Raw genomic sequence first — 91,010 nt, forward strand, 5'->3', positions numbered from 1 at the left:
TGTCAGCAGCGGGGTCGAAGCCGCTAAAGGCATCAAGGATGCTGAACTCATGCGGGCATTCCTGCGAGGTGTCTACGACTGTGAAAGCCATGACCAATAAAAAAGTGGATTACAGCCAATTCCCCGACGCCACCGGCCATTTCGGCCGTTACGGCGGTCGCTTCGTCGCTGAAACGCTGATGGAAGCGTTGCATGAGTTGAATGAAGCCTGGCAAGGCTATCGCAATGATCCCGAATTTCTGGGGGAGTTGGATAAAGACCTTGCGCGTTACGTCGGCCGGCCTACCCCGATCTACCATGCCGAGCGCTGGAGCCGGCAACTCGGTGGCGCCCAAATCTATCTCAAGCGTGAAGATCTCAACCACACCGGTGCGCACAAGATCAACAACACGGTCGGCCAAGCCTTGCTGGCCGCTCGGATGGGCAAAACTCGGCTGATTGCCGAAACCGGCGCCGGTCAACATGGGGTCGCCTCCGCTACCGTCGCTGCCCGCCTTGGCATGGAATGCGTGGTCTACATGGGTACGGATGACATCAAGCGGCAAGCGTTGAACGTGTATCGAATGCGTCTGCTGGGAGCGACGGTGCAACCGGTCAGCTCCGGCTCACGCACCCTCAAGGACGCGCTGAACGAAGCCTTGCGTGACTGGGTAACCAACGTCGATGACACGTTTTATATGATCGGCACGGTGGCCGGCCCCCACCCTTACCCGCTGATGGTGCGGGAATTTCAGGCAGTGATCGGTCGTGAGACGCGCGAACAGATGCTGGCGGATCACGGCTGTCTGCCGGATGCGCTGGTCGCTTGCGTCGGCGGCGGCTCCAACGCCATCGGCCTGTTCCATCCGTTCCTGAACGACAGCGAGGTCGCTATTTACGGAGTCGAAGCCGCCGGCTCCGGTATCGACACCGGTCGGCACGCCGCCACGCTGTGCGCCGGTCAACCGGGCGTTCTGCACGGTAATCGTACCTATCTGCTCAATGATCCCAACGGCCAGATTGTGGAAACCCATTCGGTATCCGCCGGCCTGGATTATCCCGGCGTTGGGCCGGAACACGCCTGGCTCAAGGATCTCGGCCGCGCCCAGTACGTCGCCGTCACCGATGACGAAGCCCTTCAGGGCTTCCACGCGCTGACCCGCAGCGAAGGCATTATTCCCGCTCTGGAAAGCAGCCACGCCTTGGCCTACGTGGCCAAGCTGGCCCCAACGCTGCGGCCCGATCAGCGCATCGTCGTCAATCTATCGGGACGTGGCGACAAGGATATTTACACCGTCGCCACGCTGGAAGGCATCCAACTTTAAGGCATCTGACCCCATGAATCGCATCACCCGCCGTTTCGAAGCCTTGCAGCGTAACGGTCGCAAGGCCCTGATTCCCTATATCACCGCCGGTGATCCGCGCCCGGAACTAACCGTTCCGATCATGCACGCCCTGGTTGAAGCTGGAGCGGATATCATCGAGCTGGGTGTACCGTTCTCCGATCCGATGGCCGACGGGCCGGTGATTCAAAAAGCTTGCGAGCGGGCGTTGGCGCACGGTATGTCGTTGCGCGGCGTGCTCGATCTGGCGCGGGAATTTCGCCGCACCGATGCAGACACCCCGCTCGTGTTGATGGGCTATCTCAATCCTATCGAATGCATGGGCCATGATTCCTTCGTCACCAGTGCCCGCGATGCCGGTGTCGATGGGGTACTGACGGTCGATTTGCCGCCGGAAGAGGCCGCAGAATTTGCCCAGGCGCTTGAGGCCAATGGCATCGCCCCAATCTTCTTGCTGGCACCGACCACCTCCGACCAGCGCATCCAGCAGATTGCCAAGATGGCGCGTGGTTACCTCTACTATGTGTCTCTCAAGGGCGTAACCGGCTCGGCGACGCTCAATACCGGTGAAGTCGCTGCCAAACTGGCCGCTATCCGAACTCATACCCAGCTACCGCTGGGGGTCGGTTTCGGGATCAAAGACCCACCGACAGCGGCGGCCATCGCGGCGGTGGCCGATGCCGTCGTGGTTGGCAGCGCGCTGGTCACGAAAATGGGCGAGCTGGCCGATGATCCCGAACGGATGCGCCGGGAAGTCGTCGAATTGGCCACCGCCATGCGCCAAGCGATGGATCGACATCAAGCGTCTGCTGCGGTTGTTACCGCTTGAACGCCAATCTCCACGGTGTCCACTCACCCATACACCCATTGGACTGGTATCAAACGCGCTCGCAGCGCTGGACATCATCATGAGCTGGTACGAAAAGCTGGTTCCCTCGCGGATTCGCACTGACGGCCGCAACAAACACCAGGTTCCCGAAGGTCTGTGGAACAAGTGTGCGGAATGCGGGGCGGTGCTCTACGGCGCCGAGCTTGAGCGCAATCTCCAGGTATGTCCCAAATGTGGCCATCATATGTATCTGGCAGCGCGCAAGCGCCTGCTGAGCTTTCTTGACGAAGACAGCCCCACTGAAATCGGCGATGACATTGAGCCTATTGATTTCCTGAAATTCAAAGACGGCAAAAAATATAAAGATCGGCTGATCCAAGGGCAAAAGACCAGCAATGAGAAGGACGCACTGGTCGCGATGCGCGGCCGGCTCAAAGGAATTCCGGTCGTCGCGGCTGCGTTCGAGTTCGAATTCATGGCCGGTTCGATGGGTTCAGTCGTCGGAGAGCGTTTCGTCCGGGCCGCTCAAACCGCCCTCAACAGTCACATCCCCTTCATTTGTTTTACCGCCAGCGGTGGGGCGCGGATGCAAGAAGCGTTGGTCTCGCTGATGCAAATGGCCAAGACCAGTGCGGTGCTGACCCGCTTGGCCGAACGCGGCGTCCCGTATTTGGCGGTCCTGACCAATCCCACCACGGGCGGGGTCTCCGCCAGCCTAGCGATGCTGGGTGACATCAACATTGCCGAACCCAAAGCACTGATCGGCTTCGCCGGCCCGCGAGTGATCGAGCAGACCGTGCGGGAAAAACTGCCGGAAGGCTTCCAACGCAGCGAGTTTCTGCTCGAACATGGCGCTATCGACATGATCGTGGACCGACGGGAACTGCGCGACCGCATCGCTGCTCTGCTGGCTATGTTGACCGGCCGCGACGCACTGACGGTGGCTTGACGGCAAGCGACTTCGCATGGACACGATCTCTCATCCTCGTTTCGCTACCCTCAACGACTGGCTGTCCTGGCAGGAAACCCTGCACCCTCGCGCCATCGAATTAGGGTTGGAGCGCGTGCGGGAGGTGTTGCAGCGATTGCATCCAGAACCAGCGCTGCAGGTATTCATCACCGTCGGAGGCACGAACGGCAAAGGCTCCTGTGTCGCCTTTCTGGACGCGATACTGCGCGCCGCCGACTATACGGTCGGTGCTTACACTTCCCCTCACCTGTTGCGTTATAACGAACGCATCCGAATCAACGGCGCGGCCGTTGATGATGCAACCCTTTGCCAGACCTTCGCCCGCATAGATGCAGCCCGCGCCGACATCTCCCTGACCTATTTCGAGTTTGGCACTCTGGCCGCACTGGAACTATTCCGGCAGGCTAATGTGGCCGTCGCTCTGTTGGAAGTTGGACTCGGTGGCCGGTTGGATGCCGTCAACTGCGTGGATGCGGATGCAGCCCTGGTAACCAGCATTGATCTTGATCATACCGAATGGCTGGGACCAGATCGTGACCCTATCGGCTACGAAAAAGCAGGTATCTACCGCCCCGGCCGACCGGCCATCTGCGCCGATCCGCAGCCACCGGCGGGATTACTCGATCAGGCTCGTAAGATGGGCACGCACCTTCAACTCGTTGGGCGAGATTACGCTTTTGCCCGAACCGGCCAGGGTTGGCGCTGGTGGAACAGCACCCTACAGTTCGACGATCTGCCATTGCCCACACTGGTGGGCGATCATCAGCTCGGCAACGCCGCTGCCGCTCTTGCAACCCTTATCAGCCTAGCCGACCGTTTGCCGGTCAACGCCGCCGCTATCCGAACCGGTCTGGCGATGGCGCGGATACCGGGACGGTTCGAGATCTTCCCCGGAACGGTTGAGTGGATTCTGGATGTTGCGCATAATCCTCACGCAGCCAGAGCACTCGCCGCCAACCTGCGGGAGCGGCCCTGTACCGGACAAACCCTCGCTATCGTCGGCTTACTGGCCGATAAAGATGCCGAAGGCGTTATCGCGGCGTTGACCGAGGTGGTGGACGGCTGGTATACGGTCACGCTGGACGGGCCACGCGGTCGCACAGCGACGGAATTGGCTATCGTGTTGCAAGCAGTGGGCATCCAAGCTGCCACCTGCCCTGACGCGCTTGCCGCCTGTCGATCTGCCAAGAGGGCTGCTAAGCCTGGTGATCGAATCGTGGTATTCGGTTCCTTCCACACGGTTGCTCCCGTCTTGGCCGCGCAACCCTGGTATTCCGATGACTCCCTCTCGCCTCCAAGGGAGGTTTAACCGATGGACAACCGATTGACCCAACGTTTGGTCGGCGCCGGCGTCATCGCCGCGCTGGCGGTTATTTTCGTGCCGGAAATTCTAAATAAGCGGGACAAATCGTCCATTGAAAAAGCGACCGTCATCCGGCCACCCTCGCTCCAGGCGCCGCCCAAATCTGAGCAACCGGCGCTGACGTTTTCACAAACACCGGCGCCGGCGCCCGTAGCGGCTAGCCCATCGCCGCCCGTGTCGGCTAATCCGCCCATGCCGGTTACCGACCACCCGAAGCCGGTGTCAGTGACTGCGGGCCAACCCGGCCCCACCCCAGCGTCGGAGATCCCGACCGAATCACCGCCTGTGGCTGCTCCGGTCAAACCGCGTGCGCCGATCCAAAGTCCATCGGAGACCCCAACGGAATCACCGCCTGTGGCTGCTCCGGCCAAACCGCGACCGCCGACCCAGATTCCGCCGGCTGCGGCGCCTGCTTCATCGCCGATCAGTCGTCCCTCCACCCCGGCGGTGGCCGATAACCCTGCCGCACCCCAATCGCGACAGCTACCGCCTCGGTCGGCGCGTATCGCCCCACCAACACCGCTCGCTGCCCCGGTAAAAACTGATGCCGACCAAATCGCGCGCGAAGAGGGGGCACGGCGTAAAGCGGCCCAAGAAGCCGCCGCCAAAGCGCGGGCGAAAGCCGAAGCCGACCGAAACGCCGCCGTCAAAGCACGGGCGGAAGCCGCGCGACAAACTGCCCAGGCCGAAATGGCTCGGCGCAAAGCCCAAGTAGAAGCGGAACGCAGCAACGCCGCCAAGGCGGAAGCCATGCGCATTGAAGAAACTCAACGTGCGATGGTGAACCCCTCCAACTCCTCGCCCGCCGAAGCGTTGGCCGCGCAAGCGGAAGCAGCCCGCGCGGCGGAGGCGGCGCGGCGTGCAGCGGCGCGCGTGGAAGCGGCGAAAAAAGCCCAGGCGGAAGCAGCCCAGAAGGCGGTACAAGCTGAGAATGCGCGGGCCGAGGCCGCTCGCCGTAAAGCGCAAGCAGAGGCCGCAACCCGCGACCTGGGCAAGAAGCAGCGCGCTGAGACCCTAGCGAATCCTGCCAGCAGGCAAAATACTACTGAAGATTCCATGCCACCCTCTGCGCAAAGTCCCAAAGCTACCCCACCCAAAGCAACGCCGCCTCCTGAGAGCACCCTGCCAAAGATCCACCTATTGGCGAAATCGGAAATTCCAACGACGACACCGCGCCCACCCGCACCGCAATCGAGCCAATCCTTGCCATCAACCGCCAAGCCTCAGACAGCACCACCTATCGGGGGGGGGACCGTAGCTGGTAGTTACGTTCTCCCAGAAAACGCTAACGCCTTGCGTGACCACTTTCGCAACCAAAACGTTCGCGTCGCAGTCGAGCGCGTCACGGTCAACGGGCGGCTGATGTATCAAGTCCGTATTTGGCGCTGAGGAGTACGGCACCCCATGAATTGGGTGGATTACTTGATCATCATCATTATTGGCCTATCAGTACTGGTCGGCCTATGGCGCGGGCTATTGCGGGAAGTCGTCTCGGTGGCCACCTGGATTGCAGCCTTTGCCATCGCTTTCCTGTTTGCACAGGATGTCGCCACCTATCTGCCTCCTGAGCTTGATATCCCTGCCTTACGGGTTGGGGTAGCTTTTGGCGGTCTTTTTCTGACCACCTTGATCCTCGGCTGGTTGGTCGGCATCCTGGCCTCTCGTCTGGTTGACTATACAAATCTTCACGGTATCGACCGCGTGCTGGGAATGGCTTTCGGCATGGTGCGGGGCGCGGCAGTCATCACCCTCCTGGTCATGATGGCCGGTGTGACGCCTCTCCCCAAAGACCCCTGGTGGCAGCAAGCACAATTGCTCGGCCATTTTCAGAGCAGTGCGCTTTGGCTACGTGGCTTCTTGCCACCGGAGTTGGCGCAGTACATTCGCTTCAATTAAATCTTAGTGACCCCGACGGCGACCTACCGTCCTGGCAGAGGGCAAGCACATGTGCGGAATCATCGGCATCGCCGGACGGTCTCCGGTCAACCAAAGCTTGTTCGATGGACTCACGGTGCTCCAGCACCGCGGCCAGGATGCCGCCGGCATTGTCACCTGCGAGGATGGGCGCTTGTTTCTGCGCAAGGATAACGGTCTGGTCCGCGATGTTATCCGTACCCGCCACATGCTCAATCTACACGGTAACATCGGTATCGCCCATGTCCGCTACCCGACCGCCGGCAGTGCCGCGTCGGCGGAGGCACAGCCGTTTTACGTCAATTCTCCATTCGGCATCACCCTGGCCCACAACGGTAATTTGACGAATTCGGCGCAATTGAAAGACGAGTTGTTCCGCTCCGATCTGCGCCACATCAACACCACCTCCGATTCCGAAATCCTGCTGAACGTCTTCGCTCACGAGTTGCAACAACGCAGCAAATTATCGGTGGACCCGGACGATATCTTTGCTGCCGTGGCGGCGGTACACCGCCGGGTGCGTGGGGCTTATGCCGCCGTGCTGCTGATCGTCGGCTTTGGACTCGTGGCCTTTCGTGACCCGAACGGTATTCGGCCACTGGTGTTCGGACGTCGCGAAACCGAAAAAGGCACCGAGTATATGGTCGCCTCCGAAAGCGTCGCCTTGGATGTACTGGATTTCCGGCGGGTACGCGATGTAGCCCCAGGCGAAGTGGTGCTGTTCGATCTGGAGGGCCGGATTCATGCCCGTCAATGCGCCGAGCACCCGACCTACTCGCCCTGTATTTTCGAATTTGTCTATCTGGCACGGCCGGATTCGATCATCGATCAGGTGTCGGTGCATAAGGCCCGGCTGCGAATGGGCGAATATCTAGCCGAGAAAATCCTTCGGGTCTGGCCGGAACACGATATCGACGTGGTGATTCCGATTCCCGACACCAGCCGAACAGCGGCCTTGCAAATGGCCTCTATCCTGGGCATCAAGTATCGGGAAGGCTTCATCAAGAATCGCTACATTGCCCGCACCTTCATCATGCCGGGGCAAAAGACCCGCAAGAAATCGGTACGTCAGAAACTCAATCCCATCGACTTGGAATTTCGCGGCAAAAACGTGCTGTTGGTCGATGATTCCATTGTTCGCGGAACAACGTCTGAGCAGATTATTCAAATGGCCCGTGAAGCCGGCGCCCGCCGAGTTTATTTCGCTTCGGCCGCACCGCCGGTTCGCTATCCCAACGTCTATGGGATCGACATGCCAGCCGCGCGTGAGTTGATCGCCCACGGCCGCACCGAGGAAGAAGTGGCGCACGCCATCGGCGCCGATTATCTGATCTTTCAGGATCTGGCCGATTTGGAAGAGGCCGTCCGACGCGGCAATCCCCGCTTGCAACGGTTCGACTCATCTTGCTTTACCGGCGAATATGTGACGGGCGATATTGACCGCGATTATCTGGAATGCCTGGCCCGTGACCGCGCCGACGCTGCCAAAACCCCAAAAGCTCCCCACGCCGAAAGTGCGATCATTGATTTACACAATAATGCCTAAACCGCAGGTTTTGACAGCGGCCTAATAACCTTTTAGTCTACCGCCAGCGCCGATTTGAGTTCTCAGCTTGCAGGCGCTTAACAAATATTGCTAAAGCGGGTCGAGCCTGCCCTGGATGATCCGCGAGCGGGTTTTTTCATGCCCGCGTTCTGGCAGTGCCTTAAAGCTCTGTCGTCCCTTGCCACCTAGCGCGGAGATTCCTCCCATGAATCCTATTGATGACACTGCCGATCTCGGCTTTGCCAGCCGGGCGGTGCGCGCCGGCCAAGTTCGCACCCAAGAGGGCGAACACGCTGAGCCGATTTTTCTCACCTCCAGCTTTGTGTTTGCCAATGCCGCCGAAGCGGCCGCCCGCTTCAGTAGCGGCACCGGCAATATTTATTCTCGGTTCACCAACCCCACGGTGCGAGTCTTTCAGGAACGGCTGGCGGCGCTGGAGGGTGGGGAAACGTGTATCGCCACCAGTTCAGGTATGGCGGCGATTCTGGCCACCTGTATGGCCTTGCTGAAAAGCGGCGACCATATCGTATCGGCCAATGCCGTCTTTGGCACCACGGTTTCCTTATTTAATCAGTATTTAAGCAAGTTCGGCGTCGCCACCACCTATGTGCGCTTGAGCGATTTAAGGGCCTGGGAGGCTGCAATCCAGCCCAATACCCGCCTGCTTTACCTGGAAACACCCTCCAATCCGTTGATGGAATTGGCCGATATTCGTGCCCTGGCGGATCTGGCCCACACCCACGATTGCCTGCTAGTGGTCGATAATTGTTTCTGTACTCCGGCCCTGCAACTACCGTTTAGATTGGGCGCTGATCTGGTCATCCATTCGGGCACCAAATATCTGGACGGCCAGGGTCGTTGCGTCGGCGGCGCCGTTGTTGGCGACCGGCAACGGGTCGGCACCGATATCTACGGCTTTCTCCGTACCGCTGGTCCTACCCTCAGCCCGTTCAACGCCTGGGTGTTCCTCAAGGGGCTGGAAACGCTGACCTTAAGGATGCGCGCCCACAGTGAGGCGGCCCTGCAACTGGCACGCTGGCTGGAAACGCAACCCGCAGTAGCACGGGTTTATTACCCTGGCCTGGCATCCCACCCGCAACACGAGTTGGCTAAACGGCAACAGAGCGGTTTCGGCGGGATTGTTTCCTTCGATCTGCGTGGCGGGCGAGAGGCGGCTTGGACATTGATCGACGCCACACGCTTGCTTTCCATCACCGCCAATCTGGGCGACGCCAAGAGCACTATCACCCATCCAGCCACCACCACGCACGGCCGCTTGACGCCTCAGGAACGCGCGGTTGCCGGCATCGGCGAAGGGTTGGTGCGGATTTCGGCGGGGTTGGAAGATGTGGCCGATCTGCAAGCGGATCTAGAGCGCGGCTTCCGGCTGTTGGGATAAGCCGATGATCAAGGCTATCACCTTCGATTTGGACGATACGCTGTGGGACATCTGGCCGGTCGTTGAACGCGCTGAGCAGCTATTGCAGGAGTGGCTGGCGGCCCGCTATCCCCTGATCACGGAACAGTTCACCCCGCTGGAACTGCGCGGACTGTGCAGCGAAATCGCCGTAGCTTATCCCGCAATCGCCCACGACCGCACCCACTTGCGCAAGGCTGCGTTGCAACTGGCGGCAAGACGCAGCGGTTACCCGGAGTTCGACGTGGAGGCCGCTTTCGCGGTGTTTTACACCGCGCGCAACGCAGTTGAATTGTTCGCCGATGTGCGACCGGTCTTAGCACGATTGGCTCAGCGCTATACGCTGGCCTCACTATCCAACGGCAATGCAGACGTGCGTTTGATCGGCCTGGATGACGTATTTACGTTTTCACTGAACGCGGTGGATGCCGGTGCGGCAAAACCCGAACGGCAGATGTTCGAATTAGCTTGCCATCGGCTCGGCGTACCTCCGGCGCAGATTGTCCATGTTGGCGATGACCCGGAGCACGATGTACAGGGAGCCGCCAACGCCGGATTTCGCACCGTATGGCTCAATCGTACCGGCCGGGATTGGCCGGGTGGGCTGACGGCGGATGCTGAAGTGCGCGATCTGCCAGCACTGGAGACCGTGCTGGCTACCTGGGAACAATTGACCCGCTAAACCGTTGCACAGTTACCAGGGAATCGGTTGACCGTCGCGGAAAAAGCCGCCACTTGGGCCATCATCGGGTAAGGTGGCAGCCCAGACGATTCCGACAGCACCCTGTTCCACCGTCCGTTCGGCATTCGGGCCGCCTATGTCGGTGCGCACCCAACCGGGACAGACTGAATTGACCAGGATATTAGCACCTCGCGTCTCCGCCGCCAGAATGCGGGTTAGCGCGTTCAGGGCTGTCTTGGAAATCCGGTAAGCCGGCGATTTCCCTTCCATGTCGCTTAGCTGACCCATCCCGCTAGAGACGTTGACGATGCGGCCGTAGTGCTGTTGTTTCATCAGCGGCACCAACTCTTGCGCCAACAACAGCGGGCCATACAGATTGGTTTTCAGGGTGGTGGACAGTGTTTTCAGGCTGGTATTGAAGACGCTGGCTCCTCCGACGTCCTCGCTGCCATGAATATCCAGATAGACACCGGCATTGTTGACCAGGATATCGACCCGCCCGCAGCGACTGTGGATAAACGCGCCCAGGTCGGCGATGCTGGTTTCCGAAGCCACATCCAGCGGCTGAAATACGACATCCAGCCCCTCCGCCAGCAACTTCTCCATCGCTGCCTCACCCCGGCTAGGATTGCGGCAGGTCGCAATGACGCGGATATCCCGCTTAGCCAATTGCCGGACGGTTTCCAACCCTAACCCGCGATTCGATCCGGTAATAACGGCGACAGGTTTGATGCTCTTACCGTTTAACATTGTTTTACCCCCGGCTCTTACCCTGTTATTGGGTTGGCTTCAGCGGTTACTCTTGCGTATCGTAGCTGCTAATTTGATACAAACTATTGCAAATAATAATAGAGTATCCGATTGACCACAAAACATAAAGAGGCTTACTGTAAGATTCGGTGGAGTTTTAGTGAAGGACTCGATTGCAGCGAGGCGCACATGAAAGCGCTGCTACCCACTGAGCGCTTAATACAACAGACACTCCCGGCGAATTTCCGCGAATGCCGCCCGCTCTTGCCGCCATTTAGCGGCCAAATCGGCCAAATCGGCACGCCCCCCGTCTAAGGCTAAGCGCAACCCGTCATCTCCGGCTAATAAATCGATAGCCGGGATATCGGCAACGAATTCATAGGGTTTCACCCGCCAAATCAATGCCTCCGGCGCAACCCGCTTGACGCTTTGCAGAAAAGCGACGCCGACCGCATAGGAATCGAAGGAGTCGCGGTCGGTGAGATGAATCTGCACCCCGCCGCAGGTAGTATCGGCATGTTTTTGAAACTTCGGGCGAAAATACAGCGGGCGGAACCGACAACCGGGCAATTCGTGCCGAGCCAATTCAACCGCTAACTCTTCAGGATCAATGCCCGGCGCACCAGCGACCTCAAAGGGCCGACAGGTTCCACGTCCCTCGGAGAGCTGGGTAGCTTCTACCAGACACATGCCAGGGTAGACCAGTGCGGTATCAACGGTTGGCATGTTGGGCGAGGGATAAATCCAGGGTAAGCCGGTCTCTGCAAAATACATGTCCCGCCGCCAACCGCGCATCGGCAAGATCTCCAATTCACACCGTACCCCTTGCTGCTGGTAGACGTAGCGAGCGATCTCACCCGGTGTCAAGCCGTGCCGATTCGGCACCGGATACAAGCCGACGAAAGATTCAAAACCGGGTTTAATGAGATTGCCTTCCATGGTCACGCCATTGATGGGGTTAGGACGGTCGCAGACCATGACCCGTACACCAGCCTGACCCGCTGCCTCCATGCACAAAGCCATCGTCCAGACAAAGGTGTAATAGCGCGCACCGACATCCTGTAAATCGATTACCAGCGCATCAAGGCCCGCAAGCTGTTCCGGGCGCGGTTTTAAGCTCTCAGCAGTCGCGCCGTATAAGCTGTGAACTGGGACTTTTAGCCGGGGATCAAGGGTTAAATCGGCAACATCTTCCATGTCCTGCGCTTCGCCTCGCGCACCGTGTTCCGGGCCGAAAATCGCGGCGATAGACGCGCCAGCCGCTTGCAGCAGATCAAGGGCGTGACGTAGCTCGGCATCGACGCTAGCGGGATGACACACCACCCCGATCCGCGCGCCGCGTATTTTTTCAGGAAAATCATGGATCAGGGTTTGAAGGCCAGTTTGCACGCGGGACATAAAGAGACCGAGTTTTGTTGTGGTTGCTGGAAACGATAGGCGAACCATAACAACAGACCCGCCTTGCGTCCATGTCTAACGACCGCCCCCACCGTGACCAATGCCTGGTAAAAACCGTTCGAAGCGTATTGGTTCCGGTCAAAGTTCCCAACAAAGAAAGAGCGCCAGTTGCCCGCCACCCTCAACTACCCCCACAATCCCGCCCAAGCAACCCATGGATGCTCGCCATACTATGCTCATTTCCGATTCCGACCCGCGCGCATTTTTTGCCGCCGAACGCACCCTCCTGGCTTGGCTGCGAACCGGCCTCACCATCATCGCTATCGGCTTATGAGCATTGCAGATTTTTCCCTTACGACTTGCCCGGCGCTTATCCCTTTTGACATGCTCCGTTTCCGTACCGACTGGAGCAGTTTGCGATGCTGACTCGACCGTTTCCGCGCCTACGTAAAGCCTCGGTCGCACTGAGCCTGTTCGCCGTGCTACTGGTGCTGTTTGTGCTGACGCTGGCCGATTCGGCATGGCGTGTCGGCCAAATTGATCATGCCACCGACCGGGTGCTGGTACGAGAACTGGGCTTGACAGATTTAAGCTTGTTCACCGAGGCGCGTTACACCCGCCACCCCAGCCAAACCGACCGCCACACCGCTTTCCAAGATCATCCAGCGGCACTGGAGCATTTTCCGAGCGGTTCGTTCATGACACCGCCACACCTGCAACCCACACCGTGACCGGTCAGAAAAATCTATCGTGGATCGACTGCTCAAAGCACCTATAGAAAAGGGAGGTTCCCTTACCTTGACCTACCCTCAGCCTTACGTCAGCCAGCCGATAAATTCGCTAGCAGGTACTGGCCGACCAAACAAATAGCCTTGGGCCAAGTCACAACCCTGCTCGAACAAAATCGAGCGCTGCTCCTCAGTCTCCACGCCTTCCGCCACCACCACCAAATCCATGTAGTGCCCAAGCGTGACAATGGTGGCAGCCAGAGTACGATCATCGGAATCGGCCACTAAATCGCGCACGAAGCTTTGATCGATTTTAAGCGCGGTCAACGGCAAGCGCTTTAGGTAGCTCAGGCTGGAATAGCCGGTTCCGAAATCATCCAAGGCCAAGCCGACCCCCAGTTGCTCCAACGCCCGCAACGTTTCCGTGGTTTGTGAGCTAACTTCCAGTAAGGTGGATTCGGTAATTTCCAGTTCCAACAATCGCGGTGCTAACCCATACGCTTGAAGTAAGCTACCGACGCGCTCCACCAGCTTGGGCAAGCGGAAATGGCGGGCGGCTAGGTTGACCGAAACGGTTGGCACCACCCAGCCCCGCGCTTGCCAATCAGCGATCTGGCGGCATACCTCTTCCAACATCCAATCACCCAATTCGACGATGAGATCGCTGGTTTCGGCGACCGGAATAAACTGACCCGGAGGAACCAGGCCACGTTCGGGATGCTGCCAGCGCACCAGGGCTTCGGCCCCGATCACAGTCCGGTCGCTCAACCGCACTTTGGGTTGGTAGTAGGCGCGCAACTGGCCGGCGCCAATCGCCTGGCGCAAATCACGCTCCACCATCAACCGCTCCAACGTAGCCGCATTCATCTCACGGTCGTAACTCAAGCAGGCGTTGCGTCCCTGCTGTTTGACCCGATAGAGGGCGGTATCGGCATTCTTCAACAGATCGTTGAAATCGGCACCATCACGCGGATACAGCGCAATACCGATTGAGACGCTCACGTTCAAAACATGGCCGGTAACCTTATAGGGTTCACGGAACGCTGCCAACACTTTATCGGCCACCTGCAATGCGCCCTGCTGGGCGGTATCCGGCAACAACAGTACAAACTCGTCCCCACCTATCCGGCAGACCATATCGGCCGCTCGGACCAAGGCCCGCAAACGCACCGCCACCTCGGCCAACAAGGCATCGCCTTCGCTATGGCCAAGCGCATCATTGACTTCCTTAAAATGGTCAACATCAAGAAACAGTACCGCCAACTCCTGGCCGTGGCGCATGGCCAGTGCGAGCGCCCATTCTGCGCGCTGCGCCAGCAAAGCCCGGTTCGGCAATCCGGTCAACACGTCGTAATACGCCAAGTGCTCAATACGCTGCCTGGCAACTTTGATCTCAGTGATATCTTGTGCGATCCCGAACATGATCGCGTCATTCACCGGGACCAGGCTTAAGAGCGCTGTACGGCTACCGCCCGCCGGCCGACGGTATCTGACTTCACCCAACGGGAGACGCTCGGGCATTTCCTCGTTACCGAGTAAACGCTGCGATGGCTCCGTCGTCACCACATCGGCAACCGTCAACTGCACGAGATCAGCAGCCGTTCGGCCAGTTAACTCCTCCGCTGCGCGATTGGCAGCCAAATAGCGACCGCTCTGCCTATCAATTACGAAAATAGCGTCGTGGGAACGCTCGAATAGCAAGCGATACCGCTCCTCACTGGCTCTTAGCTCTCTCTCGCTCTGTTGGCTCTCCGTCACATCCTGCATGACGAAGAGAACACAAGACTCATCATTGAGCGTGATCGGGCGCACCGACATCTGGCCAATACGCACGGTGCCATCCTTGCGGCGAAAGTTGAAGAGCTGGTAGAGAACTTGTCCGTACAAGTGCAGATCGGCCACCATCCGCTCCCGATCAGCAGGCTCAGCCCACAACCCCAGTTCCAGCGTGGAATGGCCGATGGCCTCCATCCGCGAATAACCGGTCACGGCTTCAAAACCGGGGTTGACTTCCAGCAGCACTGCATCGGTCATGCGGGAAATCACCACCACGTTTGGCGTCGTTTGGAAAATCTTGGTGAATTTCTCCTCGGATTGCCGCAGCTGCCGCTCAGCCTGCTTACGCTCGGTAATGTCAATGACGACCCAACACAAAAAACTAAGGCCACCACCCTTTACAGGGCCGTTATAAACCTGGACATTACGAACCTCCCCGGAAGCCAAACGATGCTTGAATTCGCGCTCAGGCAGATCAGCAGACAGCGCCAATTGCATCCAATGGCGAATTTCCTGCTCACCGAGGGTATCAATGTCCCAAACTCGCAAGCCGGTCAGTTTTTCACGGCTATATTGGTTAGGAGTTACGCAGTTGGATCTCTAACACTCTGATTTTAAAAGAAATCGACTTGTGCGGTAGACAACCGAAATTTTCCATTAATCAATCACTTAGAATTTCAACTGCGTAACTCCTAATTGGTAAAACTCGCAGGCAGCGGGATTGGCTTGGACGATACAGCCGGATTCCGGATCGATCAGCAATTTGATCGCCCTGTGGCTTTCGAACATAGCCCAATCAAGCGCGGAAAAAGGTAAGCTTAGGCTTTTCAGATCGTGCCGCATCAATGGACAATCCGTTAATATTTGAGAAAATTTTTCTAAAAATTTAAAAACCAGGAAAGCAAAATACCGCTTATGGTGCAAGCATTCTCACTAGACCCACAACCGAATGAGCGCCCTCTTGGAAAGCGCCAAAAGCCTGATGGTTCACTCGTGTTCTTTAAAGATTATTTTTTAATTTACCGTGATAAGAACCAAACTGAGCGAGGCTTTCATTTCACTGGCTCAATCTAACATCAATTATAGTCTTGGTTTAAATACTCAGCTAACCAAGGAAACACTTTGCCAACGCACCGGCGAACTCTGTGTCATGCGTGCTTACTTCGAACGTCAGCAATACTTGATTGACTACGCGCTCGCAGCGCTACTGCGGCGTAAGGCTCGTAATCTGGGCCTGCTGCTGGTTTATACCCTGTTGGTGTTCCTGTTCGCGTCGGTGCTGCTGCTGAGCCAAGGCTTACGGCGGGAAGCAGCAATTCTCTTGCAAGATGCGCCAGAAATGATCGTGCAACGGTTGGTGGCCGGCCGACACGATGTGCTGCCGGCGGTGGAACTCGAAACGCTGCGGCGGATTCGCGGGGTGGGTGAGGTGCGAGGCCGCTTGTGGGGTTACTACTACGATCCGGTGACTAAGGCCAACTATACGGTGATGGCAGCACCGGAGCGGAACCTGTCCAACGACCGTATGCTGATTGGCATAGCCCTGTCCCGCGTCCGTCAGGTTGGCGTCGGCGATGTGCTGAGTTTGCGCGCGGCCGATGGCACACCAGCGCTGTTCAGAATAGCTGGCGTGCTGGAATCCACATCGGAACTCTTGAGCGCGGACCTGGTGCTGGTATCGGCAGCAGCTTTCCGCACTTTGTTTCAAATGCCGCCGGACCAGTACACCGATGCAACGCTCACTGTACGCAATCCCCGTGAAGCCAGTCTGATCGCACAAAAAATCAGCCTTGCTCTGCCTGCCAGTCGCCCGCTCTTGCGCACCGAAATCCTAAGAACTTACCACGCCGTCTTCGACTGGCGGGAAGGCATCACGTTTCTTTGCCTGGCGCCCTTGCTGCTGGCGTTTCTCGTTTTGGCTTGGGACAAAGCGGCGGGCCTTAGTCCTGAAGAAAAACGCGAAATAGGCATTCTCAAAGCCATCGGCTGGGAAACCGGCGACATTTTGCGCATGAAGCTATGGGAAAGCGCTCTGCTGTCACTGACCGCCTTTTTAATTGGTTATCTGCTGGCCTGGTGGCAAGTCTTCTATGCGGGCGGTCGCCTATTCACGCCTGTACTGAAAGGCTGGTCGGTCCTTTATCCTGATTTCCGTTTAACCCCAGCGGTCGGCTTAGCGCAAATTTTGGTGCTGTTGGCAGTGACCACGCTGCCTTATATGGTCGCTACGCTGATTCCTGGTTGGCGAGCCGCCATCACCGATCCCGATGCGGCCATGCGCGGATGATCGAACTACACACGGTCAGCAAGATCTTCAATCAAGGACTGCCGAACGAATGCCGCGCACTGCGCGAAGTCAGTGTGCGGCTGGAACGGGGCGGCATCACCGTTTTCAAAGGCCCTAGCGGTTCGGGTAAAACCACCTTGCTGGCCCTGGTAGGCTGTTTGGCACGTCCGACCAGTGGGCGGATTACCCTCAATGGCCGATTGTTATCCAACTTGCCGGAACGATTCCTGACCGATATCCGGCGCCACACGTTCGGTTTCGTCTTCCAGCAATTCAACCTGATTCGCGGTTTGACGGTCCTGGACAACGTGATGCTGCCTGCCTATCCGCTGGGGCGGTCTCATCCCGAACTAAAGAGCGCCGCCTGTGAGCTGCTGGAGCGCTTCGGCTTAGGCGGCAAAGCGCTTAACAGAGTGGAATGGCTATCCGGCGGCGAGGCGCAACGGGTCGCACTCGCGCGCGCGCTGATCAATGATCCGGCGGTAGTGATTGCCGATGAACCCACCGCCAATCTTGACAGCGCCCTCTCGCGTGAGGTTTTGGCATTGCTTGGCGATTTGGCTACGCAAGGACGGACGGTACTGATCAGCAGCCATGATCCGCTGATCATTGAAGCAACGCTCGTCAATCGGGTCATCGAATTGCATGATGGCCAAATTCTGGGCGCTGCGCTTGCAGTTGCATGACTGTAGAAACCTATCAAACCCTTTCAACTACATGAATAATAAAATAATTTATGGCACCCATTAGGCACTTTTTCAGGCCATGCCGACTGTTAGGTTTTTTCCTCCTAGCCCATGCTGCCAATCCAGTCATCGCTGAATCCACGTCCACGACCTCCCCAGCACCTACCCGTAGTACTCCACCGCTCACCCCAATAACGACCACCCCCAGCGTTCCACCCGAATCGACAGCAAAAACCGGTTCTCCGAAACCGGCTAGCGTTCCGGCAAATCCATTGCAGGGTCGTCAACCATCCAAGCCAGTGCCCGGCCCCACCAACGATAAGCCGATCAAGCCACCCGCCATTGACCGCATACCTCAAACATCCGCCAGTCTGCCAAAAACTGAACTACCCGCACGGCTAATAGGCTCAATCCGGCAGGTTAAGCCCTATCAGTCACAAAAATTGGTGGCGCTGACCTTCGATCTTTGCGAAGGTGCCAACGAAAAAGCCGGCTATGATGCTCAGTTGGTCAACTATTTACGAACGCAGCAAGTTCGAGCGACGTTCTTCGCTGGTGGCAAATGGATGCGCTCCCATCCCGACAAGACGCTGGCCCTTATGGCCGATCCGCTCTTTGAGATCGGCAACCACACCTGGACACACGGTAATTTGCGGGTGTTACGCGGTGCAGTGGTTTACGACCAAATCAATCGGGCGCAGACGGAATACCAGAGCTTCCGCACGCAATTGTTCAACTCGGCTTATGCGCGCACGCCCGATGCAAAGGTGCTGGCTCATATTCCGGCTGCATTGAGCCTATTCCGTTTTCCCTATGGAGCGTGCAGCACGGAATCACTGGCGGCGGTTAACAAGATGGGGCTGGCTGCCATTCAGTGGAGTATCGTGACTGGCGATCCGGCCAAAGGCCAGACCGCCGATAGGATTTCCCGTGCCATTCTCCAGCAAATCCAGCCAGGTTCAATTATCGTGGCTCATGCGAATGGACGCGGTTGGCACACAGCGGCAGCCTTGCCCGCAGTGGTCACAGAACTGCGCAAGCGCGGCTATGAGTTTGTTACAGTCAGCGAATTGCTCGGTCGTGGCGAGGTGGTCGCCGCCGATTCCTGCTATGAAACCAAGCCTGGCGACAATGCAAAATATGACCGCTTATCCAAGACAAATCCCAAACGATGAAAACTGATTTCTTCCAAGAATCTTATGGCCTGGCCGGCTGCTCCTTGGTACGCCTGTGCGAGGCAGACGCCAGCGTGATCGCTGGCCAGTTAGCCGCCATGAACCCTTGGCAGGCTTTGAATTACTCGGCCGCTCAGTTGGAAAACTATCTTTTAGCGCCCGACTCGGCACTAAACCGTTATACCGTTAGGGTCGATGGGACCATCGTCGGTATTGTGGCGGTGCGCTATCCGTGGCTCAAAGGCCCTTATCTAGAACTGATCGGCCTGTTTCCAGCCGTGCAACGACAGGGCTTAGGTACGGCCATTATGACGTGGTTCGAGAACGTCGCTCAGCCTGCGGCAACCAACTTATGGGTTTTAGTCTCTTCCTTCAACGAACCGGCGCAGCGTTTTTATCGCCGCTATGGCTTTACGGAAATCGGGCGGATCGATGCGCTGGTTTACCCGCACAGCACGGAGCTGCTATTGCGCAAAGTCGTTCGGGCTACTGGTTAACGCGGCCAGTCTCCATAGACTCAATAGCGACATCGACCATGCTTATCACTCCGGCCATCATCGCCCTGCATCTAATCACCGCCGGCGTCACCGGCACCGTGGTGCTGGCCGGTGGCTTTGCAGTGCAGATTCTGCGGTCTTGGGACATCCATAGCGGCAGCGAATTGCAAATCCGGCTGGAACGGCAAACCTATTTAATTTCGACGCTGCTTGGCTTCGCGCTGTGCGCGGAACTGCTGTCACTGGTCCTTTTTGTCCACACAGCGGAAAACCTATCCAGTCAGTTCGTCGGTGCGATGTGCGCCACCGGAGTGTTGAATGTCAATGCGTTCGGCTTCCCAAGCTTGCTCTTAAAAATTGCGGTTTTCTTTCTGGCCGCATTGTGGTTACTGCTAAACGGAGTTGACCAGCGCGGATATGATTATCCGCTGGTGCGTCTGAAATATTGGCTGCTATTGGCCATCGCACCGCTAACCGTCGCGGAGGCAATGGCACAAACGGTTTATTTCCTCCGTCTGGAACCGGAGGTCATCACCTCCTGCTGTGGCTCGCTGTTCGGGGGTCAGCAAGGCGTAGCGGCGGAACTGGCCAGCTTGCCGGCAAAGCCGACTATCATCCTGTTTTATACAATGGGCGGGGCTATGCTGGTTTTGGGGTGGGCGTTTCGACGCGGATTAGCCTTAGGGCTGCTGTTTGCAGCCGGAAACGTGTTGCTCTTCGGTGTCGCTCTGGCGGCCATCATCGGGTTTCTGTCGTTGTACGTGTACGAAAATCCGCACCATCATTGCCCATTCTGCTTGCTGAAAGCTGGCTACGATTATCTGGGATACGCCCTTTATCTGGCGTTATTTGCCGCCGTCGCCAGCGGATTGGGAGCGGGACTGCTGGCGCCATTCCGCCATATCCCTAGCCTGCAAGCGGTGATTCCCGTGACGATCCAACGCTTGACATGGACGACGCTTAGCGGCCTTGGGCTATTCTACGCGCTGGCCACTTGGCTGATTTTGCGGTCGAATCTGGTCTTGCTCGGCTGATCGCTCCGCCATCACACTTCTGCCGGCTAACCGGCTTGCTACTGCCTCATCTGGAGTTTTTAACCTGACTAACCCGCCTGTATCCTGGCTGCTGATTCTGGGTGCGCTGATCGCTTTCGCGCCGATGTCGATTGATATGTATCTGCCTAGCCTGCCAACCATCGCTGCTGATTTTGGCGTCGAGCCGGCTGCTGCGCAATGGACATTGGCCAGCTTCTTCATTGGTATGGCGTTTGGGCAAGCGGTTTATGGTCCGCTGGCCGACCGCTATGGCCGGAAGCCGCCGTTGTATGGGGGCTTGCTGGTGTATATCGTCGCCTCGCTGGGTTGCGCTCTGGCTCCCAACGCTACAGCGCTAATAGCGGCCCGCTTCGTACAAGCTGTGGGCGGCTGCGCGGGCATCGTCATCGCGCGGGCGGTAGTGCGAGATCGGTTTGATGCGCAAACGTCGGCGCGCGTCTATTCGCTACTGATGCTAGTGATGGGGTTGGCACCGATTCTCGCGCCACTTTTAGGAGGCTGGGTTCTGGCCTTTGCCGGCTGGCGAACGATTTTCATAATCCTGGCGCTGTTTGGGCTTAGCTGCCTGTTCACCGTTTGGCGCTATCTCCCTGAAACTCGTCCGCCGGCTGCTCTATCGACTGGCGGTATTGGCCCAACCTTGCGAGTCTATGCGGGTTTATTAGGCGACCGCGCTTTTTTGGGCTATGTGTTGAGCGGCGGTTTCGCGCAAGCCGGTATGTTCGCTTATATCACCGGCTCACCACACGTCTTTATCGAGCTGTATAAGGTGCCGGCGCACGCCTATGGTTGGCTCTTTGGGTTGAATGCGCTGGGATTGATTGCCAGCTCGCAAATCAATCGCCGGCTCTTATTACGCTACACAGCCGAAACGATCCTGCGGCGAGCCAATCGGGCGACGGTGTTGCTGGGGCTTGCCTTAATCCTGGTTGCCACCGGTGACTGGGGGGGATTACCGGCTTTAGCGATTTGCTTATTCGGCTATCTCGCCAGTCTCGGCTTTACTGCACCGAACGCACTGGCGCTGGCGCTGGCGCAGCAAGGGCCACGCGCCGGGAGTGCTTCGGCGTTGATCGGCACCTTGCAATTTGGCTTAGCCACAGTGTCGAGCATGATGGTTGGGCTGCTCGGCGCGGACTCCGCCCTGCCGATGGCGGGTGTCATCGCCAGTTGCGGTCTGCTCGCTTATCTCATCCATCGGGCGTGGGTTGGCGATGAAAAAGAATAAGCTTCACAAGCTTGGCCCCGCCTAATGCCATGAAAAATCATCGAAATAACTTGGATCGACGCGATAACCCATGAACCGTCAACCCCCCTACTCCCTCCTGTTGCTCGCCTTATGGGTCGGGCCAGCTTGCGCCGCTAATAAGTGTATCGAGATCAATGGTCGGATCTTCTATCAGGCCGCGCCTTGCCCACCAGGTGCTCATGGCGGCGACATGAGCCTGAATATCAATCGGCCGGTCACTGGGGGCGTTAAACAACCGATCCTGCCGCCACCCATGCCTTTGCTACCAGAAGACAAACCCATGGCGGCGGCAGAACCTGTAGAACCGGAAACAGCGGATGGGACCGCAGATAAGCCCAAATCCATCACCTTGGACGATACCGCTTCGCCGCCTAAAAAAAATTCACCGCCCAAAAAAGACCAGAGTGATCTTAATCAAAGCGGCCGGGAAGACGAGGAACAATCCGCAGTCCATAGCCCGGAAAATCGCCAATGAGACTGACCGAGCGCTTGCCACCTGGACGATTTGGCGCTACTCGCGTCATCTCCTGACCCTCAAGTTTTCCAGGGAATCGCGCGGATCATTGAACCGCACGACCCCATGACAGGCAATTCTACCCGCTCGATCCGCAGTCCGAGATTAACTAGACGCCGGGCATTGGATCACTTTGAACACCACCCGCCGATCCAGCGCATCCTTGACATCATCGGTTCCGGTTCCAATCAAATTTTCTTTCGAACCCACGCCGTTAGCGATGGTGCGTCCGCGCAAGGCCGCTGCGTTACGCTCTAATTTTGTCTTGACCGATTCAGCGCGCAGCAGAGACAACCGCTCGTTGACCGGCTCAGGACCTGTGCGACTGCTATGACCCACGACTTCCAGACAGCCCTGGTTCCGGGCGGTACGGCCGGCGATCTGATTCAGCCAAATCGGATATTGTCCAGAAATGTCCCGATCTGCCAAAAAATCTGTTGAACCCGGCTTAAACAAAAGCTTGACCGCAAGGCGCTTGTTAGCCAAACCATAATCAACGATCTTGCCAAACGCCTGGGTCGCACCGGTACGCTGCCCCAGCTTCCAACTGGTGAGATATAAACCGTTATAGACGCGCAACTGCTCCCCTTCGGGGGAGCGTAACGCGCCCTGATACAGTTCTAACGCTTTCCGGTATTGCCGGTTGTTATAGGCATCGATAGCCTCACTCACCACTGCGGCCGTCAGGATGCGATCCGCGTAAGCCGGATTGATCGGATCACCGGATTTGGTGCCCTGGCAGCTTTTGATATAGCCCTCGGTCGCTTGATCTAAAGCCCAGGCGGGACTGTCCTTAAAATACGCGGTCGGCGTGATATTGACGCCTTCGGGCTTGGCTCGTGCAACGCCCTTCGAGACGATTTTGCCGGACTTGAGATCGGCCAACGCCAAACAAATCCGGTACGCTTCCCGCACACCTTCAGTTTTGCCTTCCTGGTTTACTCCGGTGAAAGTACCGACCAGCACGATGGGTGATTTGGCAACCGTCTGCGCTGAGAAAGGCTGTACCGTAAATTGTGGGTACTTGCTTTTTACCAGTTCGACTAACCGCGCCTCGATGGAACGGGTTGCAACCGATTGCTCGCCCGACATCCCATCAATCAGTGGGTCAATCACTAAAATGTGCTTTGCCGACCCGCCAGCACCGGCATCAGGCGCTGGCGCACGGCTAAACAAATCGTTGGCGGCCTTGAGCACCGCTTCATCAAAAGGAATCGGTTGCACCGGTGGTGCGGCCGCCTGATTTTGATCGGTGCCAAGCAAGGCGCATCCCCATAACGAGGCTGCGAGCGTTACCGCACCCAGGCAAGTAATCAATGGTAAATGGCTGTTTTGACGCATGTCATCTGCACTCCTTCTGTTCAATAGCGGATAAGGGTTCACCAAGCTGCGCTTTGAGCAAGGCTTCTCGACAATTGGCACTCGGTCCACGCGCGCGTGGCTGCTCGGCACGATATGGCTTAGGTTTAGCTGTTTTCGGTGTGGGGGTTAGCTCGGATTTCAACACAGCGGCTGGAGGCGGTTTGCCTCGGCCATCGGCACCATCCGGGGCACGTTTGCCGGGCGTATTTCGCACCGCCTGGCGCTTGGTATCTTCAGCGTTTGGGCGCTTTCTGTTCTCGCCGACCGAACGGCGCTGCTGCTGAGCATTGTCGTCGATCAACTGCGGCACGGTATTTGCCACATGTTCCCGCTTCGCCTGCAAGGCTTGTTGCAGAGTAGCCTGCCGGGGATGGTTTGGGGTGATTGGCAATAATTGCGCCAAATAATCCTCAGCCTGCTTGAAATCGGCCCGCTCAATGGCCGAACTCGCTAAATCTGCATAACCGTCAGCAATTTTCGCCAACTGGCTACGCATTGCAGGATTGTCGGGCGCTAATGCCATAATGGGCCGATAACAGGCCAGGATGGTTTCAGCCCGCTTGTTCTCCAGACGATCCGGCGGAAAAGATGCCGCACACTCCCGTAGCAACCCACTGACCCGGTTAGCAGTTTCGCTAGCTGCCTTAGCCTGATCGCGCAAGGCCAACAAATCGGGCTGCTTTGCATCCAAGCTTAGCCCCTCTTCAACCCGCTGCAAGGCTTCAGTGAATGCCTCCTGGCGGATAGACTCGCGCGCTTGGCCCACCAATTGGGCAATTCGTCGTTGCCCCTCGGACTGATTTTCGATCAGTGCCCGCAAGGCAAGCAACTCGGTATGCGTAGGCTGCTCTCGCAAACCTTGCTCCACCAAATTCAAGCTACTGGCCAGATCACCGGCTTGCCGGCGCGTCCTGGCTTGGCTCAGCAAATCATCTGCCCGCTGCTGCCGCGCAGCTATTTCTGCTTGCTCGGTTGGCACCACAACCGGTTCCACGACCTCGACTTTGGCTGCTTGCCCTGGGAGCGGGCGGAAAGCGGTCCAATAAACGGCACCGCTCACGCCAAGCGCCAACAACGCCAATCCGCCGATCCAAACCCCTGTGCTTGGGTGGAAAGACTTTAGCGATTGACTGATCTGCGCTGTGTCCATTAGGGCAACGAAAGCCGACCGGGTTCCGATCCGATCAAGTGCCTCAATGACCTGTTCAGCAGTGGCAAAACGGTCTTTAGGGTTTTTGGCCAGCAATTTCTGTAATACGGCTTGCAACTGGCTAAAGCCGGCGGGCAGGCGTGGGACGGGCTGCGTGCAGTGCATCATGGCGATGCTGTTGATGCTCTCGGCCCGAAATGGGGGGTGCTTGGCGAGCATTTCGTAGAGGACGATACCCAAACTGTACAGATCGGCGCGGCTATCCAGCTTCTTGCCCATGATCTGTTCTGGACTCATATAAACCGGACTGCCCACGGTAAAACCGGGCACGGTCAATTGGGTATCGTCGGTATCCACCAGCTTGGCGATACCGAAGTCACTGAGAACCGGGGTACCGTCGTGACGGAAAAGGACATTCTGTGGCTTGATGTCCCGGTGAATAACTCCCCGTTTATGCGCATAGGCCAACGCTGTTGCAATCGATTTGGTCAGCTCCACGGCACGCTCTAGACTCAATCCTTGTTGGATCTGCTCCGCCAGCGTTCCTCCGGGCAGAAACTCCATGGAAAAATAGTTATAGGTCTCCTGGGCGCCAAAGTCGTAGATTGTGATGATCTGGGGATGTTGGAGTTGGGCGATAATGCGCCCTTCTTTCAAGAAACGCTCGGCAAAATTTTCAGACGACCGCGCCGACCGCATCACTTTCAGGGCCACTTCCCGACCGAGCGACTCTTGAACCGCCAAATAGACCGAGGCCATGCCGCCTTCGCCGATCTTCTTGACAATCGTATAACCTGGAATTTTCATAGCCCGATCAATCGCTCATCCTACCCCTGTTCGTTTCGACCACCATCGCCAGGACGCTACCTCACCATGCTCGCTCGCTTTGGACAAGGGCCTATAGCCCTTAATCCGGTTGACGAGGACGACCGGCCAGCAACCAAAGCCACGAGATAAGCTGCAAAACTAGGGCCAATCCAAAGGCCAGTTGATAACCGCTTGCGGCGTATCCCCCACCTGCCATCGGCCAGCGGTTGATCATGACCCCCATACTCCATTGGGCAGCAAACGCTAGCACGAAGACTAGCAAATTCAGCGCCGTGTTGACCCGACCGGCCAGATCGGGCGGAAAGGCCTGCGACAGAATGGCATAATTCAAAACCCCGCTCGTACCGAAAAACCCGAAGAGCACCCACACCATTGGCGAACCAAAACCGCACAACACAGCCAATTGAATGAGCATGAACAGCGCCATTCCTGCCGCTGCCACCGCTATCGGTGGTATACCCCACCGTGTCAATCGATAGGCTAATTGGCCGAGGCCCAGAAACCCGCCCACCATCGCCGCTGCGGTCCAAAATAGATAATCAGCGGCAACGGTCTTAGGCAACCCCGCCACGTCGCGCAACCACGGGCCTGCCCAAAGGCTCTGAATCGCCAAAAACGACGCTTGCGACACAACACTGCTGGGGGCCAGCCACCAAAACACCCGGCTGCGAAAAATATCCGCTACACCCTGCCATTGCCCTCGCCAATTGCCTCCCACACCGCTGCCGCCCCGCTCCGGCACGACAAGCAGCAAAGCCAGTGCGATCAACACGCTCAAGCCGGCCAAGCCGGCGAACAATCCACGCCAATCTAACAACCGCAAGGCAAATTCAACCGGCGCCGTCGCAACTAACGCCCCCAAGCCACCGGCGGCCAACACCCAACCGTTGGCGACTGGCAGTCGCTCGGCCGGGAACCAGAGGACGAACGCTTTAAAACTGGCCATCAAGCAAGCCGATACTCCCAGCCCGATCAAGCCTCGACCGATGATCAGCCCCGTCGCATCGCCGCTGCTGGCAAATACGCCGGCGCCAGCCGCTGCGAACAATAACAATACCGCTTCCACCCGCCGTGGCCCAAACCGATCCAGCAATACCCCCAGCGGTAGCTGAAAAGCGGCGAAGGTCAGGAAATAAACGCTGGTCAGCAGGCCAAGATCCGTGGCATCCAGCCGCAGTTCAGCGGTCAGGTAAGGGGACAGGACCGCGTTGATGGTTCTATAGAGATAGGACAGAAAATAACCGGCGGCAAAGGGTAAAAAGATCCGCCATACCACCATCGCCCGCGACAAGGCTACCCCATGAGTCATCGCTAGGCGGCCCTCCGCGCGGTTAGCCGGTAGGCTTTTTCCAGCAACCAGGTGAGGCCCCGCTCACGCCAGCGCGATTCCTCCGCGAGCGCGTCGCGCGTACCGAGTAGTTCAACCTCATGCATCGGTTCATACAAGGCCCGTACTTCCAACTCGCTGACCGCAAACGGCGGTCCAGCCAGCATGGCTTGGTCATACTCTAACGTCACCAACAAGCTACGGGTATGGGCTGGCAAAATGGCGTCCAGGTGTCGCGTGTAGCGCTCGCGCATTGGCGGCGGCAGCGCGATCAACGCCGCGCGGTCGTAAACACCGGCCACCTCGGCCAAATGACCAGGTTCCAGTGCGAAAAAATCACCCAGCAGGATTTTCAGCTCATCCTGTTGCCAAATTTCAAAGGCTCCTTCCCACCGGCGGTGCGGTTGCAAGCCGTTTTCCCGAAAGAACGCCTCGGTAGCGATGGGACTGATCTCTACCCCAGTGACTGGATACCCTTCCCCTGCCAACCAGAGTAAATCCCGACTTTTACCGCACAGTGGGACGAATATCCGCTGACCCGGCGGCAATTCCAGCCGGTTCCAAAGCTGCTGGAGATGGGCATTGATTTCTTGCTGGTGAAAGCCGATTTCCGCCCGCTCCCAGCGCTGATGCCAAAAATCCAGTTTCACATCATCACCCTCTGTTAGGACCCAGAAAGGTATCCGGTAAGCACCAACCCCGCCACCACCACTCCCAACCCCGTGCCGCCAAGGCCCCGCTCCAACCGGATACCAGCGGCAATGTTAATACACTCCAAGGTTGGCCCTCGGCATCACGCAGAGCAATCCGGTTCTCCGGTGGAGAACTCTCTGTCAAACAGACCTCCCAGGCGCGCGCTCCACCGGCTAATCCACGCCCTGAAGCCTTTGTACTGGCCTCCTTGCGAGTCCAGCACGCGAAAAATCGCTGCTTTTGCCAAGCGACTGGGTAGCTCTTGAATTGGGCGATTTCGCGCGGAGTACAGACCCGCTCAATGAGCGCCGCAAACTCCAGATCCCGTTCATGCGTTTCGAGGTCAACGCCAACATCCCTGCGAGATATGGCGTATAACACGCCCGCACCACTGTGCGAAACATTGAACTGCAAACCGACCGCCGCCTCAGGACCCGCCAAACACGGCTTACCGTGCGAACCCGTTTCCAGTCGCAACAACCCTGGTAAGCGTTCCAGATAGACCCCCAACAAGGCCCGCAGCAGACCTCGGCCGGCGATAAACCGGTCTCGGTGTACCGGAAAGCGAAAAGCGGCCGCACGCTGCCGCTCGTCCTCAGCCAGCATTGCCGCCAATTCGGCAAGATGTTCGGGCGACCGCGTTAAATTCGCGCCCCAAACCTGGATCTCGTTTTCAGCTGGCAAAACTGTGGGAGCGCCGCTCGGCCAGAGCCAGGCGTTGACGTTCTTAACGACATCGCTCATTGCATCTACCGCTTCCATAATCAGCTCAAGCCGCACGCGCGGCGGGACATTTGATTTTTTTGGCGGCGGGCAAAACGGTCTGCCGATGCTAACAAGAGTACCTTACACTGGGGGCTTTCTATGCTTTCCACCCCAAGCGCCCCCAGGGCTGGAACCGGTTTCCTACCCCTTCGTACCAGCGAGCCATCAAACGCCATCATGAGCCATCTTACTGAAATTAAGGTACGAGGCTATCACCTCGACTTATACCGTCACGTCAACAATGCGCGCTACCTGGAATTTTTGGAAGAAGCGCGCTGGAGCCTGTTGGAAAGTAGGGCAACTCTGGATTATCTACAGAGCAACGGCTATGCCTTCGTGGTTGTCAACATCAATATCAACTACCGCCGCGCCGCGTCCATGGAGGACATACTGGCAATCTTCACCTCGGTAGAATCCATCGGCAACCGAAGTTGCAGGATGCGACAACAGGTTACGCTCAAGGCTAGCGACACGGTGATCGCCGATGCGGATGTGACTTTTGTGATCGTCGATACTCGTACCGAAAAAGCGGCTCCGCTGGAAGGCGAATTGCGGGCCATGCTGGAGCGCATGATGAATTAGTCAATCGCGCGCTTCGGCCTTGCCGATAAGGCGGCGCAGGATATCTACCGGGTCTCCCAACGCCACGCATGATCGACAAGGGTCGCCAAATCTGCGTACTGAGGCGTCCAGCCTAGTTCGGTTCGCGCACGCCGCGAATCGGCCACCAGCCGAGCCGGATCGCCTGGCCGGCGTTCACCACGCATCACGACAATCTCGCGGCCCGTCACGGTACGAGCCACATCGATCACCTCTTGCACCGAAAACCCGTTCCCGTTCCCCAAATTGAAAGCACCTCCACCGCCACCCTGCCATAGCCGCTGTAAGGCTAGCCAATGAGCCTCACACAAGTCTGCTACATGGATGTAATCGCGGATGCAAGTACCATCGGGGGTATCGTAATCGGCTCCGAATACCGTGATATGGGGCCGACGCCCGGACGCCGCTTGCAGCACCAGCGGAATCAGGTGCGTCTCCGGTTCATGACGCTCACCCAACTCCCCCTCTGGATCAGCGCCAGCCGCGTTAAAGTAACGTAGTCGAACTGCTTGCAACCCATAGGCGACTTCATAATCCTCCAGCATCTGCTCGACCATCCATTTACCGCGTCCGTATGGATTGATTGGGTTTTTAGGGTGTTCCTCGTCGATGGGCACTCGAACCGGCTCGCCAAAAATCGCGGCGGTTGACGAAAAGATGAAGTGATTGACCTTATGCGCCACCATGGCATCCAGTAAGCACTGCGTTTTGAACACGTTATTGCGGTAGTACTTGGCCGGATCACGCACGGATTCACCGACCTGAATGTGGGAGGCGAAATGCATTACCCCGTCAAAGTGGTTCGCTCCGAAGATTTTATCCAATAAGGATAGGTCTCCCAGATCACCCAGCACGAACCGCTCGGCCAAGACTGCATCGCGATAACCGGCTGACAAATCATCAAGGACGGTCACTTCGCAACCGCGACGGCACAACAACTTAACCATGTGGGAGCCGATGTAACCTGCTCCCCCGACGATGAGTACCTGCATGAAGGCGGTCGATTCTATATTTAGAGGCGAGGGAGAACGTTTAGCTACTACGCTCGCCATGCAAGCGCAAAAACCGCTCCATCAATTGCTCGATTTCCGCTTCCAGCGCGCTGCGCACCTGTTCCGCCTGCCGGTCGCGCGCCGCCATTTTTTCTTCGAGATCCCGTCGCGCCTGATGGGCTTGATCCAGTTGCTGAAGGAGTGTTTGCTTTTCCGCGCGCCAGTTCCCCGGCTGAGAGAGCGGTTCGCCTGATTTGGCACGGCCTGATGCTTCAGCCTGCAAATGTTCCAACTGTTGCCGCAAATTCTGGCGTTCCTCGTCCCAGGCAGCACGCCGTTGGTTGAACTCAGCCGCTGCTTCCATTTTCAGTTGTTCGGCCAGTTCCAGAGAATCGGCAGAAAGATTCTGATTGGCGCGCGCCTTATATAGCGTCAGGCTATCTTCCAACGTATTGATCTGAATCTGCATCTCCAAGCGCTCACCTTCCCAGGCTTCCTGCTGCTCTTCCAAGCGTGCGCTCAACTGGGTTTTATCTCGCTGCCAGCCACGCAGTTGCTCTTCGGTTTGCGCGTTTTGCAACAAAAAGCTTTGGATTTGCCGATCCCATTCGACTCGATCTTGGGAAAATTGCTTTTGTAGGGCCGTTTTATCCTCCTCCAGTCGCGTACCCAGATCGCGCAAGCGGGTGACTTCCTGAAGATGGTTTTGTTGTTCACGTTCGGCCCGACTCTTCAGTTCGATACACTCCTGTTCTAACCTGGAGCGTTGCTCGCCAGCCTGGCTCATATCGTCTTCAAACCGTTTTTGCTGGGCCAGCATGGCTTGGCGAGTCTGGTAAGCCGTCGTCTGCTGGGTAAGAACCGCGCCTTGCAACTCATTGTTTTTAGCTTGCTCTTCGGCCAAATCTGCCCGAAGCCGCCCCGCAACATTCTTTAGCGAACGGTAAGGTAACAAAAAGAAGATGATGCCACCGACTATAAATCCGATGACAACTCCGACAATCAGGTACATCAAATCGGTCATGATGTGATCCGGTGATTCAGTATTTATTCCAAATATCCACTGGGAAGGCTCGCCATGTTAGCGCACCAAATAGGCCAACAGTGCCGCCCCAATCCCCACCGCCGCCGCCCAACTGGCCGCTCGATAAATTTGCTTCTCAATATCGTGCTTAGCGCTACCCCAAAGCCGCCGAAACGCCTCTTCAGCCGCCGCCCGCTGGTCAGAAGCGCCAGATCCCGCTGAGGAAACCTCCGCCAGTGCTTGCAATACCGTCTGTTGCGATGTTTCAAGAGCAACCTCACGCGCCGCAAGGTCGGCTTTCTGGGTGGCCTCTGTGAGCATCGCCCGCGATTGTTCGAGCACACGACCTGCCAATGGGGCCGCCTGCTCCTGGAAAACTTGCAAGGCGGCTTCCTTTACCCGCTTGTCGTTCTCGGCACGCTCCGCATGCTGGAATGCCTCCAATCGCTCTTCCAAGAGCGGCAGCCATTGAGACTGCGTGACGGCCTCCAGCGCAGCACGAACATCACGCGAATCCGGCGGTGGCGGTTCCCGCTGGGCGAAACTGGCCTCACACACACCGGTAGCGATGCGGCTACAAATCTCTTCCTGATTTGACTCGAAATCGCGCCGCAGCTTGGCAATCACATCATTGACCAGTGGCAGCACTTGGGATTCAATGGCATCGTAGATGACCTGTTCGGCTTTCTCCAGCGCGATCTTTTCGGCGATTTTCTCCATCTGCTCCAGGGAGGGAGCATGACTGGCCACAGTCGGCACAGGGGCCGGTGGCGGGCTGATCGCCTGAGTAGCGGCGGCATCGAATAGCGCGCTCATCTCCTCCAAAGCAGATCCTAAAGCCTCCGGGGTCGCCGGTTTGACCAAAACACCGACGGCGCCTGCCTCCCGCGCTTCGTCCTGATAGGCTGGCTCGTCCTTGGAGGTGTACATGGTGATAGGAATGAGCGCGGTCGCCGGCTCGCGTTTGATCTGCCTAGCAGCCACCAAACCATCCACACCCGGCATGGTGTGGTCCATGAAAATCGCGTCGGGTCGTTGCGTGCGCAAATAGACTAAGGCTTCTTCAGCGGAATCGACCGTATCGACGGTCAAGCCGAATCCCTGTAACATTTTTCGCAGCATCAAGCGCGCAGATTTGGAATCATCCACTACAAGAACGTGTCTGACTGGCATGAACCCTCCTGGTTTTCTTGTCGTTTTAGCTTAAAAATTTCTCGGCCCGGAGCATAATGGCGTGCTGGCCGCGACCCCCACGGTTTACGCCTCAACAAGAGCATTCAGCTTAAGTATGGTCAAGTGGCGACAGCGCCCCCTCAAGGAAGCTGATCAAGCGTCGCGCTCTTTATCGCTTAAGTAAGCCCAGCACAAAACACCGGCATTCACGAGCCGAAATTAACAACAATGTATCGCAAACAGAGCAATTTGGCCAGAGTGAGTGAAGCTATTTTGCGATTTGCCAACCTAGTCATCGCTACCAAGCAGCAAAATCGGCCCATATCGCCCACGCCGCATCAGCCATCGGGCTAAGGCAACCGGCTGGCTAACTTGGCAAGCCCAGCCAAGCCATAACCCACTTCTACATATTTCAACGGATAGCCGCCCCACAACAAAGCTCGGACTGATTTTTAGTATAGAAAGTTATGAACGATTCTTAAGGCCAAAATCTCTTGGTGTGTCGCTGATTGGGAGAAGCTTCGCGATGTCAACCGCATCATCCGTTAAACCCGTGCGCTTGGCCATCACCGGCATGAGTTGCGCTGGTTGTGTCGCTAGCGTGGAAAATGCCCTGCATCGTGTGCCTGGTGTGGTGGCCGCCAATGTCAATCTGGTCGAGCGCACCGCGCAGGTGACCGGCTCCTCCTCAGCTGAGGCATTGATCGCGGTGGTGCGGGCGGCTGGTTACGGCGCTATTGAACTGAGTGACGCCACCGCCGAGACTGAGCGGGATCGCGCTGAGAATGACCGTTACCATCGCTTGCTGCGCGCCGCCCTTGTATCCGGCGCGCTGGGTGCACCCTTGATGGTTGCCGAAATGGCCGGTTGGTTGCCAAGCTTGCTGACACCGGTCGGTCGGCTGTTCTGGATCGTCACGGGCCTGTTGAGCCTGGGGGTGCTGGTCTATGCCGGCGGACACTTCTTCGTTGGCGCCTGGCGTCAGCTACGCCACCACAGCGCCAACATGGATACCTTGATCGCGCTGGGTACCGGATCGGCGTGGCTTTATTCGATGCTGGTGGCCCTGTTTCCCGATAGCATCCCCAGTTTGGCCCGGCACGCTTATTTCGAAGCGGCAGTCATTATTATCGCGCTGGTCAATCTTGGTGCCGCATTGGAAAGCCGGGCGCGCGGTAAAGCCTCGGCGGCCATCCAACGGCTACTGGTGTTGCGTCCAAAAACCGCACGACTGGTCCAGGGCGACCAGGAACGCGACGTGCCCCTGGAAACTCTGGTGATCGGCGATCTGATCCGGGTGCGGCCGGGCGAGAAAATCCCTGTGGATGGCGTGATCGACAGCGGTCACTCAACGGTCGATGAAGCGATGCTGACCGGCGAGGCATTGCCGGTCAGCAAACGGCCGGGCGATGCGGTAGCCGGAGGTACCCTTAACCAGACCGGCACCTTCGTGTTTCGAGCCAACCGGGTCGGGGAAGATACCGTACTCGCGCAAATCATCGCCGCTGTCCGACAAGCGCAAAATAGCAAACCGCCTATCGGCCGGCTGGCGGATCAAGTCGCTGCGATCTTTGTCCCGGCGGTCCTGATCATCGCGGTGCTGACTGCACTCGTTTGGTTCAACGTCGGTCCACAACCGCCTTTTGGCTTCATGCTGGTCACCACGTTGACGGTATTGATTATCGCCTGTCCCTGTGCGTTGGGATTAGCCACACCGATCTCCATCATGGTTGGGGTCGGCAAAGCGGCTGAACACGGCATCCTGGTTCGGGATGGCGAAGCGTTGCAACGGGCAAGCCGTCTCACCACCATCGTGCTCGATAAAACCGGCACCGTCACCGCCGGGCGTCCGACGGTCACTGGCATCACAACGCTGGCCGGTTTCGATGAAACGGAGCTTTTTCAGTTGGCTGCTGCTGTAGAAGCCGGTTCGGAGCACCCCCTGGCGCAGGCGATCTTAAACACCGCACATCAACGCGGCATATCAATCCCCAGGTCCGAACGCTTTACAGCCATCGCTGGCCAAGGAGCACGCGGCACTGTCGAGAACCACACTGTGCTGGTTGGAAATCGACAATTACTGGAAGCCAACGGCATCGTCATCGGCTCGCTTGATGCAGAGATCAAACGGCTTGCCGCTGCGGGCCAAACGCCAGTGCTCATCGCGGTGGATCAGCACGCAGCCGGCGTGATTGCCATTGCCGATCCGCTCAAACCGGATTCCGTGGCTGCGATCCATCGGCTGCGGCAACTCGGTTTAAGGATCGTTTTGCTCACCGGCGACCATACCGCCACCGCTTCCGCCATTGCCGCCGCAGCGGGTATCGACACCGTATTTGCCGAAATTCCTCCCACCGGAAAGGCCGAGATCATCGCAACCCTCGAAACGCCAGGCGAATTGGTCGGCATGGCCGGCGATGGCATCAACGATGCTCCGGCGCTCGCCCGTGCGGCGGTCGGTTTCGCAATGGGCACCGGCACAGACATCGCCATCGAAAGCGCCGGAATCACTCTGGTGGGCGGCTCACTACACGGCATTGCTGACGCTATTGCTATTTCTCGCGCCACAGTCACTAATATCCGGCAAAATTTATTTGGCGCGTTCCTTTACAATATGTTAGGCATTCCTATCGCGGCCGGCGCTCTTTACCCGGTGACCGGATTGTTGCTCAACCCGATGCTGGCTGGCGCGGCCATGGCGCTGTCCTCTTTCACCGTCGTTAGCAACGCTAACCGTTTACGTGCCTTTCAGCCAAGGGCTAACCCGAAATGATGATGGCGGTTTTGGTCAATGTTGCTGGATTAGGGTTGATTGCCCTGATCATCTGGTGGTTCTGGAGTGCTCGCCGATGAAACGTCTCCCGTCTGCCAAATCTTCTTGGCTAACCCGCTTGGGTTTAGCCGTCACGTCGGCGCTGATCGTGGTGGCCGGCTTAGCCATTGCCTCCGTGGTATTCACCGTCTTGCTCGTGCTTGGGCTGGCTGCCGCAGGCTGGCTCTGGTGGCAATACCGTAAGCTAGCGCGCAAAATCTCGCAGGCGGCGCGCGCAAACCCCGATTTCATCGAAGGCGATTACGTCATTGAGCCGACGCCGCCGGCCTTGACCGATGCCCGCACCGTCCTTGATCCACCGCCAGCAGACCCCGTAACTCGCGCCCCACACCGTGAACGCCGCAATCCTCGTTGATTCCACTAATGAACTGAGCACACGGCGTATTTTTGCCGAACAAGTCCGGCTGCTGTACGCTCAAGCACCGCTGAGCGCGCTGGCTAACGCGCTGATCGCTCCCCTGCTGGTACTCGTCCTCTGGCCAGTGATCGCACACTCGGTCTTATGGGCGTGGCTGTTGACACTGGAAGCGACCCTCGTGATTTGCGCGCTACTGATCCTCGCTTTCCGGCGCGATCCCCACCGACATGAAACCCCAGAACGCTGGGCTGATCGTTACACCTGGGCCTGCGCAGCGTGTGGGATCTGCTGGGGGGGATGTCTGTTCTTGCTGGCGCTGTCGCCATCCTTGGTTTATCAGACCTTCATTGCCTTGTGCTTGGGCGGAATGCTGATGGGTGGCGTGCTGACCATGACGCCATGGCTGACCACCTGTATCTTCTATTCTCTACCGCTAGTCTTACCGCCGACGCTTTGGCTGCTGCTGCAAGATGATTTGATGCTGACCGTCATGGGCATCACGGGCATCCTCTACCTGGTCTTGGCACTGAGCACCGCTCAGCACTACCACCAGACCTTGCAACATTCGCTACGGTTGGGGCTGGACAATCTCACTCTTGCCGAGTCGGCGGCAGCCGCAAAGGAGCTTGTCGAGGCCAGTCATGCCCAACTGGCTGAGCGCCAAGCGGCATTGCAAGACAGTCTGGAGGCCATGCGGGAATTCTACCGGGTCATCGCCACCCCACGCCGCCACGCCAATGATCAGATTCAAGCCCTGCTGGCCATGGGCCGCGAGCGGTTCGGCACGGCTGTGGGCATCCTGGCCCACATTGAGGGGCAACGCTACGAAGTTATACAAACGAGTGGAACCGGCACTGGACTCGCCGTTGGCACAGTCCTGCCCTTGGAGGAAACTTACTGTAACGAGGCCGCCCGACTAGGCTCACCCTTGAGCATTGAACACGCCGCAACCACCCGCTGGCGCGAGCACCTTTGCTATCAGAAACACCATCTGGAAACCTATCTCGGCGCACCCGTCCACATCGGTGGCCAGCCCTACGGAACCCTCTGTTTTTATGACCAAAAACCCAGGCCGACACCGTTTTCCAGTGTCGATCATGAGCTGATTCAGCTCATGGCGCGCTGGATCGGCGCCGTGATTGAACAAGACCGCACAGCCGCCGCCGTGCAACGGCAACATACTTTACTGGTACACGCCTCGCGCTTAAACACACTCGGCGAAATGGCCTCAGGGCTGGCACACGAAATCAACCAGCCCATCACCGCTATTGCCTTATATGCTGAGACCAGCCTGAGCCGCTTGCGCGGTGGTGTCGTCGATCCAACCGAGATCGCCGCCACGTTGGAGAAAATCGCCAGCCAAAGCGCCCGGACCAACACGATCATCCAACATATCCGCCGTTTCGCCCGCCAGAGCAAACCGCATTATCTTGCAGTCCACACCAAAGCGCTGCTCGACGAAATCGACGATTTTCTGATCCTGGAAACCCATCGCCACGAGGTTCGCCTCCAGCAACACATCCCCCCCAATTTGCCGCCGGTGTTGGCCGATCCTCTCCAGTTTCAGCAGGTGATCCTAAACCTGATTCACAACGCGGTGGACGCGATGCACACGAACGAAGGTCCACGCACGATTACCCTTTCAGCCCGTATCGACCGCGAGATGGTGGAAATCGGCATTGAGGATACCGGTCCCGGTGTTCCACCCGATATTTTCAGCCGGCTACTCCACCCCTTTTTCACGACCAAGCCCGATGGGCTGGGCCTGGGATTATCGATCAGCGAATCCATCATTGAAGCGCACGGAGGTCGGTTATGGGCAACTCCCAACCGAGAGCGGGGCGTCACCTTTCACTTCACCTTGCCGATTGCCAATCACGCCAGCCTCCCTGAGCACCCACCTACCGAGCCAGCGCCAGCAGCGGTCGGCTCTAACGCCGGATAACGCGGCGATGACTGAACCTAAAGACCGTGCATCGGCCCCATCGGGCTTTGCCGTGATCCCCCAGCTCTGGCTATCGCATTCCTTCTCCAGGATGCGACTGGAACGGGGCAAAGCCGGCTATTGCCACCCGGCTGTCCTTAGCCTGGTTCTCGCCCTCGGTGGCCTGCTGTGGCTTTGGGCAATCAATCCGTTATTGATCACTTGGCTGTACCCTGGTAGCACCCTGCCATCACTTGCCAGCTCTGTACCGAGCGCGCTGGCGATCTTGGCCGGCGCCGGTCTGCTCTATTGGGTACTCAAAGCGTGTAACGTCGCCATGCACCGCACCCAATGCGCGCAGCATCAACAACTGGCCGAATTCATCGCGTACAGCCCTGATCCGGCGTTCCTCAAAGACCAACAAGGTCGTTATCTGGCTGTCAATGCCGCGTTCGCCCAGCTAGCAGGTCGGCCCGCTATCGAATGCTTAAACCAGGATGATTCTGCTTTATTCTCTCCTGAAGCCGTTGCCCTGTTCATCGACCATGACCAGCGGGTCATCGCCGATGGCACAGCCTCTAACCGAGAAATCACCCTGGCAATTCATGGTGACACCCACGTTCTACTCACCACCCGGTGGCCTTATCGGGATACTGAGGGTTGTAGCATCGGTGTTTGCGGTATCGCCCAGGAGATCACTGCACAAAAACAAGCAGAAAATCAAGTATATAGTGCCAATACCAACATGGAGTCGCGCATCCGGGAACGCACCGCTGCACTCCAGTCGATCAATGAAGACTTGGAGCGCCAGATCGCCGCTCGGATTCAGGCCGAGGTCGCATTGCGCGATAGCCAAGAGCGCTTTCGCCAATTGGCCGAACACATCCGTGAGGTGTTCTGGGTTTACGGCGTTGAGGAAGAACGCCCGCTCTATATCAGCCCCGCCTATGAAGAAATTTGGGGCCATCCCATAGACGGGCTGCTTGAGCGCCCGATGACCTGGATCGAAGCGATCCACCCGGATGACCGAGCGCGGGTACAAGCCGCCCACATCACCAAGTGCGGATCGGGGTATTTCGACGAGGAATATCGGATCATACGCCCCGACGGCACCATCCGCTGGATCTGGGATCGAGGCTTTCCGGTATGTGATGAAGCCGGCCGCATCTATCGCATCGCAGGCTTGGCCGAGGATATTACCCGTCGCAAGCTGGCCGAGGACCAACTGCGACGCCAACAGGTAGAGTTGACCCGGATATCGCGGCTCAGCCTGGCGGTTGAACTTGCCGCCAACTTAGCGCACCAGCTTAACCAACCCTTGGCCGCCATCGTCGCCTATACCCAAGCCTGTCTGACCTTGCTGCGGCAAGCCGACACCGATCCTCGCGTACTGACCGGAACACTTGACGAAATCGTTAACCAAGGGCTGCGTGCTGGTGAAATCATCCGCCACTTGCGTGAGCTAGTGCAGAAGCATCCAGCGGCCCAAGCGGCTCTTGATCTGAACGCCCTGATCCGCTCGGTCGTGCGCTATGCCCAAACGGAACTAAACCAAGCCGGGGTTTCGCTCAAGTTGTCCTTAGCTGATCCTCTGCCCGCTGCCTTGGCTGACGATATCCAAATCCAACTGGTCTTGCTTTCACTAATCCGCAATGCTATCGAGTCGATGGGTGAGCAGGCTGACGGCCCTCACGAGTTGACGGTGAGCACAGCAATGGCTGACCCTGGTAGCGTATGGGTTACCGTCCGTGATACGGGACCAGGTTTTCGGCTAGACATGGAAGATGACTTATTTCGACCTTTCTTCACCACCAAGCCCGGCGGTATGGGGTTGGGTCTCTCCGTCGGCCGTTCGATCATCGAATCCCAAGGCGGCCAACTCTGGGCCACCCTCAATCTCGACGGTGGTGCCGCCTTCCACTTCAGCTTGCCAGCCTATCCAGACGCTTAAACACCGAAGCTGGGCCAAGTTTGACTGCAACTCTGATCCAAAGCCTCTTCACCATGCCTGATAGAGCCACGGTTTTCCTCATTGACGATGATCAAGCGGTGCGCGACGCTATCCGCCTTTTGCTGGAAACCAGTGGGTTTACCGTGCAAGCCTTTGCAAGCGCTATCGATTTCCTCAACATGGCGGTGATCGGACAACCGGGGTGCCTGGTGCTGGATGTGCGGATGCCGGGCCTTAGCGGTCTGGATTTACAGAAGCGGTTACGCGCTCAAGGCTATCGAATCCCGATTATCTTTATCACCGGGCATGGCGATGTGCCGATGGCGATTCGTGCCATGAAAGCCGGTGCCTTCGACTTTATCGAAAAGCCATTTCAAGGCCAAACCCTGCTGGCTCGGATTGAGGAGGCCTTAGCCGCCGACGGTCAGGAACGGTGCCGACAGACTCAGCGGGCCGATGCTGCCGCTCGCCTGGCGCTGCTATCGCCACGCGAGCGTGAGGTATTGGAGCGGGTGGCGGATGGCCAATACAACAAAGTCATTGCCGCCGAGCTGAACATCAGCTTGTCAACTGTGGAAATCCACCGTAAGCGAGTCATGGAAAAATTGCAGGCCGAATCGCTAACGGATTTGATCCGCCTGCTGGCATTGCTGCAAGCCGATTAAATCGGCTTGGCTGGCTGGCGAGTGACAATCTTTAGTTACGGCAATACCTGATGATGTCCCGATAAAATTCCACGAAAAACAGATAATCACCCGGTAACTATCGGTTTTTGTATCTTTGTTGGGCAAAGGGGTGTATTCTATATTGCATTGCAACATAGCGCGTTGATGAGGTATCGCCATGACCACCGCCATCCTTGTTGTCCCCAGCGAACAGCGGGTCGGGTTGACGACTGTCGCTCTCGGCCTCGTCCATGCGCTCGACCGGGAAGGTATTCCCGTCGGTTTCTGCAAACCCATTAGTCAGCCGCACGCCAGCGATACCGGTCCCGAACGCTCGACCCGGCTGGCGCGCATGGTGACCAGTTTGAATCCACCCGAACCGATCCCGGTCAGCGAAACGGAAAACCTACTCGGTCATGACCGGGAAAACGTGCTGTTGGAAGAGGTCATCGGCCGTTTTGAACAGGCGGCTCACCACACCAGCGCAGTCATCGTCGAAGGTTTGATGGATACTGAGGAACAGCCTTACGGCACCCGCCTCAACGCCAAGATGGCACAAAGTTTGGACGCCAAGATCATCGTGGTCACCGCCCCTGGCCGTGATACACCGCGCCAGGTCGCCGATACGGTTGAAATCATCGCCCGCGCTTACGGTGGCATTCACCACGAACGGATGCTCGGCGCCATCATCAATCTGCTGGATGCGCCAGTAGACCAAACCGGCCATATCCGGTTCGATTTCAGCCGCGCCGAGAATGGCTACCATCCCGGCCACGAAGCCGAGTTCCGCGCCGAATGCACCCGCCACTGGCCGCAAACCTTCGCACTGCTGGGCTGCATTCCTTGGCAGCGCGAGCTAAGCGCGCCGCGCGTGTGCGACATCATGCAACTGATCGGCGCCCAGATTCTTAACGAGGGCCAGTTAAACCGGCGCGTCACTCATGTGGTCTTGGGAGCAGCCAGCTTAATCAGCAGTTGTCAGGAGCTGCGGCCTGGAGCCATGGTCATTATTCCCGGTGACCGCGACGATTTGCTGCTGGCGATCTGCATGGCCACCATGAGCGGCACCCATGTCGCTGGCGTCCTGCTCGCCGGTGGCTTGAAGCCGGATTTGCGGGTCTGGAAGCTCTGTAGTCCGGCACTCGATGCGGGTCTACCCGTCCTCACCATTCCCCACAGTGCCTTGCAGTCGGTGCTTTATTTGCCACATCTCAACTTGGAAGTCCCACTTGATGACCGCGACCGGATGCAGCAGGCGGTGGAAACCGTTGCCTCGCACATCACCCTCGATTGGAAGGAGCCGTTGCTGAGCCGTATCCAAGAGCGGCGTCTCAGCCCGCCAGCCTTCCAGCACACGCTGGTGCAACGCGCCCGCAAGGCGAACAAGCGGATTATCCTGCCCGAAGGCAATGAACCACGTACTATCGAAGCGGCGATCATCTGCCACCAACGCGGCATCGCCCGTTGTGTACTAATGGGGGACGCCGGCCGTATGCATCGGTTGTCGGCCCGCCGCGGCATGAGCATACCGCCCGATATCGAGATCATCGATTCCACTCAAATCGACCGGCGTTATATCGATGCGTTGGTAGCACTGCGCCAACACAAAGGGTTGAACAGTGGACTAGCCGAAGAAGCCTTGCACGATGCCGTGGTGCTGGGCACCTTGATGCTGCAACTCGGAGAAGTGGACGGGCTGGTTTCCGGCGCTGTGCACACCACCGCCAACACGATTCGACCCGCGCTACAACTGGTCAAAACCGCGCCCGACGTGCGGCTGGTCTCCTCGATTTTCTTCATGTGCCTGCCTGAGCAGGTTCTGATCTATGGCGACTGTGCCATCAACATCAACCCCAACGCCGAGGACTTAGCGGATATCGCCATCCAGAGCGCTGAATCGGCGAAAGCCTTCGGTATTATCCCGCGTGTTGCCATGCTCAGCTACAGTACAGGCACGTCGGGCAGCGGCAGCGATGTAGAAAAAGTCAAAGCCGCTACCCGATTAGCTCGGGAACGGCGTCCTGATCTGCTGATTGATGGTCCTCTGCAATACGATGCCGCCACGATCAAAGCGGTGGCGCAAAGCAAAGCACCGGACAGTCAAGTGGCTGGGCGGGCGACGGTGTTCATCTTCCCCGACCTCAACACTGGCAACACCACCTACAAAGCGGTGCAGCGCAGCGCGGATGTCATCAGCATCGGCCCGATGCTGCAAGGACTGAACAAGCCGGTCAATGATCTATCACGCGGGGCGTTGGTGGAAGATATCGTCTTCACCATTGCCCTGACCGCGATCCAGGCAGAACAAGCGCTCGAACGGGAACGCAATCAGCGCTAATCAGGCTTGGCGCTCGAAGACTTCGACGCGAGCCGGCGGTAAATTGCCCCAGACGATCTTGCTGGATACTCGCCGAAACCGAGGCAGCCAGCGAGTTCTGGTGCCGCGCAGATCGTAGGTAAATTGGACTAATAAGCCGCCGGCATCAAGCAGCGTTTCAAACTGCTGGCTGATAGCGCGCGTGGTGGCCGGATGGAGCGAGCGCAGCGGCAGGCTGGAGACGATGCTGGCGATTTTCTTCGATCTGTCATGGCCCAAAAGCTGGCCCAGTTGCGCGGCATCACCCTGAATGATCCGCAGTTGCGGGAACCGTTGGCGGAGATGGTGAGCCAGTGTTGGTGAACGTTCCACCACCACCAATTTCCACGGCGGCACACCGTGCTTGAGCAACGCGGTGGTCACGGCGCCGGTCCCCCCGCCCAGCTCTATCACCAAACCATCACAATCCCTGGGAACCCGTGCGGCCATGGAACCGGCCAGCAAAGGGGCACTGGGACAAGCTGCCCCCATGGCGCGCGGATTAGCCCAGATTTCCCGCGTAAACAGCGCCAGCGAAGCGGCGCCTGGGGCCTGCATTAGAACTTTAACAAAACGTTTCATACCCTACCTACAGGGATTGCCCGCTTTCTGCGCAACGTGTGCGCGGGGCGGTGACGCTCTAAGCCGCCAAAAAAAATCCAAAGCATGGCCGGGAGCGAAGGGAAGAACCCAGTTGGCCTGGTTCGACGGGTGGGGTTGTCCGTAGCGATCTCTCGTATCGCGCTCAGGAACGGTTACGCAACAGTTCCTGTTCGGCTTCAAAGAGCACTGAGGCGAGTTGGTGAAGCCCTTCCTGCTCGGCCAGTTCGGAAATCTCCTCCCAAGAGGCCCCACGGTCGATAGCAGCGGCGGTCTTGCTGCTATCCGGCATGTCCTCACGCGCTTCACGAACAAAGACATCCGTGGCGGCGGCGGCATCTTCTATAGATGCCGAGCCTTTCCGCAAGGCTTCCTGTTCGGCTTCGAACAGGACAGTGGCGAGCTTGTGTAGACCTTCCTGCTCAGCCAGTTCGGAAATCTCCTCCAAGCTAGCGTTGCGGTCGATGGCAGCGGCAGTCCGACTGCCATCGGCCAGATCCCGCCGAAACGACTGGAGTATTACATCGATATTCTTCATTTCCACTGGATAAAACTCCGGTAGCCGCAAGGTTTCGCGCATGAGGGGCAAAGTCTAAAGCGGTATTGAGGAATTGCCAACTTCGTGCAGTCCGCCAGCCAAAATTCAGGTTGATTTCACTTCTGGCCCCTAAGATGTGCGCAATGTGATGGCGCCCTCTCTAGCCCATCGCTCGGCCAGTCACTCTGGCTTTTTGCCCATTTTAACCGATCAGGAGCTTTTCAAAATGCGTAAATCTACTCTCTTCTCCGCTGTTGCTGTCTTGGTGGCCACTACCGTTTGCGCTGCCGGTGCCTTCGCAGTAGAAACTGGCACCGCAGCTGTTGCCCCCCAGCCGGCCGTAACCGCGCCTATCACCAAGGAGCAGGCAACCGACATGGCGCTGAAGGCCCATCCCGGTAAAGTTATCAAAGCCTATGAGGATACGAAGAAAGGCAAAAAAACCTGGGAAGTGAAAATCCAGGGCGATGACGGCAAAAAGTGGGAGATCTATTACGAAATCACCACCGGCTTATTGGTCGCAGAAGAAGGCAAGTAATCGACCACCGTCTGAATCGATCCATCCAGTCCCCGCCAACGGCGGGGCATCCATCACGAAACCTTTAAGCCATGACTTCTCTAAAAACCACTGAAGTTCTTGTCTGGGACCCTTGGGTTCGGCTGTTTCACTGGATTCTAGTCGCTGCATTCAGCGCTGCTTACTTTACGCAGGGTGAACCCTTCGAAGGCATCCAGGAACAACTGGCAGGGGATTGGTTACAAACGATCCATGTCTGGGCGGGCTACACCCTCATCGGCTTGCTGATCTTCCGCTTGATCTGGGGTTTTATCGGTCCACGCCATGCGCGTTTCAGTGATTTCGTGCATGGCCCACGCCGCATCTTAGCCTATGTCAAGGATGTCTTAACACTACGCGCTTCCCGCCATCTGGGGCATAATCCAGCCGGTGGTGCCATGATCATCTGTCTCCTGCTCGCATTGACTATCACTGTGATCGCCGGCTTGGGTCTCTACGGCGCTGATCAGGGCTTAGGGCCTCTCGCCGGGTGGTTGGCCAATGCCAGCGACTCCACTGTTCACACCCTGAAGGAAATCCACGAATTTTCTGCCAATTTCACGTTAGTACTGGTCGGAGGGCATCTGCTCGGTGTGATTTGGGAAAGCCTGTTGCACCGCGAAAATCTGGCCCACGCCATGATCACCGGTCGCAAACGGGTCTAAGCAATGTCGGGGCTACTGCCGCAACCCCCATAGCCGAACGGAGCGCTTCTCCTGTAACTATGGCGATCCTCTACGCTAGAAGGCCACTTGCGCTGTTGCTGGTGCTCGCTGCACTGTTACCGGAGACCTCGGCGCTGGCCGGGCGTGACCAAGACGAAATTCGCCGCTTGCACCAAGCCAAACAAATCCTGGCGCTGGATACCATTATCACCAATCACCGTCGGCAATATCCCGGCGGCAAGCTGCTGGAAGCCGAACTGGAATTCGAGGAAGGCCGTTATGTCTATGAAATCAAAATTCTCGGCGATGACGGTGCGGTGCGTGAATTCGAATACGACGCCCGCAGCGGTGAGCTGTGGCATCTCAAACACTGATCATCGCTAGCAGACTCCGATGCGGCTGTTACTGGTTGAAGATGATGTCCCGCAAAGCCGGCGGCTGCGTTCCGAACTGGAGCGCGCCGGATTCGCCGTCGATGCGGTTACCGATGGGGTAGAGGCCGAATTCATGGGGAATTCGGAGCCTTACGATGCCGTCATCCTGGATCTCGGCTTGCCCGGCCGTCCAGGGTTGGAGGTCTTACGCCACTGGCGCGCGGCCGACAATGCTGTCCCCGTGCTCATTTTGACGGCCCGTGATGCCTGGCATGAAAAAGTCGATGGTTTTAAGGCCGGAGCTGATGATTATCTCGCTAAACCGTTTCATAGCGCTGAGCTGATTGCGCGCCTGCACGCGCTGCTGCGGCGCAGTAATGCGCGCCCACACGGACGACTGCGCGTCGCAGGGATCGAACTGGATGAGGAAACTCAAAAGGTGCGCATTCTGGCCACAGATGAAATGTTGGATTTGACTGGCACCGAATTTCGCCTGCTGCGCTACTTCATGTTGCATCCCGACCGCATTCTCTCCAAGAGTCGGCTGGCCGAACATGTGTACGATTTCGATACCGACCGCGACAGCAATGTCTTGGAGGTTTACATCAACCGGCTGCGCCGCAAACTCGGTTCTCAGCTTATTGAGACCCGACGTGGCCAAGGCTATGTACTGAATGGGATAGAGCCTACTTGATTTCCTTGCAAACGCGCTTATCCGCCAGTTTGATGGGCGTGCTTGGAGTGCTGACGGCCCTGATCGCGGTGACAGGGAGCTATTCGTTACATCGCATAGCCGAAAACTTCGTCGCCTCCCGGCTGGAGCATGATTTGGAAGCCGTCTTAACAGCGCTCTCTTTCGATGCGGCAGGTCACCCACAACTGACTCTTGAGCGTATCAATGTGGCGTTCCAACGCCCGTATTCAGGCCACTATTACCGGATTGAAACACCGAATGGCCAACTCCGCTCCCGTTCGCTATGGGACGCCGACCTCGCGCTGCCTCCGCTGGCAGCCGAGCGTGCCACCCGAACGTTCACGGCCGGACCTGAAGGTCAGCGGCTGTTACTCGTAGGTCGCGCGTTCGTCGTGCAAGATCAGCCGATCATGATCGCCGTGACGGAAGATTTCACCCCGCTGGAAAGCGGACTTAAGCGCTTGCTGTGGCGGCTTGGCGGCTTCGTCCTACTGGCCTTTGGCGCCTTGTTATTGCTCCAGCGGCTGATGGTCCGGCGTTGCCTGGCTCCCCTTGAGGACGTGCGGCGCGAACTACCGCGCTTGGAACGCGGCGAAATTGCTCGGCTGTCGGTACGCGCGCCTGCGGAAATCCTGCCTTTAGTGGCTGAACTGAACCGCTTGCTCGACTTGATGGGACAGCGCCAGCGCCGGACCCGCCAAGCCCTCGGCAATCTGGCCCACGCCTTGAAAACGCCACTGACGGCACTGACCCAATTGGTCGATCAGCCGCCGCCCGCCCCCGATAACAGTGGTTTTTGGCAGGATTTACGCCAACAGCTCGCACAGATCCGACGCTTAACCGAGCGGGAATTGAAACGGGCGCGTATTGTCGGCGCTGGCAACCCTGGTCAACGGGTCTTACTGGCCAGAGAAGTAGAGGATCTGATTGAAACCCTGCACCGCATCCATCGGGACCGCGCCTTGCACTTTGAGGTGCGCATCCCACCGGACAGTGTATTTCCCGGTGATCGGGATGATTTGCTGGAACTGCTGGGTAATCTGCTCGATAACGCCTGTCAGTGGGCAAATCGTGTGGTTCGTCTAACCGTCGGGACGGAGAGTGAGCAGCTTTGGCTGCGCGTGGAGGACGACGGGCCTGGTTGTCCGCCGGAGCAGTTAGCTTCGTTGCGCCAGCGGGGCGTGCGTATCGATGAATCGCGGGCCGGGCATGGTCTGGGCCTAGCGATCAGTAACGACATCGTTGCGCAATACAGTGGCCAGTTGAACTTGGCTAGCTCAGAAACTCTGGGCGGGCTACTCGCCGAAGCGGTTTTACCGATCTCCCCCCCGACAGGCCCTTGTTGACTCAATACCCTTCGAAGGTAAACCACGCCGTGCCGATCAGCACCGCGTCACCCGACTCCAGCGCAAGGGCCTCGTTGGTGGCCAAATCGTGGTGGCCGACGCGCACCGCGCCCGGATCAGCCAGATTCTGAATCCAATAGATCCCGTCCCTGAACAAGAGTTCTGCATGGTGCGGCTTGACGCCTTCGGCATTAATGCACAGGCCATCTTGTGGCGAACTACCCACCGAAACCCATTTGGGGATATAAAAGTGGACCACCTGGCGAGAAGCGGCGTCATCACGTTCGAAACGAGCATACAGTAAGGAACCTGGATTGCCGACCCCGTTCAGCCGTGATACCCGATCCTGGACACGCAACAGATTGAGATAGCGGTGGCGCAGTGCTTTGCGCAGATCTTCGGCTTCAGCTTGGTGATCACGCTGGCGCAAGATATCAACCACACTCAGGAGATAGTGACCGAATTTGTCTCGAGGCTGTTGCGGGTCCCATGCGACCGCGGCAGGATTCCACTTGGAGTCCCAAGCAAGAACCATTTTAAGTCGATAAAGATCGCAAATTTCCAGGTTATCGTCAGCCTCCAAAAGCTCCCAATGGCCTCTCTCCAACCTCCGGCCATTGTGACCGGTATACGTATGACCGGTATCGCTGGCCGACATCAGGGCCAATTGATCGCCCAGACCACAAATCACACAATGCAAGCGAGAGATCCGGGTGTATTTCGGCACAAAACCCAGGGTAAAATCACCAAAGCCAGTACCAGCGGCCGAACTGTGGCGGCCAAAGATCATGAAGGGGCGGGATACCAGCTCAATACGGGCCGGGGCTTGGGTCGGATCTGCCGCCAGCAATAAGGCCCGAGTCAGGGGTGTACCTCGGCCCAGTGCCCGCGCGGTCACTTCACGTAAATGCCTGGTGCGCGCCGGGTCGGCTTCCAATTCGAGCGGCAGGGTACAGACCAGGGCACCGGTTGCCCCGGCAGCGCCAGTACCGCCACTCGGCGAGTTGGCCCGTAGCCAAGCCCCTTCTGTCAGTGCATTGGGCGAGGGATCTGGCCAAAACTGATCGTTCCCTTCGGCATCAAGTCGCCCGCTGCTCGGCTCAGCCGCTGAGTCACTGAGAAAGTCAAGTTGGATTCGGCATCTGGTGTTGTAGGCGTGCCAATCCCCACGATGGTCGCAAACATCAAGCTCCATCCACAGCTCAATCTGCGCCGAATCGGCAAAAGGACAGCGGTAATTGAGATAAACCACCTCCGCATCTCGACCGTCCAGCAGCCGCAACGGCGCAATCCGGCCATCGTTGGCCAGCATCAGATCGGTGCCGCGAAACCGTAACCGAATTTCCCGAAATAACCACCAGGTTGAGTTGAATAACAGTGCGCACAGCACACTATCTTGCTCTGTAGAGAAATGGCTCGTGGTCGCCAACCCGACCATGATAGGTTGCTGGATTTCGGCCAAGCGCGCGATGCGTTGTTGGAGGACATGCGTCAACTGAGGATCGGCACCCTGTGCCATCTGCTGATAGCGGTCCAGAAAATACCGCAACGGTTCCTGGCGCTGTGGATGGTTGCGCTCCAGCTTACCGGCCCATTCCGTCAGCAGTTGCCGGAAACCGTCCAATGCCGCCGTCGCCAAGGGCGTTGGGGGTTGGGGCAGCGACTCCTCAGGAGCGCCTAAAGCAGTGGGCTTACTGAGGTCAAGTGACGGCGTGGTGGCGGACACCACTGTGGGTTGCGATGCCGGTTCTCTTGCGGGGTTCAACGTCCCTTCAGCAACCGCTCCCTCTAGCGCCGCAGGTTTAGCCAAGACTGTTTTGTCATCGAACTCGAACAAAAAATCAAATTCCGCCAAATCGAATTGGAGATCGGGGGAACCGGCCATAGGGATTTGAGGGCTTTTGGGTGGAACACCCCTCTGGCTATTTGGCGTATCGGTTAGCAATTTAGCCTGCTCACCGAGAAAGCAATTCTGGGCGGCTTCGTCCACGAGTGTCGGCGTAATTTCGCGCTCGGACTGTAGGCTAGCCAAAAGCAGGATCGCATCGCACAGGATGGCGATAGCGCGCGGTACGCCTCGGCAATAAAACCCGATGCGGTCGATGGCGGCGGCTGAGAACAAGCCCCCGGCGGCGGAGCCGGCTGCTTCGAGTTGCTGATGGATGAACAGGCCGGTTTCGAGAGCGCTTAAAGGCTCAAGGTGGCAACGGACGCGAATGCTATGGCGTAGCGCGGCAAATTCAGGCCGATCCAAGGTTGTGGCGATTTCCGGCAAGCCCACCAACACGATCTGTAAGCGCTGACTCGGTAGCGCGGGCGTTTCCACAAAATCATGCAGACGCAACAGTACCTCGTCGGACAGGTGCTGTGCATCGTCCATCAACAAGGCGACCACCTGGCCCCGGCGCGCCTGGGTAGCGAGCGTTTCGAGCAATAGCCGTTGTTGCTGGTCGGCATCCAAACCCTCAGCGGCTAATCCCAAACTGCTGCACAAATAATTGAGAGTATCGTAAAAATCGAAACTCGCGTTCAGCAACTGGATAAAACGGATATCGGTGCCCTCAGCAAGACAGCGGCGTATCACCAATGTCTTGCCGACCCCGGCCTCGCCGGTCAGTAAAATAAATCCGCGCTTTTCTCGAATGCCATCCAGGATATCCGCACAAGCGGCATCGAAGTTACCATTGCGGTAATAATGCGCTGAATCCTTCGGTTTGAAGGGTTTGCTATTGAAACCGAAGTAGGCGGTATACATGTCCTGCTCCTCTCCCCGCCGGTTACCGTCGCGCGCCGCCACGGCTCCCGAATTTATCCCACCAACCCCCAGCAGAGTGCGCCATGCCTCGCTTGCAACCACATTGGCCCACCGCCATGGCTAAAACCCTGCCATTACTCTCGTCACACTCAGTCTAACTGTTCTATCAATTTATGGGCTTTTGTACGGCCTTACCAGTTTTTTCAGGTATCGGCGGCGTTGTGATTGCGCCGACAAAGGCAATATCGACACCACCGCCACCGAGCGTGAGTTCGGCGCCACGCTGCGTGTTCTGCAAGTACAAAGTGACGCCCTTCTCATTGCGCAAGAGGGTGCTACCGCCACCCTGGCCCACGGTAAACGCGCCTTCGACCGCATAATAGCGGCCGGGGAAATCGGCCAAATCGCGTAAACGGTAGACTTGGCCGATAGCGGTGATTTGGCTAACGCCCAATGTCATCCCTTTAATCCCGGATAGCGAGAACGGATAGTGTTTTTCCTTAAACATCAACTTACCGTGGCCTTGGGTGAAGCCCAAAAGCAGACCGTATGACGTGCTGGAAAACTCCAGTCGGGCATCTGGAGGACGATCCTGGGCAAAGCTCGTGCCGCAACTAATCAGCAGCAGGAGACCCACCCAGAGCATCCGCAGCAAACGCATGGGCGACTCCGTGGTCAATCCTTCACGCCGCCGGGGTTGCATGAGCCGGCCACTGGTGGAAGTTGAGCAACATTTTCTCTAACTGGCGACCCAAATCGACTTCCGAACCACCCCCCTTGCCGCTGCGCGAACACGCATCCACTTGCCAAACCCCGACTTTCTCATCCAGGTTGACCTCTTTCCATTTGGGATGACCAGTCTGCCGGAGTTGGCCGATGCCGGAACGGATGGCCTGGCCCAACTTGGCCAGTTGTTGGCAGCGCTTCACGAAATAGGGATTCTGTTTCCCAGAAAAATCAAAGCTCATCAAGACCGCCTTGACGGCAATCGTCGAGACTTCACCAGAAAGCCACTCGTAGTCGGTCTGGCCGATCTTGGCCGGCTGGTACTCCCGTAGCAACGCAGGATCATTGAGCGGTACAAAATGGACATTGCTCAGCATGGCGGCAAACTCCGGCTTGGTAATCAAGTTGCCGACCTTGGTGAACAGGCTGACCGGTTTGCCGGCCACGTAAAACATGGCGTCAGCCTCACCCTTGAGGACAGCGGTCACCCCTTGCAGGGGTGGCACATTCAGCATTTCGCCCGGCTTGACGCCCGTCAGTTGCAATATGTTCATCGCCGTCAGCCAAGTTCCGCTCCCTGGTTCGCCGACTGCCACCCGTTTGCCCTGCAAGTCGTTGAATGACCCTATCGATTTGTTGGCGAATACATGAATTTCTTCATTATAAAATGGGAAGATCAGCCGTAATCGAGCAGCGACCTGGCGCATCTCCGGATTTTCCGAGCGGCTGAGAAATCCCAAGACATCGGACTGGACAATGCCGAAGGTGGCGTTCTCTTTGCTATTGATCCGCTTGATATTGTCGATGGAGCCTTGAGAATCTTTGACAAGGATATCCAGGCCGACGGTTTTGGCAACTCCCGCGATATCGTTGCCGAACTGGATGTAAGTACCGGTTTTCGAACCGGTCACCATCCCGATCTGATTGGCGCCGGTATCCTCGGCCGAGGCTGGTGCCAAACCACACAGCATCCAGAGAAACCAAAGACCGAAGATCAGCGGACGCTTCATCGCAAATAAACTCCGATTTGCAACCTCCCCCTTCAGAGGGATCATCGTACATGGCAGAAACGCAGCCTCTTCTATGCTGTTTCGTCCGGTCACAGGCGCGGATTGAAACATGAACATGCTCCTAATATCGGTGAAGTATCACGATAGCCGTGTGTTATGAACGCTCCGCGCACCCTGTTTAGGGCGACCTTTGGGAGCGCAATCTTTTCTCCAATTCCTGCTGAGTCGGATCAAACTGCGATTTCAATTCATCTTCCAAACTTGGGCCTGCTCCCGGCCGAGTGGGGCGCGCAGGCGTTGAAGGTGTTGACCGTTCTGGCTGCACCGGCACACTAGGCGGTACTGAAACCGGCGGTTCGGGTACTGGCCGCGCGGGAGGAGCCAATTGGCGGGCGGGTGCAGGTTGCGGCGTTGGCGTGGGGGTCGGGATGGGGGCTGGCTCCGGCGGCGGGTCCGGTCTTACCGTCGGTTTGGTTACCGGGACCGGCACTTCGGGCGTGAGGTGAGGACGGGTGGGTATGGCAGGCGCCTCTACAACTGGCGGTTTTTCGGAATTGGCGGCGGCTTGCTGACGGTCGGCACGACCGCTAAACCACCACCAACCGGCCGCACCCAGCGCTAGCAATATCGCTCCTACCAGCCCCATCACCAAACCAGACCTTCCCGGCTGCGGTACCTCCGGTCGCTCGATAGGCATAGGATCGGGCGCAACCGGCATGGCCGGCTCTGAGGCAAGATCTGGCGGATGCGGCGCAGTTCGTGCCGGTCTCTCAGTCAACCCTGGGTCGGCATCAACCTGGCCGGTCTCAGCGACAGCGGTAACCGGCACATCGGCCGCAGGCACCTCACTGCTTGAGCGCTGCTCGGTGCCAGGCAATGGATTTAACGACGGTGGTACCGCTTCCAAGCCTGCCACCGAACCAGACGTCTCCGGCCGGTGGTGCTGTTGCGACAGCGGTGGCAACCCGCGCGTCTGATCGCTGTCTCCCTCCGGTGCCTGCCCGCCGATATCGGGAATTGGCATGTCGGGGATTTTCAAGTCCGCAGTTCCAATCTGCGGCAATGGCGGTGGCTGGATGGCCGGTTCCGGGCGTGGCGCAGGTGCTGGATTGATCCGGGTGCCACCCACCACTTTGCGCTCGCCGCTGGCGCTGCCTTCTTCCAATTCCAGTTGCAGCGGCCAAACGAAGGTTGCGGCAGCGGTTCCCGGTAGGCCCTGCCCCCGCACCATCAACTGGTAGGGCATGTTCTCCAACTGAAAAACCAGATCGGGGTGGATGACGAATTTCAACAGTTCGCCGCTAAACCACGCTTCCTCAGGTTGCAACCAGCACTCTGCACCCTGCCATCCTTCCGAGCCGAGATGATTGGTTCCAAAACCGTGTCGGCTCAAGGCGAATTCGAAGGTTTCCAGCGTGCGTGGCAGACCCCCCAGCGTGACGATAGCGTGTCCTAAAGGACGCGCGGGGTCTTCCGACACGCGAACCGAAAGCGCGGTCATTCACAGTTCTCCCAGTGTTTGCGGATCATTCAAGCGGCCGAACGCAACCGAGTCAACAAATCTCCCAGACGCTGGTTGGCGGCAAGGTCGATATCCCGACCGGCGCGATTGCGCGCGTTGCGCTCCACCAAATCGAGGAATGCCCGAATCCAGTCGGTATAGTAATCCTGATCGTAAGTCGATTGCTGTTCGCCCAATTGTGGACCGCCACGCGGCACTGTTCGTGGTGGAAACAACGGGCGTGGGCCACTCTCAAGCGCGAGCGTGGGCCGTTGTTCTGGCGCCAATGCATCGTAACCTAAAAAATCCACGTAGTTATTCAAAAGATTGGCGGTTAACCGGGCAGGCAAGGCCACGATCTGCTCGAACTTCATGCGAAACCCGGTCACCTGCCGCACCAATGCCTCAATTCGTTCTTCAAGCTTCAAGCGCTGCGCACCGGCGATCAGCTCCTTGATGAAATCGCTCATGCTGGATTCCGGCACCCGATAGTATTCACACAGCGACTTATTCCCGCTCAGATCGTGCAGATCCCGCATCCATTCGGCCACCGCCTCACGGGCAAACAAGGCCGCATCATCCTTGCGAGGTGCCGCCGCCGCATCAGCGGCTGCATCGCCGCCCAGGCCCAGCAAAACTTTCATCTGCGCGGTATTGACCGCCGCACCGATAGTGGGTGCACCGATGGCTTGTTTTTCGTCCGGTAAGCGCGTTTCAATCCGATAATAGATGTCTTCCAACTCACTGCCATCGGCTTGCAGTGCGCGCATCAGTTCACCGAAGCGTTGCTCACCGGCGCAGTCGATCAGATTGCCGGCAACCTGCTGGGCCGCTGTCCGCCGCTTTTCGATTTCCAGTTCTGGATTGTCGCTAACATAATAATGGCTGATTCGCTCGACCATCTGTTCGCGTAGGCGCGTCACTTGCCCGGCCAGTTGCTGGTGTTTCAATTCAGGATTACACAGCGGGCGCAGATGCTCGGCCAGATAGCTGATACCGCCATCATTAAGGGCAAAACCAGCCTCCCATGCCTGTTCAGGATCGGCAAAATGGGCACTGGCTACCTTGTCCTTCAAAAACGCCTCTTTAAACAAGGCGATCCGTTTACGCTCGCCAGGCCGAACGCCAATTTCCCGGCCCTCTTCGTCGTAATCGAAGATATTCTTGGCCTTGAAATTGGGGTTGCGTAGCCAAAAGCTGTTGCGGAATGGCCCTTGCGTATCCCACTGGCGCGGCCACTCATGCTGCTTGCCAAAAAAATTGAGCAACGAACTTTCCAACCGGGTAATCCAGCGGCTTTCTGGCGAGCGTTCGCCTGCTTTTTCCTCGAACTCCATATCGAATTTAGTCAACACCAAAAACAGCGCATTCGGTTGCTGGGCGCGTTGTTCCGGCGTTGTGCCGTGGGTGGTGGAAATCCATTCATAGACCATCTCCGGCAGAGACTTGACCTCCTGATTGCTGGGACCAATACATAACAACATGCTGGTCAGTTCCTGCTCGGCGCAATAACGCTCAAACAGATAGGCGACCTTGCCGCGCAAAAACAAGCTGCGCAACGCATCGCCGGTTTCAAGAAATGCCGGTAAATCTTTGATCAACTCGCGCGAGCGCGCACCAGGAAAATCCAGCAAGTCGGTATGTTGGAAAAAGTCCCAAGGCTGTTCGCTGATCACAATTCGCAGTTCGGCAATCAGCGCCGTCACTTCATTGCGCGGCAAGGTCACCCGTGCCCCGTCAGCGCTCACCAAGGTGAGCGCCTCCCCGCCACCGGCGCCCAGACCCTTGAGGGTCTGCACGTCAATGATGCTCTGATCGCGCGGCAGCAACGCCTCAAGGCCCGCATAAGCGTCACTGGCGAAATTCAGGCCACGCAAGCCGTTATACAGGCGGCTATAGAGTTGACTGAAAGCATCGACGCCGCCCCAGATCACGCCGAACAATTTGGCGCGTTCTTGAATGTTCAAGCGCGGCGCTAGTTGGGCCGCCTGTTCCCAGTAACCGTGCCGCAATAAGCGCACCCGCTCCTGTCCCTTGAAATAGCGTTCGAAATAGGTTTGTAGATCGAACACATCTTCGGCCGTGAGCGGATCGACCGGTTGAGACTGGGCTGCGGGAGTCAGCTTTTCCAGCAGTTCGGTCAACTGAGCCTGGGTCAGCAACTCGTCTTCGCTATGGTCACAATCCGCATAATAGGTGTTGCCGAGAATCTTCACTAAATCGGTCTGGGTCAGCAGCCGCATCTGCACCGGTGCCGCCGGCGCGGCCCCAGCCGCTGGTTGTAAGGTGAAACGGGTGACGAGACCGGTCGATTCACGGCCGCCTTCGGGATTGATATCACGAATGAAGTCGATGGTCTGACCGGCAAAATCCGCAAGCAGTGGCGCCATTCCCTTACGAGCCAGGGCGGAAATCAGATAGGACTTGCCGGACTGGCTCGGTCCAAAGACCCCCACGCACATCGGCCGCTGGGCCGCTTGCTCCAGTCGGCGCGCTTGGGTCGAGAGCCGACGGAATTCCTTGGTCAAACCGGCCTTTTCCTGGCGGACCCGCTCGGCGTTTTGATCCAGCCAATCAACGAATTCGGAACCGATTTGATCGAGAGTCCGGCAGGTGGCGCTAAGAGTGGCATCGGTGGTCATAGTGAAAAAACCGTTTACCTATCGCAAGGGGCCATAGAGTTGATACAAAAGGGTTATGATCACAACAATGATTGCTACCCACCTGTAGATTTTCAGCCATTGGTTTCGGCGCTGAGCAGTCTTTGGCTCCACCACTGTCCCTAAGAGCGCGATGCCATTTGGCTGAAACGCGACCAATTCGCCACCGCTTAACCGTGTCTGACCATACAACTGCACCTCGACGGCATGACGCGGTAATGGGTGCAGAGACCGCGCAAAGGCCGCGTAAAGCCGGGCGTCCGTCGCTAAAATCAACTCGACCAAATGACCGCCGATCAACGCTTCAATAGGCACTAAGCGAGCGGTTTGCGGCGCACAATCGGACAGCAGTTGATTCGCCGAATTGAGCTTTCTGGTGGCTGTTCGCTCGATATACCATAGCAACCCACCGGCCAACCCTAGAGCCGGTAAGAGCAACAAGCCCACCAACCCCAGCGTCAAAAGACTGCCCAGATTCTGGCTGGTTAGAGCCGCCACCATCGCAAGCAGCAGAATACCGGACAGAATAAAAAACACGAATAGGCCGAGCAGCCTTAATCGCCGCCGATGCAGCGCTGCCAGCTTTTGCACGGCCGGGTGTAAGTCAGATGAACCTTCCGTCATGATCGCACGCGCTCAACGACGCGGCGCATCGCCGGAGCGGGCCGAAATCGAGAAGATACCGCTATCCAGCCAGTAACCGTACTCATCCTTGAGTGTTTGCAATTTCAGCAGCACCACCCCACTCGGCTGTTGGTTGCCAGCCGAATCCGTTACTGCGATCACCTTGAAATCCAGATCGACATTTTCGTCGGTGGCACGTTCCAACGTCACCTTGAGCGGCAACGCTTTGGCACTAGCATCGCGCGGCTGCGCAAACGTGACACGATACAGCGGCGTCGCCGGCCAACGCTCCACCGCCAACTGGCGGAATCCGAGAAACACTGGGGCGTAAAAATCGAATGTTGCCTCTGGCAAGCGAGTCTTGCGATCTTCCAGCTCCAGGTTGGCAAACAGCACATTTTCTTGTTTCAAGCGACCGGTCTGCTCCAGTACGCCGACAAAGCGAGCGGTTGATTTCATACCCAGTTCGCGGCTGCGCAAGTTGAATTTATAGAGTTGCCCTTCAGACAGCGCACAGACCATCGCGCCGACCGCCGCTGTGGTCTTAGGATCGGTCAATCGGCCACTGACCGCGCGGAATGGGTACCAGTCGCCGACGCGGTAAGCGTGCAGGCTGACGATGCGATCCGGTGGGGAAGGCAGCTTCGCCAGAATCGCTGCCCGAATCGCCGGTAGCCGGCAGGGCCGGCCGGAAATCAACAGGTAGTCGCAATCGTACAGATACACCACTTCGCACAGATCGCTGAGCACCTGGCCAAGAATCCGTCGCACCGTGGTATCCAACGCCAGCATGGTGGCGGTAAACCCAACATCGGCCAGCTTGAAATTCTGGCCACCGGCTGATCGCACCGCCTCTTCCAAAAACCGCACCACCTGTTCGTGCGGGCCGCTACCGGGCGGATAAACATCTGCCAGTCGTAAGGTTACAGCCTCGTTACCCAGGCTAAGATCAGTGTTTTCGTAACGATGCAACAATTCCAGTGCCAGCGGCAAGGTCACCTGATTGGCAAACTGCCGTCGTAACGTCCGGTCGCGCTCAGCCTGATCACCCCGATTGGCACCCAATAAACGGACCAACAACTCCTCAGGGTTAGCCGCTCCACTCTGCCGGATCGCTTCCATCAACCCCGGCAAAATGTTGCGTTCGATCAGACCGCACAACACGTCATCGCCGGCGATGTTGAAGCCTTCTCGGAATTCCTGGATCGGCCGAACCGCCGTGCCACCCTCCAACTGGTAGGTGGTGACGATTAAGTCGGTAGTGCCGCCGCCAATATCAATACTCGCCAACCGCAAGCACGGCAGATCACCATAGCCTTCGCGGACCCGACCAAAAATCTTGAAGAACAGCGCAGCGTCACCCTGAAAGTTATGCTTGATCTCGTTATAGAGGAAGACGACCTGCGTGCCGGTGGCCTCGTCCCATTGCAGTAACGGCTCTGGCGCCTGGCTGTCCTCCAACCCCAAAGAGCGCCAGGTCAGCCGAATCGCGGTGTTAACCCGACGAGAGAATAGCTTGCGCTCGGCCAGGGGCATGGCGGTCGGCATCGTCAAAATCACCCGGCGCAAACGACGCGGGGCTTCGGAATGGACGCGCTGGTAGCGCCGGGCCGGCGAGTTGGTTTCTACAAAGGCTTGCAACAGCACTTCGGCGACAAAAAAACTCATCAGGGCGCTACGCGAAAACAGTGCGGTGACTGCGGGTGGTTCGCCGGTAACCAATTCTTCCCCATCTTCGCGCAAGTGGCCGATAAAGGGGCCAGTGGTCACGGGGCCGCTGTCACCGCCGAAGCCATCGGCACCGGGATTGAAGCGCCACGGGTGATAGCGGGAATCGGTATCCCACAGATAGCGCTTAGGGCCGGATAACCCGGTGCTGCCCTCAGTGCCATGGCTATAGTAGGAGAGCGCCTGTGCCTCATATCCCACGCGCGTCGGGATGGGCCATAAAAAGGCGCTGGAGCGACCGCTGCGACGCGACAACTTCTCATCACCAAAACTGCTACGCACGAACTCAATCCGACTGGGAAAGGGTTCATCGTAGATCTGCTCCGGCCGCGACAGATCACGCAACTCTAACCGGTAGCTGTCATTCATATCGACCGGATTATCGCCGCTGGTTTCCATCAGGATGCCGCAGGTACGGGAATTACCGACATCCAGTACCAGATCGACGTTGACCGGCTGATTGAGCCGAGCGGTCGGCGCACTATCGACGAACGTAAAGCGCAGCCGGGGCACGGCCAACGCCCGGCGCAGCACGCTAAGCAACGTCAGCCAGGCCGCTTGTCCGTCGGGGCTGGCACGTAATTCAGCCTCATCGACCCGGCGCGGCGCGCGGCGGCGCACTTCGAAGGCATGAAAGCGCTGATGCAACCATTCCCGGACCCATTCCTGCTCCAAAAACCAGCCGGTGTCCATCTGCGCATCGCTGAGGGCGAATTCCTCCCCGGACTGCATATCCAGCGGGCTTGGCGCCAGATAAGGTCGGCCCTCACGGGTCGGCAACAGTTGGGTATCGAAGGCCAGAGTCACCCGATGGGTATTACCGTCACTATCGGCAGCCGGCAGCTCCACCAGCCGTACCCGCGCCCAATTGGTTGGCCCTTTGTCAAACAGGTGATTGCCGTCGGGATGGGGTTCCCGTACCCGCAAAAACGGCACCGGCAGCCACGCCTGATCGAGGATAGCGGCTGCCTTAGCGGCGTTCAGCGAATAGACCTGCTCCGGCTTGACCGGCTTGCCGTCGTCGGTGATGAACTGGCCGCTGGCATCATCTGCGTACAGACACGTCAAGATTGCCCGGCCTTCGGCAGTCGTTTGGGTTAGAAACGCTCGTGAAAGGCGGGCTTCATTGAGATTCAAGCCGAAATCCAAAAGCTGGATGGCCGTATTGGGAATCAGATTGATCACCGGAGCATATTGGGTCAGTTTCGCCAGCATATGAACCTTGTCCTCCTCGTCTATGAGTCATTCTGGCGCGGCGCCAAGGCTACCGCAACCTCGGCTCCAGCTTTCGCTCTCAGACCATTGCGTTATAGCGGTTTCCGGCCTTTTCCAAGCGCCCATCAAACAGACGGTGCTTCCAAATGGGTCTGTAGCACCCTCTGCACTAAAAGATAATCGGCTTCCAGCTCAGCCAGCAAACGATCCACATCGGCTAATTGTTTAGCCCTACCGCGCTGCTCCAATTCTTTGCACAAGGCCGCGACCCGCATCGCACCCACATTGGCACTACTCGATTTTAGAGTATGCGCTGTTTGATAAAGCGCATCGCTATCTTTACCCGTAATCGCCGCTCGCAATGCTTCAAGAGAAGTCGCAGACGTTTGCAAATAGAGGTTAATAATTTTTACTTGGAGATTGGGTGCGCCTGGCTGCTGGAGGGCGCGGATTTTGGCCAAGACACTCTCATCAAGCACAGCCACCGCCGGTTCTAGCGATACCGCCGGAGAGCGTTGTTTAGTCGGCTTTGGTATTGTCGCAAGAGAGGGTTGAGTAGCCCGGGGAATCTGCTTTATTGGCACGGTAAGAGCCATGGGCTTGGCCGGCCGCGTAGCCGGCGTGGCCACAGGGAGGGTATCTGCCCGGCGGAGCCAATGATCTAAAATAGCGATGAGTTGCGATTGCTCAAAGGGTTTAGCGAGATAATCGTCCATACCCGCCGCCAGGCATTCTTCCCGAAACCCTTTCACCACGTTGGCGGTGAGGGCGATGATCGGCAAGCGTGGCTTCGACTGCTCTTGCTCCCAACGGCGGATCGCTTCTGTAGCGGCAAACCCATCCAGTACCGGCATTTGGCAGTCCATCAAGATAAGATCGTAGTGACCTCGAGTGACTGCGGCAATTGCCTCACGCCCATTCACCGCCAATTCTGCCTGGCAGCCCAGGGTTTCCAACAGGGCCAACGCCATTTCCTGATTGACTGGATTGTCCTCGGCAATCAGGATGCGCCCTTGAAAGCGAGGGCGGGGCACCGGGGGCGCGAGCGAGCGCTGCGATATGGCCTCGGCCGCTGCGCTCAATAACCGGTAGAGCGTTTTATAAAGCTCTGATTGACGCACCGGTTTATGCAAGACGGCCTGAATCCCGACGCGGGTCACTTCCGCCGGATTCAGATCGAACCCACCGGAGGTTAACAATAACAGCTTGAGGGCAGCCAAGCCGCTATCGGCCCGGATGTGTTGGGCCAGTTCGAGAGCGTCCATCCCCGGCATCCGCAAATCCAGAATCGCCAAATCGAACGCGGCACCGCGCGCCACAGCGGCACGCAATAAAGCCAGCGCCGCAACACCGCCGTCCGCCATGTCGCTGCCGATACCCCAAGCCGTCACCTGATGCCACAAAATTTCTCGGTTGGTGGCGTTGTCGTCCACGATCAAAACCCGGGCACCATGCAACAGATCTTGCCGGGCCAACCAGGACGGCCGCGTACCGGCCACCCGATGCTGTAGCGGTACGGTAAACCAGAAGCGGGAACCGGCTCCTGGTACGCTCTCGACACCAATATCCCCACCCATCAACTCCACCAAGCGTCGAGAAATCGCCAACCCCAGTCCGGTGCCGCCATAACGACGGTTCGTCGAGCTATCTGCTTGGGTGAAAGAATCGAAAATTTTAGTTTGAGCTTCACGAGGGATACCGATACCGGTGTCTTTGATCTCGAAACGCAAGCGAGGGGCTTGCTCATCCTTGATCGTCACTCGTAACCGAATCACCACCTCGCCCTGTTCGGTGAACTTGATGGCATTACCAACCAAATTGACGAGGAGTTGGCGCAAACGCACCGGGTCACCTTTGACCTTTTGGGGCAGTTCTAGCGGCAAATCGCTGATCAAATCCAGCCCTTTCTCGTGCGCTCGCCCGGCCAACAAGGCGGCGGTATCTTCGACAAGTTCCCGCAGATCGAAGGACACCATCTCCAGTTCCAGACGGCCCGCCTCGATTTTGGAAAAATCGAGAATATCGTTGATGATGGCAAGCAACGTCCGCCCCGAACCCAGAATGGTGCCAGCAAACCGCCGCTGCTGGCCGTTCAAGGCTGTGCCCAGCAATAACTCGGCCATCCCAAGCACTCCGTTGAGCGGTGTACGAATCTCATGACTCATCACCGCCAGAAAATCCGATTTGGTGCGATTGGCATTTTCAGCGGCTTCCTTGGCGTCTCGCAACGCGGTGGTCTGAATAGCCATCTGGTGGTCACGCTCTTGCAGGCGCGCGGCCATCTCATCAAAGGCTGCCGCCACTTGGCCGATTTCGTTATAGGGTCCCAAACCGATGCGATGGCTCAAATCGCCAGCGCCGATTTGGCAGACTCCGGCCTGAAGGCGCTGCATCGGCCGCAGAAAACGCCGTTTAAGCAGAGTTGAGACGACGTGGGCCAGCACCAAGCCGATGACGACAGTTCCAGCCAACAACCACCACCAAGCGGTTCGGCTATCGGCGTAAACCTCAGCCTGTGCGATTTCCGTCACCACAATCCACGGAGTTTCTGGCACCGGTATCGTGGTGCCGACCACGGGTTGGCCTTGTAAGTTGGTGTACTCTCCGGCCCAGGTTTCCTTGGCGGCACGCACCAAGGCCAACAACTCGGGCCGGTCGTCCAAACGAGTTTGGGCGATAACGATTTGTGGGTCGGAATGAGCGATGATGCGTCCATCCTGATTCACTAAATAAGAGATGCCGGAATCGCCAAAATGCAGGCTCTCGACCACTTCCTGCAAAACCGTCATCCGCAGGCGAGCCGCCATGACCCCACCCCGTCCGGCGGGCACGGCCAAGATCAAGTATGTCTGGTTGTCGGCAGTGACCTGCACATCACCGACATACGTTTTTCCATCACGGGCTTCCACAAACCATCGAGCTTGCTGGGTCGTGAAGAGATCGCCCAGCAAAGCCTCACTGGAGGGCGCATGACTGATAATCTGACCGACCGCATCGAGATACACGATTTCGAGCAAAGCGGGATCGCGGTGCAATAACTCTTCCATCTCACTGGACTGCAACGCTGAGAGTTCATCTCGGCCGAACACGTCTATCAACAATAAAACCCGCTGTTCTCGCGTCAGAAATGCGCTGACTGTTTGCGCCGCCCGCCGTGCCGCCTCATGTTGGCGACCGCGCCAACCGCTTTCCTCGGCACGGTTTACCAGTAAGGCCACCGCCAGTGTGCTGGCCAGCAGCAAAACCAGCAGTGCAGCACCAAATACCGCCAGCAACTGCCGCCGTAAACTACCTCGCGCGCTTTGCTGTCGCTTGCCACCGGTAACCGTGCTCACTTCTCCCCCAGTCACTGCCAAGCCTTATTTGCCGGCTGCGAGAAAGCGTTGCCAAACATCGTCATAGCGCTTTTTTCCAGCCGGACTCAGAGGAGGATAAAAATGGGCGCGACGCAATATCTCAACGGAAGGAAAGATGATGGGATCGTCACGGATTTCCGGCTTAAGGAGCGGGCGGGCCGCCTCATTAGCGCTAGCGTACTTTTTTTCGGTGACCAACTGGGCGGCGATTTCAGGGCGCAGCATAAAATTGATGAAAACTTCAGCGGTATGAGGGCTTGAACTAGTGACTGGCACCACAAAATTTTCGCCCCAAAGAGGGACACCCTCCGCAGGTAACACGTACCGCACATCTGGGTTACTCGCATGAGCTATCTGATAATCCTCAGCCCAACCGTAGAGAATCACTACATCGCCCCGCAATAACCGAGCGACCGCCAGCCCTGCTTCCACCTCTACGAAAACCGCTCTTTTTTTAAGCTCCAGCAGGTGCTGGAGTGCGGCTTCTAGCTGGTTTTCATCCTCGGAACCGAGCGGATAGCCCAGCGACAGCAAGGCGATAGTGATCAATTCGGTCGGCTGAGCACGCAAACCGATTTTGCCCGCATAGCGGGAATCCCATAAATCGGCCCACCGCTTAACCGAATCACCAACAAGATCGGTGCGCACCACTAAGCCCGAAGTACCGTAGTAATACGGCACACTGTGGCGGTTACCTGGATCAGCTGCCAAATCGCGGAAGTTGGCTGAGATGTTTTTGAAGTTAGGAATCTGACGAAAATTGATTGGCAGCAAGCGGTTGGCGGCGATTAGTGGCGGAAGAAGATCATTTTCCAGGACCACGACATCAACAACCTTTCCCTTCTGGAGATTTTCAACGGCCTCTTCCTGCGATTGGAACGTCTCGTATTTGATCTTGACACCATATTCTTCGGTGAAGGCATTAAGTACGGACGGCGGTATATCGTCCACCCAGTTGTAGAAGATCAACTCCTGCGCAAGCGGAGGTGTTGATGGAGATGGGGATGAAGAGACCGGAGGGGGCGCCGCCTGATCACAAGCACCCAGGATTGCAGTAAGCATCATGAGCGCAGCCCCCATGATGGGGACCAGCCATCGCAATCTGGCAGCGGGGCGCACTATCACTTTTTTCTACCCATGATGGCCACCGATCACTCCAGTCAGTCGGTCCCAGCTAGATCAGCAAAGCGCCGACGATGGCATAGAGCAACGCTGGCAATAGATTACCGACATGGATACGGCGGATTTCCAACAGATTGATTCCGATACCCAAAATCAACAACCCCCCGGTGGCATTGACGGCATCCAGCACGGCTGGTTCCGAAAGAAAAGCCATTTGTGATGCCAATAACGTAATCCCACCCTGCACGACCAAAACCGGTAAAGCCGAATACATCACGCCTATCCCCAGCGACGAAGCCAGCGCTACCGAAGCCACCCCGTCCAACAGCGCTTTGATCAGTAATACGCTAGGATCGCCGATTGTGCCATCCTGGATTGAGCCGACAATCGTCATCGCGCCAGTCAGGTATAACAACGTGGCGGTGACGAAACCTTCGACGAAACGACTCGAACGCGAACGCAACTTGCTTTGCAAAATCTCGGCCAAACCTTCCAGCCGCTGCTCAATGCGCAGCAACTCACCACTGACACCGCCGAGCAATAAACAACCAATGGCCAGTAGCGCGTGTTGGGCTTCTAGCGCCATGCGCAACCCGATAGCCACCACCGACAACCCCAGAGCCTGCACCAAGATTGTCTTGATATTCTCCGGCAATCGTGATCCCGCCATGAGGCCCACGGCGCTACCTACCAAAACCGTACCCGTATTAACCAATGTTCCAATCATTGGATAGATCTCTTTAACCCAGCAACATTTTGAAACCTACCAGCGCCAAGAAGACAGCGAACACTCGCTTCAACGTCTCCGTAGGCAGCGTATGCGCAAGCTTCACCCCCAGTGGAGCGAACAACATGCTGACCGCAGCAATACTGATCAAGGCCGGGCCATAGACATAGCCGAAACTCCAACGCGGCAGATCGGGTATAGTCCAACCGGTCACCATGAAGCCGAGTGAACCCGCCAGCGCGATTGGCAGACCGCAGGCCGCCGAGGTCGCCACCGCTTGGCGGATCAACACGTTACACCAGAGCAAAAACGGCACGGTCAATGAGCCGCCACCGATCCCGACGATGGCCGAAACCAACCCGATCAGACCACCGGCAGCCCCCATCCCCACCGTTCCCGGCAGATCGCGGCCCGGCGCTGGCTTAGCGCCAAAACCCATCTGGGCCGACATAGCCAATACGAACACAGCGAATACTTTCTGTAGAACGAAGCTTGATAAAAAATGGGCGACTGCCGCACCTGCCCAAGCGCCGATGACGATACCGGGAGCCAACCGCCAAAAAATCGGCCATAGCACCGCACCCAACCGATGATGGGCACGAACAGACGAGATAGAGGTCAGCACGATGGTGGCCAGCGATGTACCAATGGCCAAGTGCATAATGATCTCAGCGCTAACCTGCTGGTTTCGAAAAATCCAAGCCAGCACCGGCACGATGATCAGCCCGCCACCCACACCGAGCAGGCCGGCCATGACCCCTACAAATGCGCCCAGCGCCAAATAGGATAAGAGCGTCGCTAAAATGGGTTCCAAGATCAGGTTATCCTATAGGTCTGGAGATTCTTCCCAGCGAGTAGCGCGGCCAAGTGTGATAAATTTCACTCGCGAAAAGAGCCAACCAGCCGCGCGTAAGCATCGCATGAAACGCTATTGTACGTGCGGATTAGCGAGCATGTCCCCATTCGGATCACCGATTGGGTGACATTTGTCCGCCAGAGGCGAAAAAAGACCAGCGAGGAACAGGCAAGAAGATGAACATTCGAAAAATCTGCGTGTTAGGCGGTACAGGCTTCGTCGGCCGACACTTGGTTACGCGCTTGTCCAATCGGGGATACCAAGTCAAGGTCCTGACGCGCCACCCGCAGCGCCACCGGGATCTTGCCGTACTACCGGGCACCGAATTGGTCGGCGCCGACATTCGCGATCCCACCGCCCTTTTAACCCATTTGGCCGACTGCAATGCCGTGATTAATTTGGTGGGAATTCTCCACGAGCAAGGCAGCGGGCAAGGCTTCCGCGCCCTGCATGTAGAGCTGCCTGACAAGATCATGCAAGCTTGTCGCGCGCTCGGCATCAAACGACTGCTGCATATGAGCGCCCTTCACGCCGATGCTGCTAAAGGACCCAGCCAATACTTGTTGACCAAGGGTGAAGCTGAACAACGAGTGATGGCAGCAACGGATCTGGCAGTGACCTGCTTCAAGCCATCAATCATCTTTGGACCTAACGACAATTTCTACAACCAGTTCGCCAACCTACTCAAAATATTTCCGATCCTACCGCTGGCGTGCCCGAATGCACGGTTCGCCCCGGTCTATGTCGGCGATGTCGCTCAAGCCTTCGAAACCGTGTTGGAGAACGACGCGACCATCGGCAAAAGCTACGAACTGTGCGGCCCGCGTGCTTACACCTTCCGGGAAGTAGTCGAGGATATTGCCCACATGTTGGGCCTGAAACGGGTAGTCGTCGGCTTACCGGACGGATTGGCACGTTTGCAAGCCAAACTTTTAGGTTTGTTACCGGTGAAAGTATTTACTACTGACAACTTTCTTTCTTTGCAGGTGGATAGTGTTTGCGGGCGTAATGGCTTGGCGGAGCTGGGTATCACGCCACATTCCGTCGAAAGCATCATGCAAATGTATTTCGCTGATAAAACCCAACGGCGTCGCTATGATGTCCTTCGCCAGTTCGCACGGCGCAACATAAAGGGATAGATCCGCTGCATTTTGGGGACTCACTGTCGCTGGAGTCCCCGTCTCAATTCCTGAGCATCAAACGGTTACCTGTTGCCTCAATCAAACCAGCACTTCCACGCTTCACTACCGAGTTATCGTTTTTCACAACGCATCGGCACCTGTTAAATAACTAAATAGAATAAAAAACCCGGATGCAAATGCAGCATTTTCCGCGTAGACTAGCGCGCATTTAAACTTTCAATGCCTTCGCCATCTCTTGGCACATTCCCTATTAACTGCCATTGCCGTTTGAGGACTCGCCACTCCATGAGCCGAACCTATCTTTTTACCTCCGAATCAGTCTCGGAAGGACATCCCGATAAAATCGCCGATCAGATTTCCGATGCCGTTCTGGACGCGATTTTGGCTGAAGACACCAGCGGACGTGTTGCTTGCGAAACACTGATTAAAACGGGTGTCGTGGTTCTGGCCGGTGAAATCACCACGACGGCATGGGTCGATTTCGACAAAATCGTCCGTGATACCGTCATTGGCATTGGCTACGACAACTCCAAGGTTGGCTTCGATGGGGCGACCTGCGCGGTGCTGTCTTGTATCGGCAAGCAATCGCCCGACATCGCCCAGGGCGTCAACCGCAAAAGCCCAGAAGAACAAGGTGCCGGCGATCAGGGCTTGATGTTCGGCTACGCCTGTAACGAAACCGACGTGCTGATGCCCGCCCCGATCACCTACGCGCATCTGTTAGTGCAGCGCCAGTCCGAAATGCGCAAGAGTGGCGTATTGCCGTGGCTGCGGCCTGATGCTAAGAGCCAAGTCACCTTCCGTTACCAAGATCACAAGGTGGTCGGCATCGAAGCCGTTGTGCTGTCCACCCAGCATGACCCTGACATCAGCTACAAGCTGCTGTGCGAGGCGGTGATGGAAAACATCATCCAGCCGGTACTGCCTGCCGAATGGTTGGACAAACATACCCAATACCACATCAACCCGACCGGCAGTTTCGTCATCGGTGGGCCGGTGGGTGATTGCGGTTTAACAGGCCGCAAGATCATTGTTGACACTTACGGTGGTGCTGCTCATCACGGCGGTGGCGCGTTCTCCGGCAAAGACCCCTCCAAGGTTGACCGCTCCGCCGCTTACGCCGGCCGTTACGTCGCCAAAAACATCGTGGCCGCCGGTTTGGCTGATCGCTGCGAAATCCAGGTGTCGTATGCCATTGGTGTGGCCGAACCGACCTCCATCAGCATCAATACCTTTGGCACCGGCAAAATCGACGAAGACCGCCTGGTAGACATCGTGCGCGGTCATTTCGATCTGCGGCCCTACGGCTTGGTCAAGATGCTGAATCTGATTCGTCCCATCTACCAAAAAACGGCCGCTTACGGTCACTTTGGCCGCGAAGCACCCGAATTTACTTGGGAAGCGACCGATAAAGCCGACGCCTTGCGAGAGGCGGCAGGGATCTAAACATTTCGCCCCCATGCCGAGGGGCGCTGCAACGGTAAGACCGTCAGGCTCGGCATGGCGTGGCTTTCCAAAAGCCAACGGCGCCCGTTCAACCGTATATGAGGATACGTTATGAACGCCGTCGTGCGCGAAAAGAGCTTTACGACTGATCGTGATTATCAGGTGGCTGATCTTGGACTAGCCGCTTGGGGCCGCAAGGAAATCGCCATCGCTGAAACCGAAATGCCGGGTTTGATGGCCACCCGCAAGGAATACCAAGCGCAGCAACCCCTCAAAGGTGCCCGCATCGCCGGCTCGCTGCACATGACCATCCAGACCGCCGTCTTGATCGAAACCCTCAAGGCACTGGGCGCAGACATCCGCTGGGCATCCTGCAACATTTTTTCGACACAGGATCATGCGGCGGCGGCCATCGCTGAGGCCGGTATTCCGGTTTTCGCCTACAAAGGGGAATCGTTAGAGGAATACTGGGATTTCACCCACCGCATTTTGCAATGGCATGATGGTGGCACACCCAACATGATCCTGGATGATGGTGGTGACGCCACTTTGCTGATCACGCTCGGTGCCCGCGCCGAGCAAGACCGCTCGTTGATCGCTCATCCGACCTGCGAAGAAGAGCGCGTTTTATTTGCCGCCATCAGCCAGCGTTTAGCCGATCAACCGGGCTGGTACTCCAAAATTCAGGCCAATATCCAGGGCGTGACTGAAGAGACGACGACCGGCGTTCATCGGCTCTATACGATGGAGAAAGAGGGACGACTACCCTTCCCCGCGATCAACGTCAACGATTCGGTCACCAAATCCAAATTCGATAATCTCTATGGCTGCCGAGAATCCCTGGTCGATGGCATCAAACGCGCCACTGACGTGATGATCGCCGGCAAAATCGCCATCGTCCTGGGCTACGGTGATGTCGGCAAGGGCTGTGCGCAATCGTTGCGTGGTTTGGGCGCGACGGTCTGGGTAACTGAAATTGACCCCATCTGCGCCTTGCAAGCCGCTATGGAAGGTTATCGAGTTGTCACCATGGATGATGCCGCCGATAAAGCCGATATTTTCGTTACTTCAACCGGTAATGTGAGCGTCATTACCCACGAGCATATGGCCCGAATGAAAAATCAGGCCATCGTCTGCAATATCGGTCACTTCGACTCAGAAATCGAGGTTGCCAAGCTCAAGCAATATCGCTGGGAAAATATCAAGCCGCAGGTGGATCACATCATTTTCCCTGATGGCAAGCGGATTATCCTGTTGGCCGAAGGACGGTTAGTGAATCTGGGCTGCGCCACGGGACACCCCAGCTTCGTGATGTCCAACTCCTTCACCAATCAGACGCTTGCACAGATCGAGCTATTCACGCGCGGCGAACGCTATGAAAATAAAGTCTACGTGCTGCCCAAGCATCTGGACGAAAAAGTCGCTCGGCTCCACTTGGAGCGAATCGGCGCGCAACTGACTCAATTAACCTCGGAGCAAGCGGCCTATATCGGCGTATCGGTTGATGGCCCGTACAAGGCTGAGAATTATCGCTATTAGGCACACCCTATCAGAATCAAACAGGGCGCGAAGTTTCGCGCCCACAGTACCTTTTTAGTGACCCTTCTCGTCGGGCGTTTGCTCGTCCTTTCAGAGAACTCGGTTGACCGGTCATGGACTCCCAAAAACATTATCCCAAACAGATCAGCTGCGAATTTTTTCCCCCTAATACCGATGAAGGAATGGCCAAGCTAGCGGCTGCGCGTAAAGCGCTGATGCCAATCAGCCCAGCTTTTTTCTCGGTCACCTACGGAGCGGGTGGTTCCACGCGCGAGCGTACTCTTCAGGCGATTCAGGGAATCCGAGCCAACAGCGACGTAGATGCTGCCCCTCACTTGACCTGCGTGGCATCCACCCGCGCAGGAATTCGTGAAATCCTCACGACTTATCGTAAGCTAGATATTCGTCGGCTTGTCGCCTTACGCGGTGATTTACCGTCCGGGATGAGCGAATTTGGCGAGTTCCGCTATGCCAACGAACTGGTTGAATTTATTCGAGCCGAAACCGGCGATCATTTCCATATTGAAGTGGCCGCTTATCCAGAATTTCATCCACAAGCGCGAACCACCGAGCGGGATTTGCTCAACTTCAAACGCAAGGTTGACGCGGGTGCTAACAGCGCCATCACGCAATATTTTTACAATCCCGAATCTTACTTCCGCTTTGTAGATGATTGTGAAAAGCTGGGGCTGGATTTACCCATCGTCCCCGGCATTATGCCGATTACTAATTTCAGTCAACTTGCACGGTTTTCGGATAACTGCGGTGCGGAAATTCCCCGTTGGATTCGCAAGCGATTGGAAAGCTATGGTGATGATTTGAGCGCAATTCGCGCTTACGGCCTTGATGTAGTGACCGACTTATGTCGGCGCCTGTTGGCTGCCGGTGCTCCGGGCTTACATTTTTACACCATGAACCGGGCAGGGCCGACCCTGGCGATTTGCGAGCGTTTAGCTTTGATACGCGGATGAAGCGAAGTCGCGCTAAAAAAATACCCTCTCCCGCCATCGGCGAGAAAGGGTATATCGCTTAGAAAACCGGTCTACTGCGCGCTTTATTGCGAGGCAATCAGCGCCTTCGCATCAGGGCCAAGCGGGAGTGCGTAATCGTAGGAAGCCAAGATCAGGTTATCGGTAGCGCGGATTAGGCGTGCCTGGACATACACGGATTGCCGAGCAACCGCATAAGTACCGGCAATCACAGCAGCCGCGTTATGGGACTGGCTGATCTCTCTGATCGAACGCGATAACGCAAACTCACCAGAGCCTTCTTTGATGAAGATGTTGTTACGCATCTTGATCTCGACGACGGTAAAGCCCTGTTGGGCAAACCGGGAGCCGAGTTGCTCGCCGATCACCCGCCCCAAGCCAGACGAGGTATCAAGATTATTGATATCCACAAACGTAGCGGCCAATAACGGATCTTTGCGATCCTTAAGCCACGGTGCCCGCGTCAACAGCGCATCAGCCGCGCCATGGTTCGCGCTGATGAGATTGGTGTCTTGGATGGCGGGACGAGCCGGTGCCTCGTCAGGGAAAAAAGTAGCGCACCCCAATGTGCTTACGCTAAGCGCAACCAACAATGTCGCGGCTGTACGTAAGGTGATTACGTTCCAATTCATAAGTTAACTACCCCCCTTAATAGTGCAAATGGAGCGATGGCACATCATTGGCACTGGATCCCCGAAGTACACCCAACCATATCCATGATACGGGTAGTGACTGGCGGCGGTGGGGCCGGCGCTTGCGCGATATATTGCTGAACATTGTTATCACTGATGTAGTAAATATCGCGCAGCCGAGTCAGATAGCGAGCGCCGCTCATGACTGAAGTTGTCACGATAATCTCACTATTCGGATTATCGGTAAGAAAGCCGCTAGCCACATCCAAACCTACAGCACCCAACATGGCCGCAGTCGCCGGATTGTTATCACCCGTAGCACGCAGCACCAAAACGCTGCCGGTTAGCGCCGTGAACAAACCAGGCATCGGTCGGATGAAGCCCCGATCATTGTGCGTGACCACCTGAATCCCGTAGGTCACCTCATAGCAACCATCGGATGGACTTTCGCTGACCAGAAATCCTTGCTCCAGCAAGTGAGTGATTAAGAGATTGTGAAACGCAATCCCAAACTCGCTGTTGTACTGCGGGGGTTGCACATGCAAGGCGATGGCAGACTTGCATTGCCGACTGGAAGCGCGTACAGGACCGGCCAATAGCGCATCATGCAGCCGATTTGCCACATCGGCGGCTAGAATGTCCCAATGCTCGGCGGCCTGCATCTTCCTTTGATAGGAAACTGGATATGTTGTGGCGACTGGCACTTGGGATGCGCAGGCCCCCAGTCCCAAGCAGAGGATTAAAAGAGGGGCATACGAAATTTTCATGGGTTCTCCCTAGGTGTTTGCATCCGTTATTGGCGGACTCACCAACATTTTAGCCGGTTATACCACTGGCGCCACCCCTTTACAACAAGGTTTCCATCAACCTGGGTTTCTGTCTCCGAACTGCTTGCCGGGCCAAGTCGATCATGAGCGGAAACAAGGGGTTACTAGCCACCATAAACACACCATATTGTGTCATTTTTAACACGAAACACATTATATGGAAAAATTTTCTGTTTCCTCTAGAATCTGCCAATCCTGGCTGGCTCGGCCAATACTCGCATAGATCAAGCCAACAAACGGAAATTTGGTTAACCCAATGAATAAAAACGCAACTGAGAACGTCGGCTTATGAAAACTGCGCACCTGGAAACCATCGACCGACCGACTGCTGCCGCTGATGTACCCATGCAACCGGCATCGTGGGATATTTGGGACAAGAAATATCGGCTTAAAACGAAAGAAGGACACCCCATTGATGAAACTACCGATGGCACCTATCAGCGGGTCGCTATGGCGCTGGCCAATGTCGAGGATTCTGCGGAATTGCGCGACTTTTGGTACGGAAAATTTTTGTGGGCATTACGGCATGGTGCTATCCCAGCGGGACGCATCATCTCCAATGCGGGAGCCTTAGCCCACAAACCGGCAACTTCGACCATCAACTGTACCGTTTCCGGCACGATACGCGATTCGATGGACGATATTTTGCGCAAAGTGCATGAAGCGGGTCTAACGCTCAAATCAGGGGCTGGCATCGGTTATGAGTTCTCCACTCTCCGTCCGCGCGGTGCGTATGTATCCGGGGCGGGTGCTCACACATCGGGGCCACTGTCGTTTATGGATATTTACGACAAAATGTGCTTCACCGTCTCATCTGCGGGCGGGCGACGGGGCGCCCAGATGGGCACTTTCGATATTGGCCATCCAGATGTCATCGAATTTATCCGCGCCAAGCGCGAGGCTGGTCGGCTTCGCCAATTTAATTTATCGCTGCTAATAACTCATGAGTTTATGGAAGCGGTCAAAAATGATACCGATTGGATGCTGGCTTTTCCGCTGCTCGCCAAGGAGGCTGAGAAAGACGACATTGATCTTAAGGACGCTGATCAAATCGTTTGGCGCGATTGGCCGACGACAGAAGGCTTGATCATCAACGATATCGGCCAAGTGGCCTGCAAGATTTACCGCAAAATGCGGGCGCGCCGTTTATGGGACGTCATTATGGCGTCTACTTACGATTACGCGGAGCCGGGATTTATCCTGATTGACCGCGCGAATGAAATGAACAATAACTGGTTCTGTGAAACTATTCGGGCCACCAATCCGTGTGGCGAACAAACGCTACCGCCTTATGGCTCCTGTCTGCTGGGTTCGATTAACCTCACTCAATTCGTCCAAAACCCATTCACCGATCAAGCTGCTTTTGACTGGGATACATTTCAAAGTGTCGTCGCTATTTTCACGCGGATGCTCGATAATGTAGTTGAAATCAATGGATTACCTTTGGAACAGCAACGCCAGGAAATCCTTGGCAAACGCCGACACGGGATGGGCTATCTAGGGCTAGGTTCTACGCTGACGATGTTGCGCCTGAAATACGGCTCACCCGACTCGCTAATTTTCACAGAAAAAGCAACCAGAGCGATGGCCTTGACCGGTTGGCGCGTTGCATTGGAGTTGGCGCGCGAAAAGGGGCCAGCGCCGATTCTTGAACAGGCATTCACAATAACCAAAGAGATGTTGCGCAAACGGCCGGAAATGGTCCGCGATGGCATCAAAGAGGGTGATAGCCTCAAGGGTAAAGTGCTCCATGCCCGTTATAGCCGTTATATGCAGCAAATAGCCGAAATCGAACCGACACTGATCGACGAATTAGCCGAAATCGGTGCTCGCTTCACCCACCATACCTCCATCGCACCGACGGGAACCATTGCATTATCATTGGCCAATAATGCCAGTAACGGGATTGAACCCAGCTTTGGCCATCACTATTGCCGCAATATCATCCGTCCCGGCAAGAAAACCAAAGAGAAAGTTGATGTATTTTCCTTCGAGTTGCTGGCTTATCGACAACTGATTAATCCAAAAGCCATGCCTGGCTCTGAGGCCCCAGAGCAGCGGCTACCCGATTATTTTATGACGGCAGAGGAGGTATCTCCGAAACAACACGTCGATATCCAAGCCTCAGCGCAGCGCTGGATCGACTCCAGCATTTCCAAGACAGCCAACATACCGACCGATTTTCCATACGAGGATTTCAAGGATATTTATTTGTATGCTTATGAGCAGGGCTTGAAAGGTTGCACCACCTTCCGCTTCAACCCTGCGGCATTTCAAGGTGTACTGGTTAAGGAACAGGATCTGGCCAATACCGTCTATCGATTCGTATTGGAGGATGGCTCTGAGGTTGAGGTGAAGGGTAACGAAGAAATCGAGTATGACGGCGAACTTCACAGCGCTGCCAATTTATTCGATGCGCTCAAGGAAGGTTATTATGGAAAATGGTAATCAGGAACTGTAGCTAGAAGCCATTCAATCACCGCCAGGAAGATGATCAGCTCATTCTGGAGTCAATTCATCACCGCAAAACACGGGCGCAAAAGCGCATGACTCTTAAACCTGCTATGACCGAGCGCTTTGCTTTGCTGAAGACTTTGGTAAGACCATTTGTGGTGGAAGCTGGAAATTTGATTCGTCAGCACCTTGCATGTTCGCCCATAAAGCGTCCCCGCAAACTTCCATGAGGACATGACATGGTTATGAAAATCGAAAAGAAAATCGTCTCTTACAGCGTCGTCAACACTCATGATACAGTACCCACGCCGACGGCCGAGCCGCATTCATCAGTCCAGCAGATGCATGAAAGCGTCGCCCGCCCTGAGACTCTATCGGGTGCGACTTACAAAGTTAAAACCCCCCTGTCCGATCATGCCCTCTACATCACCATTAACGACATCGTACTGAACCAAGGCACGGAACATGAGGTACGCCGCCCGTTTGAGATTTTTATCAACTCGAAGGCCATGGACCATTTTCAATGGATTGTAGCGCTGACCCGCATCATCTCGGCTGTCTTCCGTAAGGGAGGCGATGTGACATTTCTGGTCGAGGAAATGCGCTCCGTGTTCGACCCCAAGGGGGGCTACTTCAAAAAAGGCGGTAAATACATGCCTTCGTTGGTGGCGGAAATCGGTGATGTGATCGAATCGCACATGCGTTCAATCGGCTTGCTTGGCGACAATGGCCCCGATGAACGCCAGCGCAAGCTCATCGCCGAGCAGCGCAATAAATACGAAGTCGGGATGAAAGCCATTGAGGATGCGGGCGAGGATAGCTTTCCTCCAGAATCGACACTGTGCGGTAAATGCCAAACTAAGGCCGTCATCGTAATGGATGGCTGTTTAACATGCCTCAACTGTGGCGACTCCAAATGTTCTTGAAGCAAGACCGCTAACCCACACCCATTATGCTCGCTTGATTCGAGACCAATCATGCATCCAGAACAGCTACCTGATCAGATGACGGCCATTGAAATTACCGAGCCTGGTGGCCCGGAAAAATTAGTGAGTAGTCGGCGGCGGCTTCCGCAACCGACAGCGGGTGACGTATTGATTAAAGTTGCTTACGCTGGCGTCAATCGCCCCGATTGTCTACAACGCCAAGGTGCCTATCCACCACCACCAGGCGCTTCTGATATTCCGGGCCTCGAAGTGGCCGGAACCGTGGTAAAACTTGGTCAAGGCGTTGAGATTTGGAAAGTCGGCGACCCGGTTTGTGCCCTGCTGACTGGGGGCGGTTATGCTGAATATTGTACTGTGCCGGCCCTGCAATGCCTGCCTATTCCCATGGGTTTCACCTTGCAGCAGGCCGCCGCCTTACCGGAAACCTTCTTCACCGTGTGGAGTAATCTCTTCGACCGTGCTCAACTAAAACCTGGTGAAACATTGCTGGTTCATGGTGGCGCGAGCGGGATCGGCACCACTGCTATTCAGCTTGCAAAAGCCTTGGGCGCGCGAGTTTTCGCCACCGTCGGCGGCGCCGACAAAATTCAACCCAGTTTAGATTTGGGGGCCGAGCGAGTTATCAATTACCGCGAAGAAGATTTTGTCAGTGTGATCAAGGAAATAACCCATAACCAGGGTGTCAACGTGATCTTGGATATGGTGGCCGGCGATTATGTACAGCGCAATCTCAGCGCATTAGCGGTGGACGGGAGGCTAGTATTCATCGCTTTTCTGCGTGGTGCTAAGATGGAGTTAAACCTAGCACCAGTGATGATGAAGCGCTTGACGATCACCGGCTCGACGTTGCGAGCGCGGCCTATCGCGGATAAAGCGCCCATTGCCGACTGCCTGCGCAAAACTGTTTGGCCGCTGCTGGCTAATGGCACTATCAAACCGATCATCTACCAGACTTTCGCATTAGCCGACGCCCCTGAAGCGCACCGGCTGATGGAATCCAATCGCCACATTGGTAAGATCCTTCTTCGCGTACTTTGATCTGGCCAACCCCTTCGCCGTTTAGACCTTCCGCGACAATCCCCACGAGAAGTGCATCAACGAGAGTTGCGCAATCATTACTTAATTATTAATTTTGCGTTGCAACAAAAACGGATTTATGCTGTCATTTAGTAGGATTTAGCGCTTTGTACAGGCTCAGCAACCTATGAAGCGACTAACAATCAACTACTATTATTCTTGCGCAGCTTGTCATTGTCAGATGGGAAATTTAGGAGTTCTGGCTAAGGAATAGGCCCGAAAGCAAGTATCGCTACAGGTAAGAGGTTAATAACATGCGTCAAAATCACACGCTCCAGCATTCGTTGGTCTGGTTCGAGAACGGTGGATGGTGGTTCAAAATACTTGGAGAATGCTTCGGGCCTTACAAAGAGATGCTTGAGGCTCGCTATAATCTTTTAATAATTCAAGGCTTAAGTTTTCAGCTCCGCCAAGCGATATCACATTAAGGACTGCTGATTGCAGTCCTTAATCATCAGATCTCGAAAACCAAAGATCGATTTTAAACGGAGAGATGGCTTAGTGTAGCGGTTGCTACAGTTTGCGCGCAAAGACGGCGGGAAATGGCTGAATGATTAAAAAATGGCTGGGCGATTTACTTATTAGTCAGTCGTTGGCACGACGGCCGGCCGATCTAACAGCTCCACATACGCCAAAGGCGCATTATCACCGACTCGGAACCCGCATTTTAGAATACGCAGGTAGCCGCCAGGCCGTGATTTGAAGCGAGGTCCCAGCTCGTTAAACAGTTTGGTAACTACGTCACGGTCACCTAGCCGAGCAAACGCTAGGCGTCGGTGGGCAACGCTGTCTTGTTTCGACAAGGTAATCAACGGCTCTGCGACCCGGCGCAATTCCTTGGCCTTAGGTAAGGTCGTTCGGATAACCTCGTGAGTAAAGAGCGAAGTCGCCATATTAGATAGCATGGACTTGCGATGGCTACTGGTGCGATTGAATTTGCGGCCGGCTTTACGATGGCGCATGAGAAAGTTCCTTAACGACTTTCAAACAAAAATTAAACCAGGGATAAACTCAGATGATGCCTTGATCATCCGGCATCATCGGAATCACTGCTCGCCGTTGATCGGACATCGAATTTGGAGGGTTTTTCCGTCTCCAAAATATCACCGGCCGCGCCTATCGCTGAACGGCGTGCTGCGGCACGTTCTTCATTTTGCTCAATACTCAGATGAGGCGGTGGCCAATTATCGACCTTCATCCCCAGAGAAAGCTTGTACTTGGCCAGAACGTCCTTGATTTCAGTCAAGGATTTCTTACCAAGATTCGGAGTTTTCAACAACTCCGATTCTGTCCTCTGCACGAGATCACCGATGTAATAAATACTTTCGGCCTTCAAACAATTCGCTGAACGGACCGTAAGCTCCAGATCATCGACCGGCTGCATCAAAACCGGATCAATATCCACCAAAGGAGGTGGCGCCGGTTCATCCCGCTTGCCTTTAAGATCCACAAACACCGACAGTTGATCCAGCAGAATCCGGGCAGCGGTGCGAATCGCTTCTTCAGGATCAATGGTACCGTTGGTTTCCAGGGTGAGAATCAGCTTGTCGAGATTGGTGCGCTGTTCGACTCGGGCGCTCTCAACCCGGTAGCTGATCCGCTCCACAGGGCTGAAAGAGGCATCTAACCGTAGCCTACCGATTGAACGAGTCTCGCCATCACCACTTTCCCGCTGAGTAGCAGGTAAGTAGCCGCAACCCCGTTCAACCTTGAGCCGCATGTTTAGCTCACCGCTCTTGGTCAAATGAGCGATGATATGGCCCGGATTGATAATCTCGACCGCATGGCCTCCTACGATATCGCCGGCCACGACCGGACCCGGCCCTTTTTTGGTCAGGGTCAGGTTCGCTTCTTCTGCCCCTTCCTGCAAGCTGACAGCTACCCCCTTAAGGTTGAGGAGAATATCAATGACATCTTCCTGCACACCTTCAACGGTGGAATACTCGTGCAAAACCTGCTCGATTTCACACTCGACGATTGCAGCCCCAGGAATCGACGAGAGCAAAATCCGGCGTAGGGCATTGCCGAGCGTATAACCAAAGCCGCGCTCCAGCGGCTCTACGGTTACCTGCGCCAAACGAGGCGCCAGTTTTTCCACCTCGACGCGGGTCGGTTTTAGCAAATCAAATGCGCCCAGCATCCGTTTTCCCTCGAAATCGATCACTTGGAATAAAGCTCCACGACCAATGATTCGTTGATATCGGCCGACAAATCGCCGCGATCGGGAATACGCTTGAAGACACCGCTCATCTTAGTAGCGTCCACATCGACCCACTCAGGAAAGCCGTGGCCTTGGGCGAGTTGTAACGAATACTGGATACGTGTCTGATTGCGGCTTTTCTCGTGTATCGCCACCACGTCTTCGGGCATGACCTGATAGGAGGGGATATTGACCCGCTGGCCATTGACGGTCATTGCCCGATGAGAAACCAATTGCCGGGCTTCCGCTCGAGTACTACCAAAACCCATCCGATACACTACGTTATCTAATCGGCACTCCAACAGTTTCAGCAGATTCTCGCCGGTGGAACCCTTACGGCGAGCCGATTCCTTGTAATAATTAAGAAACTGGCGCTCCAGTACCCCATAAATCCTGCGCAATTTTTGCTTTTCGCGCAATTGCAACCCGTAATCGGAAAGACGCGGGCGGCGGGCACCATGCTGACCCGGGGGGCGCTCTAAATTACATTTTGATTCCAACGGTCGAGCCGACGACTTCAAAAACAGATCCATGCCTTCCCGGCGGCTCAATTTACACTTTGGACCGAGATATCTCGCCACAGTATTACTCCCGGACTAGACGCGACGACGTTTCGGAGGACGGCAACCGTTATGCGGTATCGGTGTCATGTCCATGATGCTCATAATTTTGAAGCCGGCAGCGTTCAATGCACGCACGGCCGACTCTCTACCAGGCCCTGGACCTTTGACGTTGACCTCAAGGTTTTTTACGCCAAATTCCTTGACCACATTCCCCACCCGTTCGGCGGCAACTTGCGCCGCAAACGGCGTACTCTTGCGAGAGCCGCGAAAGCCCGAACCGCCCGACGTCGCCCAACCCAAGGCGTTACCCTGACGGTCGGTGATCGTGATAATGGTATTATTGAACGAAGCATGGATATGGGCGATCCCATCCACGACATTTTTCTTGACGCGCTTGCGCGTTTTTGCAACCGGTTTTGCCATTCTCCGACCTATGCCAGCGGAATTCTAAAAATTCAGGTGATCTACTTTCGCACTGCGCGGCGCGGACCCTTGCGTGTCCGAGCGTTGGTACGGGTACGCTGACCACGCACCGGCAAACCCCGCCGGTGGCGCAGCCCACGATAACAGCCGAGATCCATCAAGCGTTTGATGCTCATGGATACTTCACGGCGTAAATCGCCCTCCACAGTATGCTTGCCCACTTCGGCGCGCAGCGCATCGACTTGGGCTTCGTTCAAATCACGCACTTTTGTTTCAGCAGCGACCTCAGCGGCCTCACAAATCTGGCGGGCGCGGGTTTTGCCGATCCCGTAAATCGCCTGTAGCGCGATGACCGTGTGCTTATTGACCGGAATATTGATGCCTGCAATACGGGCCATGCCTTAAAGCTCCTCCTACCGTACGGGATGCTTGCCGCGCAAAAAGCGGAAATTTAGCTTACCCGGCCAAGTAAATCAATAGCAAATCGCATTTCAACCCTGCCGCTGTTTGTGGCGGGCGTCCTTACAGATCACCCGAACCACACGGTCCCGGCGAATAATCTTGCAATTACGGCAAATTTTCTTAACTGAAGCACGAACTTTCATTTCGTTGTTCTCCAAATTCAAGCGGACGCCTGCTCAGATGCATCAGAACGCCAAAACCAGATATGGCGGCTGATCAGGGCTTAGCGCATTAAACCCTGGCCCTTGAAGCTACTTTTTTTCAGCAGGCTCTCGTATTGATGCGACATCAAATGCGCCTGAACCTGGGCCATGAAATCCATAACGACTACCACAATGATCAGCAGTGAAGTGCCGCCAAAATAGAAAGGCACCCGCCAGTACAAAATCAAAAATTCCGGGAGCAAACAAACCACAGTGATATAGGCAGCGCCGATCAGCGTAAGGCGAGTCAACACCTTATCGATGTAGGTGGCTGTCTGCGCCCCTGGTCGAATACCCGGAATAAAGGCACCGGACTTTTTCAAGTTGTCGGCGGTCTCCTTGGAATTGAAAACCAAGGCAGTGTAGAAAAAACAGAAAAAGATGATCAGGCCAGCATACAGTAAAACATACAGCGGTTGCCCCGGAGAGAGCGCCGAGCTGATCTGCCGCAACCATTCCATGCTGGGGGCGTTACCAAACCAACTGCCCAGCGTCGCTGGAAATAAAATGAGACTGGAAGCAAAAATGGGCGGTATTACACCCGACATGTTGAGCTTCAGCGGCAGGTGAGTACTCTGGGCCGCGTAAACACGCCGACCTTGCTGGCGCTTGGCGTAATTCACCGTGATCCGCCGTTGACCACGCTCGACAAACACCACAAAACCAGTCACTAAGATGGTTAGCGCAAGCAAGAACAGCACCAGCATCACATGCAGTTCACCGGTACGCGCCAGTTCCAGCGTCCCACCCACTGCGTGCGGCAATCCGGCAACGATACCAGCGAAAATCAGCATTGAAATCCCATTGCCAATCCCGCGTTCGGTGACTTGCTCACCCAGCCACATGAGAAAAACAGTTCCAGCCACCAAGCTAATGGTCGCAGTCAGGATAAACCCGACGCCTGGCGCGACGACGACCGAAGTACCTCCCGCCATTTGATTTTGTAGCGCAATGCTAACGCCTACTCCCTGGAATGCTGCCAAAATCACTGTCAAATAACGAGTATAACGAGTCAGTTTATGCCGCCCGGATACCCCGCCTTCCTTGCGCAACTGCTCCAGCGACGGCACCACCATCGACATCAACTGCAAGATGATCGAGGCGGAAATATACGGCATCACACCCAAGGCAAAAATACTTAAACGGCTAAGGGCACCGCCCGAAAACATGTTGAACATGTCAAGGATAGTGCCGCGCTGTTGGTCAAACAGTTGCGCCATCGCATGTGGGTTAATACCAGGCACCGGAATATGCGTGCCGATACGGAACACCACTAAAGCTCCCACTAAAAACAAGAGCCGCTGACGCAGCTCAGTCATCTTGCCGAGATCCGGCAGGGCTGTCGCCATTGTGTTTACTCGATGATCGTCCCGCTTGCCGCCAATACCGCAGCGCGGGCGCCTGCTGTGAATGCCAAGCCCCGCAAGGTAACTGCTTTCGTCAATTTGCCAGAGACAATGACCTTCGCTTGTTTGGCGAAAATCGGCACGATATTGGCCGCTTTAAGCACTGCCAAATCAATGATCTCCGCATCAAGCTTAGCCAGGGCACCCAACCGGACTTCGGCAGTATCCTTGGCGGTCATGGAATGGAAACCCCGCTTAGGAAGACGGCGCTGCAAAGGCATCTGGCCGCCTTCAAAACCGACTTTATGATAGCCACCAGATCGCGCGTGTTGGCCCTTATGGCCGCGCCCACCAGTCTTACCAAGCCCAGAACCAATCCCACGCCCGACCCGTTGTTCGGATGGGCGGCTGCCGGCGGTGGGCTTTAGGGTATTAAGACGCATAACTTCAAGCCTCCTGGACTTTCAGCAGATACGAAACCTTGCGGATCATGCCCCGATTTTCCGGGGTATCGATCACCACCGCGCTGCTGTGCATACGCCGTAACCCCAGCCCGCGGACACAGGCTTGATGCGCAGCCAACCGGCCATGCACACTTTTAATCAAGGTCACTTTCAATTTATCGGCCATAAGGCTCAGCTCCGAATTTCATCAACCGTTTTGCCGCGCTTGGTGGCCTGATAATCGGGCGATTTCATCGTGCTTAAGCCCCGAATGGTTGCCCGCACCACATTGATCGGATTGCGCGAACCCACACATTTAGCCAGTACATCCTTAACGCCGACCACATCAAATACAGCGCGCATGGCGCCACCGGCGATAATCCCCGTCCCTTCGGAAGCAGGCTGCATGAACACCTGGGCAGCACCATGCTCGGCAGTGACCGGATATTGCAGAGTCGTTCCGTTCAAGGGCACTTTATGCATATTCTTCCGGGCCTTATCCATGGCTTTTTGAATCGCCATCGGGACTTCGCGGGCCTTACCGTAACCTAAGCCGACCCGACCATTGCCATCACCCACCACCGTCAGCGCGGTGAAGCCGAATTGCCGGCCCCCCTTGACCACCTTGGCTACCCGATTGACCGCAATCAGCTTTTCTTGTAAGCCGTCACTATTCTGCGAACCTTCTACATTGATCGCCATCGTCTTTATTCCTTAAAACTCCAAACCATTCTCGCGCGCGGCGTCGGCTAAAGCCTTAACCCGGCCATGATACATAAACCCCGAGCGGTCAAAGGCCACTTTAGCGATCCCAATCGCCTTGGCTTTTTCAGCAATCGCCTTACCCACTAGCTTGGCGGCGGCAATATTTCCCGTGCTCTTAAGCGTTTGACGCAAGGCTGGTTCCAAAGTGGACGCAGCAGCCAGCGTCTGGTCACCGCTCGGTGCCGGCAGGATAATCTGGGCATAGATATGGCTCGGGGTACGATAGACACAAAGCCGATGAACACCCAGCTCGCGGATTTTATGCCGAGCCCGTAACCCACGCCGCAGGCGCACGGTCTTTTTATCGGCAGCTTTCTTATCCATGGCGAATCCTTACTTCTTCTTGGCTTCTTTCAGAATGATGGTTTCATCGGCGTAACGCACACCCTTACCCTTATAAGGCTCAGGTGGCCGATAAGCGCGAATCTTGGCCGCCACTTCACCGACTTGCTGTTTATCGACCCCCTGGACGATGATCTCGGTCTGGGTAGGGGTCTGAATCGCGATGCCGTCCGGCACTTTAAATTCGACGGGATGAGAGAAACCAAGCGTCAAATTCAATACGTTGCCTTGAGCTTGGGCTTTGTAACCAACGCCCACCAACTGTAGCTTCCGCTGAAATCCTTGAGAAACGCCTTGCACCATGTTGTTGAGCAGCGCTCGCATCGTGCCGGTCATCGCTCGATATTTAGCCTCGTTGGTCAAGTGGCGCGGGCTGAGCCGCAACTCGCCGCCTTCCTGCTGTACCTCCACCCAAGGATGGATATGCAGTTCAGCCGAACCATTTTTGCCCTTGAGGGCAACATGTTGGCCCTCAATCGTCACATTGACACCGGAGGGTAATGAGATAGGTTTCTTGCCGACCCGCGAGGTGCGGATTTTGGATTCCTTGATCACGGTTGCCATGTAACTGCTCCCTTAAGCTACGACGCACAGGACTTCGCCACCATGCCCGGCCGCTCGAGCCGCCCGGTCGCTCATCAGCCCCTGGGGCGTCGATACGATAGCGATGCCCAAGCCATTCATCACCTTCGGCAGATCATCCTTACCCCGAAATACTCGCCGACCAGGACGGCTGACTCGTTCAATCCGGTCGATCACTGGCTGACCCTCGAAATATTTCAGGGTCACCACCAGCGCCTTTTTACTGGGATCAGTTTGCACGACTGCGAAGTCACTGATATAGCCTTCATCGCGCAACACCTGCGCAATCGCCATCTTCAACTTGGAGGCAGGCATACTGACCTGAGTCTTAGCCGCCGTTTGGGCATTGCGGATGCGCGTTAGCATATCCGCGATAGGGTCCGTCATACTCATTTTTTCACATTACTCCGCGGGGTCAGTCTTGGGGCCACCGCTGGTGCGGGGCAAACCCTGAACTTAAGCGCTTAATTCAGCCCGCCTAGGGGCTAAGTGTCTTCACCAACTCGCCTTGCGCAGGCCGGGTATATCGCCACGCATCGCCGCTTCACGCAGCTTGTTACGGCCCAGGCCAAACTTGCGATAGAAACCGCGAGGCCGCCCCGTCAGGCGACACCGATTTTTCAATCGACTCGGACTGGCATCACGCGGTAAAGCCTGCAATTGCCGCTGCGCTTCCCGCCGCTGCTCATCACTGTGATTGAGGTCCTGTATGACCTCCTTCAACGCAGTGCGCTTCGCGGCATACTGGGCCACGACACGCGCCCGCCGCACCTCGCGGTTGATCATGCTCAGTTTAGCCACATCCTGATCCTCAATTCCGAAATGGAAAATTAAACGCAGCCAGCAACGCACGCCCTTCTTCATCGGTGCGGGCATTGGTGGTGATGGTGATATCCAGGCCACGGATGGTATCGATTTTGTCGTAGTCGATTTCGGGAAAAATAATCTGTTCCCGCACGCCCAGGCTGTAATTGCCGCGACCGTCGAAAGCCCGCCCGCTGAAACCACGAAAATCACGAATACGCGGGATCGCGATGTTGATCAGCCGATCCAAAAATTCATACATCCGCTCACGCCGCAGCGTCACCTTGCAGCCGATTGGCCAACCTTCGCGAATCTTGAAGCCGGCAATCGACTTACGTGACAGCGTAACCACCGGCTTTTGGCCGGCAATCTGCGTCAGATTACTGACCGCATGCTCCATGATTTTCTTATCGGCGACCGCTTCACCGACACCCATATTCAGAGTGACCTTAGTGATACGCGGTACTTCCATGATATTGCGATAATTGAACTGTTCGCGCAGCTTGGGCGCCACCGTTTCGCGATAATGCTGTTGCAGTCGGACCATGGTCGCTCCCTCAGGCATCGACAACTTCTTGATTGGACTTGAAGTAACGCACCTTCCGCCCATCCTCTAGCAACCGAAAACCAACCCGATCACCCTTATTGGTGGCGGGATTGAACAGCAGCACATTGGACAGGTGAAGCGCCGCTTCACGCTCGACGATGCCTCCTGCAACGCCACGGGCCGGATTGGGTTTAGTGTGGCGCTTGACCATATTGATGCCGGCGACAATAACGCGGTCACCCTCGATCATCCGTACCACCTTGCCGCGCCGACCTTTGTCTTTGCCAGCGATGACGATGACCTCATCGTCTTTTCTAATTCTACGCATTACCGCCTTCCTCCCGTCTCACAAGACTTCTGGAGCCAGGGAAATGATTTTCATGAACCGCTCACCGCGTAACTCGCGGGTGACTGGCCCAAAGATACGAGTGCCGATTGGCTCCAACTTATTGTTGAGCAGCACCGCCGCATTGCCGTCGAAACGGATCAACGAACCATCTGGGCGCCGCACACCCTTGCGGGTTCGCACCACAACGGCATTGTAGACCTCGCCCTTGTTGACCTTACCGCGTGGGATCGCATCCTTGATACTGACTTTAATGATATCGCCAATGTGCGCATAACGACGGTGGGAACCGCCGAGCACTTTGATGCACATCAGCCGGCGGGCGCCACTGTTATCGGCGACATCCAACATTGTTTGCATCTGAATCATGGTTCATCATTCCGGTTACGGAGTTTGGAAATCGCCAAGGTTGCGGCGATGGTACTGTCTGTTACGGTGATCATTGGGCGCGCTCAACGATCCCAACCAAGGCCCAAGCCTTCGTTTTGGCCAGCGGCCGAGATTGCTTGATCGTCACCAAATCGCCCTCGCGACATTCGTTCTGCTCGTCATGCGCATGCAGCTTGGTGGTCCGCCGGATGTACTTACCGTAAACGGGGTGCTTGACGAGCCGCTCAATCGCGACAGTAATGGTTTTATCCATCTTGTTGCTGGTCACGCGCCCCGTCAGGGTGCGTTCAGTCTGTCGAAGTTCAGTGCTCATGCCTTGCCCACCTTTTCACCCATCACCATTTTGACCCGGGCGATGTTACGCCGTGCCTGCCGGAACAGGTGGGGCTTGCTGGTTTGGCCCGTCGCCCGTTGCATCCGCAGATTGAATTGCTCACGCAACAACGCCAGCAGCTCTTGCTGAAGCTCATCTCGGTTTTTCTTTCGTAGCTCGGTCGTATTCATCACATCACCGTCCGGGTCACAAAAATCGTTTGCACCGGCAGTTTAGCCGCCGCTAAGCGAAAGGCTTCGCGGGCAATCGCTTCGGTTACCCCTTCCACTTCATACAGCACGCGACCCGGCTTGACCTTGGCAACCCAGAACTCGACGCCACCCTTACCACTGCCCATCCGCACTTCCAACGGCTTCTTGGTAATCGGCTTATCGGGAAAAATGCGAATCCACACCTTGCCACCACGTTTGATGTAGCGATTAATGGCACGCCGCGCCGCTTCAATCTGGCGAGCGGTCAACATCCCACGAGTGGTGCACTTTAACCCGTACTCGCCGAAACTCACCCAGGTGCCGCTGGTGGCGACGCCGGTATTGCGCCCCTTTTGCTGCTTGCGGAATTTCGTTCTTTTCGGCTGTAACATAATCCGTCTCGTCTATAAACGAAGGAACTCCGCGTCGTTCGGCGCGGAGTTCCATAATCATCCGATCAACCAGCGGCCGCCTTTTCGGGCTTCGCTTCACCTGGACGGTCGAAACCGAAGACTTCGCCCCGGAAAATCCAGACTTTGATCCCGATCACGCCATACGTCGTTTGGGCCTCGGCAAGACCGTAGTCGATATTGGCGCGCAGCGTATGCAAAGGCACTCGACCTTCGCGCGTCCATTCGGTTCGTGCGATCTCGGCGCCATTCAAGCGGCCAGAAACTTGTATTTTAATCCCCAAAGCGCCCAAGCGCATAGCATTGGTCACTGAGCGCTTCATAGCTCGGCGGAACATGATACGCCGCTCCAATTGTTGGGCAACACCTTCCGCCACCAATTGCGCATCCAGTTCAGGCTTGCGAATTTCCTCGATATTAAGCTGTAAATCTTTGATATCAAGGCCCATCATGCGAGCGACTTCCCTGCGCAGCGCTTCAATGTCTTCGCCTTTCTTACCAATCACCACACCGGGTCGAGCCGTGTGGATCGTGATACGCGCCAAGCGGGCCGGCCGCTCAATTTGAATCCGGCTGACTGAGGCGTTGGCCAGTTTCTTTTTGAGATACTGGCGAACCTTCAGATCGGTTTCCAACAGATCGGGAAAATTCCTGCTGTTGGCATACCACTTGGAGGTCCAATCGGACGCGATCCCCAACCGGATACCTGTCGGGTTAACTTTCTGGCCCATTCTCGTTCTGACTCCTGATTTATTCGGCGACGGTCACGGTAATGTGGCTGGTGCGCTTGACGATACGATTGCCGCGCCCTTTGGCACGAGCGTGCATCCGTTTCAGCACCGGGCCTCCATCCACTTGAATGATGGCTACTTTAAGCTCATCGATATCGGCGCCCTCATTATGCTCAGCGTTCGCAATCGCCGATTCAAGAACGCTCTTGATCAGTTGGGCTGCTTTCTTATTGCTGAACTTCAGAAGTTGCAGCGCCCGTTCCACCGGTAGGCTGCGCACCTGATCGGCGACTAGCCGAGCTTTCTGAGGCGAAATGCGGGCATGTTTCATGACAGCGACAGCTTGCATTGGAACGCCTCTCCCTATTTCGATTTTTTATCGGCGGCATGGCCGCGATAGGTTCGGGTGGCGGCAAACTCGCCTAACTTATGGCCCACCATATTTTCGGTCACCAAAATCGGTACATGTTGCCGGCCATTGTGGATTGCCATCGTCAAACCCACCATATCCGGCAAAATCATCGAGCGTCGCGACCATGTTTTGATCGGCCGCTTTACGTTGGTCGCTATCGCCTGCTCCACCTTCTTCACTAGATGGAGATCGACAAACGGCCCTTTTTTAATCGAGCGTGGCACGTTATTTATCCTCTCGGTTGGCTCGCCCGCACTTTAGCGAGGCGACCGATCACCCCGGTAAGGGCAACTGTCTGCATCATTTCGCTTTACGCCGGCGCACGATCAACTTATCGGTGCGCTTATTGGAGCGAGTCTTATGGCCCTTGGTGGGCAACCCCCACGGCGATACCGGATGACGACCACCCGATGTCCGGCCTTCGCCACCACCATGGGGATGATCCACCGGGTTCATGGCCACCCCGCGCACGGTCGGCCGGACACCCCGCCAGCGCTTGGCACCGGCTTTACCGAGTGAGCGCAAGTTATGCTCCTCGTTGCCGACCTCGCCAATGGTCGCCTTGCAATCGACATGCACCCGACGGATTTCACCGGAACGCAAACGCAATGTGGCATAGCTGCCTTCGCGGGCCACCAGTTGCACGGAAGCGCCGGCGCTACGGGCGATCTGCGCGCCTTTACCTGGCCTAAACTCCACGCAATGCACCTGGCTACCGACCGGAACGCTACGCAATGGCAGCGTGTTGCCCGGCTTGATCGGCGCAGCGGGACCCGACATTAACAGCGCACCCACCTCTACACCGCGCGGGGCGATGATATAGCGACGTTCGCCGTCGGCGTACAGCAGCAAAGCGATATGGGCGCTGCGATTCGGGTCGTATTCCAGACGCTCGACCTTGGCCGGAATACCGTCCTTATCACGCTTAAAATCAACCAAGCGGTAATGCTGTTTATGGCCACCACCCTGATGCCGGGTCGTGATGCGGCCCAAGTTGTTGCGGCCACCATTATGCGTCTGTTTTTCAAGCAAGGGCGCGTGCGGCCGGCCTTTGTGCAAGCCCGGACTAACGACCTTGACCACGAAACGCCGGCCGGGCGAAGTCGGTTTGGTCTTGACAATCGGCATGGAGATTTACCTTAGTTTCCGCGTGACAGAGTGATGGACATACCCTACTCCGCCACCAAAAAATCAATTTCATGGCCGGCTTCCAGCGAGACGTAGGCTTTCTTCCAGCCTGAACGTCGCCCGAAACGCCCACCGAAACGCTTGTTCTTGCCCTTGACGTTGAGCACCGTAACGCCCTTAACCTTCACGTTGAACAGCGACTCAACAGCGCCCTTGATCTCCGGCTTCGTGGCGTCATCCCGCACTCTAAACACGACTTGGTTAGCACTTTCGGCAACTCGGCTCGCCTTCTCGGAAACATGGGGAGCCAAGAGAATTTGCAGTAACCGTTCTTGACTCATGCTAACCACTCCCCGACACGCTGCGCCGCACCAACCGTCATCACCACTCTATCGGACCCAACCAAACTCACCGGATCTAACCCCACCGTATCGACCACGGCCACATTGCGCAGGTTACGGGCAGACAGGTAAAGATTAACATCCACCTCGTCGCTCACCAGCAAAACGCGGTTTTGTTCAGCCAAGCCCAAAGCGGTCAGCCAGGCGATCATCTGCTTGGTTTTCGCTTCAGCCATGTCCAGCGCATCAACAACCAGCAACCGATCCTGGCGCAATAGTTCAGAGAAAATGCTCCGCATGGCAGCACGATACATTTTCTTGTTCAGCTTTTGCGAATGATCCTGCGGCCGGGCTGCGAAAGTGACACCGCCACCACGCCATAGAGGACTACGACTGCTGCCTGCCCGAGCACGGCCTGTGCCCTTCTGCCGAAAAGGTTTAGCGCCACCGCCGCTGACCTCGGAGCGAGTTTTTTGGGCGCGTGTACCGGCACGACCACCCGCCAGATAAGCGACCACCGCTTGGTGGACCAAGCCTTCGTTAAACGGCCGAGTAAACGTTTCATCCGCCAGAGTAAGCTGGCCAGAAACTGCACCGCTTGCGTTTTTAATCTGAAGTTCCATGGTGTTTCCTCAGCGGCGCACTTTGACAGCGGGCCTGATCAGCACATCGCCGCCTTTCGCACCCGGTACCGCGCCCTTGATCGCCAGCAAGTTGCGCTCAACATCGACTCGAATTACTTCCAGGTTTTGTACACAACGCTGAGCGGCGCCGAGATGACCCGACATTTTCTTGCCCTTGAACACTCGACCAGGACTTTGGTTCTGACCAATGGAACCGGGGGCACGGTGGGACAGTGAATTACCGTGTGTTGCGCGCTGACTGCGAAAATGATGGCGCTTAATGGCTCCGGCGAAGCCCTTGCCAATCGTGGTGCCGGTCACATCGACCTTTTGTCCGGTTTGGAACACATCCACCTTTAATTCGGCGCCAACGGCGATCTCAGCACCTTCATCACCGTTCAGGCGGAACTCCCATAGGCCACGACCTGGCGCAACCCCAGCTTTAGCGAAATGACCGACCATCGGTTTAGTCACTCGGCTGGGTCGGCGACTGCCAACTGTAACCTGCAAGGCACGGTAGCCATCGGTCTGTTCCGTCTTAACCTGAGTGACGCGGTTAGGCTCCACTTCGATCAAGGTTACAGGTATCGAGACGCCGTCCTCCGTGAACACGCGAGTCATCCCGGCCTTGCGGCCGACGAGTCCTATTGCCATTTTTTTCTCAACCTCTTTTTATCGGCGGCTGCGGGCCAGAGGAAGGGAAGGCGCCCTTCATGGCCGGATTGCATACCCCTAAATTCAATCAATCAATTCAGTTTGATCTGCACATCCACGCCAGCGGCGAGATCAAGCCTCATCAGCGCATCGACCGTCTTATCTGTGGGATCGACGATATCCATCAATCGCTTGTGAGTACGCAATTCGTACTGATCACGAGCATCCTTATTGACGTGTGGCGAAATCAGCACCGTAAACCGTTCCATTTTGGTCGGTAAGGGGATTGGACCACGCACTTGAGCGCCGGTGCGCTTGGCGGTTTCGACAATCTCCCGCGCCGATTGGTCGATCAAGCGGTGATCGAACGCTTTAAGGCGGATGCGAATACGCTGGTTAGTCATGGCCGCTCACTCAATAATTTTAGCGACGACGCCGGCGCCGACGGTGCGACCACCCTCACGGATGGCGAAGCGCAGGCCCTCATCCATGGCAATGGGCGCAA

At 56.6% G+C, this 91,010-nt stretch carries 92 protein-coding genes, 3 pseudogenes and 1 riboswitch (1 of these 96 cut by a window edge); of the genes and pseudogenes, 38 read left to right on the forward strand and 57 right to left on the reverse strand.

Annotation, left to right across the window (positions count from 1 at the left end; genetic code table 11):
- The 10 genes from BN873_RS05395 to BN873_RS05440 all read left to right on the forward strand — a co-directional run.
- Positions 1–100 carry the end of a phosphoribosylanthranilate isomerase gene (locus BN873_RS05395; RefSeq protein ID WP_048671415.1) on the forward strand. 545 nt of this gene lie to the left of the window's left edge, so only the last 100 of its 645 coding nucleotides appear in the window; the start codon falls outside the window, past its left edge; its stop codon occupies positions 98–100.
- Positions 90–1,304, forward strand: a complete 1,215-nt coding sequence (gene trpB, locus BN873_RS05400; protein WP_048671416.1) for a tryptophan synthase subunit beta — start codon at positions 90–92, stop codon at positions 1,302–1,304. The genes BN873_RS05395 and trpB overlap by 11 nt, the downstream gene beginning before the upstream one ends.
- Before the next feature lie 13 nt (positions 1,305–1,317).
- Positions 1,318–2,151: a tryptophan synthase subunit alpha gene (gene trpA / locus BN873_RS05405; RefSeq protein WP_048671421.1), complete on the forward strand. Its 834-nt coding sequence runs from the start codon at positions 1,318–1,320 to the stop codon at positions 2,149–2,151.
- A gap of 79 nt (positions 2,152–2,230) precedes the next feature.
- On the forward strand, positions 2,231–3,100 hold the full coding sequence (gene accD, locus BN873_RS05410) for an acetyl-CoA carboxylase, carboxyltransferase subunit beta (RefSeq protein ID WP_048671424.1): 870 nt from the start codon (positions 2,231–2,233) through the stop codon (positions 3,098–3,100).
- Between the two features lie 16 nt (positions 3,101–3,116).
- On the forward strand, positions 3,117–4,430 hold the full coding sequence (gene folC / locus BN873_RS05415; protein ID WP_048671427.1) for a bifunctional tetrahydrofolate synthase/dihydrofolate synthase: 1,314 nt from the start codon (positions 3,117–3,119) through the stop codon (positions 4,428–4,430).
- Between the two features lie 3 nt (positions 4,431–4,433).
- A complete protein-coding gene (locus BN873_RS05420) occupies positions 4,434–5,873 on the forward strand; it encodes a hypothetical protein (RefSeq protein ID WP_048671433.1) in 1,440 nt (479 codons plus the stop codon).
- A 15-nt stretch (positions 5,874–5,888) separates the two neighbouring features.
- A complete protein-coding gene (locus BN873_RS05425; RefSeq protein ID WP_048671437.1) occupies positions 5,889–6,380 on the forward strand; it encodes a CvpA family protein in 492 nt (163 codons plus the stop codon).
- A 49-nt stretch (positions 6,381–6,429) separates the two neighbouring features.
- On the forward strand, positions 6,430–7,944 hold the full coding sequence (gene purF, locus BN873_RS05430; protein ID WP_048671439.1) for an amidophosphoribosyltransferase: 1,515 nt from the start codon (positions 6,430–6,432) through the stop codon (positions 7,942–7,944).
- 205 nt (positions 7,945–8,149) lie between these two features.
- Positions 8,150–9,343 (forward strand): O-succinylhomoserine sulfhydrylase, encoded by a 1,194-nt coding sequence (locus BN873_RS05435; protein WP_048671440.1) that lies wholly within the window; start codon positions 8,150–8,152, stop codon positions 9,341–9,343.
- Between the two features lie 4 nt (positions 9,344–9,347).
- Entirely contained in the window at positions 9,348–10,043 is a 696-nt protein-coding gene (locus tag BN873_RS05440) for an HAD family hydrolase (RefSeq protein ID WP_048671442.1), read from the forward strand.
- A gap of 12 nt (positions 10,044–10,055) precedes the next feature.
- Here BN873_RS05440 and BN873_RS05445 read toward each other — a convergent pair whose 3' ends face one another.
- Together BN873_RS05445 and BN873_RS05450 are read right to left on the reverse strand one after the other, a co-directional pair.
- Entirely contained in the window at positions 10,056–10,793 is a 738-nt protein-coding gene (locus BN873_RS05445; protein WP_048671446.1) for an SDR family oxidoreductase, read from the reverse strand.
- A 216-nt stretch (positions 10,794–11,009) separates the two neighbouring features.
- Complete coding sequence (locus BN873_RS05450) at positions 11,010–12,191, reverse strand: exo-beta-N-acetylmuramidase NamZ family protein (RefSeq protein ID WP_048671450.1); 1,182 nt, start codon at positions 12,189–12,191, stop codon at positions 11,010–11,012.
- A 214-nt stretch (positions 12,192–12,405) separates the two neighbouring features.
- On the opposite strand from BN873_RS05450, the pseudogene BN873_RS19345 reads away from it, so the two are divergent.
- Positions 12,406–12,519 (forward strand): annotated as a pseudogene (locus BN873_RS19345) (DUF202 domain-containing protein); the annotation flags it as partial.
- A 91-nt stretch (positions 12,520–12,610) separates the two neighbouring features.
- Positions 12,611–12,922, forward strand: a complete 312-nt coding sequence (locus tag BN873_RS05455; RefSeq protein ID WP_048671453.1) for a hypothetical protein — start codon at positions 12,611–12,613, stop codon at positions 12,920–12,922.
- An 84-nt stretch (positions 12,923–13,006) separates the two neighbouring features.
- On the opposite strand, the gene BN873_RS21125 is transcribed toward BN873_RS05455, so the two are convergent.
- From BN873_RS21125 to BN873_RS20325, 3 genes and pseudogenes are all read right to left on the reverse strand, one after another.
- Positions 13,007–13,786, reverse strand: a complete 780-nt coding sequence (locus BN873_RS21125) for a putative bifunctional diguanylate cyclase/phosphodiesterase (protein WP_320411702.1) — start codon at positions 13,784–13,786, stop codon at positions 13,007–13,009.
- Positions 13,787–13,816: 30 nt separating this feature from the next.
- A pseudogene (locus BN873_RS21130) lies at positions 13,817–15,256 on the reverse strand (diguanylate cyclase domain-containing protein); the annotation flags it as partial.
- Between the two features lie 108 nt (positions 15,257–15,364).
- The gene (locus tag BN873_RS20325) at positions 15,365–15,538 is read right to left on the reverse strand and encodes a hypothetical protein (protein WP_171820416.1); all 174 of its coding nucleotides are present in this window, start codon (positions 15,536–15,538) and stop codon (positions 15,365–15,367) included.
- A gap of 307 nt (positions 15,539–15,845) precedes the next feature.
- Here BN873_RS20325 and BN873_RS05470 point away from each other — a divergent pair, with 307 nt between their 5' ends.
- The 7 genes from BN873_RS05470 to BN873_RS05500 all read left to right on the forward strand — a co-directional run bounded on the left by BN873_RS05470 (position 15,846) and on the right by BN873_RS05500 (position 22,119).
- Positions 15,846–16,982, forward strand: a complete 1,137-nt coding sequence (locus BN873_RS05470) for an ABC transporter permease (RefSeq protein ID WP_048671460.1) — start codon at positions 15,846–15,848, stop codon at positions 16,980–16,982.
- Positions 16,979–17,668: an ABC transporter ATP-binding protein gene (locus BN873_RS05475; protein ID WP_048671463.1), complete on the forward strand. Its 690-nt coding sequence runs from the start codon at positions 16,979–16,981 to the stop codon at positions 17,666–17,668. The genes BN873_RS05470 and BN873_RS05475 overlap by 4 nt, the downstream gene beginning before the upstream one ends.
- Positions 17,669–17,718: 50 nt before the next feature.
- Entirely contained in the window at positions 17,719–18,843 is a 1,125-nt protein-coding gene (locus BN873_RS05480; RefSeq protein WP_082161104.1) for a polysaccharide deacetylase family protein, read from the forward strand.
- Positions 18,840–19,340: a GNAT family N-acetyltransferase gene (locus tag BN873_RS05485; protein WP_048671467.1), complete on the forward strand. Its 501-nt coding sequence runs from the start codon at positions 18,840–18,842 to the stop codon at positions 19,338–19,340. Before BN873_RS05480 ends, BN873_RS05485 begins: the two co-directional genes overlap by 4 nt.
- A gap of 38 nt (positions 19,341–19,378) precedes the next feature.
- The gene (locus BN873_RS05490; protein WP_048671469.1) at positions 19,379–20,374 is read left to right on the forward strand and encodes a hypothetical protein; all 996 of its coding nucleotides are present in this window, start codon (positions 19,379–19,381) and stop codon (positions 20,372–20,374) included.
- 94 nt (positions 20,375–20,468) lie between these two features.
- On the forward strand, positions 20,469–21,623 hold the full coding sequence (locus BN873_RS05495) for a Bcr/CflA family multidrug efflux MFS transporter (protein WP_320411703.1): 1,155 nt from the start codon (positions 20,469–20,471) through the stop codon (positions 21,621–21,623).
- A 70-nt stretch (positions 21,624–21,693) separates the two neighbouring features.
- A complete protein-coding gene (locus BN873_RS05500; RefSeq protein WP_048671474.1) occupies positions 21,694–22,119 on the forward strand; it encodes a hypothetical protein in 426 nt (141 codons plus the stop codon).
- Positions 22,120–22,263: 144 nt separating this feature from the next.
- On the opposite strand, the gene BN873_RS05505 is transcribed toward BN873_RS05500, so the two are convergent.
- The 5 genes from BN873_RS05505 to BN873_RS05525 all read right to left on the reverse strand — a co-directional run bounded on the left by BN873_RS05505 (position 22,264) and on the right by BN873_RS05525 (position 28,280).
- Positions 22,264–23,499 carry an OmpA family protein gene (locus BN873_RS05505; RefSeq protein WP_071244014.1) on the reverse strand — a complete coding sequence of 412 codons (1,236 nt, stop codon included), beginning with the start codon at positions 23,497–23,499 and terminating at the stop codon, positions 22,264–22,266.
- Position 23,500: 1 nt separating this feature from the next.
- Positions 23,501–25,477 carry a protein kinase domain-containing protein gene (locus BN873_RS05510; RefSeq protein ID WP_048671475.1) on the reverse strand — a complete coding sequence of 659 codons (1,977 nt, stop codon included), beginning with the start codon at positions 25,475–25,477 and terminating at the stop codon, positions 23,501–23,503.
- A gap of 100 nt (positions 25,478–25,577) precedes the next feature.
- A complete protein-coding gene (locus tag BN873_RS05515) occupies positions 25,578–26,807 on the reverse strand; it encodes an MFS transporter (RefSeq protein WP_082161106.1) in 1,230 nt (409 codons plus the stop codon).
- A 2-nt stretch (positions 26,808–26,809) separates the two neighbouring features.
- Positions 26,810–27,475 (reverse strand): thiopurine S-methyltransferase, encoded by a 666-nt coding sequence (locus BN873_RS05520; protein WP_048671478.1) that lies wholly within the window; start codon positions 27,473–27,475, stop codon positions 26,810–26,812.
- A 4-nt stretch (positions 27,476–27,479) separates the two neighbouring features.
- Positions 27,480–28,280 (reverse strand): 4'-phosphopantetheinyl transferase family protein, encoded by an 801-nt coding sequence (locus BN873_RS05525; RefSeq protein WP_048671480.1) that lies wholly within the window; start codon positions 28,278–28,280, stop codon positions 27,480–27,482.
- A 180-nt stretch (positions 28,281–28,460) separates the two neighbouring features.
- Between BN873_RS05525 and BN873_RS05530 the strand changes: the two genes are divergently transcribed.
- Positions 28,461–28,865: an acyl-CoA thioesterase gene (locus BN873_RS05530; RefSeq protein WP_048671483.1), complete on the forward strand. Its 405-nt coding sequence runs from the start codon at positions 28,461–28,463 to the stop codon at positions 28,863–28,865.
- A 44-nt stretch (positions 28,866–28,909) separates the two neighbouring features.
- Here the strand turns inward: BN873_RS05530 and galE are convergent, their stop codons facing one another.
- From galE to BN873_RS05545, 3 genes are read right to left on the reverse strand one after another with little or no spacing between them, the layout of a single operon-like run.
- The gene (gene galE, locus BN873_RS05535) at positions 28,910–29,875 is read right to left on the reverse strand and encodes a UDP-glucose 4-epimerase GalE (protein WP_082161107.1); all 966 of its coding nucleotides are present in this window, start codon (positions 29,873–29,875) and stop codon (positions 28,910–28,912) included.
- 40 nt (positions 29,876–29,915) lie between these two features.
- Positions 29,916–30,899 carry a coiled-coil domain-containing protein gene (locus BN873_RS05540; RefSeq protein ID WP_048671487.1) on the reverse strand — a complete coding sequence of 328 codons (984 nt, stop codon included), beginning with the start codon at positions 30,897–30,899 and terminating at the stop codon, positions 29,916–29,918.
- Positions 30,900–30,956: 57 nt separating this feature from the next.
- Positions 30,957–32,072, reverse strand: coding sequence for a response regulator (locus tag BN873_RS05545; protein ID WP_082161108.1), 1,116 nt, complete (start codon positions 32,070–32,072; stop codon positions 30,957–30,959).
- A gap of 526 nt (positions 32,073–32,598) precedes the next feature.
- On the opposite strand from BN873_RS05545, the gene BN873_RS05550 reads away from it, so the two are divergent.
- The 6 genes from BN873_RS05550 to pta all read left to right on the forward strand — a co-directional run bounded on the left by BN873_RS05550 (position 32,599) and on the right by pta (position 42,141).
- On the forward strand, positions 32,599–34,845 hold the full coding sequence (locus BN873_RS05550) for a heavy metal translocating P-type ATPase (protein ID WP_048671493.1): 2,247 nt from the start codon (positions 32,599–32,601) through the stop codon (positions 34,843–34,845).
- Positions 34,846–34,921: 76 nt separating this feature from the next.
- Complete coding sequence (locus BN873_RS05555) at positions 34,922–35,260, forward strand: hypothetical protein (protein WP_048671496.1); 339 nt, start codon at positions 34,922–34,924, stop codon at positions 35,258–35,260.
- Complete coding sequence (locus BN873_RS05560) at positions 35,238–37,208, forward strand: GAF domain-containing sensor histidine kinase (RefSeq protein WP_048671498.1); 1,971 nt, start codon at positions 35,238–35,240, stop codon at positions 37,206–37,208. The genes BN873_RS05555 and BN873_RS05560 overlap by 23 nt, the downstream gene beginning before the upstream one ends.
- Positions 37,209–37,215: 7 nt before the next feature.
- Positions 37,216–39,138: a PAS domain-containing sensor histidine kinase gene (locus tag BN873_RS05565; protein ID WP_048671501.1), complete on the forward strand. Its 1,923-nt coding sequence runs from the start codon at positions 37,216–37,218 to the stop codon at positions 39,136–39,138.
- A gap of 53 nt (positions 39,139–39,191) precedes the next feature.
- Positions 39,192–39,803, forward strand: a complete 612-nt coding sequence (locus BN873_RS05570; protein ID WP_048671502.1) for a response regulator transcription factor — start codon at positions 39,192–39,194, stop codon at positions 39,801–39,803.
- 178 nt (positions 39,804–39,981) lie between these two features.
- Positions 39,982–42,141 (forward strand): phosphate acetyltransferase, encoded by a 2,160-nt coding sequence (gene pta / locus BN873_RS05575; RefSeq protein WP_048671504.1) that lies wholly within the window; start codon positions 39,982–39,984, stop codon positions 42,139–42,141.
- Here pta and BN873_RS05580 read toward each other — a convergent pair whose 3' ends face one another.
- Together BN873_RS05580 and BN873_RS05585 are read right to left on the reverse strand one after the other, a co-directional pair.
- Positions 42,142–42,741 carry a class I SAM-dependent methyltransferase gene (locus tag BN873_RS05580; protein ID WP_320411701.1) on the reverse strand — a complete coding sequence of 200 codons (600 nt, stop codon included), beginning with the start codon at positions 42,739–42,741 and terminating at the stop codon, positions 42,142–42,144. It lies immediately after the preceding gene.
- A gap of 163 nt (positions 42,742–42,904) precedes the next feature.
- Positions 42,905–43,339, reverse strand: coding sequence for a hypothetical protein (locus tag BN873_RS05585; RefSeq protein ID WP_242434375.1), 435 nt, complete (start codon positions 43,337–43,339; stop codon positions 42,905–42,907).
- 106 nt (positions 43,340–43,445) lie between these two features.
- On the opposite strand from BN873_RS05585, the gene BN873_RS05590 reads away from it, so the two are divergent.
- The 5 genes from BN873_RS05590 to BN873_RS05610 all read left to right on the forward strand — a co-directional run bounded on the left by BN873_RS05590 (position 43,446) and on the right by BN873_RS05610 (position 46,932).
- The gene (locus tag BN873_RS05590) at positions 43,446–43,835 is read left to right on the forward strand and encodes a PepSY domain-containing protein (protein WP_048671509.1); all 390 of its coding nucleotides are present in this window, start codon (positions 43,446–43,448) and stop codon (positions 43,833–43,835) included.
- A gap of 71 nt (positions 43,836–43,906) precedes the next feature.
- On the forward strand, positions 43,907–44,518 hold the full coding sequence (locus BN873_RS05595) for a cytochrome b/b6 domain-containing protein (protein WP_048671511.1): 612 nt from the start codon (positions 43,907–43,909) through the stop codon (positions 44,516–44,518).
- Between the two features lie 59 nt (positions 44,519–44,577).
- On the forward strand, positions 44,578–44,892 hold the full coding sequence (locus BN873_RS05600) for a PepSY domain-containing protein (RefSeq protein ID WP_071244015.1): 315 nt from the start codon (positions 44,578–44,580) through the stop codon (positions 44,890–44,892).
- A 19-nt stretch (positions 44,893–44,911) separates the two neighbouring features.
- On the forward strand, positions 44,912–45,586 hold the full coding sequence (locus tag BN873_RS05605; RefSeq protein ID WP_048671512.1) for a response regulator transcription factor: 675 nt from the start codon (positions 44,912–44,914) through the stop codon (positions 45,584–45,586).
- Complete coding sequence (locus tag BN873_RS05610; protein ID WP_048671514.1) at positions 45,583–46,932, forward strand: sensor histidine kinase; 1,350 nt, start codon at positions 45,583–45,585, stop codon at positions 46,930–46,932. Before BN873_RS05605 ends, BN873_RS05610 begins: the two co-directional genes overlap by 4 nt.
- Position 46,933: 1 nt before the next feature.
- Here BN873_RS05610 and BN873_RS05615 read toward each other — a convergent pair whose 3' ends face one another.
- From BN873_RS05615 to BN873_RS05665, 11 genes are all read right to left on the reverse strand, one after another.
- On the reverse strand, positions 46,934–49,687 hold the full coding sequence (locus tag BN873_RS05615) for an AAA family ATPase (RefSeq protein ID WP_048671517.1): 2,754 nt from the start codon (positions 49,685–49,687) through the stop codon (positions 46,934–46,936).
- A gap of 166 nt (positions 49,688–49,853) precedes the next feature.
- On the reverse strand, positions 49,854–50,348 hold the full coding sequence (locus BN873_RS05620; RefSeq protein WP_139031650.1) for a hypothetical protein: 495 nt from the start codon (positions 50,346–50,348) through the stop codon (positions 49,854–49,856).
- A 22-nt stretch (positions 50,349–50,370) separates the two neighbouring features.
- The gene (locus BN873_RS05625; RefSeq protein ID WP_048671524.1) at positions 50,371–51,423 is read right to left on the reverse strand and encodes a TAXI family TRAP transporter solute-binding subunit; all 1,053 of its coding nucleotides are present in this window, start codon (positions 51,421–51,423) and stop codon (positions 50,371–50,373) included.
- A gap of 178 nt (positions 51,424–51,601) precedes the next feature.
- Positions 51,602–52,924 (reverse strand): hypothetical protein, encoded by a 1,323-nt coding sequence (locus BN873_RS05630; protein WP_048671528.1) that lies wholly within the window; start codon positions 52,922–52,924, stop codon positions 51,602–51,604.
- Between the two features lie 29 nt (positions 52,925–52,953).
- Positions 52,954–55,566 carry a virulence factor SrfC family protein gene (locus BN873_RS05635; RefSeq protein ID WP_048671532.1) on the reverse strand — a complete coding sequence of 871 codons (2,613 nt, stop codon included), beginning with the start codon at positions 55,564–55,566 and terminating at the stop codon, positions 52,954–52,956.
- A gap of 18 nt (positions 55,567–55,584) precedes the next feature.
- The gene (locus tag BN873_RS05640) at positions 55,585–56,208 is read right to left on the reverse strand and encodes a hypothetical protein (protein ID WP_048671535.1); all 624 of its coding nucleotides are present in this window, start codon (positions 56,206–56,208) and stop codon (positions 55,585–55,587) included.
- A gap of 12 nt (positions 56,209–56,220) precedes the next feature.
- Complete coding sequence (locus tag BN873_RS05645; protein ID WP_048671538.1) at positions 56,221–59,151, reverse strand: virulence factor SrfB; 2,931 nt, start codon at positions 59,149–59,151, stop codon at positions 56,221–56,223.
- A gap of 125 nt (positions 59,152–59,276) precedes the next feature.
- On the reverse strand, positions 59,277–62,486 hold the full coding sequence (locus BN873_RS05650; RefSeq protein ID WP_048671541.1) for a hybrid sensor histidine kinase/response regulator: 3,210 nt from the start codon (positions 62,484–62,486) through the stop codon (positions 59,277–59,279).
- 24 nt (positions 62,487–62,510) lie between these two features.
- A complete protein-coding gene (locus tag BN873_RS05655) occupies positions 62,511–63,572 on the reverse strand; it encodes an ABC transporter substrate-binding protein (RefSeq protein WP_171820420.1) in 1,062 nt (353 codons plus the stop codon).
- A gap of 109 nt (positions 63,573–63,681) precedes the next feature.
- Entirely contained in the window at positions 63,682–64,356 is a 675-nt protein-coding gene (locus BN873_RS05660; protein ID WP_048671546.1) for a DUF554 domain-containing protein, read from the reverse strand.
- A gap of 13 nt (positions 64,357–64,369) precedes the next feature.
- Positions 64,370–65,161, reverse strand: a complete 792-nt coding sequence (locus BN873_RS05665; RefSeq protein ID WP_082161117.1) for a sulfite exporter TauE/SafE family protein — start codon at positions 65,159–65,161, stop codon at positions 64,370–64,372.
- Positions 65,162–65,388: 227 nt separating this feature from the next.
- On the opposite strand from BN873_RS05665, the gene BN873_RS05670 reads away from it, so the two are divergent.
- The 4 genes from BN873_RS05670 (at position 65,389) to metF (ending at position 70,310) form a co-directional block, all read left to right on the forward strand.
- A complete protein-coding gene (locus tag BN873_RS05670) occupies positions 65,389–66,351 on the forward strand; it encodes a complex I NDUFA9 subunit family protein (RefSeq protein ID WP_048671548.1) in 963 nt (320 codons plus the stop codon).
- A 288-nt stretch (positions 66,352–66,639) separates the two neighbouring features.
- Positions 66,640–67,800: a methionine adenosyltransferase gene (gene metK / locus BN873_RS05675; RefSeq protein ID WP_048671549.1), complete on the forward strand. Its 1,161-nt coding sequence runs from the start codon at positions 66,640–66,642 to the stop codon at positions 67,798–67,800.
- Positions 67,801–67,812: 12 nt separating this feature from the next.
- Positions 67,813–67,893, forward strand: a riboswitch (S-adenosyl-L-homocysteine riboswitch).
- Between the two features lie 18 nt (positions 67,894–67,911).
- On the forward strand, positions 67,912–69,339 hold the full coding sequence (gene ahcY / locus BN873_RS05680; protein ID WP_048671551.1) for an adenosylhomocysteinase: 1,428 nt from the start codon (positions 67,912–67,914) through the stop codon (positions 69,337–69,339).
- Positions 69,340–69,452: 113 nt separating this feature from the next.
- On the forward strand, positions 69,453–70,310 hold the full coding sequence (gene metF / locus BN873_RS05685) for a methylenetetrahydrofolate reductase [NAD(P)H] (RefSeq protein ID WP_048671552.1): 858 nt from the start codon (positions 69,453–69,455) through the stop codon (positions 70,308–70,310).
- 83 nt (positions 70,311–70,393) lie between these two features.
- On the opposite strand, the gene BN873_RS05690 is transcribed toward metF, so the two are convergent.
- Both BN873_RS05690 and BN873_RS05695 read right to left on the reverse strand, forming a co-directional pair.
- Positions 70,394–70,960 carry a FlgO family outer membrane protein gene (locus tag BN873_RS05690; protein WP_048671554.1) on the reverse strand — a complete coding sequence of 189 codons (567 nt, stop codon included), beginning with the start codon at positions 70,958–70,960 and terminating at the stop codon, positions 70,394–70,396.
- Between the two features lie 44 nt (positions 70,961–71,004).
- A complete protein-coding gene (locus BN873_RS05695; protein WP_139031651.1) occupies positions 71,005–71,727 on the reverse strand; it encodes a hypothetical protein in 723 nt (240 codons plus the stop codon).
- Positions 71,728–72,075: 348 nt separating this feature from the next.
- On the opposite strand from BN873_RS05695, the gene BN873_RS05700 reads away from it, so the two are divergent.
- From BN873_RS05700 to BN873_RS05710, 3 genes are all read left to right on the forward strand, one after another.
- On the forward strand, positions 72,076–74,235 hold the full coding sequence (locus tag BN873_RS05700) for an adenosylcobalamin-dependent ribonucleoside-diphosphate reductase (RefSeq protein ID WP_048671558.1): 2,160 nt from the start codon (positions 72,076–72,078) through the stop codon (positions 74,233–74,235).
- 245 nt (positions 74,236–74,480) lie between these two features.
- The gene (locus BN873_RS05705; RefSeq protein WP_048671560.1) at positions 74,481–75,167 is read left to right on the forward strand and encodes a TSCPD domain-containing protein; all 687 of its coding nucleotides are present in this window, start codon (positions 74,481–74,483) and stop codon (positions 75,165–75,167) included.
- A 51-nt stretch (positions 75,168–75,218) separates the two neighbouring features.
- On the forward strand, positions 75,219–76,226 hold the full coding sequence (locus BN873_RS05710) for an NAD(P)H-quinone oxidoreductase (RefSeq protein WP_048671562.1): 1,008 nt from the start codon (positions 75,219–75,221) through the stop codon (positions 76,224–76,226).
- Between the two features lie 620 nt (positions 76,227–76,846).
- Here BN873_RS05710 and rplQ read toward each other — a convergent pair.
- From rplQ to BN873_RS19355, 29 genes and pseudogenes are all read right to left on the reverse strand, one after another.
- Entirely contained in the window at positions 76,847–77,227 is a 381-nt protein-coding gene (gene rplQ / locus BN873_RS05715) for a 50S ribosomal protein L17 (protein WP_048671564.1), read from the reverse strand.
- A 203-nt stretch (positions 77,228–77,430) separates the two neighbouring features.
- Positions 77,431–78,405 (reverse strand): annotated as a pseudogene (locus tag BN873_RS05720) (DNA-directed RNA polymerase subunit alpha); the annotation flags it as partial.
- Positions 78,406–78,425: 20 nt separating this feature from the next.
- Positions 78,426–79,046, reverse strand: coding sequence for a 30S ribosomal protein S4 (rpsD, locus tag BN873_RS05725; protein ID WP_048671566.1), 621 nt, complete (start codon positions 79,044–79,046; stop codon positions 78,426–78,428).
- Positions 79,047–79,061: 15 nt separating this feature from the next.
- Positions 79,062–79,451 (reverse strand): 30S ribosomal protein S11, encoded by a 390-nt coding sequence (gene rpsK / locus BN873_RS05730; protein ID WP_048671568.1) that lies wholly within the window; start codon positions 79,449–79,451, stop codon positions 79,062–79,064.
- Between the two features lie 41 nt (positions 79,452–79,492).
- Positions 79,493–79,849: a 30S ribosomal protein S13 gene (gene rpsM / locus BN873_RS05735; RefSeq protein WP_048671570.1), complete on the reverse strand. Its 357-nt coding sequence runs from the start codon at positions 79,847–79,849 to the stop codon at positions 79,493–79,495.
- 93 nt (positions 79,850–79,942) lie between these two features.
- On the reverse strand, positions 79,943–80,056 hold the full coding sequence (gene rpmJ / locus BN873_RS19350) for a 50S ribosomal protein L36 (RefSeq protein ID WP_082161111.1): 114 nt from the start codon (positions 80,054–80,056) through the stop codon (positions 79,943–79,945).
- Between the two features lie 80 nt (positions 80,057–80,136).
- Entirely contained in the window at positions 80,137–81,465 is a 1,329-nt protein-coding gene (gene secY, locus BN873_RS05740) for a preprotein translocase subunit SecY (RefSeq protein WP_048671572.1), read from the reverse strand.
- A 5-nt stretch (positions 81,466–81,470) separates the two neighbouring features.
- Positions 81,471–81,905 (reverse strand): 50S ribosomal protein L15, encoded by a 435-nt coding sequence (rplO, locus tag BN873_RS05745; protein WP_048671575.1) that lies wholly within the window; start codon positions 81,903–81,905, stop codon positions 81,471–81,473.
- 4 nt (positions 81,906–81,909) lie between these two features.
- Positions 81,910–82,092, reverse strand: coding sequence for a 50S ribosomal protein L30 (rpmD, locus tag BN873_RS05750; RefSeq protein WP_048671578.1), 183 nt, complete (start codon positions 82,090–82,092; stop codon positions 81,910–81,912).
- A 5-nt stretch (positions 82,093–82,097) separates the two neighbouring features.
- Positions 82,098–82,607 (reverse strand): 30S ribosomal protein S5, encoded by a 510-nt coding sequence (gene rpsE, locus BN873_RS05755; RefSeq protein ID WP_048671580.1) that lies wholly within the window; start codon positions 82,605–82,607, stop codon positions 82,098–82,100.
- 12 nt (positions 82,608–82,619) lie between these two features.
- A complete protein-coding gene (rplR, locus tag BN873_RS05760; RefSeq protein WP_048671582.1) occupies positions 82,620–82,994 on the reverse strand; it encodes a 50S ribosomal protein L18 in 375 nt (124 codons plus the stop codon).
- Positions 82,995–83,003: 9 nt separating this feature from the next.
- Positions 83,004–83,576, reverse strand: a complete 573-nt coding sequence (gene rplF, locus BN873_RS05765; protein ID WP_048671584.1) for a 50S ribosomal protein L6 — start codon at positions 83,574–83,576, stop codon at positions 83,004–83,006.
- Between the two features lie 12 nt (positions 83,577–83,588).
- Entirely contained in the window at positions 83,589–83,987 is a 399-nt protein-coding gene (gene rpsH / locus BN873_RS05770; RefSeq protein WP_048671586.1) for a 30S ribosomal protein S8, read from the reverse strand.
- Positions 83,988–84,089: 102 nt separating this feature from the next.
- Positions 84,090–84,395: a 30S ribosomal protein S14 gene (rpsN, locus tag BN873_RS05775; RefSeq protein WP_048671588.1), complete on the reverse strand. Its 306-nt coding sequence runs from the start codon at positions 84,393–84,395 to the stop codon at positions 84,090–84,092.
- A 10-nt stretch (positions 84,396–84,405) separates the two neighbouring features.
- The gene (rplE, locus tag BN873_RS05780) at positions 84,406–84,945 is read right to left on the reverse strand and encodes a 50S ribosomal protein L5 (RefSeq protein WP_048671590.1); all 540 of its coding nucleotides are present in this window, start codon (positions 84,943–84,945) and stop codon (positions 84,406–84,408) included.
- Positions 84,946–84,955: 10 nt separating this feature from the next.
- On the reverse strand, positions 84,956–85,273 hold the full coding sequence (rplX, locus tag BN873_RS05785) for a 50S ribosomal protein L24 (protein WP_048671593.1): 318 nt from the start codon (positions 85,271–85,273) through the stop codon (positions 84,956–84,958).
- An 18-nt stretch (positions 85,274–85,291) separates the two neighbouring features.
- Positions 85,292–85,660 carry a 50S ribosomal protein L14 gene (gene rplN / locus BN873_RS05790; protein ID WP_048671597.1) on the reverse strand — a complete coding sequence of 123 codons (369 nt, stop codon included), beginning with the start codon at positions 85,658–85,660 and terminating at the stop codon, positions 85,292–85,294.
- Between the two features lie 70 nt (positions 85,661–85,730).
- Positions 85,731–85,994: a 30S ribosomal protein S17 gene (rpsQ, locus tag BN873_RS05795; protein ID WP_048671600.1), complete on the reverse strand. Its 264-nt coding sequence runs from the start codon at positions 85,992–85,994 to the stop codon at positions 85,731–85,733.
- A complete protein-coding gene (gene rpmC, locus BN873_RS05800) occupies positions 85,991–86,185 on the reverse strand; it encodes a 50S ribosomal protein L29 (RefSeq protein WP_048671602.1) in 195 nt (64 codons plus the stop codon). Before rpmC ends, rpsQ begins: the two co-directional genes overlap by 4 nt.
- On the reverse strand, positions 86,185–86,598 hold the full coding sequence (rplP, locus tag BN873_RS05805) for a 50S ribosomal protein L16 (RefSeq protein WP_048671604.1): 414 nt from the start codon (positions 86,596–86,598) through the stop codon (positions 86,185–86,187). The genes rpmC and rplP overlap by 1 nt, the downstream gene beginning before the upstream one ends.
- A gap of 65 nt (positions 86,599–86,663) precedes the next feature.
- Entirely contained in the window at positions 86,664–87,347 is a 684-nt protein-coding gene (gene rpsC / locus BN873_RS05810) for a 30S ribosomal protein S3 (RefSeq protein ID WP_048671606.1), read from the reverse strand.
- 19 nt (positions 87,348–87,366) lie between these two features.
- Positions 87,367–87,696, reverse strand: a complete 330-nt coding sequence (rplV, locus tag BN873_RS05815) for a 50S ribosomal protein L22 (protein WP_048671609.1) — start codon at positions 87,694–87,696, stop codon at positions 87,367–87,369.
- A 14-nt stretch (positions 87,697–87,710) separates the two neighbouring features.
- Positions 87,711–87,983, reverse strand: coding sequence for a 30S ribosomal protein S19 (gene rpsS / locus BN873_RS05820; protein ID WP_048671611.1), 273 nt, complete (start codon positions 87,981–87,983; stop codon positions 87,711–87,713).
- Positions 87,984–88,059: 76 nt separating this feature from the next.
- Positions 88,060–88,887 carry a 50S ribosomal protein L2 gene (rplB, locus tag BN873_RS05825; RefSeq protein WP_048671613.1) on the reverse strand — a complete coding sequence of 276 codons (828 nt, stop codon included), beginning with the start codon at positions 88,885–88,887 and terminating at the stop codon, positions 88,060–88,062.
- Between the two features lie 44 nt (positions 88,888–88,931).
- The gene (rplW, locus tag BN873_RS05830; protein WP_082161112.1) at positions 88,932–89,228 is read right to left on the reverse strand and encodes a 50S ribosomal protein L23; all 297 of its coding nucleotides are present in this window, start codon (positions 89,226–89,228) and stop codon (positions 88,932–88,934) included.
- Positions 89,225–89,851, reverse strand: coding sequence for a 50S ribosomal protein L4 (gene rplD, locus BN873_RS05835; RefSeq protein WP_048671618.1), 627 nt, complete (start codon positions 89,849–89,851; stop codon positions 89,225–89,227). Before rplD ends, rplW begins: the two co-directional genes overlap by 4 nt.
- Before the next feature lie 9 nt (positions 89,852–89,860).
- The gene (gene rplC, locus BN873_RS05840) at positions 89,861–90,505 is read right to left on the reverse strand and encodes a 50S ribosomal protein L3 (protein WP_048671620.1); all 645 of its coding nucleotides are present in this window, start codon (positions 90,503–90,505) and stop codon (positions 89,861–89,863) included.
- Positions 90,506–90,597: 92 nt separating this feature from the next.
- Positions 90,598–90,909 carry a 30S ribosomal protein S10 gene (rpsJ, locus tag BN873_RS05845; RefSeq protein WP_048671621.1) on the reverse strand — a complete coding sequence of 104 codons (312 nt, stop codon included), beginning with the start codon at positions 90,907–90,909 and terminating at the stop codon, positions 90,598–90,600.
- Between the two features lie 6 nt (positions 90,910–90,915).
- Positions 90,916–91,010 (reverse strand): EF-Tu C-terminal domain-related protein (locus BN873_RS19355; protein ID WP_076547599.1); only part of this gene is annotated, 95 nt, incomplete at its 5' end.

It is taken from the genome of Candidatus Competibacter denitrificans Run_A_D11 (genome assembly GCF_001051235.1).
GTDB lineage: Bacteria > Pseudomonadota > Gammaproteobacteria > Competibacterales > Competibacteraceae > Competibacter_A > Competibacter_A denitrificans.

Excerpts from the sequence above, each read along its gene's own strand:
- trpB (WP_048671416.1), top strand. The coding sequence starts at position 90 with ATGACCAATAAAAAAGTGGATTACAGCCAATTCCCCGACGCCACCGGC.
- trpA (WP_048671421.1), top strand. The coding sequence starts at position 1,318 with ATGAATCGCATCACCCGCCGTTTCGAAGCCTTGCAGCGTAACGGTCGC.
- accD (WP_048671424.1), top strand. The coding sequence starts at position 2,231 with ATGAGCTGGTACGAAAAGCTGGTTCCCTCGCGGATTCGCACTGACGGC.
- folC (WP_048671427.1), top strand. The coding sequence starts at position 3,117 with ATGGACACGATCTCTCATCCTCGTTTCGCTACCCTCAACGACTGGCTG.
- BN873_RS05420 (WP_048671433.1), top strand. The coding sequence starts at position 4,434 with ATGGACAACCGATTGACCCAACGTTTGGTCGGCGCCGGCGTCATCGCC.
- BN873_RS05425 (WP_048671437.1), top strand. The coding sequence starts at position 5,889 with ATGAATTGGGTGGATTACTTGATCATCATCATTATTGGCCTATCAGTA.
- purF (WP_048671439.1), top strand. The coding sequence starts at position 6,430 with ATGTGCGGAATCATCGGCATCGCCGGACGGTCTCCGGTCAACCAAAGC.
- BN873_RS05435 (WP_048671440.1), top strand. The coding sequence starts at position 8,150 with ATGAATCCTATTGATGACACTGCCGATCTCGGCTTTGCCAGCCGGGCG.
- BN873_RS05440 (WP_048671442.1), top strand. The coding sequence starts at position 9,348 with ATGATCAAGGCTATCACCTTCGATTTGGACGATACGCTGTGGGACATC.
- BN873_RS05445 (WP_048671446.1), bottom strand. The coding sequence starts at position 10,793 with ATGTTAAACGGTAAGAGCATCAAACCTGTCGCCGTTATTACCGGATCG.
- BN873_RS05450 (WP_048671450.1), bottom strand. The coding sequence starts at position 12,191 with ATGTCCCGCGTGCAAACTGGCCTTCAAACCCTGATCCATGATTTTCCT.
- BN873_RS05455 (WP_048671453.1), top strand. The coding sequence starts at position 12,611 with ATGCTGACTCGACCGTTTCCGCGCCTACGTAAAGCCTCGGTCGCACTG.
- BN873_RS21125 (WP_320411702.1), bottom strand. The coding sequence starts at position 13,786 with ATGAATGCGGCTACGTTGGAGCGGTTGATGGTGGAGCGTGATTTGCGC.
- BN873_RS20325 (WP_171820416.1), bottom strand. The coding sequence starts at position 15,538 with ATGCGGCACGATCTGAAAAGCCTAAGCTTACCTTTTTCCGCGCTTGAT.
- BN873_RS05470 (WP_048671460.1), top strand. The coding sequence starts at position 15,846 with ATGCGTGCTTACTTCGAACGTCAGCAATACTTGATTGACTACGCGCTC.
- BN873_RS05475 (WP_048671463.1), top strand. The coding sequence starts at position 16,979 with ATGATCGAACTACACACGGTCAGCAAGATCTTCAATCAAGGACTGCCG.
- BN873_RS05480 (WP_082161104.1), top strand. The coding sequence starts at position 17,719 with ATGGCACCCATTAGGCACTTTTTCAGGCCATGCCGACTGTTAGGTTTT.
- BN873_RS05485 (WP_048671467.1), top strand. The coding sequence starts at position 18,840 with ATGAAAACTGATTTCTTCCAAGAATCTTATGGCCTGGCCGGCTGCTCC.
- BN873_RS05490 (WP_048671469.1), top strand. The coding sequence starts at position 19,379 with ATGCTTATCACTCCGGCCATCATCGCCCTGCATCTAATCACCGCCGGC.
- BN873_RS05500 (WP_048671474.1), top strand. The coding sequence starts at position 21,694 with ATGAACCGTCAACCCCCCTACTCCCTCCTGTTGCTCGCCTTATGGGTC.
- BN873_RS05505 (WP_071244014.1), bottom strand. The coding sequence starts at position 23,499 with ATGCGTCAAAACAGCCATTTACCATTGATTACTTGCCTGGGTGCGGTA.
- BN873_RS05510 (WP_048671475.1), bottom strand. The coding sequence starts at position 25,477 with ATGAAAATTCCAGGTTATACGATTGTCAAGAAGATCGGCGAAGGCGGC.
- BN873_RS05515 (WP_082161106.1), bottom strand. The coding sequence starts at position 26,807 with ATGACTCATGGGGTAGCCTTGTCGCGGGCGATGGTGGTATGGCGGATC.
- BN873_RS05525 (WP_048671480.1), bottom strand. The coding sequence starts at position 28,280 with ATGGAAGCGGTAGATGCAATGAGCGATGTCGTTAAGAACGTCAACGCC.
- BN873_RS05530 (WP_048671483.1), top strand. The coding sequence starts at position 28,461 with ATGAGCCATCTTACTGAAATTAAGGTACGAGGCTATCACCTCGACTTA.
- galE (WP_082161107.1), bottom strand. The coding sequence starts at position 29,875 with ATGCAGGTACTCATCGTCGGGGGAGCAGGTTACATCGGCTCCCACATG.
- BN873_RS05540 (WP_048671487.1), bottom strand. The coding sequence starts at position 30,899 with ATGACCGATTTGATGTACCTGATTGTCGGAGTTGTCATCGGATTTATA.
- BN873_RS05545 (WP_082161108.1), bottom strand. The coding sequence starts at position 32,072 with ATGCCAGTCAGACACGTTCTTGTAGTGGATGATTCCAAATCTGCGCGC.
- BN873_RS05550 (WP_048671493.1), top strand. The coding sequence starts at position 32,599 with ATGTCAACCGCATCATCCGTTAAACCCGTGCGCTTGGCCATCACCGGC.
- BN873_RS05555 (WP_048671496.1), top strand. The coding sequence starts at position 34,922 with ATGAAACGTCTCCCGTCTGCCAAATCTTCTTGGCTAACCCGCTTGGGT.
- BN873_RS05565 (WP_048671501.1), top strand. The coding sequence starts at position 37,216 with ATGACTGAACCTAAAGACCGTGCATCGGCCCCATCGGGCTTTGCCGTG.
- BN873_RS05570 (WP_048671502.1), top strand. The coding sequence starts at position 39,192 with ATGCCTGATAGAGCCACGGTTTTCCTCATTGACGATGATCAAGCGGTG.
- pta (WP_048671504.1), top strand. The coding sequence starts at position 39,982 with ATGACCACCGCCATCCTTGTTGTCCCCAGCGAACAGCGGGTCGGGTTG.
- BN873_RS05580 (WP_320411701.1), bottom strand. The coding sequence starts at position 42,741 with ATGAAACGTTTTGTTAAAGTTCTAATGCAGGCCCCAGGCGCCGCTTCG.
- BN873_RS05585 (WP_242434375.1), bottom strand. The coding sequence starts at position 43,339 with ATGCGCGAAACCTTGCGGCTACCGGAGTTTTATCCAGTGGAAATGAAG.
- BN873_RS05590 (WP_048671509.1), top strand. The coding sequence starts at position 43,446 with ATGGCGCCCTCTCTAGCCCATCGCTCGGCCAGTCACTCTGGCTTTTTG.
- BN873_RS05595 (WP_048671511.1), top strand. The coding sequence starts at position 43,907 with ATGACTTCTCTAAAAACCACTGAAGTTCTTGTCTGGGACCCTTGGGTT.
- BN873_RS05600 (WP_071244015.1), top strand. The coding sequence starts at position 44,578 with ATGGCGATCCTCTACGCTAGAAGGCCACTTGCGCTGTTGCTGGTGCTC.
- BN873_RS05605 (WP_048671512.1), top strand. The coding sequence starts at position 44,912 with ATGCGGCTGTTACTGGTTGAAGATGATGTCCCGCAAAGCCGGCGGCTG.
- BN873_RS05615 (WP_048671517.1), bottom strand. The coding sequence starts at position 49,687 with ATGTATACCGCCTACTTCGGTTTCAATAGCAAACCCTTCAAACCGAAG.
- BN873_RS05620 (WP_139031650.1), bottom strand. The coding sequence starts at position 50,348 with ATGCGTTTGCTGCGGATGCTCTGGGTGGGTCTCCTGCTGCTGATTAGT.
- BN873_RS05625 (WP_048671524.1), bottom strand. The coding sequence starts at position 51,423 with ATGAAGCGTCCGCTGATCTTCGGTCTTTGGTTTCTCTGGATGCTGTGT.
- BN873_RS05630 (WP_048671528.1), bottom strand. The coding sequence starts at position 52,924 with ATGACCGCGCTTTCGGTTCGCGTGTCGGAAGACCCCGCGCGTCCTTTA.
- BN873_RS05635 (WP_048671532.1), bottom strand. The coding sequence starts at position 55,566 with ATGACCACCGATGCCACTCTTAGCGCCACCTGCCGGACTCTCGATCAA.
- BN873_RS05640 (WP_048671535.1), bottom strand. The coding sequence starts at position 56,208 with ATGACGGAAGGTTCATCTGACTTACACCCGGCCGTGCAAAAGCTGGCA.
- BN873_RS05645 (WP_048671538.1), bottom strand. The coding sequence starts at position 59,151 with ATGCTGGCGAAACTGACCCAATATGCTCCGGTGATCAATCTGATTCCC.
- BN873_RS05655 (WP_171820420.1), bottom strand. The coding sequence starts at position 63,572 with ATGATGCTTACTGCAATCCTGGGTGCTTGTGATCAGGCGGCGCCCCCT.
- BN873_RS05660 (WP_048671546.1), bottom strand. The coding sequence starts at position 64,356 with ATGATTGGAACATTGGTTAATACGGGTACGGTTTTGGTAGGTAGCGCC.
- BN873_RS05670 (WP_048671548.1), top strand. The coding sequence starts at position 65,389 with ATGAACATTCGAAAAATCTGCGTGTTAGGCGGTACAGGCTTCGTCGGC.
- metK (WP_048671549.1), top strand. The coding sequence starts at position 66,640 with ATGAGCCGAACCTATCTTTTTACCTCCGAATCAGTCTCGGAAGGACAT.
- ahcY (WP_048671551.1), top strand. The coding sequence starts at position 67,912 with ATGAACGCCGTCGTGCGCGAAAAGAGCTTTACGACTGATCGTGATTAT.
- metF (WP_048671552.1), top strand. The coding sequence starts at position 69,453 with ATGGACTCCCAAAAACATTATCCCAAACAGATCAGCTGCGAATTTTTT.
- BN873_RS05690 (WP_048671554.1), bottom strand. The coding sequence starts at position 70,960 with ATGAATTGGAACGTAATCACCTTACGTACAGCCGCGACATTGTTGGTT.
- BN873_RS05695 (WP_139031651.1), bottom strand. The coding sequence starts at position 71,727 with ATGAAAATTTCGTATGCCCCTCTTTTAATCCTCTGCTTGGGACTGGGG.
- BN873_RS05700 (WP_048671558.1), top strand. The coding sequence starts at position 72,076 with ATGAAAACTGCGCACCTGGAAACCATCGACCGACCGACTGCTGCCGCT.
- BN873_RS05705 (WP_048671560.1), top strand. The coding sequence starts at position 74,481 with ATGGTTATGAAAATCGAAAAGAAAATCGTCTCTTACAGCGTCGTCAAC.
- BN873_RS05710 (WP_048671562.1), top strand. The coding sequence starts at position 75,219 with ATGCATCCAGAACAGCTACCTGATCAGATGACGGCCATTGAAATTACC.
- rplQ (WP_048671564.1), bottom strand. The coding sequence starts at position 77,227 with ATGCGCCATCGTAAAGCCGGCCGCAAATTCAATCGCACCAGTAGCCAT.
- rpsK (WP_048671568.1), bottom strand. The coding sequence starts at position 79,451 with ATGGCAAAACCGGTTGCAAAAACGCGCAAGCGCGTCAAGAAAAATGTC.
- rpsM (WP_048671570.1), bottom strand. The coding sequence starts at position 79,849 with ATGGCCCGTATTGCAGGCATCAATATTCCGGTCAATAAGCACACGGTC.
- rpmJ (WP_082161111.1), bottom strand. The coding sequence starts at position 80,056 with ATGAAAGTTCGTGCTTCAGTTAAGAAAATTTGCCGTAATTGCAAGATT.
- secY (WP_048671572.1), bottom strand. The coding sequence starts at position 81,465 with ATGGCGACAGCCCTGCCGGATCTCGGCAAGATGACTGAGCTGCGTCAG.
- rplO (WP_048671575.1), bottom strand. The coding sequence starts at position 81,905 with ATGCGTCTTAATACCCTAAAGCCCACCGCCGGCAGCCGCCCATCCGAA.
- rpmD (WP_048671578.1), bottom strand. The coding sequence starts at position 82,092 with ATGGCCGATAAATTGAAAGTGACCTTGATTAAAAGTGTGCATGGCCGG.
- rpsE (WP_048671580.1), bottom strand. The coding sequence starts at position 82,607 with ATGGCGATCAATGTAGAAGGTTCGCAGAATAGTGACGGCTTACAAGAA.
- rplR (WP_048671582.1), bottom strand. The coding sequence starts at position 82,994 with ATGGATAAGAAAGCTGCCGATAAAAAGACCGTGCGCCTGCGGCGTGGG.
- rplF (WP_048671584.1), bottom strand. The coding sequence starts at position 83,576 with ATGGCAACCGTGATCAAGGAATCCAAAATCCGCACCTCGCGGGTCGGC.
- rpsH (WP_048671586.1), bottom strand. The coding sequence starts at position 83,987 with ATGAGTATGACGGACCCTATCGCGGATATGCTAACGCGCATCCGCAAT.
- rplE (WP_048671590.1), bottom strand. The coding sequence starts at position 84,945 with ATGGTCCGACTGCAACAGCATTATCGCGAAACGGTGGCGCCCAAGCTG.
- rplX (WP_048671593.1), bottom strand. The coding sequence starts at position 85,273 with ATGCGTAGAATTAGAAAAGACGATGAGGTCATCGTCATCGCTGGCAAA.
- rplN (WP_048671597.1), bottom strand. The coding sequence starts at position 85,660 with ATGATTCAGATGCAAACAATGTTGGATGTCGCCGATAACAGTGGCGCC.
- rpsQ (WP_048671600.1), bottom strand. The coding sequence starts at position 85,994 with ATGAGCACTGAACTTCGACAGACTGAACGCACCCTGACGGGGCGCGTG.
- rpmC (WP_048671602.1), bottom strand. The coding sequence starts at position 86,185 with ATGAATACGACCGAGCTACGAAAGAAAAACCGAGATGAGCTTCAGCAA.
- rplP (WP_048671604.1), bottom strand. The coding sequence starts at position 86,598 with ATGTTACAGCCGAAAAGAACGAAATTCCGCAAGCAGCAAAAGGGGCGC.
- rpsC (WP_048671606.1), bottom strand. The coding sequence starts at position 87,347 with ATGGGCCAGAAAGTTAACCCGACAGGTATCCGGTTGGGGATCGCGTCC.
- rplV (WP_048671609.1), bottom strand. The coding sequence starts at position 87,696 with ATGCAAGCTGTCGCTGTCATGAAACATGCCCGCATTTCGCCTCAGAAA.
- rplB (WP_048671613.1), bottom strand. The coding sequence starts at position 88,887 with ATGCCGATTGTCAAGACCAAACCGACTTCGCCCGGCCGGCGTTTCGTG.
- rplW (WP_082161112.1), bottom strand. The coding sequence starts at position 89,228 with ATGAGTCAAGAACGGTTACTGCAAATTCTCTTGGCTCCCCATGTTTCC.
- rplD (WP_048671618.1), bottom strand. The coding sequence starts at position 89,851 with ATGGAACTTCAGATTAAAAACGCAAGCGGTGCAGTTTCTGGCCAGCTT.
- rplC (WP_048671620.1), bottom strand. The coding sequence starts at position 90,505 with ATGGCAATAGGACTCGTCGGCCGCAAGGCCGGGATGACTCGCGTGTTC.
- rpsJ (WP_048671621.1), bottom strand. The coding sequence starts at position 90,909 with ATGACTAACCAGCGTATTCGCATCCGCCTTAAAGCGTTCGATCACCGC.